The sequence below is a fragment of the Micromonospora sp. WMMC264 genome, assembly GCF_027497275.1.
Taxonomy (GTDB): domain Bacteria; phylum Actinomycetota; class Actinomycetes; order Mycobacteriales; family Micromonosporaceae; genus Micromonospora; species Micromonospora chalcea.
In genome coordinates this window covers 5,855,414-5,969,603 of sequence record NZ_CP114907.1, presented here as the reverse complement: position 1 = coordinate 5,969,603, position 114,190 = coordinate 5,855,414, and the positions used below count along the sequence as shown (strand labels likewise).

At 72.6% G+C, this 114,190-nt stretch carries 109 protein-coding genes (1 of these 109 only partly in view); 65 read left to right on the top strand and 44 right to left on the bottom strand.

Going from position 1 to position 114,190, the window contains the following annotated elements; genetic code table 11:
- A protein-coding gene (locus O7542_RS26580) for a hypothetical protein (protein WP_064448094.1) crosses the window boundary here: on the bottom strand, positions 1-344 show its 5' end (the start). It extends 514 nt beyond the left edge of the window; the window shows 344 of its 858 coding nt (coding positions 1-344); the start codon lies at positions 342-344; its stop codon lies beyond the left edge, outside the window.
- On the bottom strand, positions 337-837 hold the full coding sequence (locus O7542_RS26575; protein ID WP_043327745.1) for a SigE family RNA polymerase sigma factor: 501 nt from the start codon (positions 835-837) through the stop codon (positions 337-339). The genes O7542_RS26580 and O7542_RS26575 overlap by 8 nt, the downstream gene beginning before the upstream one ends.
- A gap of 151 nt (positions 838-988) precedes the next feature.
- On the opposite strand from O7542_RS26575, the gene O7542_RS26570 reads away from it, so the two are divergent.
- From O7542_RS26570 to O7542_RS26560, 3 genes are read left to right on the top strand one after another with little or no spacing between them, the layout of a single operon-like run.
- Positions 989-1,753, top strand: a complete 765-nt coding sequence (locus tag O7542_RS26570) for an ABC transporter ATP-binding protein (RefSeq protein WP_043327744.1) — start codon at positions 989-991, stop codon at positions 1,751-1,753.
- Positions 1,738-3,426: an ABC transporter permease gene (locus O7542_RS26565; RefSeq protein ID WP_274477028.1), complete on the top strand. Its 1,689-nt coding sequence runs from the start codon at positions 1,738-1,740 to the stop codon at positions 3,424-3,426. Before O7542_RS26570 ends, O7542_RS26565 begins: the two co-directional genes overlap by 16 nt.
- Complete coding sequence (locus tag O7542_RS26560; protein WP_281605365.1) at positions 3,426-3,917, top strand: SRPBCC family protein; 492 nt, start codon at positions 3,426-3,428, stop codon at positions 3,915-3,917. Before O7542_RS26565 ends, O7542_RS26560 begins: the two co-directional genes overlap by 1 nt.
- Before the next feature lie 6 nt (positions 3,918-3,923).
- Here O7542_RS26560 and O7542_RS26555 read toward each other — a convergent pair whose 3' ends face one another.
- On the bottom strand, positions 3,924-4,181 hold the full coding sequence (locus O7542_RS26555; protein WP_043327741.1) for a hypothetical protein: 258 nt from the start codon (positions 4,179-4,181) through the stop codon (positions 3,924-3,926).
- Here O7542_RS26555 and O7542_RS26550 point away from each other — a divergent pair.
- The 12 genes from O7542_RS26550 (at position 4,171) to O7542_RS26495 (ending at position 15,978) form a co-directional block, all read left to right on the top strand.
- Entirely contained in the window at positions 4,171-4,767 is a 597-nt protein-coding gene (locus tag O7542_RS26550) for a flavin reductase family protein (protein WP_312246625.1), read from the top strand. The two genes, O7542_RS26555 and O7542_RS26550, sit on opposite strands and share 11 nt — an antisense overlap.
- A 173-nt stretch (positions 4,768-4,940) precedes the next feature.
- Entirely contained in the window at positions 4,941-5,309 is a 369-nt protein-coding gene (locus tag O7542_RS26545; RefSeq protein ID WP_030499418.1) for a DUF485 domain-containing protein, read from the top strand.
- Entirely contained in the window at positions 5,287-6,960 is a 1,674-nt protein-coding gene (locus O7542_RS26540) for a cation acetate symporter (RefSeq protein ID WP_043327738.1), read from the top strand. Before O7542_RS26545 ends, O7542_RS26540 begins: the two co-directional genes overlap by 23 nt.
- 66 nt (positions 6,961-7,026) lie before the next feature.
- Positions 7,027-8,004, top strand: coding sequence for an NAD-dependent epimerase/dehydratase family protein (locus tag O7542_RS26535; protein WP_104115643.1), 978 nt, complete (start codon positions 7,027-7,029; stop codon positions 8,002-8,004).
- A gap of 74 nt (positions 8,005-8,078) precedes the next feature.
- Positions 8,079-9,326 carry an LCP family protein gene (locus O7542_RS26530; protein WP_043327736.1) on the top strand — a complete coding sequence of 416 codons (1,248 nt, stop codon included), beginning with the start codon at positions 8,079-8,081 and terminating at the stop codon, positions 9,324-9,326.
- 203 nt (positions 9,327-9,529) lie between these two features.
- Positions 9,530-10,744 (top strand): LCP family protein, encoded by a 1,215-nt coding sequence (locus O7542_RS26525; RefSeq protein WP_064448089.1) that lies wholly within the window; start codon positions 9,530-9,532, stop codon positions 10,742-10,744.
- A gap of 197 nt (positions 10,745-10,941) precedes the next feature.
- Entirely contained in the window at positions 10,942-11,859 is a 918-nt protein-coding gene (locus O7542_RS26520) for an LCP family protein (RefSeq protein WP_233607736.1), read from the top strand.
- Positions 11,860-11,887: 28 nt separating this feature from the next.
- Positions 11,888-12,223 (top strand): rhodanese-like domain-containing protein, encoded by a 336-nt coding sequence (locus O7542_RS26515; RefSeq protein WP_030499424.1) that lies wholly within the window; start codon positions 11,888-11,890, stop codon positions 12,221-12,223.
- Between the two features lie 7 nt (positions 12,224-12,230).
- Entirely contained in the window at positions 12,231-13,022 is a 792-nt protein-coding gene (locus O7542_RS26510) for a glycerophosphodiester phosphodiesterase family protein (RefSeq protein WP_043327734.1), read from the top strand.
- Positions 13,023-13,098: 76 nt separating this feature from the next.
- Positions 13,099-14,553, top strand: a complete 1,455-nt coding sequence (locus tag O7542_RS26505) for an ATP-binding protein (protein WP_043327733.1) — start codon at positions 13,099-13,101, stop codon at positions 14,551-14,553.
- A 63-nt stretch (positions 14,554-14,616) separates the two neighbouring features.
- On the top strand, positions 14,617-15,033 hold the full coding sequence (locus tag O7542_RS26500; protein ID WP_176722903.1) for an ATP-binding protein: 417 nt from the start codon (positions 14,617-14,619) through the stop codon (positions 15,031-15,033).
- Positions 15,034-15,093: 60 nt separating this feature from the next.
- Positions 15,094-15,978, top strand: a complete 885-nt coding sequence (locus O7542_RS26495; RefSeq protein ID WP_166456775.1) for a DUF5926 family protein — start codon at positions 15,094-15,096, stop codon at positions 15,976-15,978.
- A gap of 9 nt (positions 15,979-15,987) precedes the next feature.
- On the opposite strand, the gene O7542_RS26490 is transcribed toward O7542_RS26495, so the two are convergent.
- Positions 15,988-17,202, bottom strand: coding sequence for an arginine deiminase (locus O7542_RS26490; protein ID WP_043327730.1), 1,215 nt, complete (start codon positions 17,200-17,202; stop codon positions 15,988-15,990).
- A gap of 162 nt (positions 17,203-17,364) precedes the next feature.
- Here O7542_RS26490 and O7542_RS26485 point away from each other — a divergent pair, with 162 nt between their 5' ends.
- The 4 genes from O7542_RS26485 to pheA all read left to right on the top strand — a co-directional run bounded on the left by O7542_RS26485 (position 17,365) and on the right by pheA (position 20,279).
- Positions 17,365-18,102, top strand: coding sequence for a hypothetical protein (locus O7542_RS26485; protein ID WP_043330823.1), 738 nt, complete (start codon positions 17,365-17,367; stop codon positions 18,100-18,102).
- A gap of 144 nt (positions 18,103-18,246) precedes the next feature.
- Positions 18,247-18,699 (top strand): hypothetical protein, encoded by a 453-nt coding sequence (locus O7542_RS26480; RefSeq protein ID WP_030499431.1) that lies wholly within the window; start codon positions 18,247-18,249, stop codon positions 18,697-18,699.
- A 73-nt stretch (positions 18,700-18,772) separates the two neighbouring features.
- Positions 18,773-19,312, top strand: a complete 540-nt coding sequence (locus tag O7542_RS26475) for a hypothetical protein (protein WP_043327729.1) — start codon at positions 18,773-18,775, stop codon at positions 19,310-19,312.
- A 10-nt stretch (positions 19,313-19,322) separates the two neighbouring features.
- On the top strand, positions 19,323-20,279 hold the full coding sequence (pheA, locus tag O7542_RS26470) for a prephenate dehydratase (RefSeq protein WP_043327728.1): 957 nt from the start codon (positions 19,323-19,325) through the stop codon (positions 20,277-20,279).
- A gap of 43 nt (positions 20,280-20,322) precedes the next feature.
- Here pheA and O7542_RS26465 read toward each other — a convergent pair whose 3' ends face one another.
- From O7542_RS26465 to O7542_RS26455, 3 genes are all read right to left on the bottom strand, one after another.
- Positions 20,323-21,042, bottom strand: a complete 720-nt coding sequence (locus O7542_RS26465) for an AIM24 family protein (RefSeq protein WP_064448083.1) — start codon at positions 21,040-21,042, stop codon at positions 20,323-20,325.
- An 86-nt stretch (positions 21,043-21,128) separates the two neighbouring features.
- Positions 21,129-21,473: a metallopeptidase family protein gene (locus tag O7542_RS26460; protein WP_176722904.1), complete on the bottom strand. Its 345-nt coding sequence runs from the start codon at positions 21,471-21,473 to the stop codon at positions 21,129-21,131.
- An 89-nt stretch (positions 21,474-21,562) separates the two neighbouring features.
- Positions 21,563-21,991: an OsmC family protein gene (locus tag O7542_RS26455; protein WP_013289315.1), complete on the bottom strand. Its 429-nt coding sequence runs from the start codon at positions 21,989-21,991 to the stop codon at positions 21,563-21,565.
- A 162-nt stretch (positions 21,992-22,153) separates the two neighbouring features.
- Here O7542_RS26455 and O7542_RS26450 point away from each other — a divergent pair, with 162 nt between their 5' ends.
- From O7542_RS26450 to O7542_RS26440, 3 genes are all read left to right on the top strand, one after another.
- Positions 22,154-22,846, top strand: a complete 693-nt coding sequence (locus O7542_RS26450) for a hypothetical protein (protein ID WP_158629859.1) — start codon at positions 22,154-22,156, stop codon at positions 22,844-22,846.
- A 155-nt stretch (positions 22,847-23,001) separates the two neighbouring features.
- A complete protein-coding gene (locus tag O7542_RS26445) occupies positions 23,002-23,823 on the top strand; it encodes an HAD family hydrolase (RefSeq protein WP_043327725.1) in 822 nt (273 codons plus the stop codon).
- Positions 23,823-24,635, top strand: a complete 813-nt coding sequence (locus tag O7542_RS26440) for an HAD family hydrolase (protein ID WP_166456778.1) — start codon at positions 23,823-23,825, stop codon at positions 24,633-24,635. Before O7542_RS26445 ends, O7542_RS26440 begins: the two co-directional genes overlap by 1 nt.
- Positions 24,636-24,670: 35 nt before the next feature.
- Here the strand turns inward: O7542_RS26440 and O7542_RS26435 are convergent, their stop codons facing one another.
- On the bottom strand, positions 24,671-25,261 hold the full coding sequence (locus tag O7542_RS26435) for a bacterial proteasome activator family protein (protein WP_043327723.1): 591 nt from the start codon (positions 25,259-25,261) through the stop codon (positions 24,671-24,673).
- Between the two features lie 57 nt (positions 25,262-25,318).
- Here O7542_RS26435 and O7542_RS26430 point away from each other — a divergent pair, with 57 nt between their 5' ends.
- Both O7542_RS26430 and O7542_RS26425 read left to right on the top strand, forming a co-directional pair.
- Complete coding sequence (locus O7542_RS26430) at positions 25,319-26,146, top strand: alpha/beta hydrolase (protein WP_166456779.1); 828 nt, start codon at positions 25,319-25,321, stop codon at positions 26,144-26,146.
- Between the two features lie 48 nt (positions 26,147-26,194).
- A complete protein-coding gene (locus O7542_RS26425; protein WP_209963755.1) occupies positions 26,195-27,418 on the top strand; it encodes an ABC transporter substrate-binding protein in 1,224 nt (407 codons plus the stop codon).
- Between the two features lie 67 nt (positions 27,419-27,485).
- Here O7542_RS26425 and ddaH read toward each other — a convergent pair whose 3' ends face one another.
- Positions 27,486-28,319 (bottom strand): dimethylargininase, encoded by an 834-nt coding sequence (ddaH, locus tag O7542_RS26420; RefSeq protein WP_176722883.1) that lies wholly within the window; start codon positions 28,317-28,319, stop codon positions 27,486-27,488.
- 59 nt (positions 28,320-28,378) lie between these two features.
- On the opposite strand from ddaH, the gene O7542_RS26415 reads away from it, so the two are divergent.
- Both O7542_RS26415 and O7542_RS26410 read left to right on the top strand, forming a co-directional pair.
- Positions 28,379-28,837 (top strand): Lrp/AsnC family transcriptional regulator, encoded by a 459-nt coding sequence (locus O7542_RS26415; RefSeq protein WP_030499444.1) that lies wholly within the window; start codon positions 28,379-28,381, stop codon positions 28,835-28,837.
- A gap of 55 nt (positions 28,838-28,892) precedes the next feature.
- The gene (locus tag O7542_RS26410; RefSeq protein WP_281605364.1) at positions 28,893-29,849 is read left to right on the top strand and encodes a zinc-binding dehydrogenase; all 957 of its coding nucleotides are present in this window, start codon (positions 28,893-28,895) and stop codon (positions 29,847-29,849) included.
- Between the two features lie 6 nt (positions 29,850-29,855).
- Here O7542_RS26410 and O7542_RS26405 read toward each other — a convergent pair whose 3' ends face one another.
- From O7542_RS26405 to O7542_RS26395, 3 genes are all read right to left on the bottom strand, one after another.
- Positions 29,856-30,956 (bottom strand): hypothetical protein, encoded by a 1,101-nt coding sequence (locus O7542_RS26405; RefSeq protein WP_281605363.1) that lies wholly within the window; start codon positions 30,954-30,956, stop codon positions 29,856-29,858.
- A gap of 65 nt (positions 30,957-31,021) precedes the next feature.
- Positions 31,022-31,279, bottom strand: coding sequence for a DUF6457 domain-containing protein (locus O7542_RS26400; protein WP_043330820.1), 258 nt, complete (start codon positions 31,277-31,279; stop codon positions 31,022-31,024).
- On the bottom strand, positions 31,276-31,986 hold the full coding sequence (locus O7542_RS26395) for an NTP transferase domain-containing protein (protein ID WP_281605362.1): 711 nt from the start codon (positions 31,984-31,986) through the stop codon (positions 31,276-31,278). Before O7542_RS26395 ends, O7542_RS26400 begins: the two co-directional genes overlap by 4 nt.
- A gap of 246 nt (positions 31,987-32,232) precedes the next feature.
- On the opposite strand from O7542_RS26395, the gene fdhD reads away from it, so the two are divergent.
- Positions 32,233-33,087, top strand: coding sequence for a formate dehydrogenase accessory sulfurtransferase FdhD (gene fdhD / locus O7542_RS26390; RefSeq protein ID WP_281605361.1), 855 nt, complete (start codon positions 32,233-32,235; stop codon positions 33,085-33,087).
- Between the two features lie 4 nt (positions 33,088-33,091).
- Here the strand turns inward: fdhD and O7542_RS26385 are convergent, their stop codons facing one another.
- Positions 33,092-34,201 carry a DUF4192 domain-containing protein gene (locus O7542_RS26385; RefSeq protein ID WP_281605360.1) on the bottom strand — a complete coding sequence of 370 codons (1,110 nt, stop codon included), beginning with the start codon at positions 34,199-34,201 and terminating at the stop codon, positions 33,092-33,094.
- Between the two features lie 152 nt (positions 34,202-34,353).
- On the opposite strand from O7542_RS26385, the gene O7542_RS26380 reads away from it, so the two are divergent.
- The 5 genes from O7542_RS26380 to O7542_RS26360 all read left to right on the top strand — a co-directional run bounded on the left by O7542_RS26380 (position 34,354) and on the right by O7542_RS26360 (position 41,092).
- Positions 34,354-35,268, top strand: a complete 915-nt coding sequence (locus O7542_RS26380; RefSeq protein WP_281605359.1) for a fructosamine kinase family protein — start codon at positions 34,354-34,356, stop codon at positions 35,266-35,268.
- Positions 35,265-36,281 (top strand): GTP 3',8-cyclase MoaA, encoded by a 1,017-nt coding sequence (moaA, locus tag O7542_RS26375; protein WP_281605358.1) that lies wholly within the window; start codon positions 35,265-35,267, stop codon positions 36,279-36,281. The genes O7542_RS26380 and moaA overlap by 4 nt, the downstream gene beginning before the upstream one ends.
- A gap of 2 nt (positions 36,282-36,283) precedes the next feature.
- Positions 36,284-36,529, top strand: coding sequence for a MoaD/ThiS family protein (locus tag O7542_RS26370; protein ID WP_043327712.1), 246 nt, complete (start codon positions 36,284-36,286; stop codon positions 36,527-36,529).
- Between the two features lie 11 nt (positions 36,530-36,540).
- Positions 36,541-37,812, top strand: coding sequence for a metallophosphoesterase (locus O7542_RS26365; RefSeq protein ID WP_043327711.1), 1,272 nt, complete (start codon positions 36,541-36,543; stop codon positions 37,810-37,812).
- Positions 37,813-37,906: 94 nt separating this feature from the next.
- Positions 37,907-41,092: a UvrD-helicase domain-containing protein gene (locus tag O7542_RS26360; RefSeq protein ID WP_281605357.1), complete on the top strand. Its 3,186-nt coding sequence runs from the start codon at positions 37,907-37,909 to the stop codon at positions 41,090-41,092.
- An 11-nt stretch (positions 41,093-41,103) separates the two neighbouring features.
- On the opposite strand, the gene O7542_RS26355 is transcribed toward O7542_RS26360, so the two are convergent.
- Positions 41,104-41,733, bottom strand: coding sequence for an A24 family peptidase (locus O7542_RS26355; RefSeq protein WP_281605356.1), 630 nt, complete (start codon positions 41,731-41,733; stop codon positions 41,104-41,106).
- Positions 41,734-41,744: 11 nt separating this feature from the next.
- Entirely contained in the window at positions 41,745-42,752 is a 1,008-nt protein-coding gene (locus O7542_RS26350) for an EamA family transporter (protein WP_245254844.1), read from the bottom strand.
- 85 nt (positions 42,753-42,837) lie between these two features.
- Between O7542_RS26350 and O7542_RS26345 the strand changes: the two genes are divergently transcribed.
- Positions 42,838-43,659 carry a hypothetical protein gene (locus O7542_RS26345; RefSeq protein ID WP_043330819.1) on the top strand — a complete coding sequence of 274 codons (822 nt, stop codon included), beginning with the start codon at positions 42,838-42,840 and terminating at the stop codon, positions 43,657-43,659.
- Between the two features lie 153 nt (positions 43,660-43,812).
- Entirely contained in the window at positions 43,813-45,048 is a 1,236-nt protein-coding gene (locus tag O7542_RS26340; RefSeq protein ID WP_064448072.1) for an ATP-binding protein, read from the top strand.
- 13 nt (positions 45,049-45,061) lie between these two features.
- Here O7542_RS26340 and O7542_RS26335 read toward each other — a convergent pair whose 3' ends face one another.
- Positions 45,062-45,610 carry an N-acetyltransferase gene (locus O7542_RS26335; protein ID WP_043330817.1) on the bottom strand — a complete coding sequence of 183 codons (549 nt, stop codon included), beginning with the start codon at positions 45,608-45,610 and terminating at the stop codon, positions 45,062-45,064.
- A 135-nt stretch (positions 45,611-45,745) separates the two neighbouring features.
- On the opposite strand from O7542_RS26335, the gene O7542_RS26330 reads away from it, so the two are divergent.
- Positions 45,746-46,291, top strand: a complete 546-nt coding sequence (locus O7542_RS26330; RefSeq protein ID WP_030499461.1) for a DoxX family protein — start codon at positions 45,746-45,748, stop codon at positions 46,289-46,291.
- 222 nt (positions 46,292-46,513) lie between these two features.
- On the top strand, positions 46,514-47,935 hold the full coding sequence (locus tag O7542_RS26325) for a glycosyltransferase 87 family protein (RefSeq protein ID WP_281605355.1): 1,422 nt from the start codon (positions 46,514-46,516) through the stop codon (positions 47,933-47,935).
- A gap of 4 nt (positions 47,936-47,939) precedes the next feature.
- Here O7542_RS26325 and O7542_RS26320 read toward each other — a convergent pair whose 3' ends face one another.
- The 5 genes from O7542_RS26320 to O7542_RS26300 all read right to left on the bottom strand — a co-directional run bounded on the left by O7542_RS26320 (position 47,940) and on the right by O7542_RS26300 (position 53,907).
- On the bottom strand, positions 47,940-48,365 hold the full coding sequence (locus tag O7542_RS26320; RefSeq protein WP_187693504.1) for a molybdenum cofactor biosynthesis protein MoaE: 426 nt from the start codon (positions 48,363-48,365) through the stop codon (positions 47,940-47,942).
- Positions 48,366-48,400: 35 nt separating this feature from the next.
- Positions 48,401-49,660 (bottom strand): molybdopterin molybdotransferase MoeA, encoded by a 1,260-nt coding sequence (locus O7542_RS26315; RefSeq protein WP_281605354.1) that lies wholly within the window; start codon positions 49,658-49,660, stop codon positions 48,401-48,403.
- 37 nt (positions 49,661-49,697) lie between these two features.
- The gene (locus tag O7542_RS26310; protein WP_181373751.1) at positions 49,698-50,192 is read right to left on the bottom strand and encodes a MogA/MoaB family molybdenum cofactor biosynthesis protein; all 495 of its coding nucleotides are present in this window, start codon (positions 50,190-50,192) and stop codon (positions 49,698-49,700) included.
- Positions 50,165-50,656, bottom strand: a complete 492-nt coding sequence (moaC, locus tag O7542_RS26305; RefSeq protein ID WP_043327705.1) for a cyclic pyranopterin monophosphate synthase MoaC — start codon at positions 50,654-50,656, stop codon at positions 50,165-50,167. The genes O7542_RS26310 and moaC overlap by 28 nt, the downstream gene beginning before the upstream one ends.
- Positions 50,657-50,892: 236 nt before the next feature.
- Positions 50,893-53,907 carry a tetratricopeptide repeat protein gene (locus O7542_RS26300; protein ID WP_113974492.1) on the bottom strand — a complete coding sequence of 1,005 codons (3,015 nt, stop codon included), beginning with the start codon at positions 53,905-53,907 and terminating at the stop codon, positions 50,893-50,895.
- A gap of 664 nt (positions 53,908-54,571) precedes the next feature.
- Between O7542_RS26300 and O7542_RS26295 the strand changes: the two genes are divergently transcribed.
- From O7542_RS26295 to O7542_RS26275, 5 genes are all read left to right on the top strand, one after another.
- Positions 54,572-57,043, top strand: a complete 2,472-nt coding sequence (locus O7542_RS26295; protein WP_281606508.1) for a bifunctional diguanylate cyclase/phosphodiesterase — start codon at positions 54,572-54,574, stop codon at positions 57,041-57,043.
- A 40-nt stretch (positions 57,044-57,083) separates the two neighbouring features.
- Positions 57,084-58,427 carry a glycosyltransferase 87 family protein gene (locus tag O7542_RS26290; protein ID WP_064448067.1) on the top strand — a complete coding sequence of 448 codons (1,344 nt, stop codon included), beginning with the start codon at positions 57,084-57,086 and terminating at the stop codon, positions 58,425-58,427.
- Positions 58,424-59,056: a phosphoribosyltransferase gene (locus O7542_RS26285; protein ID WP_281605353.1), complete on the top strand. Its 633-nt coding sequence runs from the start codon at positions 58,424-58,426 to the stop codon at positions 59,054-59,056. Before O7542_RS26290 ends, O7542_RS26285 begins: the two co-directional genes overlap by 4 nt.
- A gap of 23 nt (positions 59,057-59,079) precedes the next feature.
- Positions 59,080-59,469 carry a zf-TFIIB domain-containing protein gene (locus O7542_RS26280; RefSeq protein ID WP_064448065.1) on the top strand — a complete coding sequence of 130 codons (390 nt, stop codon included), beginning with the start codon at positions 59,080-59,082 and terminating at the stop codon, positions 59,467-59,469.
- Between the two features lie 107 nt (positions 59,470-59,576).
- Positions 59,577-60,257, top strand: coding sequence for a maleylpyruvate isomerase N-terminal domain-containing protein (locus tag O7542_RS26275; RefSeq protein WP_043330810.1), 681 nt, complete (start codon positions 59,577-59,579; stop codon positions 60,255-60,257).
- Positions 60,258-60,263: 6 nt separating this feature from the next.
- On the opposite strand, the gene dnaB is transcribed toward O7542_RS26275, so the two are convergent.
- Positions 60,264-61,673 (bottom strand): replicative DNA helicase, encoded by a 1,410-nt coding sequence (gene dnaB, locus O7542_RS26270; protein WP_043327703.1) that lies wholly within the window; start codon positions 61,671-61,673, stop codon positions 60,264-60,266.
- Between the two features lie 397 nt (positions 61,674-62,070).
- Here dnaB and O7542_RS26265 point away from each other — a divergent pair, with 397 nt between their 5' ends.
- Complete coding sequence (locus O7542_RS26265) at positions 62,071-63,801, top strand: hypothetical protein (RefSeq protein ID WP_166456794.1); 1,731 nt, start codon at positions 62,071-62,073, stop codon at positions 63,799-63,801.
- A gap of 92 nt (positions 63,802-63,893) precedes the next feature.
- Here the strand turns inward: O7542_RS26265 and rplI are convergent, their stop codons facing one another.
- The 4 genes from rplI to rpsF form a co-directional block, all read right to left on the bottom strand.
- Entirely contained in the window at positions 63,894-64,340 is a 447-nt protein-coding gene (gene rplI / locus O7542_RS26260) for a 50S ribosomal protein L9 (protein ID WP_013289354.1), read from the bottom strand.
- Positions 64,341-64,354: 14 nt separating this feature from the next.
- Positions 64,355-64,594 (bottom strand): 30S ribosomal protein S18, encoded by a 240-nt coding sequence (gene rpsR, locus O7542_RS26255; protein WP_007073789.1) that lies wholly within the window; start codon positions 64,592-64,594, stop codon positions 64,355-64,357.
- 41 nt (positions 64,595-64,635) lie between these two features.
- On the bottom strand, positions 64,636-65,163 hold the full coding sequence (locus tag O7542_RS26250) for a single-stranded DNA-binding protein (RefSeq protein ID WP_018788497.1): 528 nt from the start codon (positions 65,161-65,163) through the stop codon (positions 64,636-64,638).
- A gap of 80 nt (positions 65,164-65,243) precedes the next feature.
- Entirely contained in the window at positions 65,244-65,534 is a 291-nt protein-coding gene (gene rpsF, locus O7542_RS26245; protein WP_013289357.1) for a 30S ribosomal protein S6, read from the bottom strand.
- 640 nt (positions 65,535-66,174) lie between these two features.
- Between rpsF and O7542_RS26240 the strand changes: the two genes are divergently transcribed.
- Together O7542_RS26240 and O7542_RS26235 are read left to right on the top strand one after the other, a co-directional pair.
- On the top strand, positions 66,175-66,957 hold the full coding sequence (locus O7542_RS26240; protein WP_113974487.1) for a deoxyribonuclease IV: 783 nt from the start codon (positions 66,175-66,177) through the stop codon (positions 66,955-66,957).
- Positions 66,954-69,173 carry a hypothetical protein gene (locus O7542_RS26235; protein ID WP_281605352.1) on the top strand — a complete coding sequence of 740 codons (2,220 nt, stop codon included), beginning with the start codon at positions 66,954-66,956 and terminating at the stop codon, positions 69,171-69,173. Before O7542_RS26240 ends, O7542_RS26235 begins: the two co-directional genes overlap by 4 nt.
- A 21-nt stretch (positions 69,174-69,194) precedes the next feature.
- Here the strand turns inward: O7542_RS26235 and O7542_RS26230 are convergent, their stop codons facing one another.
- From O7542_RS26230 to O7542_RS26220, 3 genes are all read right to left on the bottom strand, one after another.
- Positions 69,195-70,739 carry a glycosyltransferase 87 family protein gene (locus O7542_RS26230; protein ID WP_281605351.1) on the bottom strand — a complete coding sequence of 515 codons (1,545 nt, stop codon included), beginning with the start codon at positions 70,737-70,739 and terminating at the stop codon, positions 69,195-69,197.
- A gap of 123 nt (positions 70,740-70,862) precedes the next feature.
- A complete protein-coding gene (locus O7542_RS26225; RefSeq protein ID WP_247375920.1) occupies positions 70,863-73,688 on the bottom strand; it encodes a transglycosylase domain-containing protein in 2,826 nt (941 codons plus the stop codon).
- A gap of 194 nt (positions 73,689-73,882) precedes the next feature.
- Positions 73,883-74,329, bottom strand: a complete 447-nt coding sequence (locus O7542_RS26220; RefSeq protein WP_030499480.1) for a DUF5318 domain-containing protein — start codon at positions 74,327-74,329, stop codon at positions 73,883-73,885.
- Positions 74,330-74,503: 174 nt separating this feature from the next.
- Here O7542_RS26220 and O7542_RS26215 point away from each other — a divergent pair, with 174 nt between their 5' ends.
- Positions 74,504-75,142 (top strand): PadR family transcriptional regulator, encoded by a 639-nt coding sequence (locus tag O7542_RS26215; RefSeq protein WP_030499481.1) that lies wholly within the window; start codon positions 74,504-74,506, stop codon positions 75,140-75,142.
- Positions 75,143-75,165: 23 nt separating this feature from the next.
- A complete protein-coding gene (locus tag O7542_RS26210; protein WP_030499482.1) occupies positions 75,166-76,245 on the top strand; it encodes an inositol-3-phosphate synthase in 1,080 nt (359 codons plus the stop codon).
- Positions 76,246-76,310: 65 nt separating this feature from the next.
- On the opposite strand, the gene O7542_RS26205 is transcribed toward O7542_RS26210, so the two are convergent.
- Positions 76,311-76,790: a methylated-DNA--[protein]-cysteine S-methyltransferase gene (locus O7542_RS26205; RefSeq protein ID WP_043327698.1), complete on the bottom strand. Its 480-nt coding sequence runs from the start codon at positions 76,788-76,790 to the stop codon at positions 76,311-76,313.
- A gap of 53 nt (positions 76,791-76,843) precedes the next feature.
- On the opposite strand from O7542_RS26205, the gene O7542_RS26200 reads away from it, so the two are divergent.
- From O7542_RS26200 to O7542_RS26185, 4 genes are read left to right on the top strand one after another with little or no spacing between them, the layout of a single operon-like run.
- Positions 76,844-77,368, top strand: coding sequence for a SigE family RNA polymerase sigma factor (locus O7542_RS26200; protein WP_030499484.1), 525 nt, complete (start codon positions 76,844-76,846; stop codon positions 77,366-77,368).
- Positions 77,365-78,465: a hypothetical protein gene (locus tag O7542_RS26195; RefSeq protein ID WP_281605350.1), complete on the top strand. Its 1,101-nt coding sequence runs from the start codon at positions 77,365-77,367 to the stop codon at positions 78,463-78,465. The genes O7542_RS26200 and O7542_RS26195 overlap by 4 nt, the downstream gene beginning before the upstream one ends.
- 31 nt (positions 78,466-78,496) lie before the next feature.
- Positions 78,497-79,039 carry an NfeD family protein gene (locus tag O7542_RS26190; protein ID WP_124778911.1) on the top strand — a complete coding sequence of 181 codons (543 nt, stop codon included), beginning with the start codon at positions 78,497-78,499 and terminating at the stop codon, positions 79,037-79,039.
- A 21-nt stretch (positions 79,040-79,060) separates the two neighbouring features.
- Entirely contained in the window at positions 79,061-80,569 is a 1,509-nt protein-coding gene (locus O7542_RS26185; protein ID WP_043327695.1) for a flotillin family protein, read from the top strand.
- A 64-nt stretch (positions 80,570-80,633) separates the two neighbouring features.
- Here the strand turns inward: O7542_RS26185 and O7542_RS26180 are convergent, their stop codons facing one another.
- Positions 80,634-82,673, bottom strand: coding sequence for a S8 family serine peptidase (locus O7542_RS26180; RefSeq protein WP_043327694.1), 2,040 nt, complete (start codon positions 82,671-82,673; stop codon positions 80,634-80,636).
- 184 nt (positions 82,674-82,857) lie between these two features.
- Positions 82,858-84,318 carry a CCA tRNA nucleotidyltransferase gene (locus O7542_RS26175; RefSeq protein WP_043327693.1) on the bottom strand — a complete coding sequence of 487 codons (1,461 nt, stop codon included), beginning with the start codon at positions 84,316-84,318 and terminating at the stop codon, positions 82,858-82,860.
- Positions 84,319-84,450: 132 nt separating this feature from the next.
- Here O7542_RS26175 and murJ point away from each other — a divergent pair, with 132 nt between their 5' ends.
- From murJ to O7542_RS26140, 7 genes are all read left to right on the top strand, one after another.
- On the top strand, positions 84,451-86,199 hold the full coding sequence (murJ, locus tag O7542_RS26170; protein ID WP_064448057.1) for a murein biosynthesis integral membrane protein MurJ: 1,749 nt from the start codon (positions 84,451-84,453) through the stop codon (positions 86,197-86,199).
- Positions 86,200-86,609: 410 nt separating this feature from the next.
- Positions 86,610-88,223 (top strand): protein kinase family protein, encoded by a 1,614-nt coding sequence (locus O7542_RS26165; protein WP_043327691.1) that lies wholly within the window; start codon positions 86,610-86,612, stop codon positions 88,221-88,223.
- A gap of 43 nt (positions 88,224-88,266) precedes the next feature.
- The gene (sigM, locus tag O7542_RS26160; protein ID WP_274477050.1) at positions 88,267-88,971 is read left to right on the top strand and encodes an RNA polymerase sigma factor SigM; all 705 of its coding nucleotides are present in this window, start codon (positions 88,267-88,269) and stop codon (positions 88,969-88,971) included.
- Positions 88,968-89,915 (top strand): hypothetical protein, encoded by a 948-nt coding sequence (locus O7542_RS26155; RefSeq protein ID WP_281605349.1) that lies wholly within the window; start codon positions 88,968-88,970, stop codon positions 89,913-89,915. Before sigM ends, O7542_RS26155 begins: the two co-directional genes overlap by 4 nt.
- A gap of 176 nt (positions 89,916-90,091) precedes the next feature.
- A complete protein-coding gene (trxB, locus tag O7542_RS26150; protein WP_064448138.1) occupies positions 90,092-91,045 on the top strand; it encodes a thioredoxin-disulfide reductase in 954 nt (317 codons plus the stop codon).
- Between the two features lie 38 nt (positions 91,046-91,083).
- Positions 91,084-91,407 carry a thioredoxin gene (trxA, locus tag O7542_RS26145; RefSeq protein WP_030499495.1) on the top strand — a complete coding sequence of 108 codons (324 nt, stop codon included), beginning with the start codon at positions 91,084-91,086 and terminating at the stop codon, positions 91,405-91,407.
- A gap of 165 nt (positions 91,408-91,572) precedes the next feature.
- Complete coding sequence (locus O7542_RS26140) at positions 91,573-92,733, top strand: N-acetylmuramoyl-L-alanine amidase (protein WP_043327688.1); 1,161 nt, start codon at positions 91,573-91,575, stop codon at positions 92,731-92,733.
- Positions 92,734-92,740: 7 nt separating this feature from the next.
- Here O7542_RS26140 and O7542_RS26135 read toward each other — a convergent pair whose 3' ends face one another.
- On the bottom strand, positions 92,741-93,406 hold the full coding sequence (locus O7542_RS26135; RefSeq protein WP_043327687.1) for a hypothetical protein: 666 nt from the start codon (positions 93,404-93,406) through the stop codon (positions 92,741-92,743).
- 282 nt (positions 93,407-93,688) lie between these two features.
- On the opposite strand from O7542_RS26135, the gene O7542_RS26130 reads away from it, so the two are divergent.
- Positions 93,689-95,002 carry a PLP-dependent aminotransferase family protein gene (locus O7542_RS26130; protein ID WP_064448053.1) on the top strand — a complete coding sequence of 438 codons (1,314 nt, stop codon included), beginning with the start codon at positions 93,689-93,691 and terminating at the stop codon, positions 95,000-95,002.
- Between the two features lie 7 nt (positions 95,003-95,009).
- Complete coding sequence (locus O7542_RS26125; RefSeq protein ID WP_043327686.1) at positions 95,010-96,002, top strand: D-alanine--D-alanine ligase; 993 nt, start codon at positions 95,010-95,012, stop codon at positions 96,000-96,002.
- Between the two features lie 2 nt (positions 96,003-96,004).
- Here O7542_RS26125 and O7542_RS26120 read toward each other — a convergent pair whose 3' ends face one another.
- From O7542_RS26120 to rpmH, 9 genes are all read right to left on the bottom strand, one after another.
- Complete coding sequence (locus O7542_RS26120; RefSeq protein WP_281605348.1) at positions 96,005-96,856, bottom strand: hypothetical protein; 852 nt, start codon at positions 96,854-96,856, stop codon at positions 96,005-96,007.
- Between the two features lie 2,007 nt (positions 96,857-98,863).
- Positions 98,864-99,904, bottom strand: a complete 1,041-nt coding sequence (locus O7542_RS26115) for a ParB/RepB/Spo0J family partition protein (protein WP_281605347.1) — start codon at positions 99,902-99,904, stop codon at positions 98,864-98,866.
- A gap of 27 nt (positions 99,905-99,931) precedes the next feature.
- Positions 99,932-101,272 (bottom strand): ParA family protein, encoded by a 1,341-nt coding sequence (locus O7542_RS26110; protein WP_082931112.1) that lies wholly within the window; start codon positions 101,270-101,272, stop codon positions 99,932-99,934.
- A 246-nt stretch (positions 101,273-101,518) separates the two neighbouring features.
- Positions 101,519-102,280 (bottom strand): 16S rRNA (guanine(527)-N(7))-methyltransferase RsmG, encoded by a 762-nt coding sequence (gene rsmG, locus O7542_RS26105; protein ID WP_281606507.1) that lies wholly within the window; start codon positions 102,278-102,280, stop codon positions 101,519-101,521.
- A gap of 341 nt (positions 102,281-102,621) precedes the next feature.
- Positions 102,622-103,212 carry a R3H domain-containing nucleic acid-binding protein gene (locus O7542_RS26100; protein WP_030499504.1) on the bottom strand — a complete coding sequence of 197 codons (591 nt, stop codon included), beginning with the start codon at positions 103,210-103,212 and terminating at the stop codon, positions 102,622-102,624.
- A gap of 212 nt (positions 103,213-103,424) precedes the next feature.
- On the bottom strand, positions 103,425-104,426 hold the full coding sequence (yidC, locus tag O7542_RS26095) for a membrane protein insertase YidC (RefSeq protein ID WP_043327681.1): 1,002 nt from the start codon (positions 104,424-104,426) through the stop codon (positions 103,425-103,427).
- Positions 104,427-104,666 carry a membrane protein insertion efficiency factor YidD gene (yidD, locus tag O7542_RS26090; RefSeq protein ID WP_091567651.1) on the bottom strand — a complete coding sequence of 80 codons (240 nt, stop codon included), beginning with the start codon at positions 104,664-104,666 and terminating at the stop codon, positions 104,427-104,429. It lies immediately after the preceding gene.
- Between the two features lie 41 nt (positions 104,667-104,707).
- Positions 104,708-105,121, bottom strand: a complete 414-nt coding sequence (gene rnpA, locus O7542_RS26085; RefSeq protein WP_043327680.1) for a ribonuclease P protein component — start codon at positions 105,119-105,121, stop codon at positions 104,708-104,710.
- 34 nt (positions 105,122-105,155) lie between these two features.
- Positions 105,156-105,293 carry a 50S ribosomal protein L34 gene (gene rpmH / locus O7542_RS26080; RefSeq protein WP_018788530.1) on the bottom strand — a complete coding sequence of 46 codons (138 nt, stop codon included), beginning with the start codon at positions 105,291-105,293 and terminating at the stop codon, positions 105,156-105,158.
- Positions 105,294-105,868: 575 nt separating this feature from the next.
- On the opposite strand from rpmH, the gene dnaA reads away from it, so the two are divergent.
- From dnaA to O7542_RS26055, 5 genes are all read left to right on the top strand, one after another.
- Positions 105,869-107,701 (top strand): chromosomal replication initiator protein DnaA, encoded by a 1,833-nt coding sequence (dnaA, locus tag O7542_RS26075; protein ID WP_113974477.1) that lies wholly within the window; start codon positions 105,869-105,871, stop codon positions 107,699-107,701.
- 1,184 nt (positions 107,702-108,885) lie between these two features.
- Complete coding sequence (gene dnaN / locus O7542_RS26070) at positions 108,886-110,019, top strand: DNA polymerase III subunit beta (RefSeq protein ID WP_043327678.1); 1,134 nt, start codon at positions 108,886-108,888, stop codon at positions 110,017-110,019.
- A gap of 40 nt (positions 110,020-110,059) precedes the next feature.
- A complete protein-coding gene (gnd, locus tag O7542_RS26065; protein ID WP_030499509.1) occupies positions 110,060-110,932 on the top strand; it encodes a phosphogluconate dehydrogenase (NAD(+)-dependent, decarboxylating) in 873 nt (290 codons plus the stop codon).
- Between the two features lie 16 nt (positions 110,933-110,948).
- Entirely contained in the window at positions 110,949-112,079 is a 1,131-nt protein-coding gene (recF, locus tag O7542_RS26060) for a DNA replication/repair protein RecF (protein WP_281605346.1), read from the top strand.
- 91 nt (positions 112,080-112,170) lie between these two features.
- Entirely contained in the window at positions 112,171-112,677 is a 507-nt protein-coding gene (locus O7542_RS26055) for a DciA family protein (RefSeq protein WP_205797621.1), read from the top strand.
- Here O7542_RS26055 and O7542_RS26050 read toward each other — a convergent pair.
- Complete coding sequence (locus O7542_RS26050; protein WP_043327675.1) at positions 112,668-112,907, bottom strand: hypothetical protein; 240 nt, start codon at positions 112,905-112,907, stop codon at positions 112,668-112,670. The two genes, O7542_RS26055 and O7542_RS26050, sit on opposite strands and share 10 nt — an antisense overlap.
- 81 nt (positions 112,908-112,988) lie before the next feature.
- Between O7542_RS26050 and O7542_RS26045 the strand changes: the two genes are divergently transcribed.
- Positions 112,989-113,477, top strand: a complete 489-nt coding sequence (locus tag O7542_RS26045; RefSeq protein WP_064448046.1) for a MarR family transcriptional regulator — start codon at positions 112,989-112,991, stop codon at positions 113,475-113,477.
- On the opposite strand, the gene O7542_RS26040 is transcribed toward O7542_RS26045, so the two are convergent.
- The gene (locus O7542_RS26040; RefSeq protein WP_043327673.1) at positions 113,462-114,016 is read right to left on the bottom strand and encodes a hypothetical protein; all 555 of its coding nucleotides are present in this window, start codon (positions 114,014-114,016) and stop codon (positions 113,462-113,464) included. The two genes, O7542_RS26045 and O7542_RS26040, sit on opposite strands and share 16 nt — an antisense overlap.
- Positions 114,017-114,190: the final 174 nt, after the last annotated feature.

Genomic DNA, 114,190 nt, shown 5'->3' with positions numbered 1-114,190 from the left:
CTGGTCGGCCCGCCGCCGATGCTGGCGGCCGGCTCTCCCGCGGTGCGACTCGGCGTCGGCGCCCCGCTCGCCGACGGCTCGGCCGACGGCGTGGTGCTCGGCGTGGGCGCCGGCGTCGGCGTGATCGGTTCGACTGTCGCCGGGGGCACCGGCGGCGGTGCGGCGTCCGGACGGGCCAGCACCACACCGGTCGCCACGACCGCGACGGCGACCGCGGCGGCCAGGCCGGCGGCGAGCTGGGTACGCCGGGCCCGTTGCCGCCCTCGGCGGCGCACCTGCTCGGTGGGCGCCCAGATCAGGTCCTCGGTGTCCTGGTAGAGGTCGGAGAAGATCGGGTCAGGCATTGCGGACCTCCTCCGGGAAGTTCACGTCGAGCAGGGCGGCGAGAGCCTTGCGGCCCCGGGCCAGGCGGGCCTTGACGGTGCCGCTCGGCACGCCGATCTGCGCCGCGATCTCCGCGACCGACAGGTCGGCCAGGTGGTAGAGGACGATCGCCTGCCGCTGGTCCGCCGACAACTGCCGCAACGCGCTGACCAGCGCGACAGTGTTCTCGGAGGGTGGCCGGACCGGAGGTGGTGGTCCGTGCCGCCGGTAGGCGACCACGCTGTTGCGGACCTTGCGCCACCGGTTGACCAGCAGGCGGTGCCCGACGGTGCGCACCCACGCCTCCGGGTCGTCGTACGTGCCGACCTGGGACCAGCGCTGCCAGGCCCGCGCGTACGCCTCCTGGGCGGCGTCCTGTGCCTCGCTCCGGTCGCCGCCGAGCGCGTACAGCACTGTCACCACGCGTTGTCTGCTGTTCCGGTAGAACTCCTCGAACCCACTGTCCGGATCCATCTCTCTCCCCGCTGCCGTTCGTACGCCTGACACCCCCCGCCGTGGTGGGCGGTTGCACGCCGTCGGCGATCCGACTCGTACCTCTCAGGGATGAGGCGAGATCATCCTGCCGTCCGAGCAGCCGTTGGGCGGGGACCGATACGGTCAGACCATGACCGACCAGCACCCCGCGCTCTCCCTTCGTGGCCTGGCCAAGCGCTTCGACACCAAGATCGCGGTGGCGGGCGTCGACCTCGCCGTGCCGACCGGCTCGTTCTACGGCCTGCTCGGACCGAACGGGGCCGGCAAGACCACCACGCTCTCCATGGCCGTCGGCCTGCTACGGCCCGACGCCGGTGAGGCGCGGGTGCTCGGGTACGACGTCTGGGCCGACCCGGTACGCGCCAAGAGCCTGCTCGGCGTGATGCCGGACGGCGTACGCCTCTTCGACCGGCTGAGCGGGGCGGAGCTGCTCGCGTACCACGGTCTGTTGCGCGGCATGGACCCGGCGGTGGTCGACCAGCGGGCGGCGGAGCTGCTCGACGTGCTGGCGCTCTCCGACGCCGGGCGCACGCTCGTCGTCGACTACTCGGCCGGCATGAAGAAGAAGATCGGCCTGGCCTGCGCGTTGCTGCACGGCCCGCGCCTGCTGGTGCTGGACGAGCCGTTCGAGGCGGTCGACCCGGTCTCGGCCGCGCTGATCCGGGACATCCTGCACCGGTACGTCAGCGGCGGCGGCACGGTGATCTTCTCCAGTCACGTGATGGAGGTGGTCGAGCGGCTCTGCTCGCACGTGGCGATCCTGGCCGAGGGCCGGATCAAGCGGGTCGGCACGCTCACCGAGGTGCGCGGCGACCGGTCGCTGGAGGACGTGTTCGTGGAGGTCGTGGGCGGCCGGACCGCCACCGGGGAGGAGCTGTCGTGGCTGTCCCGGTGACCGTCCCCGAGCGGCCGGCCCGGCGCGTGTCGTCCCGGCACTTCGTCCGGCTCAAGCTGCGGGTGCTCGGCAACAACTTCCGGGGCCAGAAGTGGCGGATCGCGCTGTTCGTGCTGGGCCTGCTGCTCGGGCTCTGGTTCGCCGCCGTCGGGTTCTTCCTGCTCGCCACGCCGGGCCTGGCCGACGAGCCCCGGTACGCCCTGATGGTGGCCGCCTTCGGCGGTGGTCTGCTCACGCTCGGCTGGCTGCTCCTGCCGCTCGTCTTCTTCGGCGTGGACGAGACGCTCGACCCGGCCCGGTTCGCGCTGCTGCCGTTGTCCCGCCGCACCCTGGTCACCGGCCTGCTCGCCGCCGCCCTGGTGAGCGTGCCCGCGCTGGCGACGGCGCTCACCGCGGCCGGTCTGGTGGTCACCGCCGGGCTGCTGGGCGGCTGGTCAGCCGCAGTGGTCGGCGCGCTCGGCGTGGTCGCCGGGCTGCTGGTCTGCCTGGCCGGGGCCCGCGCGCTGACCAGCGCGTTCGCCACGATGCTGCGGTCCCGCCGGGTACGCGACCTGGCGGCGGTGCTGCTCGCCGTCCTGGCCGCCCTGCTCGGGCCGTTGCAGTTGCTGGTGCTCGCCGCGGTGCAGCAGACCGACTGGGACCGGCTGGACGGGGTGGCCCGGGTGGTCGGCTGGACGCCGTTCGGCGCGCCGTGGACGGTCGGCGTCGACGTGGCCGAGGGCCGGCCCGGCGCGGCGGTCGCGAAGCTGCTGATCGCGGTCGCGACGCTCGGCGTACTCCTGTTCTGGTGGTCGCGGTCGCTGGAGTCGGCGATGGTGGGCGCGGCGAGCGCCGGCCCTTCGCGCGCGCCGCGCGGCGTGGCCGGCGGCGCGGTCACGCAGTTGTTCCCCCGCGCGGTGGGCTGGGCGCGGCGGGACCGGTTCGGGGCGCTCGTCGCCCGCGAGTGCCGCTACTGGTGGCGGGACGCGCGGCGGCGGGCCAACCTCATCACGGTCGCCGTGGTCGGTGTGTTCGTACCGGTGATGGTCAACCTCGGCGGCGTCTCGTTCTCCACCGAGGGCGGGGCGGAGTTCGGTGGCGGCGACTCCTCACCGGCGCTGGTCAGCCTTTCCATGATCTTCGTCGGGGTGCTCGCGTCGCTGACGCTGGCCAACCAGTTCGGCTTCGACGGCAGCTCGTACGCCGCGAACCTGGTCGCCGGGGTGCCCGGGCGGGTCGAGCTGCGGGCCCGGATGACCGCGTTCTCGATCTACGTGGTGCCGATGCTCGTCGTGATCGCGGTCGCGCTGGCGCTCTTCCTGGGGCGTCCCGCTTGGCTCGGCGTGATGGGTGGCGCGTTGGCCGCCGCGTACGGCTGCGGGCTGGCGATCAACGGGTTCGTGTCGGTGCTCGGCGCCTACTCGCTGCCCGAGTCGAGCAACCCGTTCGCCATGAACAGCGGCGCGGGGTTCACTAAGGGCCTGCTCACGCTGGTTTCCATGGTCGCCTCCGCGGTGGTGGCGGTGCCGTTCGTGGTGGCCGCCGCGCTGCTCGGCGACGTGTGGCTGTGGCTGGCGCTGCCGATCGGACTGGCGTACGGGGTGGGCGCGGCGCTGCTCGGCGCGTACCTCGCGGGGGACACACTGGACCGTCGGCAGCCGGAGCTGCTGGCCACCGTCACGCCGAGGCGCTGATGCCGGTCGTCGAGGCGGTCACCACGGTCCCGATCCCGCCGGAGCTGGCGTTCGCGGTCTCCCAGACGGTCGCGCCGGTCCGCTACCGCTGGGATCCGTTCGTCCGTGAGCAGCACTTCGTCGACGGCGCGACGGTGCCCGGCCGGGGCGTGCGCACGTACACCCGCTCCCGGCACGGCCTGGTCATGGTCAGCGAGTACGTCTCCTGGTCACCGCCGACGAACGTCGGCATGAAGATGGTGCGCGGGCCGTGGTTCTTCGAGCGGTTCGGCGGCGGCTGGCGCTTCGCGCCCGGCCCCGAGGCCGGCACCACGATCGCGACCTGGCGGTACAACTTCCGCTGCCGCCCGGCGTTCCTGCGCCCGGTGGCCGAGCGGATCGGGGTGTGGCTGCTCGGGCGCGACATCCGCCGCCGGATCGCCGGGTACGCGGCCGGATGCGCGGACCCGGAGGTGCTGGCCGCCGCCCGCCGCCTGCTCGCCGACGGCTGATCCCGGTTACGCGGTGCGGCGCATCGCCGCGTAGACGTGGTGGCCGTCGCCGACGCTCGTCATGGTGACCAGCTCCCAGCCGTAGTTGGACAGGTGCTCGACCGCTTCCATCAGCGGCTGGAACGCCCGGCGGCCCCAGGTGTTGTTCGCCCGGACCAGCAGGTGCCGGTGTGGATAGGCACGCAGGTCGACCTGGCCGCCGAGGACGGCGTCGGCGGCGACGACCCGTTCCTGGGCGAGTTGCTGCGGGGGGATGAGACTCATGCCCGGCAGGGTATGGCGTTGCGTCGAACCCCGCCCGGCAGCGGGCGGCACAATGTTTCACGTGAATCCAGAGCCGGGCGCGCAGATCCATTCCACCGACCCGTTCGCGGCGCCGGCCGGGCAACGCTCGCCGGCACGCCGGCTGCGCGGCCGGCTGGCGGCCCCGGTGACGCTCTGGACTGCACCCGGCCCGGCCGGGCTGACCGTCTCGTCCACGCTGGTCGCCGAGGGCGAGCCGGACCGGCTACTCGGCCTGGTCGACGCGGAGTCGGACCTGTGGGCGGCCATCGAGGAGGCGGGGCGGTTCGCGGTGGTCCCGCTGGGCCCGCAGCACCGGCAGCTCGCCGACCGCTTCGCCGGCCTGTTCCCGTCGCCCGGCGGCCTGTTCGCGCTGGACGCCTGGACCGAGACGCCGTACGGGCCGGTGCCGGCGGACGCCGGCGGGTGGGCGGGGTGCCGGCTCGACACCGCCCGCGAGTACGGCTGGGGCCTGCTGGTCGAGGCGACCATCGAGTCGGTCGACCTCCCCGAGGACACCCTCCCCCTGCTGCACTACCGCGGCCGCTACCGCGAGCTGACCGACTGACCCACCCGGCGGTCGGGGTGACCGGTTAGCGGAGTGACGTGGGTCACTCGGCGCAGCCGGGGCGCCGTTCGGCGCAGCCGTTCGCCGCCGGGCGGCGGAGCCTTCCCGGGCGGGGAGCGCGCTCTCTACCGTGCGCGAAACTCCCCCACGCCTGCGAAGGTGGTGATCCACAGATGTCCACGGACACACCCGCGTCCGCGCCCGCCGAGTCGGCGGCGGAACGGTACCTCGCCGTCCAGCGGTCCGACGAGTTCGCCGGGTTGCGGCGCGCGCTGCGCGGCTTCATCTTCCCGATGACCGTCGCGTTCTTCCTGTGGTACGCGCTCTACGTCATCCTCTCCGCGTACGCGCGGGGATTCATGGGCACGAAGCTGATCGGCAACATCAACGTCGCCCTGGTCTTCGGCCTGCTCCAGTTCGTCTCCACGTTCGTCATCGCCTGGCTCTACTCCCGGTTCGCCAACCGCCGGATCGACCCGGTCGCCGACCGGATCCGCGACGAGATCGGGGAGGTGACCCATGAACACGGTCCTCGCGGCTGAGGCGGGCAGCACCACCGCCCGGAACCTCACCATCACGCTGTTCCTGGTCTTCGTGGCGATCACGCTGGCGATCACCGTATGGGCCAGCCGGCAGACCAAGACCGCCACCGACTTCTACGCCGGCGGCCGGTCGTTCTCCGGTTTCCAGAACGGCATGGCGATCGGCGGCGACTACATGTCGGCGGCGTCCTTCCTGGGCATCGCCGGCATCATCGCGCTCTACGGCTACGACGGCTTCCTCTACTCGATCGGCTTCCTGGTCGCCTGGCTGGTGGCGTTGCTGCTGGTGGCGGAACTGCTGCGCAACTCCGGCCGGTACACGATGGCGGACGTGCTGGCGTTCCGGATGCGGCAGCGGCCGGTCCGGACCGCGGCGGCGGTCTCCACCATCACCGTGTCGATCTTCTACCTGCTGGCCCAGATGGTCGGCGCCGGCGCGCTCGTCGCGCTGCTGCTCGGCATCAAGCCGGGCACCACCTTCCTCGGCATGGACGCCGACACCGCCAAGGTCGCCACGATCATCATGGTCGGCGCCCTGATGATCATCTACGTGACGGTCGGCGGCATGAAGGGCACGACGTACGTGCAGATCGTCAAGGCGTTCCTGCTCATGGGCGGCGCGCTGGTGATGACGCTGCTGGTGCTCGCCAAGTACAAGTTCAACCTGTCCTCGCTGCTCGGCGACGCGGCCAGCGCCTCGGGCAAGGGAGCGGCGTTCCTCGAACCCGGGCTGCGCTACGGCGTGGAGACACCCGGCGACGCGCTGAAGACGTTCTACAGCAAGATGGACCTGCTCTCGCTGGGCATCGCGCTGGTCCTCGGCACGGCCGGCCTGCCGCACATCCTGATCCGCTTCTACACCGTGCCGACCGCGCGGGCGGCCCGCAAGAGCGTGCTCTGGGCGATCGGCATCATCGGTGCGTTCTACCTGCTCACCCTGGCCCTCGGCTTCGGCGCGGCGGCGATCGTCGGCGGGCAGGCGATCACCGAGCAGGACAAGGCCGGCAACACGGCCGCGCCACAGCTGGCCGAGGCGCTCGGCGTGGACTTCCTCGGCGGGAACCTGGGCGGGGCGACACTGCTGGCGATCATCGCGGCGGTCGCGTTCGCCACGATCCTCGCCGTGGTCGCCGGGTTGACGTTGGCGTCGTCGTCCAGCCTGGCGCACGACTTCTACGCCAACGTGGTGAAGAAGGGTGAGGCGTCGGAGCGGCAGGAGGTGAACGTCGCCCGGATCTCCGCGCTGGTGATCGGCGCGGTCTCGATCGTCCTGTCCATCTTCGCGCAGAACCTGAACGTGGCGTTCCTGGTCGCGCTGGCGTTCGCGGTGGCCGCCTCGGGCAACCTGCCGGCGATCCTCTACAGCCTGTTCTGGAAGCGGTTCAACACCTCGGGCGCGGTCTGGGCGATCTACGGCGGCCTGCTCTCCGCCGTGCTGCTCGTCTTCTTCTCGCCGGTCGTCTCCGGCGCGCCGACGGCGATGTTCCCCGACCACGACTGGCACTGGTTCCCGCTGTCGAACCCGGGCATCATCTCGATCCCGTTCGGCTTCCTGTGCGGCTGGCTCGGCACGATCCTGTCCAAGGAGAGCGACGAGGAGAAGTACGCGGAGCTGGAGGTGCGCTCGCTCACCGGAGCCGGCGCGCACTGATCGGCACGTCGAGCGGGGCCCCTGCCGTACGCGGGGGCCCCGCCTCGCGTGTATAGGCTGACCGCCATGAAGGTCGCTCCCCGCTTCGGTAGCGGACACCGCATCCTGGTCACCGGCGGCGCCGGTTTCGTCCCGTCCCACCTGGTCGACCGGCTCGTCGAGCGCGGCTGCACGGTAGTGGTGCTGGACAACTTCGTCACCGGGTCCAAGGAGAACGTGGCCCACCTGCTGGACAAGCCGACCTTCACGCTGGTCGAGGCGGACATCTCCGACGGCCTGCCGCACCACCCGGCGATGGCCGAGCGGTTCGACGCGATCCTGCACATGGCGTCCCCGGCCAGTCCCACCGACTTCGAGAAGCTGCCGGTGGAGATCCTCCGGGTGGGCTCGGTGGCGACGCTGGCGCTGCTGGAGCGGGCCACCGACGACGGCGCGCGATTCCTGATGGCCTCCACCTCCGAGGCGTACGGCGACCCGAAGGAGCACCCGCAGCGGGAGACGTACTGGGGCAACGTCAACCCGATCGGCATCCGGAGCGTCTACGACGAGGCGAAGCGCTTCTCCGAGGCGGCCACCATGGCCTACCACCGCAGCCGGGGCACCGACACCGCGATCGTGCGGATCTTCAACACGTACGGCCCGCGGATGCGCCCGGACGACGGCCGGGCCATCCCGACCTTCATCTCCCAGGCGCTGCGCGGCGAGCCGATCACCGTGCACGGCACCGGCAACCAGACCCGCTCGATCTGCTACGTCGACGATCTGGTGCGCGGAATCCTGCTGCTGCTCGACTCGACGCAGACCGGTCCGATCAACTGCGGCACCGAGCACGAGATGTCGATGCGGCAACTGGCCGAGACGATCGTGTCACTCACCGGAAGCACGTCCGAGGTGAGCTACATCACTCGCGCTTCGGACGACCCGGAGATGCGCCGCCCGGACCTGACCCTCGCCCGCGAACTGCTCGGATATGAGCCGAGCGTCACGCCCGAAGACGGACTCCGGCGCACGATCGAGTACTTCCGCGGGCGGCTCGGGTACTGAACCCGCCCGGGACGCGGCTGACATCGGCGCGCGTACGAGGGCGTCGGTGGCCCGGCCGACCTACCCTCGGTTACATGTCAGCGACCTCGTCTGCCGGCTCTCCGTTCCCGCACCCCCTGAACCGGGACGCGGGCCGCGCTTCGGTTCCCGGCTCCGGCCGGGGCGCCACCGGGCGCGCCCGCACCTCGGATGCCCGGTGGTATCCCCCGCACGACGAGGCGCCCCGCTCGGGGCGTACCGGCGGTCCGGTGGGGCCGACCGGACCCGGCGGCCCGGGCGACGGCGGTCCGGGCGGTCCGGGCCGGCGCGGCCCTCGACCGCGCTGGGGACGCATCGGCCTGGTGGCCGGCGTCGCGGTGCTGGTGCTGGCGCTGCTCGGCGGCCTCGGCGCCTGGTTCTACGCCCGTAATCTCGACGACGACCTGGCCCGCACGGACCCGTTCGCCGGGATCACCGGCGGACGCCCGGCCAAGCAGGTCGACGGCGCGTTCAACATCCTGCTCGTGGGCAGCGACTCGCGGGATCCGGACGCCCCGGTCGACGGCTCCGGCAAGTGGCGCGCGGACACCGTGATCGTCATGCACATCCCGGCCGACCACAAGCGCGCCTACCTGGTCTCGGTGCCGCGTGACCTGTACGTGCCGATTCCGGAGAGCGCGGGCGCGTCCTGCGACTCCGGCTCCCGCAACAAGATCAACGCGGCGTTCGCGTTCGGCGGCCTGCCGCTCGCGGTGAAGACCGTGGAGTGCTTCACCGACGTACGGATCGACCACGTGATGGCCATCGACTTCGGCGGCTTCAAGGAGGTCACCGACGCCCTGGGCGGGGTCGACCTGAAGGTGGAGCGGACCATCACGTCGATCCACAAGCCGTACCGGACGTTCACCAAGGGCGTGAACCACATGAACGGCGCCGAGGCGCTGGACTGGGTCCGGCAGCGCAAGCAGTTCCCGGACGGCGACTTCGCCCGGATGCGGCACCAGCAGGAATTCCTGAAGGCGCTGATGGACAAGGCGGCAAGCAGCGGAACGCTCACCAACCCGAAGAAGCTGAACGACTTCCTCAAGGCGGTGACCGCCGCCGTCACGGTCGACCAGGGATTCTCGTTGACCGACATGGCAGTGCAGTTCCGCAGCCTGCGGGGCGAGAACCTGACGTTCGTCACCAGCCCGCACCTGGGTGGCCAGACCATCGACGGCCAGTCGGTGGTGGTCTCCGACCGGGAGAAGGCGCTGGCGATGTACAAGGCGATCGCCGCGGACCGGATGGCCGAGTGGATGCAGGCCAACCAGAAGGGTTCGGGCGACAACGCGGGCGGCTGACGCCGGCACGGCATGACCGGGAACGAGCGCTAGGGCCTCGCCACCACGGAGGCCAACCGCCGACCGGCTCCTTACCCCTGCCCGTTCGGCCACAACCCGAAGATGTGGGCCGGTATTGATGGGAATTGCCGCCCTACGAGGTCGCGAGAACGGGAACAGATACGTAAAGTGGTCCCGCCCCCGATCACCGAGCTGGAGCACGCATGTCGGTCCAGACCAGCCGTCGCCCGCAGTCACCGGCACCCGGATCATCCGGGCGGGTCCCTCCGGTCATCCCCACACAGCCCGGTTCCGGCGGTCGCGGTCCCGGCGGTGGCAAGAAGAAGCGCACCAAGCGCAAGGACCCGCTCTGGGCGAAGCTCACGCTGGTGCTCGGCGCCGTGCTGATGGTGACCAGTGGCGTCGCCATCGTCGGCAGCAAGGCGGTCATCGGCCAGGCCACCGACAACATCGCCCAGCGCAACCTGCTCGGCGGCGCGGGCAAGAGCGAGGCCGAGGGCGGCAACAGCCTCGAGGGCCCGATCGACATGCTGCTGCTCGGCGTGGACGCCCGCGAGCGCTGGGCCGCCGACGACGTCCGGTCGGACACGATCATCATCCTGCACATTCCGGCCAGCCACGACCAGGCGTACCTGATCTCGATCCCCCGGGACACCGAGGCGCGTATTCCGGCGTTCGAGAAGAGCGGCTACAAGGGCGGCACCGACAAGATCAACGCGGCCTTCTTCCACGGCGCCCAGAACGGCGGCGGCTGGGAGGGCGGCGCGCAGCTGATGGCCAAGACGATCAAGTCGATGACCGGAATCGGCTTCGACGGCGCCGCGATCATCAACTTCGGCGGCTTCAAGAGCGTGATCGACGCGCTCGGCTCGGTACGCATCTGCGTGAGCCACGAGGTCAAGTCGCACCACATGTCGTACGTCGACGGCAAGCCGATGTGGAACGCGGACGCGAAGAAGACCGGTAAGTCGTACAAGGCAGTGGTGCACAAGAAGGGCTGCCGGGAGATGCAGGGCTGGGAGGCGCTCGACTACTCCCGCCAGCGCTACGGCCTGCCGAACAGCGACTACGACCGGCAGCAGAACCAGCAGCAGCTGATCAAGGCGATGGCCAAAAAGGCCACCGAGGGCGGCATGCTGACCAACCCGATCAAGCTGAACTCGCTGATGAAGGCCGCCGGCAAGGCGTTCGTCCTGGACACCGGCGGCGTGCCGATCGCGGACTTCATCTTCACGCTCAAGAACCTCAACGGGAACGACCTGGTCACCCTGCGGACCAACGGCGGCACGTTCGCCGGCAACAGCAACGGCCGGGAGACGTTCAACGAGACGACCATGGACATGTTCCAGGCGGTCAAGAACGACAAGCTGGCCGACTTCGTGGTGAGCAACCCGGACGTCCTCTCCACCCGCAAATGACCTGCTGACCTGCGCGAAAGCGCCATCGGTCGGCCGATCCCCCCGTAGCCTGACGTGAGCGGGTCTCATGTCGCGGCTACGGGGGGATCGTCACGTCCAGGCCAGCACGGAACCGACGCGGGCGGGGCGCACCCGCCCGCTGGGCCCGGTTCCTGCTCGGCACCGGACTCGTCCTGGTCCTGCTCGCCGCGCTCGGCGTGGCCGGGCTGAACTGGCTCACCCACCGCTACGACCGCACCGTCGCCAAGGAGCAACTGCTCGACCCGGCCGCCCGGAACAAGCGGACAGACCTGGACGGCGCGCTCAACTACCTCCTGATCGGCTCCGACCACCGGCCCGGCGCGAACCCCGAGGACCAGCGCTCCGACAGCATCCTGATCGTGCACGTGCCGGCCGGCATGCGGCAGGCGTACCTGATCTCCGTGCCGCGCGACCTGCTGGTGGCGCTCCCGGCGGCGCCCGGCTTCCCCGGCGGCCAGGACAAGGTCAACGCCGCGTACGAGCACGGCGGCGGGGGCGAGGGCGGCGCCCGGCTGCTCAGCACCACGCTGACCCGGCTCACCGGCATCCGCTTCGACGGCGCCGCGCTCGTCGACTTCTCCGGTTTCAAACAGGTGATCGACGAACTCGGCGGCATCCGGATGTGCGTGGACACGCCGGTGCGCTCGATCCACACGAAGCACCAGTTCGACGCCGGCTGCCAGCAGATGGACGGCGCCCGGACGCTCGACTACGTCCGCCAGCGCTACGACCTGCCCGGCGGCGACTACGACAGGCAGCGCCACCAGCAGCAGATGCTCCGGGCGGTGCTCGACCGGGCGGGCGAGACCCACCTGCGCACCGATCCGGTGAAGCTCGACCGGGTGCTGCGCGCGGCCGGCGGAGCGCTGACCGTGGACACCAACGGCGTACCCCTGGACGAGCTGCTGTTCGCGTTGCGCGGGCTACCGGCGGACGCCCTGCGCGGCGTCCAGGTGCCCTCGTACCCGCAGACCATCGACGGCGTCTCGTACGTGGTGCTGGACAACGGCGGCGGCGGTCTGTTCACCGCGCTGCGCGACACCCGGATGCCGCAGTGGGCCGGCGCGAATCCGCGCTGGGTCAACCGGCTGTGAGCGGTCCGGGCGGCTAGGCTTGGTGACCGTGTTCGGAGCCTCACTACCAAGCGTCCCCGCGTCGGCCGTGCCCGACGACGTCTACCTGCTCGACGTCCGCGAGGACGACGAGTGGGCCGCCGGCCACGCGCCGGCCGCCCGTCACCTGCCGATGACCGAGCTGCCCGCCCGGCTGGCCGAGATCCCGCAGGACCGCGACGTGGCGGTGATCTGCCGCTCCGGCGGCCGCTCCGCCCAGGTCGTCGGCTATCTGCTGCGTAACGGCTGGGACCAGGTGCGCAACGTCGAGGGCGGGATGGGCGACTGGGCCGCCGCCGGCCGCCCAGTGGTCACCGACGACGGGCAGCCGGGCCGGGTCGCCTGAGGCGGTCATGACCGTCCCCCTGGTCTTCGCCCACCGCGGCGCCTCGTACGACCTGCCGGAGCACACGCTCGCGGCCTACCTCCGTGCCATCGAGGAGGGCGCGGACGGGCTGGAGTGCGACGTCCGGCTGACCCGTGACGGGCACCTGGTCTGCGTGCACGACCGCCGGCTGGACCGCACCAGCAACGGGCACGGGCTGGTCAGCGCGCGTACGCTCGCCGAACTGGACGCGCTCGACTTCGGCTCCTGGCACCGGGCCGCGACGCTCGCCGAGGACGACGAGCCGCTGGACGAGTCGCACACCCGGCTGCTCACGCTGGAGCGGCTGCTCGACGCGGTGCTCGACGCCGGGCGGCCGGTCCGGCTGCTGATCGAGACCAAGCACCCCTCGCGTTACCGGGGCGAGGTCGAGCGCCGCCTGGTCACGCTGCTGCGCCGGTACGGGCTGGACGAGCCCCGCCCGGGCCATCGGGTCCAGGTGACTGTGATGTCGTTCTCGCCGCTGGCCGTACGCCGGATGCGGGAACTCGCCCCGGCGCTGCCCACGGTGCTGCTGCTGGAGGTGCTGCCGCGGCTGCTGCCGCTGGGCCGGCTGCCGTTCGGCGCCCGGATCGCCGGTCCCGGCGTGGACCTGGTCCGGGCCCGCCCGCGCCTGGTTCCCTCGCTGCGCGCGGCCGGCCACTCGGTGTACGTGTGGACCGTCAACGAGCCGGAGGATCTGGAACTCGTGCTGGAAGCCGGCGTGGACGGGGTGATCACGGACCGGCCGGCCCGTGCGCTGGCCCGGTTGGGCCGGTGAGTCCGGTCGATCGGTATCGGCCACGGTCGACCGGCCGGGGGTGTCCGGGAGGGCTGCCGCGCGGCACACTCGGGACATGCCGGAGCGAACCGACTACCCCGCCCTCATCGCCGGCCACACGACTGTGATCAACATGATCAACGCGGGCGAGTCCGGTCCCGCAGTGCTCAACCGCCTGCTCCACGAGGTCGGACCGGCGGTGGGCGCGGCCGGTCTGGTCTTCGTGGAGTTCACCCCGGCCGGCGGACGGGTGATCGCGGCGACCGGCCGCGCCGAGTTCGTGCTCGGCCGACCGCTGCCCGCCACCGACCCGGCCACCGTCTGCCTGCTCGCCGGGCCGCCGGTGCGGGAGGTCCGGGTCGACGCGATCCCGGGCGCGCTCGCCGACGAGGTGGCCGGCCGGGGGCTCAGCCGGATGATCGTGGCGCGTGCCGAGATCGGCGGTCTCACCGTCGGCAGCCTGCACGCGCTCTACCCGCTGGGCGAGCCGCCGGATGCCGCGCAACGCGCCGTGATCGGCTACGTGGCCGCGTGCGTCGCGCACATGTACGGCGACCAGACCGGCCTGCCGGTGCACGGGGACGGCCCGGTGGTGGCGGCGCTCGCCGACGGGCTGGCCGTGGTGGACCGCGACGGGCGGATCCGGCTCTGGAACCCGGCGGCGGTCCAGGTGACCGGCCGTCCGGCGGAGGAGGCGCTGAGCCGCCCGCTGCCGTTCCCGCTGCCGCCGCCGGGCCAGGTGCTCGACCACCGGATGCCGGACGGGCGCTGGCTGCGGATCACCTCCGGCGAGCTGCCCGGCCCGAACGCGCTGCGCGTGGTCACCTTCCGCGACGTCACCGACCAGCAGCGGCGCGACCACGACCGCGATCTCTTCGTGGCGGTGACCAGCCACGAGCTGCGGACCCCGGTCACCGTGATCAAGGGGTACGCGGACACCCTCACCGACCACTGGGACTCGCTGAGCGACGACGACCGCCGGCAGGCCGCGCGGATCATCGGCCAGCGCGCGAACGAGCTGGCCCGCCTGGTCGACAGGCTGCTGACCGCCGCCACCGAGAACCGTCCCGGCGGGGAACCGGCCGCGCCGTTCGACCTGGTCGACGCGCTGCGCGCGGCGGCGACGGACCTGCCGGCCGACATCCGGCACCGGGTCGTGCTCGACCTGCCGGCCGACCTGCCCAAGGCGCTCGGCGACCGGCACAGCCTCGCCACAGTGCTCACCGAGCTGGGCACGAACGCCGGGAAGTACTCACTGCCGGACACCCCGATCGAGGTCACCGCCGAGGCGAACGAGCGGACCGTCTCGTTCCGGGTGGCCGACCGGGGCATCGGCATCCGCCCGGAACACGTGGAGCGGGCCTTCGACCGGTTCTGGCAGGGCGAGTCCGGTGACCGCCGGCGGTATCCGGGCGCGGGACTCGGTCTCTATCTCGTCCGCCAGATCGTTGAACAGCAGAATGGATGGGTATCCCTCCGGCCCAGAGCCGGTGGCGGTACGGTCGCAGAGGTGCGGCTGCCGCGGGGTTGACCCGGCGCTCGCAGACGGGGAAGGAACGACGTGTCGACTGGTCCGCCCGAACGGTCGTGGTGTGTGGTGGTGCCCCACGACCCGACCGGCGCGCGTCTGGCCCGGCACCGGCTCGCCGACGAGCTGACCGGCGTCGTACCCCCGATTCTGCTGGCCGACCTGGTCGCGGTCCTCGCCGAACTGGTCGGCAACGCGGTCCGGCACGCCGACGCGCTGCCCGGCGGCGTGGTCCGGGTGGCCTGGCGGCTGCGGGTCACCGAGGAGGGGCCGAGCATCCAGCTCCGGGTCACCGACGGTGGTTCCGGCGCCGGCCCGTGCATGCGGGCCGCCTCGCCGGACGCCGCCGACGGGCGCGGGCTGCACATCGTCGCCGGGCTCGCCAGCGGCTGGGGCGTGGAGCGCGACGGCCTGGGCCAGAGCGTCTGGGCACGGTTCGATCCGGCCCCGGCGCACCGTCCGGGCCTGGTCGCGGCCGGCTGAACGCACGGGCAGGCGGGTCCTGCCCCCACCCGCGCGGCCCGGCATCTAGGCTGTCTCGCCATGAGCAAGCGTCGGAAGAACCAGCGGGTCGGCGAGAGCACCCCCAAGCGGGAGAAGGTGCGCGACGTCTTCGTGCCCCGGCCGTTCGAGGGCCTGGTCGACGAGCCGGAGTGGATCGCCCTGCGTGAGCTGGTCCCGGCCGCGTCCGCGCCGCTGCGGCTCACCCCGGAACTGATCGAGGAGTACGGCGACCGCCCGGTCACGCTGGCCACCGTGCTGCCGATGGCCGCCCCGGCGATGACCAAGCCGGACGGGCGCGTCTTCATCGGTCTGCAGCGGCACCAGCAGTCCGGCGACGTCTCCCGTGACCTGGCCGACGCGCTGATCTCCGCGCTGCGCACCGAGCCGGGCGGCCAGGTGAGCGTGCCGCCGCTGCCCGGGCCCGGCCCCCGCCTCCAGGACATCCTGGTGGACGGCCCGCTGGAGATCACCATGCACGACGGGTTCGACTTCTGGCTCGACCCGGGCGCCGCCGACGACCCGAACGTGCAGGCGTCCCTGGAGCGGGCCAACTCGGCCATCTACCCGACCGTGAAGCTGGCCGCCGCGCGGGCCGCGTACTGGTGCCAGGTGCCGGAGAAGGCCCACGTGCGGATGGTCCTGCCGGAGGACGAGGACGCCGCGCTGGACGCGCTGTCCCGGCTCGGCGCGGCCGGCGCGCTGACGCTCGGCGACGACACGAAGTTCGCCGGCATGTTCCGGGCGCACGGGCGTCTCGCGCCGGTCTGGGACCTGCCGGAGGACACCCCGGCCGCCGAGTGGGAGGCGCCGCTGGCGGAGTTCGCCAAGCGTTACGCCGAGGCGGTCGCCGAGCAGGCGCCGCTGGACGCGGCCGGCCGCCGGTCGCGGCAGGGGCTGCTCGGCCGCCAGCTGACGCTGCGCTGACGTTCCGGGTCAGGCGGCCCCGCCCTTCTCCCGCACCAGCGGGCAGGACATGCAGCGCGGGCCGCCGCGCCCGGAGCCCAGCTCCGATCCGGCGATCGCGATCACCTCGATGCCGGCCCGTTCCAGTTGCGCGTTGGTCTCCACGTTGCGCTCGTACCCGACGCAGAGCCGGGGCGCGAGCGCGAGCGTGTTGTTGCCGTCGTCCCACTGCTCGCGTTCGGCGGTGACCGGGTCGAGGCCGGTGTCGATCACCCGGAGCTGGTCGAGGTCCATCGCGTCGGCGGCGGCGCGCAGGAACGGCGCCGGGCCGTCGACCCGCAGGTCGTCGCCGTCCGCGCCGACGATCACCGTGTACGCGGACAGCTCGTTGGCGATGTTCGGGTACATCAGCACGGCGTCGGTGTCGACCATCGTGCAGACCGTGTCCAGGTGCATGGTGGCGCGCTCCTGCGCGATCGGGACCACCAGGATGGTGTGCGCCAGGCCGGCGGCGAACACCTGCCGGGCCAGCCGCTCCGCGCCGGCCGGGGTGGTGCGTTCGCCGACGCCGACGGCGAGCACCCCCGGGGCGAGCAGCAGCACGTCGCCGCCCTCCAGATGCTCCAGCCGCGGGTGGTAGACGAACTCGGTGCCGACGAACCGGGGGTGGTAGCGGTAAATGGCGTCGGTGAGCGTGGTCTCCCGCCGTCGCGCCGGCATGGCCAGGCTGGTGACACCGACCCGGTCCCCGATCCACACCGACGAGTCGCGGGTGAACAGCAGGTTGGGCAGCGGGTCGATGACGAAGTCGTGCCGGTCCATCAGGGTCCACACGAGACCGCCGGGTCGGTCGCCGCCGATTCGCAGCTCCTCGTGGGCGAGGCCGGCGATCAGCACGTCGGCCAGCCCGGCCGGGTCCAGGTACGCCAGGTGGTCGGCGACCCGGCGCCGCAGGGTGTGGCCGAGCCGGCGGGACCGCAGCACCTGATCTGTCAGCTCGGCCCGGGCGTCCGGCACGGCGAGCGTCTCGGCCAGCAGGTCGGCCAGGTAGAGCACCTCGACCCCGCGGGACCGCAGCGCCGCCGCGAACGCGTCGTGCTCCTCCTGCGCCCGTCCCACCCATGGGATGGCGTCGAATAGCAACGAGTCGTTGTTGCGTGGGGTGAGGCGGGCGAGTTCCGGTCCCGGGCGGTGCAGCAACACCGTCCCGAGCCGGGCGACTTCGCTGTCCACATAGTGGGTCACCCCCGCAGCCTAGGGCAGGCTTGCGCACCATTCGGAAAAGAAGCGTGGATGAATATGGCATTCATCCACACTCACTCCGGCGCCCCGGCTTGCCGAGCCCCCGGGGGCGCAACGTAGGGTAGTGGAGACATAACTTCGAGAGACCTTTTGCCGGAGGTCGCGATGACTGTCTTTCCCGCTCGTCGAGCCGTACCGAGCAGGGCACTGCCGCCCCGCACGGTGCCGCACACCCGGGTCGAGCCCACGTCGGTGCTCGAACCGGCCCGACCGACTCCACTGGAGTGGGCCCGGCGTCGCCGGGCGGAGCGGGGGGCCCGCCGGTTGGAAGCCGCCGGGGCCCGCGCCCTCGGCCAGCTCGACCACCTCGGGCCCGCCTGGCACGTCATCGAGTGGCCCCGGACGGACCCGGCCGACATGCTGCTCGACCGCGTCCGCGACGACCGGGCCGGGTTCCTGGCCATCGGCCCGAGCGGCCTGTTCGCGGTCACCATCGCCGACCACGGCCGCGCGCGCGTGCTCGTCGCCGGTGACGTCGTGCAGATCAACGGCAAGCGCCCGCCGTACGTGGCGGAGGCGCGCCGGGACGCCAAGCGGGCCAGCAAGGCCCTCTCCGACGCGGTCGGCCTGCCGATCCCGGTCACGCCGGTGCTGACGTTCGTCGGCTCCGGCGTGATCAGCGTCTACGGGCTGCCGAAGGACTGCCTCATGGCCACCCACCGGGAGCTGGACCGCCTGCTCGTGGCCGGCGGGAACCGGATCAGCCCGGCCACCGCCGAGAAGCTGTCCCGCGTGGCCCAGGCGCCGTCGACGTGGTTCAACGGCACGTACCGTCCAACCGCCGACTACCGGTGGTACGACGAGGGCCGAACGGCCGCTGACAAGCGGGCCGCCCGCCGGTAACGTCTCCGGCGACGCCACGCGGCCCCCGGCTCCGCCCCCGACTGGTTCCGTCGGTCCGCGTCGTCGCCGGCCGCCCGGCAGCCGATGCTCCCGCCGCACCGACCGGCTAGCGTGGACAGACCGTCGGTGTACATAGGAGGCGCGGTGGCCCACGTCGAACTCTCACTCTCGGACGTGTTCGCGCCCCCGGCGGGCTCCACCGAGCAGGAGTCCGACAACTTCGGGCAGTGGTCCGGCATGGTCTCCCGAGCCGCCGAGCCGTGCCTGCTGATCGACGCCGGCACCACGGTCGTGGCGATCTCCTCGTCCGGCTGCGCGCTGCTCTGCCTGGGCGCGCCGGGGGACGTGATCGGCCTGCCGCTGCTGGAGGGCGGCCTGCGCCTGGTGGACTTCACGGCCAGCCCGAGCGAGCTGACCGAGCAGGAGACCGACAAGATCCCGCCGCTGCTCGCGCTGCACTCCGGGCGACTCGCCCGGGGTCTGCTCCGCGTGCAGGGGCCCAACTCCGACGCCGGCCGCACGGTCGACGCGATCTCCACCCCGGTGCTCACCGACGGCGTGGTGGCCGGCTCGCTCACCTTCCTCTCCGCGGTCTGACCGGCACGCTTCCACCCGGGCCCGGCCTCCTCCTACGATGGGCTCGGCCCCCGCCGTACGACGACATCCCTCGATGCCGAGGACGCCCACCGTGCTCCGCACCCCCCACCCCGGTCGCCGGCACCGCCCACTGGCGCTGCTGGCGGTGCTCGCCCTCGCCGCCTGCGGCGCGCCGCCCGAGCTGCGCACGCCGCCCGCCGTCGCCACGCCCGCGCCGGTCCCGTCGACGTCCGCCACGCCCACCCCGAGCGCCACGACGGTGGCACCTGTCACACCGTCCGCGCCCGTGCTCTCCCCGTCCACGCCGGTGACGGCGACGCCGTGCCGGGGCCGGCCGTCCGGCGACCGGATCGTCGCGCTGCTGCGCGGGTCCGCCGGAGTGCTGCCCCGCGACGTCCGGGTCACAGTGGCCACCGGTCCGCTCTGCGCCGAAGGGTGGCAGTACACCGTGCTGGCGGTCACCGGACACGAGGAGCTGCAGGTCGTCACCCGGGGCGGCAGCGGCACGCCGACGCTGGTGACGGCCGGGACGGACGTGTGCGGCGTCGAGGTGCGGACCCTCGCGCCGCCCGGCATCCGTACCCTGGCCTGCGACGGCACGCCGGGTGCGTAGGCTGGTCGGCATGCCGGGAACACCGCCGACCCGCTTCGTCTACCTGGGCCCCGAGGGCACCTTCGCCGAACAGGCCCTGCGAACGGTGCCCGCCGCCGAACGCGGGGAGCGCACACCGGCGCGCAGCGTCGGCGAGGCGCTCGACGCGGTACGCGCCGGCGACGCGGATGCGGCCCTGGTGCCGCTGGAGAACTCCATCGGCGGCGCCGTCGGCGTGACGCTCGACGAGCTGGCCGAGGGCGACCCGTTGGTGATCACCCGCGAGGTCGTCCTGCCGGTGGAGTTCGTGCTCGCCGCCCGGCCCGGCACCACGCTCGCCGACGTGCGCGGCGTGGCCGCCCACCCGCAGGCGTCCACCCAGTGCCGGGGCTGGCTGCGCGAGCACCTGCCCGACGCCACAGTTGTCGACGTGCTCTCCAACGGCGCCGCGGCGGCCGGCGCGGCGAGCGGCGAGTACGACGCCGCCATCTGCGCCCCGATCGGCGCGACCCGGCACCGGCTGGCGGTCCTCGCCGACAAGATCGCCGACCATCCGGACGCGGTGACCCGCTTCGCGCTGGTGTCCCGCCCCGGGCCGCCTCCGCCGCCGACCGGTGACGACCTCACCTCGCTGGCGGTCTACATCGCGCACGACCGGGTGGGCGCGCTGCTGGCGGTGCTCATGGAACTGGCGGTGCGGGGCGTGAACATGACCCGCATCGAGTCCCGCCCCACCGGTGAGGCGCTCGGCCGGTACGTGTTCTTCCTGGACTGTGCCGGGCACGTCGCCGACGTACGCCTCGGCGAGGCGTTGCAGGGGCTGCGCCGGGTCTGCGCCGACGTGCGGTTCCTGGGGTCGTACCCCCGGCACCGCTGGAACGCGGCGGCGGGTGACCGGTCGGCGGCGGCGTCCACCGGGCCCTCCGACCTCGACTACGCCGACGCGGCGGCCTGGGTGGCCCGGCTGCGGTCCGGCGAGCTGAGCTGACCGGCCCGGGGCGACCACGGCGGGCGCCCCGGGCACCGGAGGGTCACTGCAGCAGGCCGCCGAGCACGCCGCCCTGCTGCTGGGAGCCGCTGCCGGCCACCGGAGGCTCCTCCGAGGGCTGGACGACGACGAAACCCTGACCGGCGAAGCTCATCGTGAACGCCTCACCGGTGCTGCGGCCGAGCAGCGTGCCGAGGCCGAGCTGCTCGGCGCGGTGGTAGCCGGTCTGGAGGTTCGCCGACCAGCAGACCGCCGCCTGCGGGTCCACGTACGTCGGCGCGTCCACGTTGAGCACCACCGGGGTGCCCTTGGTGGTGATGGCGATCCGGCCGTGCCCGGTGAACACGCAGTTGAACAGGCCGGAGGAGGACGCGAAACCGGCGCCGCCGACCATCTTGATGTCGTACTGCAGGGTCGAGTCGAAGGCCAGCACGCTGGAGCCGTTGATGGACAGCGCGTCGCCCGGCTCCAGGTCGATGACGTGCACGTCCTTGGCGAAGTCGGCGAGGAACACGTCGCCGCGCCCGGAGACCTTCATCAGCGGCACGCCCTCACCGGTGAGGCGCTGCTTGATGAACTTGCCGATGCCGCCGGAGCCGAGGGCCTGGAACTGCACCTGGCCCTGGTAGGCGACCATCGAGCCGACGCGGGCCATCGCCTCGCCGTTCAGCTCGATCTTCAGCATCTTGGAGTTCTGCAACCGCATGCCCGGCTGCTGGGACTCCTTCTCAAGGTTCTCCGCGGAGAACAGCGCGCTGCGCATGGGTTTTCCTCCTGGGTCAGAATGTGCCTGACCACGGAGGTTAGGGGACCGGCGCAACCGCCGGAATCAGCCGGGCGGGGACCCGGTCAGCCCCAGCCCAGGGCGTGCAGACGCTCGTCGTCGATGCCGAAATGGTGGGCGATCTCGTGCACCACGGTCACCGCGACCTCCTCGACGACGTCGTCGTCGGTGTCGCAGATCGCCAGGATCGGATTGCGGTAGATCAGGATGCGGTCGGGCAGCACGCCGGAGTAGTCCCAGCCGCGATCGGTGAGCGCGTGCCCCTCGTACAGGCCGAGCAGGTCCTCGCCCGGCGGCGGGTCGTCCTCGACCAGGATGACCACGTTGCTCATGAGCCCGAGCAGCTCCTCGGGCACCTCGTCGAGTGCCTCGCCGACCAGTTCCTCGAACCGGTCCCGGCTCATCTCCACGGCCACGCGGCCCGGTCACTCCCCCAGAATCGGCACGTCGCACGGCGAGGGCGGCCCGCAGGACACCCCCGCCGTGCCGTACGTGATGGTCAGGCCAGGCGGGCGTTCAGCGTGATCTGCGCGCCCGGCGACAGCAGCCGGGAGATCGGGCAGTTCTCCTTGGCCGCCTCGGCCAGCTTGGTGAACTCGGCCTGGTCGATGCCCGGAACCTGACCGACGGTCTCCAGGTCGATCCGGGTGACTGTCATGCCGGCGTCGGTCTTGTCGAAGTGCACCTTGGCGGTGGTCTCCACCGCCGTTTCCTGGGCGCCGGCGTCGGCGAGCTGCTTGGACAGCGCCATCGAGAAGCAGCCGGCGTGCGCGGCGCCGATCAGCTCCTCGGGGTTGGTGCCCTCGCCCTCCTCGAAGCGCGACTTGAAGGAGTAGTTGCCGGACAGGCCGCCCTTGCCGGTGCGGACGGTGCCGGACCCCTCGGTGAGGTTGCCCTGCCAGCGAGCGGATGCGGTACGGATAGGCATGGCACGACGCTACGCGAAAGCGGGCCGCGTCGCACCGCACCTGTGGACCACGATCCGGGCCGTCGGGTGTGTGCTGTGCCATGATTCGACGCAGGCCCGCGTACGGGAAGGGTGGCCATGTCACAGGATCTCCCCGTCCCCCGCCAGGAGAAGCGAATCCCCGTGCGGGACGACGACACCACTGTCGTCGAGTGGGGTGACGCCGAGCCGGAGTCCCCCGGCCGGGCCGGACGCTCGCTCGCCGCCCTGGGCCGGGACCGCCGCCTGCCGACAGTGCTCGCCGGGCTCGCCACGGTGGCCGCTGTCGCCTCGCTGATCGGCGAGTGGCTGATCATCACGGTGCCGGCCGAGGCCCGGGACGACGACGCGCCCACCCGGCTGACCAGTGGCATCTCCGAGATCGGCGGGTTCGGGGTGGCGTACCTGGTGGGCCTGCTCGGGCTGTCCGTGGCGCTGGCTCTGGCGCTGCGCGGCGCCCCGGCGGTCCGTCGGCACGCCGCGCTCGCCGGGCTGGGCCTGTCGGCGGGCGTGCTCGGCGTGCTGGTCGCGACCGCCGCCTCCCTCGAGCAGCTGGCCCGGCGCATCCTGTTCTTCGTCGGGGACCAGCGCCTCGACGTGGAGCACGGGCGCGGCCTGGTCACCGCGTTCCTCGCCGTGGCGCTGCTGGCCGCCGCGCTGCACCTGGCCGGCCGGAGCGCCGGGGACACGCCCGCCGACGAGGAACCGGACCACGACCACCCGGACGACCGGCCCGCCTGGCGGGGGCGCGCCGCCACGGACGACCTGCCGCCGGCCCCCGCGGACCTGACGGTGCAGCCCACGGTGCCGTTCGCGGACCCCGACCGGTCCCGCTGACGCCGCATACGTCGGCCACCGCGGCTTCGCCTCCGATTCGCCGGAAAGCCGTGGTTGCCGCCCGTTCCGCGAGATACGGTTGCTGCCCGCCGTCCCGTGGTCGCGGCACCGAAGACCTGGTCGGCCGGCGTGACGGCGCGGGCGAAGGAGGAACCATGACCCGCCCGGGACTGCCCAAGCTGATCGCCACCGACCTCGACGGCACGCTCGTCCGCAGCGACGAGACCGTCTCCGCGTACACCCACCGGGTGCTGGACCGGGTGCGGTCCGCCGGGATTCCGGTGGTCGGCGCGACCGGCCGCGGACCGCGCCTGACCGAGCTGACCCGTAACGACATCCGGGCCGCCGACTTCCTGGTGATGGCCGGTGGCGGCCGGGTGGTGGACCAGAGCGACCCCGACGGGCCGCTGGTGCTGCGCGACGAGCGGCTGCCCGGCGAGGTGCTGGCCCGGATCCTCACCGACCTGGAGGCGGCGGTCGGCCCGCTCACCGTGATGGTCGAGGCGTCGGACGAGCACGACGCGCCGCTGTGGGGCGACTACCACCCGAGCTGGCCCTACCCGGACCGGTTCGAGGCGCGCAGCCGGATGGAGTGCCTGTCCTGCGACGTAATCAAGGCGTTCGCGCGTACCGCCGACCACCACGTGGACGAGCTGCTGGCCGCCGCCCGGGCGATCGTGCCGCCGGAGGTGGCCACGCTCACCCAGGCCGGGCTCGGCTTCATCGAGATCTGCCCGCCCCGCACCGACAAGGCCAGCGGCCTGAGCGTGATCGCCGAGCGGCTCGGCGTCGACCCGGCCGACGTGCTGGTCTTCGGCGACCAGCCGAACGACCTGCCGATGTTCGACTGGGCCGGGTGGGCGCGGGTGGCGGTGGCGAACGCCCACCCGGAGGTACGCGCCGCGGCGGACGAGATCACCTTGCGCAACGACGACGACGGGGTGGCCGTCTACCTGGACCGACTACTGTCCCGGTGATGGAAGATCCACCTCGGCTCGTCGCCTCCGACATCGACGGCACGCTGCTGCGCGACGACCGGACGCTCAGCCCGCGTACCGCCGGCGTGCTGGCCCGCATCGCCGCCGCCGGCACGCCGGTGGTCCTGGTCACCGGCCGTCCGATCCGCTGGCTGCAAATGGTGTACGAGCAGCTCGCCGCGCCGCTGCCGGCGATCTGCGCGAACGGCGCGGTGGTGTACGACCCGGTCACCGACCAGGTGCTGCGGGCCGACCCGCTCGCCCCGGAACTGCTGGCGGAGGTGGCCCGGCGACTACGGGCCGAGGTGCCCGGGGTCAGTCTCGCGGTGGAGATCGTGGACAGCCGACAGATGCGGCACGAGGCGCACTACCCGCTGCGCTGGGACGCCGACCTCGACGCCATCCGGGCCGTCGAGTCGCCGGAGGAACTGCTGGCCGCACCCGCGGTGAAGCTGCTGGCGCGTGCCGCTGAGCAGGACCCGGACGTCTTCGTGCAGGTGGTGGCGGGCGCGCTGGAGGGGCTGGCCGAGGCGACCCACTCGTCGTACAGCGGGCTGATCGAGATCTCGGCCGCCGGCGTGACGAAGGCGGCCGGCCTGGCCTGGTACGCGGAACGGCTGGGCGTCGGCGAGCGGGACGTGCTGGCCTTCGGCGACATGCCCAACGACGTGCCGATGCTGGCCTGGGCCGGACGCGCGGTGGCGGTCGCCAACGCCCACCCGGCGGTACGGGAGATCGCGCACGAGGTCACCGGGCCGAACACCGAGGACGGCGTGGCGGCGTACCTGGAGAAGGTCTTCGAGCTGGACTGAGCGGCCGGGGCGCGTGACGCGCCCCGGCCGGCGGGTCACAGGTACTGGCCGGGCGCGTGGCCCTCGCCGGCGCCGGGCATCCCGGGCATGCCCGGGATCACGCCGCCGGGGCCGCTGGGCAGCGCCTGACGGCCCGAGCGCATCTGCTCCAGCTGGACACGGGCGGCCATCTGCTGGGCCACCAGCGCGGCCTGGATGCCGTGGAACAGGCCCTCCAGCCAGCCCACGAGCTGGGCGTGCGCGATCCGCAGCTCGCCCTCGCTCGGCGTCTGCCGCTCGGTGAACGGCAGCGAGAGCCGCTCCAGCTCCTCGCGCAGCTCGGGCGCGAGACCCTCCTTCAGCTCGACGATCGAGCGCTCGTGGATCTCCCGCATCCGGTTCCGGCTGGCGTCGTCCAGCGGCGCCGCCTTCACCTCCTCCAGCAGCTGCTTGATCATGCTGCCGATCCGCATCACCTTGGCCGGCTGCTCGACCAGGCGGGTCGGGTCCTCGCCCTTGCCCTCCTCGTCGGTCTGCACCGTGCCGACCGGGCGGCCGTCCGGCCCGACCACCACCACGGTGCCGGGGATGCCATCGTTGCCCTGCTCGTCGTCCCGTCCGGAATGCGCTTCGGTCATGGCACCCATCTTTACCCACGCCGACCATGTGCACGCGGCCGGACCGGAGGGAGCTACCGTCGCCGCATGCTCTCCGACCCACGCGAGGTGCTGACCCGCCCGTCTCCGCCGCCGGACGCCACAGTCGCCTACGGCGACCACCCGGACCAGCTCGCCGACCTGCGCCGGCCCGCCGGCGACGGGCCGGCCCGGCCGCTCGTGGTCGTGGTGCACGGCGGTTTCTGGCGGGCCGAGTACGACAGGGCCCACACCGGCCCGATGGCGGCGGCGCTGGCCGCGCTCGGCCACCCGGTCGCGCAGATCGAGTACCGCCGGACCGGCCAGCCCGGCGGCGGCTGGCCGCACACGCTCACCGACGTCCGCACCGGGGTCGCCGCCCTGCCCGGTCTGGCCGCCGCCGCGCTGCCCGGCCGGGTGGCGCCCGTACCGCCGATCCTGATCGGCCATTCCGCGGGCGGGCACCTGGCCCTGTACGTGGCCGCGCGCGCCCCGGAGACGGTCGCCGGGGTGGTCGCGCTGGCCCCGGTGGCCGACCTCGCGCAGGCGTACCGGCTGGACCTGGACGGCGGGGCGGTGGCCGCGCTGCTCGGCGGCTCCCCGGAGGACGTGCCGGACCGGTACGCGGACGCGGATCCGTCGAATTTCGTACCCATGCGAACACGGACCGTAGTCGTGCATGGCGAGCAGGATCTTCAGGTTCCCACCTCGATCAGCCGATCCTGGGTGGCCGGCGACCGGGCTGCCGGCGGCACTTCCACCTTGATTGAGCTGCCTGAATGCGAGCATTTCGGGCTGATCGACCCGGAGGCGGCTGCCTGGCCCCGGGTGACACAGGCGTTGCGGTCGCTTCACGATGATCTTCCGGGCATTGACGCAGCGTCGCCGACCAGGTAGAACGCCGAAGGGGTGTGCACCATGGCCACCCCGTCGGGAAGGAAATCGGTGGCACAGATGAACCGCAGGCGGGCTCTGCAACTGCTGGCCGCGCTGGGCACCACCGGACTGGCGGCGGGTTGCGGCTCCGGGGAGGACGACACCGGGGAGCAGGCCGGATCCGGCAGCCCGATCAAGATCGGGCTGATCGTGCCCGGCAGCGGGGCGAACAAGGCCATCGGCGACGAGATCACCAACGGCTTCCAGCTCTACCTCCGCCTGCGCGGCCAGCAGATCGCCGGCCATCCGGTCACGCTGGTGCCGGCCGAGGAGGGCTCCACCGCCGCCAGCGGCAAGGCCGCCGTGGAGCGGCTGATCAAGGAGGGCGTGCTCGCGCTCACCGGCGTGGTCAGCCCCACCGTGATGACCGGCATCAAGGACTCGGTCGAGCAGGCCCGGGTGCCGCTGATCGGCTCCAACGCCTCCCCCTCGACGCTGCAGGGCGTCGTCTACATCTGGCGCACGTCGTACGTGCTGACCGAGCCGGGCGAGGCGCTCGGAGAGTACCTGCGCCAGAAGCTCGACGCGTCGAGCCGCATCGCCATCTTCGGCACCCGCGGCCAGGGCAGCCAGGACGTCGTCGAAGGGCTGCGGCGCGCGTACGAGCGGGGTCGCCGGCTCACCGAGGACCCGATCTACACCGACGACTCCGACAACCCCTCGCGGAATCTCTACACCGGGCCGATCCGCAAGGCGCTGGAGCGGAAGCCGGACGCGGTCTTCTGCCACTACTCGGGCGCCCAGGCCGTCCAGTTCGTCAAGCAGCTCTACGCCCTGGGCTACCGGGGGCCGATCTACGCCCCCGGGTTCCTCACCGAGGGCACCGCGCTGGACCAGCTCGACGACGGTGAGAAGGGCCGCGACCGCAAGCTGATCGAGGCGAACGGCATCGAGACCGCGCTCAACTACTCGGCCGATCTCAACAACACCGCGAACCGGATCTTCGCCTCGGCGTACCGGAAGACGTTCAACTCCGCGCCGACCACGTACGCGATGGCCTCCTACGACGCCGCGCTGGTGCTGGACAAGGCGATCCGGCTGGCCGGGGCGAACCCGTCCCCGCAGCAGGTCAACCTGGCGCTGGGCAAGGTCGGCCAGGTGGACAGCCCGCGCGGCCCCTGGCAGTTCAACCAGACCCGTACCCCGCAGCAGAAGTGGTACCTGCGCCGGGTGCAGACCGACGGCCGACTGCTGTCCAACATCGTGATCAACGAGCTGGCCACGCTCGGCTGACCGGCCCCCGTACGCGACGAAGGGCGGTCTCCCCACCGGGAGGCCGCCCTTCGCGCCGAGGCGTGGCTCAGTGCCGCAGTTCGGCGATGCAGCACTTCACGCTGCCACCGCCCTTCTTCAGCTCGGACAGCTCCACCGGGACCGGGTGGTAGCCGGCCGCCTTCAACTTGCCGGCCAGCCGCGTCGCCTCGTTGTTCAGCACCACGTTGAGCCCGTCGCTGACCAGGTTCAGGCCGAACGCCAGCGCGTCCTCGTCGTCGGCGACGATCGCGTCCGGGAACAACTGGGCCAGCACCTTCTGGCTGGCGGCGGAGAAGGCGCCCGGGTAGTAGACGATGTTCTCGTCGTCGATCGAGGCGAGCGCCACGTCCAGGTGGTAGAAGCGCGGGTCGATCAGGCGCAGCGAGACCACCGGGCGGCCGAGCGCCTCCTGCGCCTCGGCGTGCGCGGCCGGTTCGGTCCGGAAGCCGTGCCCGGCGAGGATCAGGCCGCCGTGGGCCTCCGGCAGGTACGCGAAGTCGCCCTCGCCCTCGTTGGTCTCGTTCGGGGCGATGAACCGCCAGCCCTGCTCCTCGTAGAACGCCCGGTGCGCGGCGGCCTCGGCGGTCCGCTGCTCGTGCTTGAACCGGGCCCCGTAGACGGTGCCGTCGACCACGAACGCGCCGTTCGCCGCGTAGACCATGTCCGGCAGCCCCGCCTCGGGCGTGAGCAGGTGCACGTCGTGGCCGAGCCCGACGAGCGTCTCCCGCAGCCGGTCCCACTGCTTGACCGCCAGGTCGGCGTCGACCGCCGTGGTCACGTCCATCCACGGGTTGATCGCGTACTCGACCGTGAAGTGCTCGGGCGAGCACATGAGATATGTCCGCTTTCGCGAGACTCGCTGCTGGTTCACGGTCACCAAGAGTAGGTACGGTACAACTTTGGTAACAGCCACAAGCATTGCTTCCCGGGAGCAGAACGTTGCAGATAGACGCGGTAGACCAGCGAATCATTGCGTTGCTCGTGGCTGACGCCCGCGCCTCGTACGCGGACATCGGCACCCGGGTGTCACTCTCCGCCCCCGCCGTCAAGCGACGGGTCGACCGACTCCGGTCCGCCGGGGTGATCCGGGGATTCACCGCCGTCGTCGACCCGGCCGCTGTCGGCTGGACCACCGAGGCGTTCGTCGAGCTGTTCTGCGCCGGCCGGACCACCCCGGCACAGATCGGCGCCGCCGCCCGACGGCACCCCGAAGTGGTCGGCGCGTACACCGTCTCCGGCGAGGCCGACGCGCTCGTGCACCTGCGCGCCGCGGACATCTCGCACCTGGAGGAGGCGCTGGAGCGGCTGCGCGCCGAATCGTTCGTCACCTCGTCCCGCAGCACCATCGTGCTCTCCCGGCTGGTCGAGTCCCCCGGCGTCGGACCGTCCACGCCTTGACCTCAACCTCGCTTCATGTCGTGCACTGGTGACCGGCTCGAAGCGAGGGGGCGGTATGCGTGCGGTGTGGCTGCGGGAGTTCGGCGGACCGGAGGTGCTCGTGCCCGGGACGGCACCCGATCCGGCACCCGGACCGGGCCAGGTGCTCGTCGACGTGGCACACGCGAACATCACGTTCGTCGAGACGATGTTCCGGGCCACCGGCTTCGGGCCGTTCGACGCCGAACTGCCACTGATCCCCGGCAACGGCGTCGGCGGGACGATCACCGAACTCGGACCCGGCGTCGATCCGGCGCTCGGCGGGCGCGTCGTGGTCACCGCCACCGGCGGCACCGGCGGGTACGCCGAGCGCGTCGTGGTCGACCGGAGCGCCCCTGTCCCCGTACCCCCGGGGTTGGCCCTGGACGCGGCGGTGGCGCTGATGGCCGACGGCCGGACCGCCCTGATGCTGGCCCGGGCGGCCGGGCTGCGGCGCGGCGACCGGGTCCTGGTGGAGGCGGCGGCCGGCGGCGTCGGGTCGCTGCTCACGCAGTTGGCGGCGGCGTCCGGGGCGACGGTGGTGGCCGCCGCCGGCGGCCCGGCGAAGGTGGCCGGGCTCCGCGCGGCCGGCCTCGACCTGGCAGTCGACTACCGGCAGCCCGGCTGGACCGGCCGGGTCCGGGACGCCGTCGGCGCGGTCGACGTGGTGTTCGACGGCGTGGGCGGACCGCTCGCCCGGGAGGCGTTCGACCTGCTCGACCCGGGCGGGCGGATGCTCAGCTTCGGGCTCGCCGGCGGCGCCTGGGCGGACATCCCGGCCGAGGCGGCCACCGCACGCGGCGTCACGCTGCTGAGTCCACGGCCCGGCCCGGACGAGCTGCGCGCCCTCACCGAGGCGGCGCTCGCCGAGGGTGCCGCCGGCCGGCTGCGACCGCAGATCGGGCAGCGCTTTCCGCTGGAACGGGCCGCCGACGCGCACGCCGCGATCGAAGCCCGGCAGACCGTCGGCAAGACCCTGCTCGACGTGCGCTGACCCGGCTCAGAGGTACATGCCGGTGCGGTGCTCCTCGGCCCGCGCCGGCTTGTCCCCCTCGCCGAAGAAGCGCTTGCCGCCGAACTCGCCGTGCAGACGGTCGTCCAGCTCGTCCGCGAGACCGGTCATCACCTGCACCGCGAGCATCAGGTGGGTGGGCTGGAAGTTGCGGCCGAACACCGGAATCGAGGCCCACACCGTGTCGTCGGCGCAGTAGAGCCGCCCGATCGGCATCCGGTTGGTCAACTCGGACAGCTTCACGTACAGGCGCTCGGTCGGCTCGACCTCGGTCAGCACCGGCGAGAAGACGTCCACGAGCGGCGGGTTGTCGCGCACCCGGACGAACACCATGGCCGAGCCGGCCCGGATGTTGATGTCACCGTCGGAGTCGACCTGAAGCTGGTCGGACGCGGACTTCAGCATGGTCGACACGACGGTGCGGACCCGCTCCTCCAGGGCCAGCACGTCGTTCTCGCCGGACTGCGCGGCCGCCGCCGCGGCCAACGCCTCGTCCAGGTCGGCCTCGACGTCGCGGTCCGGGCCGAACTCGCTGCGGGCCGTACCGAGCGGCTCCACCGGCAACGGCTCACCCTCGGTGTCGTGCACCAGGTAGACGAGGAAGGCGGGATGCGGGGCGCCGTAGACGTCACGCAGCGTCCGGGACAGCACGGCGGCCAGCCGGGTCGCCTCGTCGGTGCCGCAGTCCAGCCCGAACTGCTCACCGGAACCCGGCACCACGCCCGGCGGCGACCAGCCGAGCGCCACCATGTCGGCCACCGCCGCCCGGTCCAACCGGTAGCCCTGGGGCAGCGTGGCGTTGCCGACCGCCCGGGCCGAGAGGCGACCCTCCTCGCCCGCGTCCACGCTCACCGAGTAGACGGCGTCCCCGGTGCCGGAGGCGGTCGGATCGAGTGTCACCTCCAGGTGACCACCGGCGGGCAGTGCGCGTAGCCGCTCGGCGAGCGCCCGCGCGAACTCACGCCAGGCCTCGGTGACCTTGGCCCGCAGATCAGCGGTGGTCGGCTCGTCGAGCAGGATCGACTCGTGATGCTCCGGCGCGCTGCCGGCAGGCTTGTCGACCGGCGCCGAGGGGTGGTCTGCCGTCATGATCGCCTCCGTCCGTCCCCGCCACCCTACCCACGCGCGGCGGCCACCGAATCACGCGCAAGGCGCTATTCCGCGGGCGTGGACCCACCCAGATCCACCGGCCACGAGCCGGCCAGCGCGCTGAGCCGCTCGGCCGCCGCCGCCGGGTCCGCCCCGCGCCCCACCGCCACCCCCAACAGGTACGCGGTGACCGGCGCCCCCGGCCGGACCACCTGATGCGCCACGTCCCGGGCCACGTCCAGCACTGTCGGCACCGGCACCCCGGCCGGGTCCAGGTCCAGCTCGGCGCAGACCGCCGTGACCCAGTCGTCCAGCACCGTCATCTCGACCACTCCTCCGCCCGGCGTACGTCCTCGTCAGTGTCGCAGTCGAACCAGGGCGGAGGACCCGAGCCGGACCACGACACCTCGCGTACGGCGACACCGGTCAGCAGTCCGCGTACCGGCGCCCCGTCGAGGGTGCCGCCCCGCGTCGCGGCGAGCCGGTCGAGGGCGGCCCGCAGGGCCGGTAACCGCCACACCGCGCAGAGCTGCTGGCGGCGGCCGTCGCCGTCCACGTAACAGGCGAGGGCGACGGTCAGTCCGCGCGGGGGGAGCGCTGATGCCCGCTCGGTAGCGCGGTCGAGTTCCCGATCAGCGGCCGGTTCGCGTTCCCGCTCGGCGGCCCGATCGTGTTCCCGCTCGGCGGCCGGGGTGTCGAGGGCGCGCCGCAGCTCGGTCACGGCGGCGGCGGTGAGCAGCGGGAGATCGGCGGCGAGCAGGGCGACTGTTGTCGTACCCGGGTCGAGCAGCGCCAGCCCGGCCGCAATGGCGGCCACCGGCCCGCCACCGGGTGGCTCCTCACGTGTCGTCCGGACGCCGCCGGGCACCGGACCGGACGGGCCGACCACGATCCGCTGGTCCGCGTCGGCCACCGCGGCCAGCACCCGGTGCAGCATCGGCCGGCCGCCGACCGGACGGGCCGGTTTGTCGACGCCGCCCATCCGCCGGGCCGCGCCACCGGCAAGGACCACCGCCGCGTACCCCGTCACCGCCTCACCCTATCCACGGCCACGACCGTCGAATCCCGGCTCGGACACGAGGCCCGGACCCGTGCCCGGCTTCGCTGGCGGTTTTCCGACGTTGATCAACTCCATCTCGCCGAAGTGGCGGCATCCGGGGCCGTCCGATACCGCCACTTCGGCGATCTGGTGTCGATCATGATCGGCTGGGCCGGCGGGGCACGTGAACGAGTGGGGTGGGGTGCGGGCAGTGGAGGGGCCGGGGAGGATGGCGGGATGGGACGGGCGACAGACCGGCGGAGCGTGCTGCGGATCGACCTCGACGCGACGGGCGAGGGCCAGGGCCGGATCCGCCGCCAGGACACCCTGGCCGCGGAGGAGCCACTGGAGATCCGCGTGGGCGCGGCCGGGCCGGGTCGGCGTCGACCGCTCGCGGTGACGATGCGTACGCCCGGCGACGATCTGGACCTGGCGATCGGCTTCCTGCTCACCGAAGGACTGATCCGGTCGGCCGAGGACGTGCACACCGCACAGCTCTGCGCCGGCGCGGAGACCCCGAACACCTACAACGTGGTCGACGTGGCGCTCACCCCCGGTGTTCCGGAGCCGGTCACCGATCCGTCGCGCAACTTCTACACCACCAGTTCGTGCGGCGTGTGCGGCAAGGCGAGCATCGAGTCGGTGCGTACCCGTTCGCGGTTCGCCGTGCGGGACGACCCGCTGGTGGTCACCGCCGAGTTGCTGGCCGCGCTGCCGGACCGGCTGCGGGCCGCGCAGCGCGCCTTCGACCGCACCGGCGGCCTGCACGCGGCCGGCCTCTTCACCGCCGACGGGGAGATGGTGGTGCTGCGGGAGGACGTCGGGCGGCACAACGCGGTGGACAAGGTGATCGGCTGGGCCGCCCGGGAGGGGCGGTTGCCGCTGGCCGGGCACGTGCTGCTGGTCTCCGGGCGGGCCAGTTTCGAACTCACCCAGAAGGCGTGGATGGCGGGCGTGCCGCTGCTCGCCGCGGTGTCCGCGCCCAGCACGCTCGCCGTCGAGCTGGCCGAGGAGGCCGGGATGACGCTTGTCGGCTTCCTGCGCGGGCCGACCATGAACGTCTACACCGGGGCGGCCCGGATCGGCGGCTGACGGCTCAGCGCCGTGGACGGCGACGGCGACGGCGCAGCACCGGGCCTCCGTCGGAACCGGGCCAGCCGTCCAGCTCGGACGGGGCCACCCCGCGCCGAAGCGCCTCGTCGAGCAGCAGCGCGAGCGAATAGCCGGGGTGGGCGGACAGCACCCGTTCCAGGGCGACGGCCGCCAGCGCCCCGTGCCCGGAGCGCCAGGCGGAGAACGCGAGCAGGCAGCCCGGCGCGGCGATCAGGTCCGGCTCGGCGCGCCGCGTCACGTCGGTCCAGAGGCTGATGTCGGCGTCCCGGCCGTCGGTCCGGGACCAGGCGTGATCGCGTACCGGGATGTGGGTGAGCAGGACGGTCAGCCAGGCCACCTCGTCGTCGTCGAGCCGCTCGCCACGCCGCTGCCGGCGGAACGCGGCCCGCACCGCCGCCGTGCCCGCGCTCCGCACCGCGCGTGGTGAATCCTCCGGACCTCCACCGTCGGCCCGCACATCACCGTCCCCCGGCACGGAACTGCCGGCCTCCGGGCCCCGGCCGGACTGCGCGGGCGTCCCGCCGGTGAGCGCGGCCAGGCGCAGACGGGCCCGGCCGGTGGCCCGGCGCATGGCGAGGCGTACCGGCCCGTCGAGCGGGGACACCTGCGCGGCCAGCGCGGCCCGGTCGGGCAGGGCGACCTGGCCGGCGAACACGGCCGCGGCGCTGACCTGGCTGGCGGCCGGGTCGTACGGGGTGCCCTCGGGCGGGCAGCAGGACGGCTCGGCGCACAGGTACGACCACCAGCGGCCGTCGGTGACCCGCAGGGCGTCGAGCACGACCAGGCCGGCAGCGGTCAGCGCGTCGCCGATCGCGTCCACGGCACCGGTCACCCGGGCGGCCGGACCGTAGCCGACGACTGTGGCGGCGTCGGCGTCCTGCCGGGCCACCACGTGTGCCAGGTGCCGGGCCGCCGGGCCGGGGTCGGCGCCGGGCGCGGGCAGGTCTCCCCGAGCGGCGAAGACGACGCGCCGGCCGCGTACCGCGACCACCACGACGCTGTCGGCCGGGTGGAAGCCGAGCAGGTAGGGCACGGCCGTGACCATGTCGGCGGGCGAGCGGACGGAGAGGCGGGGTTGCTCGGTGGAGTTCATGCCGGGAGCGTGGGCGGTGGAGTGCCACCGCGTCCGCCCCTGTGGACGACACGCGGTCCGTCCACAGATACGGAGCGTATCGGTCCAGGTCAGCGGCGATCCGTGGCGTCGCTTGCCCCACGGTTGTCCGGGGTACCCGCTACCTTGCGCTCATGGACCTGGCGTACCTGCGGGCACACCCGGAGCACCTGCCGACCTTCCTGACCCACCAGCGGATCCGGGAGACCCCGGTCTCCGGCGGCGACATCTGCGCCGCTTCCCGGCTCACGCTGGACGACGGGCACTCGGTGTTCGCCAAGACGTGGCCGGAGCGGGCGGCGCGTCCACTGCCGGAGGGCTTCTTCGCTGCCGAGGCGGCCGGGCTGCGCTGGCTGCGCGAGGCGGGTTCGGTGCCGGTGCCGGAGGTGGTCGTGGCGTTGCCCGATCTGCTCGCGCTCGACTGGGTGGAGCCGGGCGAGCCGACGCCGGAGGCCGCGGAGGCGTTCGGGCGTGACCTGGCCGGGCTGCACCGGGCCGGGGCGCACGCGTTCGGCGCGGACTGGGCCGGGTTCATCGGTGCGCTGCCGCAGGACAACACGCCCGATCCCGGTCCCTGGCCGGACTGGTTCGCCCGGCGGCGCCTCCTGCCCTACCTACGCAGTTCGGTCGACGGCGGCGCGCTCGACGGTTCCGGGGCGGCGCTGGTCGAGCAGGTCGTCGCCCGGATCGGCGAGTTCGGCGGTGACGAGCCGCCGGCCCGGGTGCACGGCGATCTCTGGCCCGGCAACCTGCTCTGGGGCGCCGACGACCGGGTCTGGCTGGTCGACCCGGCCGCGCACGGCGGGCACCGCGAGACCGACCTGGCGCAGCTCGCCCTCTTCGGCGGCCCGCCTCACCTGGACCGCGTCCTGGCCGCCTACCGGGAGGCGTGGCCGCCGGCCGACGGCTGGCGGGAACGGGTGCCGCTGCATCAGCTGCACCTGCTGCTCGTGCACACCGCGATCTTCGGCGCGGCGTACGCGGACGCGGTGGCCGCCACCGCCCGGGCCGCCCTCCGGGGCCTCGACCGCGCTACGGTCGACGGATGAGCGCCCCCCGGACGACGACCGACGGCGTCCTCGCCGACCGGTACGGCCGCGTCGCCCGGGACCTGCGGGTCTCGCTGACCGACAAGTGCAACCTGCGCTGCACCTACTGCATGCCGGCCGAGGGCCTGCCCTGGTTGTCCGGTCCGCAGCTGCTCACCGACGACGAGATCGTCCGGCTGGTGGGTGTCGCGGTGACCGGGCTCGGCATCACCGAGGTGCGCTTCACCGGGGGTGAGCCGCTCATCCGGCCCGGCCTGCCCGGCATCGTGGCGGCGGTCGCCGCGCTCACGCCCCGGCCGCGCATCTCGCTGACCACGAACGGCATCGGCCTGGCCCGCATGGCGTCGGCGCTGCGCGACGCCGGGCTGGACCGCGTCAACGTCTCGCTCGACACGTTGGACCGCGACCGGTTCACCGCGCTGACCCGGCGCGACCGGCTCGCCGACGTGCTCGCCGGGCTGGCCGGGGCCGCCGAAGCCGGGCTGACCCCGGTGAAGGTCAACTCGGTGCTCATGCGGGGCACGAACGACGACGAGGCGCCCGCGCTGCTCCGGTTCGCGCTCGCGCACGGCTACGAGCTGCGGTTCATCGAGCAGATGCCGCTCGACGCGCAGCACGGCTGGGACCGCTCGACCATGGTCACCGCCGACGAGATCCTGGCCTCCCTGAAGGCCGCGTTCGCGTTGACGCCGGACCCTTCCGAGCGGGGCGCGGCACCGGCCGAGACGTGGCTGGTGGACGGCGGGCCGGCCCGGGTCGGGGTGATCGCCAGCGTGACCCGGCCGTTCTGCGGCGACTGCGACCGCACCCGGCTCACCGCCGACGGCCAGGTGCGCAACTGCCTGTTCGCCACCCAGGAGTCGGACCTGCGCGGCGCGTTGCGCGACGGCGCGGACGACGAGGAGCTGGCCCGGCGCTGGCGCGCCGCGATGTGGGCCAAGCGGGCCGGTCACGGCATCGACGATCCGACGTTCCTCCAGCCCGCGCGTTCGATGTCCGCGATCGGAGGCTGAGGGTGGAGCTGACCGTCCGCTACTTCGCCGGCGCCCGCGCGGCGGCCGGACTCTCCGAGGAGACCGCATCCGCCGGCCGGTCCCTGGACGAACTCCTCGATGACCTGGCCGCCCGCCACGGCGAACGCCTCGCGGTGGTGCTGAAGGCGGCGAGTTTCCTGGTCGACGGCGTGGCCTGTCATGATCGACGGGCGCTGTTGCCGGCCGGGGTGACGGTGGACGTGCTGCCGCCCTTCGCGGGCGGCTGAGGGGGGCACACGTGCTGGCCATGGCGACATTCCTGGGCTTCGTCGTGCTCGTGATCGGCCTGATCCACTTCTACCTGTGGAAGCGGCTGGTCCGGGACACCACGCGCCCGGGGCGGTGGCGCCGGGTCGGCGGGGTGGCGATCGCGGCGCTGGCGGTGCTCGTACCGGTGACTCTGGCGGGCACCCGCAACGGCTGGTACTGGCTGGCCTGGCCCGGCTACCTCTGGGTCGCGCTCATGTTCTACCTGCTGGTGATCCTGCTGGTGCTCGAAGTGCCGACCGCAGTGGCCCGGCTGGTGCTGCGCCGCCGCGCCCGCTCGGTGGTCGCCACCGGCCCGGAGCCCGAGCCCGTACTCGTGGGCGCGGCGACGGCGGAGGGTGCGACGCCACCGCCGGTCGACAGCGCCGGCGCGCCGCCGGCCGGTGCCCTCGCGCCGGACCACGACCCCTCCCGGCGGCTGCTGCTCGCGCGCGGGGCGGCGATCTTCGCCGGGCTCACCGCCGCCGGCGTCACCGGGTACGGCGTCCGCACCGCCATCGGTCCGCCGCAGCTCGACCGGGTCCAGATCCCGCTGGCCAGGCTGCCCCGGAGCATGGACGGGCTGCGCATCGCCACCGTCTCCGACATCCACCTCGGGCCGCTGCGCGGCCGGGCGCACACCGAGCGGATCGTCGCGATGATCAACCGGATGGACGCCGACCTGGTCGCCGTGGTCGGTGACCTGGTCGACGGCACGGTGGCCGAGCTGGGGGAGGCCGCCGAACCGCTGCGTGACCTGCGGTCCCGCTACGGCAGCTTCTTCGTCACCGGCAACCACGAGTACTACTCCGGCGTGGAGGAGTGGGTCCGCGAGGTGGACCGGCTCGGCCTGCGGGTGCTGCAGAACGAGCGGCAGGAGATCCAGGCCCGGGGCGGCGTGCTGGACCTGGCCGGGGTGAACGACGTGAGCGCCGCCGGCACCGGGGTGGCCGCGCCCGCCGACTACGCCGCCGCGCTCGGCGACCGTGACCCGAGCCGGCCGGTCGTGCTGCTGGCGCACCAGCCGGTGGCCGCGCAGGAGGCGGCGAAGTTCGGCGTCGACCTCCAGCTCTCCGGGCACACGCACGGCGGCCAGATGGTGCCGTTCAACCTGGCGGTGAAGCTCGAACAGCCGGTGGTCTCCGGTCTCGGCGAGATCGACGGCACGAAGGTCTACGTCACGAACGGCGCCGGTTTCTGGGGTCCGCCGGTGCGGGTGGGCGCGCCTCCCCAGGTGACGCTCGTGGAGCTGCGCGCCCCATAGCGCGCACCCGCCGCCGAGTCCAGCACCGCATTGCTCAGGTCACCCGTTCGCGTGGCGGCGGGCGGGCGGGGGACCGGACGTGACAGGATGCGGCGTGCCTCCGTTCAGCGCCGCACCCTCCGGTGGCCTCCCGCCGTACGTGGCGGACCTGCACATCCACTCGAAGTACTCGCGTGCGTGCAGCCGCGACCTGACCCTGCCGAACCTGGCCTGGTGGGCCCGGCGCAAGGGCATCGGCGTGCTCGGCACCGGCGACTTCACCCATCCCGCCTGGTACGACCACCTGCGCGAGACGCTGCACCCGGCCGAGCCGGGCCTGTACCGCCTCGCGCCCGAGGCGGAGCGGGACGTCGCCCGGCGGCTGCCGCCCCGGCTCGCCAGTGAGGCGGAGGCGGACCCGGTCCGGTTCATGCTGAGCGTGGAGATCTCCACGATCTACAAGCGCGACGACCGCACCCGGAAGGTGCACCACCTGATCTACCTGCCGGACCTGGACGCGGTGGCCCGGTTCAACACGGCGCTGGGCCGGATCGGCAACCTCGGCTCGGACGGGCGGCCGATCCTCGGGCTGGACTCCCGCGACCTGCTGGAGATCACGCTGGAGGCGAGTCCGGACGGCTATCTGGTGCCGGCACACATCTGGACGCCGTGGTTCTCCGCGCTCGGCTCGAAGTCGGGCTTCGACGCGATCGCCGACTGCTACGCGGATCTGGCCGAGCACATCTTCGCGGTGGAGACCGGCCTGTCGTCCGACCCGGAGATGAACTGGCGGGTCGGCAGCCTGGACCGCTATCAGCTCGTGTCCAACTCGGACGCGCACTCACCGCCGGCTCTGGCCCGGGAGGCCACGGTCCTCACCGCCGACCGTGACTACTTCGCGATCCGCGAGGCGCTGCGCACCGGGGACGGGCTCGCCGGAACTGTCGAGTTCTTCCCGGAGGAGGGCAAGTACCACGCCGACGGGCACCGGTTGTGCGGGGTGAACTGGTCGCCGCAGCGGACCCGTGAGGCGGGCGGACGCTGCCCGGAGTGCGGCAAGCCGCTCACCGTGGGCGTACTCAGCCGGGTGGAGGAGCTGGCGGACCGGCCGGAGGGGCACCGCCCGGCGCACGCGCGCGAGGTGACCCATCTGGTGCCGCTGGCCGAGATCCTGGGCGAGCTGAACCGGGTCGGCGCGCGGTCGAAGAAGGTCGAGGGCAAGCTCAACGAGCTGGTCGCTGCGCTCGGCCCGGAGCTGGAGATCCTGACCCGTACCCCGGTGGAGGAGATCGGCCGGGTCGGCGGCGAGCTGCTCGCGGAGGGCATCGGCCGGCTGCGCCGCGGCGACGTGCGCCGGGTGCCGGGCTACGACGGGGAGTACGGCGTGATCACGCTGTTCGACCCGGCGGAGCTGGGCGGTCCGGGTGCCGGGGCGGGGCAGGAGACGCTGTTCGACGTACCGGTGCCCGCGCAGCGGCGGCCCGCGGAGCCGGCGCCGAAGCCGAAGGCCAAGCGCCCGGCGGCGGTCCGGCCGGAGCCGAAGCGGACGCCGCCGCCCGCGCCTCCGATCGCGACGCCGCCGTCACCGCACGAGCCGTTCGAGCCGATGCTCGCCGGGATGGAGGAGGTCGGCACCGGCCTGCTGGACCGGCTGGACGCGATGCAGCGGGTGGCCGCGTCGGCGCCCGGTGGTCCGCTGCTGATCGTGGCCGGTCCGGGCACCGGGAAGACCCGCACGCTCACCCACCGGATCGCGTACCTGTGCGCGGAGCTGAACGTCTTCCCCGACCAGTGCCTGGCGATCACGTTCACCCGGCGGGCGGCCGAGGAGCTGCGGCACCGGCTGGACGGGCTGCTCGGCCCGGTCGCCGAGGACGTCACTGTGGGCACGTTCCACTCGCTGGGCCTGACCGTGCTGCGGGAGAACGCGGCGGCGGCGGGGCTGCCGGCGGACTTCCGGATCGCCGACGACACGGACCGGGCGGCGGCGCGCGCGGAGGCCGGTGACGACGACGAGCGGTACGCGGCGTTGCTGCGCAAGCGGGACCTGGTCGACCTGGACGAGCTGCTGACGCTGCCGGTGTCGCTGCTCAAGGGGGACCGGAAGCTGGTCCGCGAGTACCGCGAGCGGTGGAAGTGGATCTTCGTCGACGAGTACCAGGACGTCGACGCGGTGCAGTACGACCTGCTGCGGCTGCTCAGCCCGCCGGACGGGAACCTCTGCGCGATCGGTGACCCGGACCAGGCGATCTACTCGTTCCGGGGCGCCGACGTGGGCTACTTCCTGCGCTTCTCGCAGGACTTCACCGACGCGCGGCTGGTCCGGCTGAACCGCAACTACCGCTCCTCGGCGCCGATCCTGGCCGCCGCGGTGCAGGCCATCGCGCCGTCGTCGCTGGTGCGGGGCCGTCGCCTCGACCCGGCCCGGCTCGACCCGGAGGCGCCGCTGGTCGGCCGGTACGCGGCGGCTTCGCCGTACGACGAGGCCGACTTCGTGGTCCGTACCGTGGACGAGTTGGTCGGTGGCCTGTCCCACCGCTCGCTGGACTCGGGGCGGATCGACGGGCGGACCACGTCGCTGTCCTTCTCCGACATCGCGGTGCTGTACCGCACGGACGCGCAGGCCGCGCCGATCGTGGACGCGCTGGCCCGGGCGAACATCCCGGTGCAGAAGCGCTCGCACGACCGGCTGCGGGACCGTCCCGGCGTGCCGGCCATCGCCCGCGAGCTGCGCCACGCCGGTCTGGACGGTTCGCTCGCCGCCCGGGTACGCCAGGCCGGGCAGATCCTGGCCGAGCGCTTCGCGGTGCCGACGCTCGACGGCTCCGGCGCGGTACGCCCCGAGGACGTCCGCACGGCGGTGGACCTGCTCACCCCGCTGGCCCGGCGCTGCGACGACGACCTGGAACTGTTCCTCAACCAGCTCGCCACCGGCGCGGAGGTGGACGCGCTGGACCCGCGCGCCGAGGCGGTCACGCTGCTGACGCTGCACGCCGCGAAGGGCCTGGAGTTCCCGGTGGTGTTCCTGGTGGGGGCCGAGGACGGGCTGCTGCCGCTGCGCTGGCCCGGAAGCGAGCCGGACGACGACGCGGTGGCCGAGGAGCGGCGGCTGTTCTTCGTCGGGCTGACCCGGGCGCAGGACCGGCTCTACGTCAGCCACGCGGGCCGCCGTGCCCGGCACGGCGCGGAACGCGACACCCGCCCGTCGCCGTTCCTCGACGTGATCGACCCGGCGTTGTTCGAGCGGCTGGACGCGACCGAGCCCCGCCGCCCGAAGGACCACCAGCTCCGGCTGATCTGACCGGGCACGCCTCAGCTGAGGACGGCGGCGAGCCACGCGCCGCCGAGCAGCGCCGGGCCGAACGGCACCGGCGTGTCCCGGCGTACCCGGCCGGCGGCGAGCAGGACGAGCACCGCGACTCCGGCGAGCACGTGCGGCAGGAGCAGCCCGAGGCGCAGCGCCGGCCAGCCGAGCCAGCCCAGCGGCAACCCGAGCGCGGCGGCGAGCTTCACGTCGCCGAAGCCGAGCCGGGCGCGGGGCAGCAGCGCCAGCAGCGCGTACCCGAGGAAGGAGAGCGCGGCCCCGGCCGCCGCGACGGCCAGGCGGCGCGGTTCGCCGGTCGCCGCCGTGGCAGCGGTGAGGCCGAGCCCGCCGCCGAGCGCGACCACGCCGACGAGCGGGTCGGGCAGCCGCAGCGCTGTCACGTCGGTGACCGCGAGCGCCAGCCCGACGGCGGCGACCAGCAGCAGCGCGGGCAGCGCCGGGTCGGCGGCCCGGGTGGCGGCGAGCCCGCCGAACGCCACGGCGCCGGCCAGCGCGAACGCGCCCCGGCGCGGAGCGTCGCCGGCGGGAACTGTGACGAACGACCGGCCGACCGGTACGGCCACCCACCCGGCCGCCGCGCCCAGCAGCGCGACCCCCGTCACCAGCAGCGCCGACACGGGGCGGGACGCTACCCCCCGGCGGGTTCCCCGGCTGCCCCGTCGACGGCGGGTGGCGGGGACCGGCGGGGACGCTCGGTGCTCACCACCACCGCCACGCCGACCACGATGATCGCGCCGCCCAGCAGCACCTGCGAGGTGATCGGCTCGGCGACGAACAGCGCGCCGAGCGCCACCGCGACCACCGGGTTCACGTACGCGTACGTGGAGACCAGGGAGATCGGCGCGTGCGCGAGCAGCCAGACGTACGCGGTGAAGGCGACGAGCGAACCGGCCACCATCAGGTACGCCAGCGCCGCCCAGGACCGCCCGGTCACCTCGGCGAAGCTGAATCCGCGCAGCTCGCCGCGGGCGACGCCGACGAGCGCGAGCACCGCCGCGCCGGCCAGCATCTCGTAGACGGTGGCCACGAACGGGTCGGCGGGCATCCGGATCCGCCCGGACAGGTACGAGCCGACCGACCAGCTGGTGGCGGCCGCGACCACTGTGAGCGCGCCGGCCACCGGCACGCCGTCCACGCCGTCGCGGGGCAGCACCAGCACGACGAGGCCGGCGAAACCGAGCGCCACCCCGAGGAACGTCCACGGCCGGGGCCGGTCCCCGCCCACGGTCCGCAGCACCACCACCAGCAGCGGCACGGTGGCCACCAGCAGCGCGGCCACGCCCGAGGGAACCGCGGTGCCGGCCGGACCCGACTCGGCGAGCACCACCAGTCCGTTTCCGCCGGCGAGCAGCAGCACGCCGATCAGCGCGGCGGAGCCGACGCGGCGCACGGGCACCCGCAGCGCGCCGGGCCCACGCCGCAGGCGCAGCACCACGGCGAGCACCACGGCCGCGCCGGCGAACCGCATCGCCGCGGAGATGAGCGGCGGCAGGGACTCGACGGCGACCCGGATGCCCAGGTACGTCGAGCCCCAGAGCAGGTAGACCAGCACGAGTGCGGTCCAGATCAGGGCGGTGCGTGTCGGCGGCGTCGCGGAATCGACAGCGTTCGTCGCACTCGTGGGGCGTGAGCTCATCGAGGGTCCACGCTACGGTGACCACGGCGTCGGCGTCCCCAGTTGGTGGCCGGCCTCTCAGCACTGGCGTACGCAGGAGGCGTTCATGTCGAACTTCGGTCCACCGGGCGGCGGCTCCCCCGACCCCTGGGGACGGCCCGACGACGGCTACGCCCCGCAGCCCGATCCCCGCTACGCCGCGCAGCCCGATCCGCGTCACGACCCGCAGTACGGCCCGCCGGGCGCGCAACCGTACGGCCCGCCGGCCGATCAGTACGGGCCGCCGACCCAGCAGTACGGGCCCGCCGACCGGTACGGCCCGCCGGCCGATCAGTACGGCCCGCCGACGCAGCGCTACGAGCCGGCGCCGGCGTGGTCCCCCGGCCCACCGCGGCAGGGTCACCCGGCCGACCCCTACGCCGGGCCGCAGTACGGCGGCGGGGAGCCGCAGTACGCCGAGCCGACGCCGCCGAAGCGCGGCAAGGGCCCGCTGCTGGTGGTGGTGGTCGTGCTGGCGGTGCTGCTGCTCGGCGGCGCCGGGGCGTACTGGATGCTCGGCCGGGACGAGGAGAGCCCGACCGCCGGGACGACGGCGGCCACCGCGCCGGCCGCTGATCCGACCGAGGCGGCGCCGAGCGATCCGGCGGAGGCCACGCCGACCGCGCCCGCGCCGGCCTCCTCGACCGATCCGCGTTTCGTGAAGGCGGGCCAGTGCGTCGCCAACGAGGGTGGCGGCGGTCAGCCGAAGCTGGTGATCGCCGACTGCGCCCCGAAGACGTACGAGGTGCTGCGGCGCATCGACGGCGCGACGAGCGGCAAGAAGGACGCGGAGGCGAAGTGCGGGAAGGTCGACGGGTACACCGACTGGTACTTCTTCGACAGTGAGCTGGACACGCTCGACTTCGTGCTCTGCCTGAAGCGCCGCTGACGCGCCACTGACGCCCCGGCTCCTCGGTAACCAAAACTAGGGCTGTCTAGCATTCACGCTAGACAGCCCTAGTTTTATGTCGAGGCCGACACGCGGTAGCTGCATCTACGCACGTCTAGCCTGGCCGCTAGAGAAGCCGATACTGTGCGATTCGTGGATCCGGTCCGCAACCCGTACGCGCCGGGCGCCGGCCAGCGCCCGCCCGAACTCGCCGGGCGGGGGCGGGAACTGGACGTGTTCGACGTGGTGCTGGAACGCATCGCGCGTGGCCGGCCCGAACGCAGCCTGATGCTCACCGGGCTGCGCGGCGTCGGCAAGACCGTCCTGCTCAACACGCTGCGGTCCGAGGCGATCAACCACCTCTGGGGCACCGGCAAGATCGAGGCGCGGCCGGACCAGTCGCTGCGCCGCCCGATCGCCGCCGCGCTGCACATGGCGGTCCGCGAACTCGCGCCCCGGCACCGCGCCCCGGACCGGATCGACGCCTTCCTCGGCGTACTCAAGGCGTTCGCGCAACGCTCCGCCCCCACCGGGCGCGGCGGCGCGGCGCCCAAGCTGCGCGACCGCTGGCAGCCCGGCATCGACGTGCCCGCGAGCAGCGGACGCGCCGACTCCGGCGACATCGAGATCGACCTGGTCGAACTGCTCAGCGACGCGGCGACGGTCGCCACCGACGTCGGCACCGGCATCGCGATCTTCATCGACGAGATGCAGGACGTCGGCGCCGAGGACGTCTCCGCGCTCTGCGCCGCCTGCCACGAGCTGTCCCAGCTCGGCGCGCCGCTGATCGTGGTGGGCGCGGGACTGCCGCACCTGCCCGCGGTGCTCAGCGCCGCCAAGTCCTACTCCGAGCGGCTCTACCGCTACCAGCGCATCGACCGGCTCGACCGGATCGCCGCCGACCAGGCGCTCTGCGCGCCGGCCGAGCGGGAGGAGGTCGAGTACGAGCAGAAGGCCCTCGACCTGCTCTACGAGAAGTCCGGCGGCTACCCCTACTTCGTCCAGGCGTACGGCAAGGCCACCTGGGACCACGCGCCCCGCTCGCCGATCACCGCGGCGGACGTCCGGGTCGCCGCGCCCGAGGCGGAGGCGGAACTGGCGGTGGGGTTCTTCGGCTCCCGGTTTGAGCGGGCCACCCCGGCCGAACGCGAGTACATGCGCGCCATGGCGACGCTGGCGCTGGTGGACGGCGAGGAGGGCAGCCGCGACGACATGGACGCCGCGGTGCCGACCGCCGAGATCGCCCGCGCGCTCGGCCGCAAGCCGGCCAGCCTCTCCCCGGCCCGCGACGCGCTGATCAAGAAGGGGCTGATCTACTCCGGCGAGCGGGGGACGGTGGCGTTCACCGTCCCGCACTTCGGCCGCTACCTGCGCACCCAGCCCGCGTGACGGCCGCGACCGCTCAGACCCGCGACCACGGTGGTGGGAAGACCACCTCGCCGGACGGCGGTGGCGGTTCCTCGCTCGCCGACGGCGGCAGCACCAGCGCCTGCCACGGCTCGCCCAGCCCGGACCACGGGCTGGTCAGGCCCAGCCGGTCCGCCGGGCCGAACCCGAACCGCCGGTAGTACGCCGGGTCGCCCAGCACCACCACCAGCCGTTCGCCCAGCTCGGTCGCGGCGTCGAGCGCCGCCTGCACCGCCGCCGTGCCGTGACCGAGCCGCTGCCGGTGCCGTGCCACAGCCACCGGGCCCAGCGCCAGCGCCGGCCACACGCGGCCGTCGTCGGTGCGTACGCCGACGCGTGTGAGCAGCGCGTACGCCACCACCTCGCCGCCGTACTCGGCGACCATGGCCAACTCGGGAATCCACGCCGGGCTGTGCCGCAGCTCCTCGACCAGGCCGACCTCCGGCGGGGTGGCCACGTCGGGCCGGGCGAAGGCGGCGGCCAGCACCCGGGCCACCGCCGGCTCGTCGGCGGGGCCCTCCGGGCGTAGTCGCAGCGTCGTCACCCGCGCGACCTTACCGAACGCGACCGGTCCATCCGCGACGGTCGCTGAAATCGATACCGTCCGGACGTCCACGTCGGCCGATACCTTTCGTGTGTTGCGGGGATGACGACGCCCCCGACGGGGTAAGACTGAGCCATGAAGCCCGTGCGCTCCCTCGCCCGAGTCATGTTGAGCGGCATCTTCGTGGTCAGCGGCGCCCGCAACCTGCGCAACCCGGAACGCCTGGTGCAGGCCGCGGAGCCGGTCACCGGGAAGGTCGCCCCGCTGATCCGCAACGTGCACCCGCGCATCCCCACCGACACCGTGTCGCTCATCCGGGCCAACGCCGCCACCCAGCTCGTCGGCGGTCTGATGCTGGCCACCGGCCGGTTCACCCGTCCGGCCGCGCTGGTGCTCGCCGGCTCCCTGATCCCGACCACCGCCGCCGGTCACGCCTTCTGGAACAACGACGACCCGGCGGCGCGCAACAACAACCAGGTCCACTTCCTGAAGAACCTCGGCCTGCTCGGTGGCCTCCTCCTCGCCGCCGCCGACACCGAGGGCAAGCCCGGGCTGCGCTGGCGCGCCGGCCACCGGATCGACCACTCGCGCCGGTCGGTCACGCGCGCGGTCCGCACCGCCCGCCGCGATGCGAAGATCGCCGTACGCTCCGCGGCGGCCGCCCGCCGAATCCCTGGTTGACACCCCTTTCGTACGGCCACCCCCCCCCCCCCCCCCCCCCCCCCCGCAAGGCCACCAATCACCTGAACCGTCCGAGACCCGTTAACGCGGTGGAAATGTCGCAAACACGTGTGGGATCGGACACGGTCGCGTAACGCGGGAGGCAGCAACGTGAGGCGCCGTTCTAGGCTCCGTTCTGGACCTGGACGGGTACGACGACCTTGGTACGGGGGTGGCCACGCCATGCCGACGTCAGTCGGTAGACGGACCAACCGCCTCGCCCCGACCTCCCGCGTCGACCGCCGGACCGTCGTGCGCCTCGGGATCGTGGCCGCCGTGTCGTACGCCGCGTGGCTGGCCATCGGCGCCTTCGGACGGCCGTACAACTTCTTCGACATGAAGATCTACCACGGCGCGGTGGTGTGGTGGGCCAGCGGAAACGAGCTGTACGACTTCGTCGCGCCGTCGACGACACTGGGCTTCACCTATCCACCGTTCGCCGGTGTGGTCATGCTCCCGATGTCCTGGCTGCCCGTCGACGGCGCCGGCTTCGTCAACGCCCTGGCCAGCATCGCCGCGCTCGCGGTCGTCCTGGCGGCGCTGCTGCGCCCCATCGTGGACCGGCTCGGCTGGCCGCTATGGTTCACCGTCGGCATCGCCACCCCGCTCGCGGTGGCCATCGAGCCGTCCCGGGAGACGCTCGGCTACGGCCAGGTCAACCTGCTGCTGTTCGCGCTCGTCATGGCCGACATGGTGGGCCTGCGCTGGCGCGCCAAGCGGGGCACCCACCACGAGACCGCCGCCTCGCCGCTGGCCCGCTTCGTCTACAGCGGCGCGTGGGCGGGCGTCGGCATCGGGCTCGCCACCGCCGTCAAGCTCACCCCGGCGTTGTTCGTCGCGTACCTGATGCTCACCCGGCAGTGGCGCGCCGCGCTCACCGCCGTCGGCACCACGATCGGCGTGACCATCGCGACGTTCGGCCTGGTCGGTGAGGAGTCCCGCGCGTACTTCACGAGCGTGCTGTGGCAGACCGAGCGGGTCGGTGCGGCGGACATGACCGCCAACCAGTCGCTCGCCGGGCTGCTGGCGCGGCTCTACGACTCGATCGAGACGCCCGGCCTGCTCTGGCTCGCCTTCTCGGTGCTGCTCCTGGCGCTGGGCCTGTCCCGCGCGATCAGCGCCCGCGCCGACGGCGACGAGCTGACCGCGTTCACACTCGTCGGGCTCACCGCCAACGTGATCAGCCCGATCTCCTGGTCGCACCACCTGATCTGGGTCATCCCGGCGATCATCGTGCTGGCCGACGCCGCGGTACGCCGCCGCGACGCCAGCCGTGGCCTGCCCCTGCGCGGCAGCGGCCCCTCGGCCAACGGTGTGCCGGCGCTGCGCCCGCCGATCTGGTACCCGACGTTGACCGGGCTCCGCCACGGCGTCGGCGCGCTCGGGCTCTACCTGCTGTTCCTGATCTCACCGATCTGGCCGTACGAGCACCAACTCCCCGAGGTGTCCCACTACCAGGACGGCCTGTTCGGCGCGCTGATGGAGAACTCCCTGGCCATCGCGCTGATCGTGCTGGTGGCGGCGCTGCCGTGGCGTCCGGGAGCCGAGCCCGCGTTCTACCACGACCGGTTCAGCCGCGCGGCCGCGCTCGCCGGCCGGCGCTGAGCACTCAGGGGCAGTTCACCCATTCCTCGGTGCCGTCGTCGAAGACCTGCCGCTTCCAGATCGGCAGCCGCGCCTTCACCTCGTCGACCAGCCGGGCGCACGCGGCGAACGCGGCCGCCCGGTGGGCGGTGCTGACCGCCGCCGCCAGCGCCACGTCGCCGATCTCCAGCGGGCCGATCCGGTGCGACACCGCGACCGCGTACACCGCCGGGTCGGCGGCGATCTCGGCCGCCACCTCACGCAGCACCGCCTCGGCGGTGGGGTGGCCCTCGTACTCCAGCCGGGTGACCCCCCGCCCGTGGTCGTGGTCGCGGACCACGCCCTGGAAGGAGACCACCGCGCCGGCCCGGCGGTCGGCGACCGCCGCCTCGTGCGCGGCCAGGTCGAGCGGCCGGTCGGTCACCGCGCCGAGCACCACGCCTGCCCGCACCGTCACGACGTCTCCCGTCGGCTCGTTCGTCGCGCTCACCCGGCACGCTCCCCGGGGGTCAGCGGCAGCGGCACCAGCGGCACCCGGTCGCCGGCCGCGCCGCTGGCGCCGGGCCGGATCACCGCGAAACCATCCGCGCCCGCGAGACCGCGCAGCATCGCCGACCCGACGTGCCGCACCGGGTACGCCGTGCCGGCGACCCGGTCCCAGCGGGCCAGCGCCAGATGGGTGTAGTCGCCGCGCCCCGGAATCGGCTCGGCCAGCGTCACGTGCGGCAGCACCGGCATCGGCCGGCCGGTGAGACCGGCGAGCAGCGGCGCGACGAGCGACACGAGCGCCACCACCGCGGACTGCGGGTTGCCCGGCAGACCGGCCACGAACCGCACCCGCCCGTCGTCGCCCACCAGCCGGGCCACCAGCATCGGGAAGCCCGGGCGCACCGCCACCGTGTTGACCACGTAGTCGGCGCCGAGCGCCTCCAGCGTCGGGTGCAGATGGTCGACCGGCCCGTGCATGGTGCCGCCGGTGGTGCAGACCAGGTCGGCGTTGGCGAGCGCGCCACGCACCGCCGCCACGTGCGCGGGCAGCGTGTCGGCGACCGGGCCGACCACGTCGGCCGTACGCACCTGGCAGCCGTAACGGCGCAGCCAGGCGGGCACCGACGGGCCGAGCGCGTCGCGGACCCGCCCCGCGCCGGGCGGGCCCGAGGTGAGCAGCTCGTCGCCGAAGACCAGCAGCGCGGCCCGGGGTGGCCGGCGGACCCGCAGCGTGTCGTGCCCGCAGGAGGCGGCCAGGCCGAGCACCGCCGGATCCACCGGCGTGCCGGCGGGCAACAGCTCCTCCCCGAGGTACGCCTCCTCGCCCGGTTCCCGCCACTCCGGCGCCGGGCGGGGCGTGCCGGTCACCAGGCCGTCCGCCGTGCGGGCCGACTCCTCGATCCGCAGGATCGCCGTCGTGCCCTCGGGCACCATCGCGCCGGTGGCGATCTCGACAGTGCTGCCGTCGGTCTCCAGCGGCGCGGCGGTGTGCCCGGCGAGCACCCGGCCCACCACCCGCCACGGCCCCGGGCCCCGCACCGCCCAGCCGTCCACGCTGGAGGTGGGGAACGCCGGCAGGTCGGTACGCGTCGTCAACGGCTCGGCGAGGGTGTGCCCGTCGGCCTCGGCCAGCGGGCGGGCGACGGCGGGGAGCGCGGCGGACAGGCCCACCGCGTACACCCGGGAGCGGGCCTCCTCCCACCCGGCCGGTGGTGGCGTGCCCGCCTCGGCCGCGGCGGCTTCGGTTTCCGTGCTCATCCGGCGAGCCTAGCGCCGGGGCACGTGGCCCGCGGGTTCAGTGGTCGCCGCCGCGAAGCTGGTCGACCGCGTGCCGCAGGATCGGCCCGAGCACCGCAAGGCCGTCGCGGGCGCCGCCCCGCGAGCCGGGCAGGTTGACCACGAGCGTCCGGCCGGTCACCCCGGCCAGCCCGCGGGACAGCGCCGCGGTCGGCACGGTGTCGCGGCTGTACGCGCGGATCGCCTCGGCGATGCCGGGGATCTCGTAGTCGAGCAGCGCACGGGTCACGTCGGGCGTGCGATCGGTCGGGGTGATGCCCGTGCCACCGCTGGTCAGCACCACGTCCACACGTTCCTCGCGGGCGGCGAGCAGCGCCTCACCGACCGGATCGCCGTCCGGCACCACCACCGGCGGGTCGACCTCGCAGCCCATCTCCCGCAGGCCGGTCACGAGCAGCGGGCCGCTGGTGTCCTCGTACACCCCGGCGGCGGCCCGGTTGGAGGCCACGATCACCCGGGCCCGGATCACGGCCGGTCCTCCGGCCGGACCCATTCGCCGGTCTTGCCGCCCTCCTTGCGGAGCACCCGGACGGCCTCCACCGAGGCGGCCGGGTCGACCGCCTTCACCATGTCGATGAGAGCGAGGCCGGCGACCGCCACCGCGGTCAGCGCCTCCATCTCGACGCCCGTCCGGTCGGCGGTCTTCGCGGTGGCGGTGATCTCGACCGTGTCGGCGGTCAGGTCGAGGTCGACGGTGACGCCGTGCAGCGCGATCGGGTGGCAGAGCGGGATCAGGTCGGGCGTGCGCTTGGCGCCCATGATGCCGGCGAGTCGGCCGACGGCCAGCGCGTCGCCCTTGGGCAGGCCGTCGCGCCGCAGCAGCTCGACCACCTCGGCGGTGGTGCGGAGCCGGCCGGCGGCGACCGCGAGCCGGCCCGAGACCGGCTTGGCGGAGACGTCGACCATCCGGGCCGCGCCGGCCGGGTCGACGTGGGTGAGCTGCGCGGGTTCGGTCACGGCCCGACCCTATCCGCCGGGTACGACGACGCGCGTGCTCCCGGCCGTCGGCGGGGAGGAGCGCCGTGTCGGGTGCAGATCCACGACGCCCCTCCCTCACCTACCCACCGCCGATTCGCTGGGGGGAACTGGCGGTGGGGGCCTTCGCTCGGCCTGGCCCACCCTGGCGGTGAGCCCTCCCCGTGGCCGATGGCGGGACGCTAACGAACGCTGCGATAAGAAATCGATAAGCCGGGTCAGGTCGGTGGTGACGGCATCGCGGCGAGCTGCCGCCGCAACTCGTGACGCTCCGGGGCGCCCATCCGTTCGAAGATCGCCAGGGCCCGTTGCCGGTACCGTCGCGCCTCGACCGGCTGCTCGTCCACCAGGTGCTCCGCCAAACCGCTGAGGGCGCGGGCCTGCTCGTACGGGTGGGCGATCCGGGTGGCGATGGCGAGGGCTTCCTCGAGCACGGCGGCGGCCTCCCCGCCTCGGCCGACGGCTCGCAGGGTGACGGCCAGCTCGTTGCGCGCCTCGGCTTGGACCTGCTGCTCACCGGAAGCGGCGGCGGCCTCGATGGCGGCTTCATGATGCCGCAACGCCTCCTCGTAGCGGCCGAGCTGGCGGTAGGTCCCGGCGAGGTCGCTGATCGTCTCGGCGCGGGCGAAGCCGCTGCCGGTGCGGTCCCGGAGCGCCAGCGAGGCGCGTAGCAGGCGCTCGGCCTGCGCGTTCTGCCCGAGCCGATACCTGACGCCTCCCAGGTGCCCCAGCGCGTTCGACATGTGGAACGGGTCCTGCCTGGTGCGCGCGACGAAGAGGTGGAGCCGGTGAACGGCCATCGACTCGTCGTACCGGCCGAGGCAGCGGAGCGTGAGGCCGAGGTTGGGCAGAACGGGAAGGGTGTCCAGCACGTTGCTGCGCAGAGTCAGGCGGTTGATCTCCAGCGACTGCTGAAGTCGACCGGTGAGCCAGTACACCACGCCGAGGTTGAACCGCGCCCGCTGCGCGCCCGCTGCGTCCCCGAGCCCGGTGAGGATCGAGACGACCTCGTGCAGGTGGGTGGAGGCGTCCTGGAAAGCGCCGGTACGCACACAGGCCGACGCGAGGTAGTTGTGCATGAGAGCCACGGCGTGCCGATCTCCGCACCGTCGGGCCGCTGCCAGACCCGCGGAGTGGGTGACCGAGATGTCGTCGAAGTAGCCCCGGGTGTAGAAGAAGCGCCAGCTGGCGCGCGCGAGCCGCCAGGCCATCGGTTCATGGCCCTCCTCAGCCGCCTGGCGGGCGAAGGCGATCAGATTCAGGCGCTGGTCCTCCAGCCAGTCCAGATCGCCGTGCTCGCGTCCGACGAGCAGGTCCGCGCGGCGCGGCTCCCCGAGCCGCAGGTGCAGCGCGAGTACGCCGCTGTCCTCGGTCTGCGCCGAGGCCCGCACCACCGAGTGCAGCAGGTGATCCAACAGGTTCTGTACCGCCGCGTGGCGCGCCGGCCGCTCGTCCTCCTCCCGGGCCAACTCGGCGGCGTACCGCCTCATCAGATCGTGCAGGCGGTACCGGCCCGCCGCGGTCTCCTGCACGAGGTTGCGGTCCACCAGTTCGTCGAGGACGTCCGCCGCCTCCCGCCACGGCAGATCGTTTAGGGCGGCGACCATGGCGGTGTCGAGGTGACCGCCGGTGACCAGCCCGAAGGATCGGAAGGTTCTCCTGCACGCCTCGTCGAGCGGCTCGTACGACTCGGCGAACGCCTCGATCACGCTCCGCGCCTCGGTCCGGAGACCGGGAAGGATCATCGATCTGTCGTTCAACCTGTCGACGAGATCGGAGATCCGCCAGTCCGGCCGGTGAGCGAGGCGGGTGCCGGCCAGCCTGACCGCGAGGGGCAGACAGCCGCAGATGCCGACCAGGCGGCGTGCGGCCTCCCGTTCGGCTGTCACCCGCCCGTCCCCGACAAGTGTCGTGAGCAGTTGCAGCGCCTCGGGCTCGGAGAGAACGGCGAGGGACACCGGCGGCCGTTCGGTGAGCGCCAGCAGGCGACGCCGGCTGGTGACGAGCACCACCGCCGGCCCGGAGGTGGGCAGCAGCGGTTCGACCTGCCGGCTGTCGGCGGCGTTGTCGAGCACCACCATCGCGGCCCTCGTGGCGAGTTCTCGCCGCCACATTTCCAATCGATCGGGCAGTTCCATCGGTATCCGGCCCGCCGGCACACCCATTTGGCGAAGAAGGATGTCAAGCGCTGCGGTAGGCGTCATCCGCGTGTCCTCGGTGTGCCCGCGCAGGTCGACGAAGAGCTGCCCGTCGGGGAAGCGTTCGGCCAACCGCGAGGCCACGTGCAGGGCGAGAGTCGTCTTGCCGCAGCCCGCCATGCCGTCGATCAGGCGGATCGTCGGGACTCCGCCGGACCGCTCGCGCACGTCGTGCAACAAGCGATCGACAATTTCCTTCCGGCCGACGAAATCCGGCACCGTGCGCGGCAGCCAGTCATGCGTACGGGATCTTTTCCGAATTGTTTCCGCCTCGGTGACGGAGTTCGGGACCCGCCGACGGGCGAGGGCGGCCGCGACCCGCAACTGCTCCATCTCCTCGCTGGGCGGCACGCCCAGTTCGCCGGTGAGGGCCTCGCGCGCGGCGCGGTAGACGGCCAGCGCGCCACCCGCGTCACCGGCCGCGGTGAGGGCACGCATCAGGAGACACTGCGCGCGCTCCCACAGAGGCTGACGCGAGACCTCCTCACGCAGCAGCGACGCCGCCGATTCCGGGCGCCCCAGGATGAGATGCGCCTCCGCCAGCGACTCCAGGGCTGCCCGGCGTTCCTGGCTCGCGGCCTCTCGCCGGGCGGTCAGCACCGGCCCCAGCGTCAGCCCGGCGAGCAGCGGGGCCGCCGCGGCGCCCACATCCTCCAGCAACGGGACCGCCCGCGCCGGCGCTCCCGCCCGCATCAGTTCCCGAGCGTGGCGCCAGCGCGCGGTCAGCCGGTACAGGTCGATGAGGCTCTCGTCGGCGAGGAGCCGGTAGCCACCGGGCTCACGGACGATCCTGAGCCTGTCATCCGCGTACGAGTCGAGGCTGCGACGCAGGTTGCCGGCGTAGGTCCGGACATTGGCGATCGCGGAGCGAGGCGGATCGTCGGGCCACAACTCGTCCACCAGGTCGTGCATGGGGACCAACTGATTGGCCCGCACGACCAGCAGCGCCAGAACCAACTGCTGTTTGGGGGTTCCAAGCGAAAGGCCCGCGGCGCCGATCCGCACCGCCAGACCACCGACCACTTGGATTTCCATGCTGCTGTTCCGGCCCCAGTCGGCTCTTGTCCACGGGCACACGGGAGCGTAATCGATTAGTCACAAACCCGTTGCCCCGGCAGCGGTCTCGCACACCGACACCACTCTCGTCCGACCCGGCGGTGAAAGCCGCCCAAAGCACGGTTGTAATGTTCCGCCGCCACGACGACGCTACAGGCGACGTAAGGCTCCTCAGGCCATTCCCATGGCGCTGAGCGACTACGCGGGTACATGAAGGAGACGATCGGCTCCGCTCCGCATACACCCCGTGGACACAACGTCATTTACTCCGCAATAGTTACTTATATTGCGCATACCGACATTAATGCTTCCTTATCGCCCTACCTACGCTCTAACCTGCTCTTCCAAGACAGGGGGCGCCACGAAGCGCCAAGAGAGATATGCGAGGAGGGTCGTGACAATGCGCAGCACCGAATGGAACTGACGAACCTTTTGGTCATCAAGCAACCACGACCCGTTTCGATATCCGAGGAGGCGGCAAAATGCGTAGCACCGAATGGAACTGAGAGTTCTCATATTTCCGGCGAAGGGGTAGGCTGCCGCTCATCGCATTCCGACGGTGAGCGGCGGGTGATGCCGGTTGAGCCGAACAGCGGACGGCCGACAAGCCGTCGAGCCCATGCTGCGCGTGATCGTGTCCGTCTTGAGCGTGTGCGCGACGTTCGTCGCGCTCGCCGCACTGATCGCCGTCTGGGCAGAGCCACCGGACTCCGTACGTGACCTCGTCACCGTCACGGCCCTGGTGGTGACGGTCGCCCTGGCCACAGTCATCAAGACGCCGGTGCGAATCCGGTCGACCACAGTGGCCTTCGCCTGGGTCGAGACTGCGATCGTCGTCGGTCTCGCCGTCGCGCCGGCCTCCTGGCTGATCCTGGCAACCGGCATCGGCGTAGCCTGCGGCTCGGTCACGCGACTCGCGCCCATCAAGACCGCATTCGGCGTCGCGAAGCACACGTTGGTTGCCGGGGGCAGCGCTCTCGTCATCCTGCTGCTCGGCAACGCGTGGCCGCCCCGCGAGCCGCTCCAGATCGTCCTGCTGCTCGGAGTCGTCTACCTCGTCGCGGCCGTGCTCGACGACCTACTCGCGATTCCGGTCATCGCGCTCGCGTCCGGCACGCCCATCGTGCGGCAGTTCCGCACCGACCTCGACCTGCGGGTGGCCGGCTTCGCGGTCCGCTTCCTGGTGGCCGCCTGCACCGTACTCATCCTGCGGGCCGATCCCCGGCTGCTGCTCGCCGTGCCGGCACTGGTGCTCAGCCTCCACCTGGCCTATTCCACGCGGATCCGCACCCGCACCGAGCAGCAGGCGTGGCAACGACTCGCCCGCGCCACCGACGCGCTCAACGTGGTCGACCTCGACCAGGTGCTGACCACCGCAGTCACCGAAGCCAGCGAACTCTTCTCCGCCGACGAGATCGAGATCGAACTGCGCGACGGCGGACGCACCGTCCGCGGCAACGCCGCAGGCATCGCGTACGACGGAACGTCGCCCCAGCCCAGCGACATCGACGGCCGGGTCATGCCGGTCGCGCTGGAAGGCCACAACCGCACCGACGACCTCGGCGTGCTGCGGCTACGGTTCGCCGGTCCGGTCGAACTCTCCGAGCGCGAGCAGTACACCCTGCGTACCTTCGCCTCCGCCCTGTGCACCGCGGTCCGCAACGCCCAAGCGTACGCCGAACTCGCCCGCATCGCCGAGGACCACGCCTACGCCGCCACCCACGACGCCCTCACCGACCTGTCCAACCGGCGCCACCTGCTGGACGAGGGCAGCGCCCAGCTCACCACCCGGCACGCCGACGGCGTCACCGCGCTGGTGCTGATCGACCTCAACCACTTCAAGGAAGTGAACGACACCCTCGGCCACGGCGCCGGTGACCAGGTGCTGATCCAGGTCGCCGAGCGGCTGCGCGACGCCGCCCGCCCCGACGACCTGGTCGCCCGGCTCGGCGGGGACGAGTTCGCCGTGCTGCTGCGCGGCCTGCCCGCCCCGGCCGTCGCCTCCCACCGCGCCGAGGCCCTGCTCAACGCCCTGCACGACCCGCTCGACGTGGACGGCATGCGGATCAGCGTGGAAGCCAGCGGCGGCATCGCCGTCGCCCCCGCCACCGGCGGGATGCCCGAGCTGCTTCGCCGCGCCGACGTGGCCATGTACCAGGCCAAACGCGCCGGCCAACGACTCGCCACCTACGCCCCCGCCCGCGACACCGCAGACCTCAGCCGGCTCACCCTCGGCGGGGAACTGCCCCGCGCCGTCGCCGACCACGAGTTCACAGTCAACTTCCAGCCCATCGTCGACCTCGCCGGCGGCGAGGTGATCGGCGCGGAGGCCCTCGCCCGCTGGCACCACCCCACCCACGGGCTCATCGACCCACTGCGCTTCCTCGAAGCGGTGGAACGCTCCGGCCTGCTGCCCGCGTTCGCCGAGGCGATCCTCGACCAGGCGCTCATCGCCGCCGGCTCCTGGCGCGACGCCGGCTTCGACCTGCCCGTCTCGGTCAACGTGTCACCCCGCAGCCTGCTCGACGCCCGCTTCCCCGGCGCGGTCCTGGCCCGGCTGCGCGCCCACGACCTCCCGCCGGACCGGCTCGTGCTGGAACTCACCGAGACGCTCACGCTCAGCCAGCTCGACGTCGTCGACCGCGTCCTCAGCCGCCTGCGCGACTCCGGCGTCCGCCTGGCGCTCGACGACTTCGGCACCGGATATTCGTCGCTCTCCCTGCTCTCCCGCATCCCCGTACACGAACTGAAGATCGACCGCAGCTTCGTCACCGCCATGGAGACCGCGCCCGAGGCCGCCGCCGTCATCCGCTCCACCCTCGACCTCGGCCGCAGCCTCAACCTCACAGTCGTCGCCGAGGGCGTGGAGAGCGAACCCCAGCGCCGCGCCCTCTGGGAACTCGGCTGCGCCGCCGGCCAGGGCCACCTGTTCGCCCGGCCACTGCCCGCCGCCGCGCTGCTCGCCAGCCTCCAGCGCGGCCACGGCGGCCGCACCGGCGCGCTCGCCCCGGCACTGCACGACGCGGGCGCCGTGATCCGCCTCCCCGGACGCCGCGCCGGCGGCGCCCGCACCCGCCCCAACCCGTCCGCCGCCGGCGACTCCCGGCAACCCTGACCCCGCCGGGCCACCGCGCCGGTCTGCCAGACTGGCCCGCGTGACCGCCCACGCCGACCCCGCAACCACCGTCTCCCGCCGCTGGTCGGCACTCGACACCGCAGCCGGTGGTCTCGCCCTCGACCTGGGCCTCTACGCCGCCGCCGCCGTCTTCGCCGCGGTCACCGCCGCCACCTCCACACTGCCGCCGCACCGCGCCTGGGGCGCCGTCGCCACCATCGGGTACGCGCTCGCCACCCTCGCCGCGACCACGCAACTGCTCGCCCGCCACCGCGCCCCCGGAACACCCCTGGCCGCGCTGCCCGCACGCTGGACGGTCACCGGAATCACCTGGGCCACCACCGCGCTGCTGCCGATCGTCACGCAGAGCCTCGAACGGGCCGGCGGGCGTACCGACCGCGCCCAGGAGGAGGTGATCGTGGTCGAACACGCCGGCGCCCGCCTCGCCGAGCACGGCACCCCCTACCTCGGTCCCGACGCCATCGCCGCGCTGCCCCCCGGCGAACAACTCCTCGGCTACACCCCCTACCAGCCCGGCATGGCCCTGTTCGGGCTGCCCCGCGCCGCGGTGGACGCCTGGTGGACCGACGCCCGCGTCTGGTTCGCCGTCGTCACCGCGCTCACAGTGATCGCCCTCGTCGCCACACTGCGCGCAAGCGGCGGCCCGGCCGCGCCCCGCCGCGACGCCGCCGTACTGCGCGCCGTTCAAGCCGCCACCGTCCTGCCCGTCTGCGCGCTCACCCTCGCCACCGGCGGCGACGACCTGCCCGTACTCGCGCTCTGCCTGCTCGCCCTCGCACTCGCCGCCACCGGCCGACCCGGCCGCGCCGGTCTCGCCGTCGGCGCCGCCGGCGCGCTGAAACTCTTCGCCTGGCCGATCGCCCTCGTGCTGCTCTTCTGGGCCGCCACCCGCCGCGCCACCCTGCGCACCGCCCTCGGCGCCCTCGGCCTACCAGTCCTCGCACTGATCCCGGTGCTGCTCGTCGACCGCGAAGCCCTCGTCGAGAACGTGCTGCGCTTCCCCCTCGGCCACGGCCTGGTCACCAGCCCCGCCCAGTCACCCTTCCCCGGCCACCTGATCGCCGAGACGCTCCCGGCCGGCCGGGCGGTCGCCGCCGCGCTGCTCGTCGCCGCCGGAGGAGCCATCGCCGTCCGGCTGCTGCGCCGCCCGCCGCGCACCGCCGCCGCCACCACGATCATCTGCGGGTACGGGCTGCTCGCCGCGATCCTGCTCATGCCCTCCACCCGCTTCGGCTACCTGCTCTACCCGATCGCGCTGCTCGTGCTCGCCCCGGCGCTGACGCTCACCCGACCAGGCGACCCGACGGCATTCCCGGCAACCGCCCCGCGCGATCCGGCCGGAAGGCGTACACCTGAGGGATGACCACCTACCGCGACCGGGCCGAGGCGGGACGGCAACTCGCCGAACGTCTGACCGACCTCGCCGGCCGACCCGACGTCATAGTGCTCGGCCTGGTCCGCGGCGGAGTACCCGTCGCCCGGGTGATCGCCGACCGGCTCGGCGCCCCCCTCGACGTGCTGGTCGTCCGCAAGCTCGGCGTGCCCTGGGCGCCCGAGGTCGCGTACGGCGCGCTCGGCCCCGGCGGCGTGCAGATCCTCAACGAGATGGTCGCCGACCGGATCAGCGAGAACGACCGCGCCCAGGTCCGCCGCCGCGAACAGGCCGAACTGGAACGCCGCGAACAGCGCTACCGCGGCGGCCGCCCGCCACTGGACCTGACCGGACGCACCGCCGTCGTCGTGGACGACGGACTCGCCACCGGCGCCACCGCACGCGCCGCCGTCCAGGTCGCCCGCCACCTCGGCGCCGCCCGCGTCCTCGTCGCCGTCCCGGTCGGCTCCGAGCAGGCGTACGAGATGCTCGCGCCCGAAGCCGACACGGTCGTGAGCTGCCAACTCCCGCCCGACTTCGCCGCCGTCGGCGCGTACTACGAGGACTTCCACGAGGTCTCCGACGACGAGGTGACGCAGGCGCTGACCGCCACCGCGTGAAAACACCCGGTACCGTCGTTGTCATGCAGATGACCTGTCCCAAGTGCCGCGGAGAGATGCGCCAGTACGAGCGCAGCGGAGTAGTCATCGACCAGTGCGGCGAATGCCGGGGCATCTTCCTCGACCGCGGCGAGCTGGAAAAGCTGTTCGATGCCGAGGCCAACTGGAACCAGCAGCACGGCGGCGCCCGGCAGCCGGCGCCGTCCGGCGCCGGCTACCCGCCGCCTCCGCCGCCCCCGCCCGCCGCGCCGCACCAGCCCGGCTACGGCGCCGTCCCCCCGCCCCCTCCTCCGCCGCCGCCCGGCCACGGCTACGCCCAGCCCGCGTACGGCCACGGTCAGCAGCACTACGGCTACCACGGCCACTACCGCCGGAAGAAGAAGCACGGCTTCCTCGGCGAACTGTTCGACTGACCGCCGACGTCGCCCACGCCGGGCCGGTGCGCCGCATCGACCCGGCGTGCCCGTCGTCGTCTTTCTTCACCGTGCCGGGCGTGGCGCGCCGTGGCAGGCTGCACGGCATGAGCCCGATCCGGCAGCACGAAGCGCTGGCCCAGGCGTACGACGGCATCACCGCCGTGGTCACCCCGCTCGACGACGCCGCCCTGCAACGCCCCACCCGGTGCCGCGGCTGGCTCGTCGCAGACCTGCTCTTCCACGTGCTCTGCGACGCCCAGCGCGCGCTCGTCGCCCTGGCCAGCCCCGCACCCGGGCCGCCCGACGTGGACGACGTCAGCTACTGGCGCGCGTTCCCTCCCGGCGACGACGACGCGAGCGCCCGGCACGCCTGGTGGGCACGCCGCTCCGCCGTCGCCTTCGACCGGCCCACCGGCGTGGTCCGGCTCTGGTCCGACACCGCGCCCGCCGCCGTCCGCGCGGCCACCGCAATAGACCCCGACGGGTACGTGACCACCCAGGGTCACGTGCTGCGCGTACCCCATCTGCTCGCCACCCTGACCACCGAGGCGGTCATCCACCACCTCGACCTCGTGGTGGACCTGCCGGACGCGCCGCTGCCGGCGGCCGACCCGACGCGGGTCGCGGTGACCACCATGGACGGGCTGCTCAGCGACGAGGCGGTACGGCCGGCCGGCTGGGACGACCACGAGTACCTGCTGAAGGCCGCCGGCCGGGTGCCGCTGACCGACCGGGACCGGCTGGAGCTGGGCGAGGCCGCCGGCTGGTTCCCGCTGCTCGGCTGACGCCGCTCAGACGATCGCCATGTCCACGAAGCGCGACAGGTGCAACTGGGCGGCAACCGTCACCGTGTCGGTCGGCCCATTCCTGTGCTTGGCAACAATAAAATCCGCCTCGCCCGCGCGCGGCGACTCCTTGTCGTAGTAGTCGTCGCGGTGCAAAAGGATAACAACGTCCGCATCCTGCTCAATCGAGCCAGATTCACGCAAGTCTGACAATTGGGGGCGCTTGTCGGTGCGTTGCTCCGGGCCACGGTTCAGCTGACTCACCGCGATCACCGGGCACTCGACTTCCTTGGCCAGCAGCTTCAGGCCACGGGACAGGTCCGCGACCTCCTGCTGCCGGCTCTCGGTGCGCTTCGGTGAGGTCATCAGCTGGAGATAGTCGACCACGATCAGCTTCAGGTCGTGCTTCTGCTTGAGCCGCCGCGCCTTCGCCCGGATCTCCATCAGGTTCATGCTTGGTGTGTCGTCGACGAAGAGCGGTGCCTCGCTGATCTCGCCCATGCAGCGGGCCAGCTTGGTCCAGTCGTCGTCGGAGAGCTGCCCGCTGCGGAGCACGTGCAGCGGTACGCGCGCCTCGGCCGAGAGCAGTCGCATGACGATCTCGACCTTGCTCATTTCCAGCGAGAAGATCGCCGACGCCTGGTTGGCCCGGATTGCCGCATTTCGGGCAAAGTCCATAGATGCGGTTGATTTGCCCAAACCAGGCCTGCCGGCCACGATAATAAGTTGGCCGGCGTGCAGGCCGTTGAGCAGTCGGTCCAGGTCGGTGAAGCCGGTCGGCACACCGGTCATCACGCCGCCCTGGGCGCCGACCGCCTCGATCTCGTCGAGCGTGGGCTGCAGCATGTCGGCCAGGACCGCGAAGTCCTCGCTGACGCGCTTCTCGGTGATCTCGTAGACGGCCTGCTGGGCGAGGTCGACGATGTCGTCGACGTCGCGGCTGCCGCTCGGCCCGGTGCCGTAGCCGAGCTGCACGATCCGGGTGCCGGCCTCGACCAGGCGGCGGAGCACCGCCCGTTCCCCGACGATGCGGGCGTAGTAGGCGGCGTTCGCGGCGGTGGGCACGCTGGCGATGAGCGTGTGCAGGTAGGGCGCGCCGCCGATGCGGGCGAGGTCGCCGGAGTCGGCGAGCGCGGCGGCGACGGTGATCGGGTCGGCGGGTTCGCCGCGTCCGTAGATGTCGAGGATCGCGTCGAAGATGGTGGCGTGGACGGGGCGGTAGAAGTCGTTGGTCTTCAGGATCTCCACGACGTCCGCGATGGCGTCCTTGGACAGCAGCATGCCGCCGAGTACGCACTGCTCGGCGGCCACGTCCTGCGGTGGTGTCTTCTCGAACGGCGCGTCGCGCGGCGGCGGCGGCTCGGACGACGGTTGCCCCCCGGTCCGTTCCGTACGCGCCTCGTCGGTGACCGACACGGGTGCCCCCCTTGCTGCGTCGGATCGAGTCCAGCTCTATCGCTGGGGTGTGACAACTTCCGCCGACCCCTCCGGTCGATCGGGGGTCATCGCCCGGCGGTCGGGGGGACCACGATACGGAACCCGAGGTCAGCGACTCAACAAGGCCGGTGGATGAGCCTCGGGACAACCTGTGGACGCCTGGGGACCGGCATGTGCGCAGTGTGTGCACAGGGTGTGGAAAAGTGATGGGGAATTCCGGGCGTATCGCCTCTGACCTGCGCTTTTACTGTCCCCACCCTGTGGACGGAAGATTTCCGGCTGAGCTTTGTCGTCGTTCGTCCCGTACTATCGCTGCGAACGGCGACACCTGGGACAGCGGGTTTACTTTCGGGTTGAGAGAGGTCACGCTCCGGCCGTGAGACACCGGGACTGGGGAAGCGGGGAGGACAGCCCGCGCGAGCGACGGCCGAGCGGTTCCTGGGACGAGCCCGCCGGGCCGCGCCGGGCCGACTCGTACGCGCCGGAGAGCTACCGCACGCCGAGTCGGCGGCGGGCGATCGAGCGCGGCCAGGACGAGCCGGTGGACACCTACCTTCCCCGCTGGGCTCTGGAGTCCGGGGTGAGCCGCGCGGACGGTGGCGGGCGGCACGCGGCGCCCGACGACGACGAGATCGAGGTCGAGACGCCGTCGTCCGAGGGTGGCCGGCGCACGGAGGCGGGCCGCCGTCGGCGCGATCGGCCGGAGCCGCGGGCGATCGGTGCGGGTCCGTTGTCGGACCACACCGCCGAGTGGACGATGGACGCCCCCCAGGAGCGGGGGTATGTGGGGAACAGGCGTGCCGACTCGGACGACGAGCCGGTGTCGGGGGTGTCGCCGCGTAGTCGTCCCCGTCGCGCGGCGACCCGGCGTCCGCAGGTGATCTGGTCCGGGCTGCCGGATTCGGCGGGCTCGGGCGACGAGGAAGCCGCGCGGGACAGCGGGCGGCCGGGCGGGCGGCGTCGATCGGCGTCGGGTTCTTCCTGGCCGCCGCCGGTGGCGTCGGACTCCGCCTGGTCGCGTTCGGCGGTTGCGGGCTCGGACCGGTCCCGTCCGGCCGCGTCGGATGCCGACTGGCCCGCGTCGGCGGTGCCGGAGTTGCGGCGGCCGGCGTCGGAGTCGGAGTCGGGCTGGTCGCGGTCGGCGTCGTCGGGCCGGTCGGCTTCGGAGCCGGGCTGGTCGTCCTCGGCGGCTTCGGAGACGGGCTGGTCGCGGTCGGTGGCCCCGTCGGGTTCGGAGCAGTCCCGGCCGGCGGCGGATCCCTGGCAGCGGCGTCGGGCGGCCGACCGTGAGCCGCCGGAGCCGCCGCCTGCGGTCGACCCGTGGGACGCTTCGGGCGTGCACGCCTGGGGCCGGTCGGCGCCCGGTGGCCGCTGGGAGCAGGCGGAACGCCGGTGGGACCGCACGGAGCACACGGGCGAGTGGGACCGGTTCACCGACACCGGTTATCTGGAGCCGGTGCGCGACGAGGTCGATCCGTGGGATCGCACGGCTCCGCCGGTGCGGGAGGGATGGGCGTCACCGGAGCGGGCCGAGGCGTTCTGGTCGGGTACCCGGCTGGCCGGGGACGATCCGCGGTGGATGGAGACACCGCCGTCGGCGCCGAGGTCACCGGCGGTGGCGTACTCGGCTCCGCGTCCGCGTGCCGTGCCGCGCGGTCGGCCGGTGACGCCGGCCGGGTCGACGCTGCGCCGGCGGGTGGAGACGATCGGTGGCGGCTCGTGGGGCCGGCGGCTGGAAGACGACCTGCTGGATCCGGATCCGGGCGGTCCGCTGCGGCCTCTGGTCTACACGGTGGCCTGCTATCTGGTCCCGGCCGTGCTGCTACTCGTCGGTCTGCTGTTCCTGAGCGGTCAGCCGCCGGAGGGTTGCGTCACCGACATCACCGGTGGCGGCTGCGACTCGCCGCGTACGCATGCCCTGGATTCGCTGGTGTCGGCGGCGCCGCGGTTCGGTTTGGCGTTGGTGAGCAGCCTGGTGGTGGCGGTGCTGCTACGGCAGGTCGGGACGACCTGGCGGGCGGCGACGGTGGCGCTGGCGGCTGCCGTGGTGGGCGGTGGTCTGTCGACCGTGGTGATCAGCGCGGTGACCGGCAACCCCCTCGGCTGAGACCCGGGGGTGCGGCCGGGGCCGTGGTGACGGAGATGCGGAAGGGCCCGCACCGGTGTCCGGTGCGGGCCCTTCGCGTCGTGCTACGGGTGTCAGCCCTTGACCACGTTCAGGTCGAACTTGGCGGTCACCTCGGGGTGCAGCCGGATGCTGACCGGGTAGGAGCCGAGCGCCTTGATGTGGCCGGGCAGCTCCAGCCGGCGGCGGTCCAGGGTCGGGCCGCCGGCGGCCTTGACGGCGTCGACGATCTCGGCCGGGGTGACCGAGCCGAAGAGCCTGCCGCCGTCGCCGGCGCGGGCCTTCAGGTTGACCTTCAGACCCTCGATCTGGGTCTTGACCTCGGTGGCGTGGCCCAGGTCGCGGATCTCGCGGGCCGAGCGGGCCCGCTTGATGACCGTGACCTGCTTCTCCGCGCCCTTGGTCCAGGCGATCGCGAAGCCCTGCGGCAGCAGGTAGTTACGGCCGAAGCCGTCCTTCACCTCGACGATGTCGCCCGGAGAGCCGAGGCCGGACACCTCCTGAGTGAGGATGATCTTCATGTCCGTGCCTCCTCTCAGCGGGCCGTGGCCGTGTACGGCAGGAGCGCCATCTCGCGGGCGTTCTTGACCGCACGGGCGATCTGCCGCTGCTGCTGCGAGGTCACGCCGGTCACCCGCCGAGCGCGGATCTTGCCGCGGTCGGAGATGAACTTGCGCAGCAGCGCGGTGTCCTTGTAGTCGATGTAGGTGATCCCGTCCTTGTCGAGCGGGTTCACCTTCTTCTTCGGCTTGCGAAGTGCCGCAGCCTTAGCCATTGCTCGTGCTCCTGGTTTGCGATCGCGGGCGCTCGGCGCCATTAGAACGGAGGCTCCTCGTCGAAGTTTCCGCCCGAACCACCGCGGGAGGGGGCGGGGGCAGCAGAGGCCCAGGGGTCGTCGAAGTTGCCTCCGCCGCCACCCTGGCCGCCACCACCACCGAAGCCGCCGCCACCGCCGCCGGAGCGGGACATCTTCTGCACCTTCGCCGTGGCGTAGCGCAGCGACGGGCCGATCTCGTCGACCTCCAGCTCGATGACGGTGCGCTTCTCACCCTCACGGGTCTCGTACGACCGCTGACGCAGCCGGCCGGACACGATCACCCGAGCGCCACGCTGCAGCGACTCGGCGACGTTCTCGGCGGCCTGGCGCCAGACCGTGCACGAGAGGAACAGCGGCTCGCCGTCCTTCCACTCGCCGGAGGCCTTGTCCATGAAGCGGGGCGTCGAAGCGACCCGGAACTTGGCGACCGCCGCGCCGGAGGGGGTGAAACGCAACTCGGGGTCATCGGTCAGGTTGCCGATGACCGTGATGGTGGTGTCTCCTGCCATGACCATCTCCTCGCGCACTCATCTTTGTGCGGTACAGGCTCTCAGAGCCGTACGACAGCGTGGATGAGGCTTGATCCGGACGTGCCGGGACTAGATGCTCAGCGCATCTCCGGACGGATGACCTTGGTGCGCAGCACCGACTCGTTGAGTCGGAGCTGACGGTCCAGCTCGCCAACGGCCTCCGGCGTCGCCTGGAGGTCGATGACGGCGTAGATGCCCTCGGCCTTCTTGTTGATCTCGTACGCGAGGCGCCGGCGGCCCCACACGTCGGTCTTCTCCACCGAGCCACCCGCGGTCCGGATCACGTTCAGGTACGTGTCGAGCGACGGGGCGACGGTGCGCTCCTCGAGGCTGGGGTCGAGGATCACCATGACTTCGTAATGACGCAAGACGTGCTCACCTCCTGTGGGCTAAGCGGCCACGGTCCTTCCGTGGCAGGAGGTCGTGCGTCGTTGCCGTGACCGGTTCCGGGGGAACCCGGCTGGACACGGACAACCGGACCAGGATAGCCGGTGCGGACGATCATGGACGGACCGGTCGGCCGGCACGGCCCGGACGCGGCGACAGGGGCCCACCTTCGGCCTCGAGAGCCGGCAGGTGGACCCCTGTCCACGGGACCGCGGGGCGTCCCGTCCGCATTCCTTGGGTGGGACCTGGGGAGGAACGACCACACCGATGAGGTTGGATCGAAGACGCCCCGCGGAGCTTTATCGTGTTGTCACCTGTGCTGACCATACAATGGCTCTCGTCACCACTTGGGGTAAATTGAGGATTTAGTCCGGACTCCCATTTGGTGTGCCGGGATTCCTGATGGATCCCGCCCCGTCGTGCCGGGCCGCACGCCGGGGCGTCCCGTCACCGGGCGTCGGCCCCCTCACCCGTACGTGCTGTGGACCACGTCCGGGCGGAGCGTCGACCATCGATCCCACCTCGGACAACGACCACCGGGCCGGGTGGTGACGCCTCCGACCCGCCGGGCGTCTCCGGCGAGCGCGGCGACCGTCGCAGGCGCGACGTAGGCTGCCCTGCATGCGAATCGGAGCCCACGTCGATCCGACCGACCCGCTGGCCGAGGCGGCCGCCCGGCAGGCCGAGGCGGTGCAGTTCTTCCTGGCCGACCCGCAGGGCTGGAAGGCCCCGAAGCCGCGCGAGGACGCCGAGCGCCTGCGCGCCGCCGACGTCGACCTCTACGTGCACGCGCCGTACGTGATCAACGTGGCCACGCTCAACAACCGGATCCGCATCCCCAGCCGCAAGCTGCTGCTCGCCCACGCCAACGCCGCGGCGGCCGTCGGCGCAAAGGGCCTGATCGTGCACGGCGGCCACGTCAACGCCGGCCAGGACGTCGCCGTCGGCTTCGACAACTGGCGCAAGACCTTCGCGTACGCGGCGGAGTCCGGCGGATTCCCGCTCCCGGTGCTGATCGAGAACACCGCCGGTGGTGACAACGCCTGTGCCCGGCACCTCGACTCGCTGGCCCGGCTCTGGGACGCGCTCGGCGACCACGAGGTCGGCTTCTGCCTCGACACCTGCCACGCCCACGCGGGCGGCGAGGAGCTGCTGGGCCTGGTCGACCGGGTGAAGGCGATCACCGGCCGGATCGACCTGATCCACGCGAACAACTCGAAGGGCGCCTTCAACTCCGGTCAGGACCGGCACGACAACCTCACCGGCGGCACCATCGACCCGGAGCTGCTGGTGGCGGTGATCCGCGCGGCAGGCGCGCCGGTGATCGTGGAGACCCCCGGCGGCGTCGAGGGCCAGGCCGCCGACATCGCGTTCCTGCGCGGGCAGTTGGGTGCGGCGGAGTGACCGCCGAGAAGTCCGGCACGACCGGCCGCCGGTCCGGCGCCGAGACCCGGGCGGACGGGACCGGCGCGAAGAACCCGCCGGACGACGCGGCCGGGGCCGGGCCGGGGAGCGGCTCGCCCGACGAGCGCGCGTCCGGCGCGGACAGCTCCGGCGAGGACGACACCGCGGGCACGGTGACGAGTGCCGGCAAGGCGAAGCGGACCCGCAAGGCTCGCCGCACCGGCGCGGCGAAGGCGGCAGGCGCGGCGAGCACCGCCGACAAGACGAGCACCGCCGACAAGACGAGCACCGCCGACAAGGCGGGTGCCGGCACCGACAAGGCGGAGGCCGGCACCGAAGCCGGGACCGAGGCCGAGGCCCGGGACAGAGCGGACGCCGCCAAGAAGGACGGCGACGCCGCGGAGAAGAGCGACGCCGCGAAGCAGGACGGTACGGGCGACGACGAGCCGGCCGACCCGTGGTCCGCGTTCGGTCCGGCGCCCGAGCCGGTGCTCGGCCGCCCCCGCCGGGCCGTCCGCGCCGTGGGCCGGTTCCTGGTGCACGAGTGGACGCTCGCCGTCGTCGCCGCGCTGGCGCTGGCGGCGGCGATGACCTGGCCCACGCTGCGCTATCCGCGGCACACGCTGCCGCAGGACTACTGGGACCCGAGCCTGCAGGCGTGGCAGATGGCATGGTCCGGCCACATCCTGCGGACGAACCCGGCGCAGCTGTGGCACTCGAACACGTTCTATCCGGAGAACTGGAGCTTCGCGTTCTCCGACACGCTCCTCGGGTACGCCCCGGCCGGCCTGATCGGGGTCGGCCCGGAGCACGCCGTGCTGCGCTACAACATCATGTTCGTGCTGGCGCACGCGCTCGCCGCGTTCGGCGCGTACGCGCTGGCCCGGCAGCTCGGCGCGGGCCGGATCGGCGGCGCGGTGGCCGGGGCGAGCTTCGCCTACGCGCCGTGGCTGCTGGCCCAGGCCGGCCACCTGCACATCATCTCCAACGGCGGCATCCCGTTGGCGCTGGCCATGCTGGCCCGGGGGCACGGCTGGTCACTGCGGTACGGGTACCGGCCGCGCCGCCGGCACGCGGGCTGGGCGTTCGCCGGGTGGCTGGTGGCCGCGTGGCAGCTCAGTCTCGGCTTCGGCATCGGGCTGCCGTTCGCGTACATGCTGGCCGGAGTGGTCCTGGTCTCGGTGGTGCTGTGGTTCGTGCGGCGGCGCAAGGTGAAGCGTCCGTTCGGCCGGCGGCTGTTCCTGGCCGACGTGCTGGGCGGCCTCGTCTTCGCGGCGGTGGGCGCGGCGCTGGCGGTGCCGTACTTCAAGGTCGCCGAGCTGCACCCGAACGCGGAGCGCACGATCGGCGACATCGGTCTCTACTCGCCGCCGGCGAGCGGGTTCTTCACCGCGCCGGCCGAGTCCCGCATCTGGGGTGGTCTGCACGAGGGTGCCCGGGCCGTGCTGCCCTGGCATCCGGAGATGACGTTGTTGCCGGGCTTCGTGCTCTACGCGCTCGCCGCCGGGGGGCTGTTCTTCTCGGTGTGGCGGGTCCGGCACCGGATCTTCCTGCTCGCCGGGGTGCTGGTGACGATGGCGCTGGCGATGGGCACCCGGTTCTTCGGCGGCCGGTTCACCTACGTGCCGCTCTTCGACTACCTGCCGGGCTGGAGCGGGCTGCGCACGCCGGGCCGGATGATGCTCTGGACCACGCTGCTGCTTGGCCTGCTCGCGGCGGGCGCGGTCACCGCGTTCTGCATGCGGGTACGCGAGCTGGCCGCCGAGCGGGTACCGCCGTGGCCGGGTCCGTGGCTGCGGCTGGCGACGCTGCTGCCGTTGGCTCTGGTGCTGGTGGAGGGGTTGAACGCCACGCCGCAGCCGGTGGTGCCGCGGCAGCCGGCGGCGCTGCGGACCGTGGACGGGCCGATGCTCGTGCTGCCGAGCAGTCAGAACCTGGATCAGCCGGTGATGCTCTGGTCCACCGACCGGTTCCAGCCGATGGTCAACGGCGGCAGCGGCTTCACGCCCCGGTCCCAGGCCCGGATCCGCGAGGCCACTGTCAGCTTCCCGGACTACGCGAGCGTCGACTACCTGCGGCAGATCGGCGTGAAGAACGTGGTGGTGTTGCGCGACGAGCTGGAGGGCACCCCGTGGGAGGGGATGCTGGACCGGCCGGTCGACGCGCTGGGCGTGGCCCGGGAGCAGGTCGGCGAGGCGGTCGTGTTCCGGCTGTAGACCGGAACACGACCGTCTCGGTCACACCGGCACGGGTTCGGCGGCGCGCGCCCGCCAGCGCTGGTGCCAGGGCGCGTCGGGCGCGCCGTCGAGGACCCCGCCGTCGGGGTCGTCGGCGTAGGTCTGCCGGACCGCGTCGAGTTCGGGCCGCACGATGTCCCGGATGACGAACCCGCAGAGCACCGCCACGGTGATCAGGCGCAGGCTCGACGCCAGCACGAAGACGCCCTCGGGGAAGACGGGCCGGGACATGGCCGTGCCGAGCAGTTCGCCGTAGAACGCGGCGAAGTAGCCGACCTCGGCGATCTGCCAGGCGAGGAACGCGCCCCAGCGCGGCCGGGCGAGCACCGCGAGCGGCAGCAGCCAGAGCACGAACTGCTGGGACCAGACCTTGCTGAAGATGAGGAACGCGGCGACCACCAGGAAGGCGAGCTGGGCCAGCCGGGGCCGGCGCGGCGCCAGCAGCGCCAGCCCGGCCACGCCGAGGCAGGCCAGCCCGAAGAGCAGGTACGACACCCAGTTGAGCGTGGGGATGTTGGCGTTGAGCCATTCGAACGGCCCGAGTTCGCCGGGTGCGGACGGGCTGATCCGGCCGTCCAGGTAGCGGCCGATGTACCAGAGCGTGCCCCAGTCGATGGGTCGTGTGGTGTTCAGGTCGAAGAAGCGTTCCCAGTTCTCCCGGTAGGGGATCGCCACGGGCAGGTTGACCGCCACGAGGGACACCAGTGCGGTGGCGGTGGCGACGAGCCCGGCGGCCAGTTTTCCGGCCCGTAGCGCGAGCACCAGGATCGGGCCGAGGAGGAACAGCGGCCACATCTTGGCCGCGCCGCCGAGTCCGATCAGGACGCCCGCCACCGCGGGCAGCAGCATCGCGTACCGGTCGGGGCGGGCGCGTGCCCAGGCCAGCAGGCCGAACGCGGCCAGGCCGATGGCGAGCAGGTCCCAGTTGACGGTGGCGGTGAGCACCAGGGCCGGGGAGAGCGCGAACAACGCGGCGTCCCAGGGTCGTCGGCGGCGCAGGCTGAGGATGACCGCGACGGTGGCGACGGCGAGCGCGCCGAGCACCAGCGCGTTGAGGTTGTAGAACCACTGTCCCTGGTTGATGGCGGGGTTGTCGACGCCGAGGGCGTGCACCGGCAGGCCGAGCGCGCCCATGAAGTAGCCGGTCAGCACCGGGTACTCCACCGGGTGGTCGGCGTAGGGCACCTTGCCCTCGTTGAGCCCTTCGGCGTAGTAGAGCGCCAGCACGTCGGTGTAGCACATGCGGGTGTACTGGATGTTGTTCTGCCACGCGCCGTCCTGGCAGGGGGATTTCTGCACCCAGTGCAGTGCCAGCGTCAGGCAGACCAGCGCCAGCACGATCCGGCTGGCGGTCCAGAACCGGCTCTCGCGGTCGGCCGGCCGGTCCAGGGCGGCGGCGTGGTCGCCGAGCGGCCCCCCGATCAGGCCGGAGGCGCCGCGGACGAACCAGTCCGAGCGGGACGGGTGGTCAATCGTCTCTGCCGATCGCGGCGCCGCCTCGGACGCGCCGGGCTCATCGATGCCTGCGGGCGACTGGGTGCTCATGGAGAGGCATCCTGCCGTACACAGGGGGTCGCCGTCCCGTCGCGCGCGGAGAAATTCCGGTACGCGAAACGCCGGCGGCGGCCGGACCGCTCGGGTCCGGCCGCCGCCGTCAGGTCGTGCGCGTCAGTTCTGGCGTGTCGGTGGCGTGCTCGGTAGCAGCCCGCCACCGCCGCCACCACCGCCGGGGCGTCCGCCGCCACCGGGTAGCCCGCCCCCGCCGGGGTTGCCGCCCTGGTCGCCGCCGCCGGGGTTGCCGCCGCCGGGCGTGCCGCCGGGGCAGAACAGGCCCAGCGGGTCGCAGCCCGGCCCGCCCGGCTGGCCCGGCTCGTTCGCCGGCGGCGGCGGGGCCTCGCCGTTGCCGGCGTCGTCCTTGCCGACGTTCGCCGCGGGCGGGAACTCTTCCTTGTCCTTGCCCTTGAGCGCGTCGTTCATGAAGCGCTGGAAGATGTCACCGGGCATCCGGGCGCCGCTGATGTCCCGGCCGTCCTTGTACTGGATCGCCTTGCGGTCCTTGACGTTGCCGACCCAGACGGCGGTGGCGAGTTGTGGCGTGTAGCCGATCATCCAGGCGTCGCCGTTGCGGGTGGTCTTGTCGCCGAGTTCCCAGGTGCCGGTCTTCTCGGCGACCTGGCGGCCCTCGTCGAGCCGCTTGTTGATCTGGCCCGGGTACTGCTTCAGCACGGAGGTGACGTCCGCGACGATGTCCTTGTCGATCCGCTGCTGCCCCTTGAGCTTCTCCGCGCCGACCAGGTCCCACTTACCCGTGTCCGGGTTCTGCTTCTCCACCTTCCGGATGAAGTGCGCCTTGTGGTACATGCCCTGGTTCGCGAACGTGGCGACACCGTTTGCGTGGTCGAGCACCGTGATCGGGTACTGGCCGTAACCGAGGACGTGGAAGAACGGCGACGGTGCCAGGTCCTTCGGGTCGGCCTTGGTCAGGTCGTGCGCCTTGGCCGGGTTGGTGTCGGTCTGCCACATGGTGGTGACGCCGGCCTGCTTGGCCATGTCGAGCACCTTGTCCGGGCCGATCTGCTCGGTGATGTAGTAGAACGGCACGTTCAGCGACTTCAGCGTCGACAGTTCGAGCGTGCAGGAGTCACCGCAGGAGACCTTGTCCGCGCCGGCGTTGCTGACCTTGAACTTGGTGCCCTTCGGCGTGAACGCCGATCCCTTCCACCGGGACTTGAGCGAGATGCCTTCCTTCAGCGCCGCCGCCAACGTGTAGATCTTGAAGCTCGAACCCGGTGAGTGGCCACCGCTCACGACGCCGTTGTCGACGTTCTTGCCGGCGTAGTCGGTGCCGGTGCCGTTGTCGCCGCCGTAGTAGGCGAGCACGCGCCCGGTCTTCGGGTCGATCGCCACCACGGCGGCCATCAGGTTCGACGGCTGGCCGGCGAGTTCGGACTTCTTCCTGGCCCGCTGGGCCGCGTCGAGCGCCGCCTCCTGCATCTTCCGGTTGATCGTGGTGGTGATCCTGTAGCCGCCGCGGCTGAGCGCCTTGGCGCACAGCGGCTTCTTGTCCGTCACCTCGGCCTCGTTGTCGGTGCAGAGCTTCATCTCGCGCAGTTCCTGCGAGACGTAGTTGACGACGTTGCCGTACGGGGTGTCGATGCCGTAGCCACCAGCGCTGCTCTTCGACGGCTTCTGGATGTTCTTCGGGTACTCGGTGGGGTGCTGCGGCGTGTTCGGCGCGTCCAGCCACTTCTCCGTGATCATGCCGTTGATCACATAGTTCCACCGGTCGACGGCGGCCTGCGCGTTGATGGCCGGGTCGTAGCCCTTGTGCGTGGCGCTCGGCTCCGGCTGCTTGATCAGGGCGGCGAGCACCGCGGCCTCGGCGACGTTCAGGTCCTTGACGTTCTTGGCGAAGTACGTCTGCGCCGCCGACTGGATGCCGTAGGCGCCCCGGCCGAAGTAGATGACGTTCAGGTAGTGCTGCATGATCACGCGCTTGTCGTACTTGTCGTTCAGCTTGGAGGCGAGGATCGCCTCCTTCACCTTGCGGCCGTACGTGTCCTGGTTCAGGTTGTCGAACGCGTTGCGCGCGTACTGCTGGGTGATGGTCGAGGCGCCCTGCTTGTCGCCGCCGGTGAGGTTGTTCCACGCGGCCCGCGTGATGCCCTTGTAGTCCACACCGGAGTGCTTGTAGAAGTTCCGGTCCTCCGCCGCGGCCACCGCGTGCTGGACGTGCTCCGGAATCTGGTCGATGGTGACGAGCTGGCGGTTCTGGTCACCGATCCGCGCGAAGGCCTTGCCGCTCGAGTCCAAGATCGTGGTGGACAGCGGCGGGATCGTGTCCTCCGGGAGCACCACCTTGGTGGAGTACCAGGTGAAGCTCACCACGCCGATGCCGGCGAGCATGATGAACACGGCGAAGCCGGCGATCAGCATGTTGATCCGGCGGCGCTTCTTCGCGCGCGCCGGGTCCTCGCCGCGACCGCCCCGGCCGGGGCCGGTCGGGCCGCCGGGACCGCCGGGACCGCCACCGGCGGCGCCGGGCACCCGGGCGCGGCCGCCCACCGCCGCCGCGCCGACGCTCGCCCGGGCGCCGACGCTCGCGCGCCCGCCCACGCTCGCCGCCCCCACGCTCGCCGCGCCGACCGCGGCACGTCCGGCCGGAGCGGCCGGGGAGACCGGAACCGACGCCCGTCCGGCGCCCGCGCGCCCGGAGGCGCCGGGTGCCGGCGAGACGGGCACCGAGGCGCGGCCGCCCGCGCCGGCCCGGCCCACCGAGGCCGAGCCCGATGCCGGGCGCGGCGCCGGAGCGGCGCCACCGACCGAGGCCCGGCCGCCCGAGCCGTACGGTGTCGCGGAGGCGCGCGCCGAGGCGCCGCCGTCCGGGGAGCCGGACCAACCGTTCCCGCCCTGGTTCCACTCGGAACCGGGGTCGCCGTTCGGGCCCGGGATCTGGGCCCGCCCACGCGAAGAACTGGGATCGCCGTAGTTCATTCCTCACACCCTGCCGGTCGCGGTGGGGCGCGGGGGCGCCGCCACCGGGTTGCCGTGAGCTGGAACACGGGACGTTACCCGCCGGCCGTGCCCGCGGTTGCCCGTCAAATCCGATCTATTCGGACTAATTACGTCTAAGGGCTGTCGATTCCGCCACCCGGGGAATGGGCCGGCAGAGATCGGGACAGCCACGTTCACCGTTGCGCCTCTCGCCTTCGCCGAGGGGTGGAGCCGTTGGCCGCGACGGAATCCTCCGCGCCCTCCGCCTCGCCCACGAGACCGTCCCGGCCGAGCAGGAACTGCTCGACGAGATGGTTCCAGTCGCAGCCGGGGCAGACCTCCACCACGAACACCTGGAACTCACGCAGCGTCATGGCCAGGACGGGCAACTCGGCCCGGGTACGCGCCTGGCCGGCCGACTGCTTGAGTTCGTCACCGTAAATGTAGTGGACGTGGATCAGGTTCTCGCTGCGGCAGATCGGGCAGCGGTGATCGGTCGGCTCGCCGTGGAAGCGCGCAGCGTTCTTCAGGTACGGCGAGGCGTCGCAGACGTCGTACGTGCCGATCCGCCCGGCGAGCAGTTCACGCAGCACCGCCCGCTTCTGGAGCGAGTAGTCGACGACCTGGCGCTGCGTACGCATGCGGCAAAGGGTACGCGCTCCGACGAACCCAGGCGACCATGGTCACGATGCGTGATGATCGCGTCGCGTAAGACAGGGTTTGCCCCGTACATCGGCGTCCGCTAACGTGCGATGTATCGGTCCGATACATCGCGGTGGTTAGTGCTCCGCGCAGGGGGAAAGAAGGGATGGCCCGTGCTCGAGCTCGCCATCCTCGGCCTCCTGCAGGAGGCGCCGATGCACGGCTACGAACTGCGCAAGGAGCTGACCGCCAAGCTCGGCGCCATCCGGGCGGCGATCAGCTACGGCTCGCTCTACCCGACCCTGCGCCGGCTGCAGGCGGCGGGATGGATCACCGAAGCCGCTGAGACACCCGCGACCGCCGAGGAGGTTCCCGCGCTGACCAGCCGACGTGGTCGGGTGGTCTACACCATTACCGCGGAGGGCAAGGAACGCTTCGCCCAGCTGATAGCGCAGGCTGGACCCGAGACGTACGACGACACGGGCTTCGGGGTGCACTTCGCGTTCTTCGCCCGGACCGACCAGGCCACCCGGCTCCGGATCCTGGAAGGTCGTCGTCGCAAGATCGAGGAACGTCGCGAAGGTCTTCGTGACGTGCTCGGCCGGGCAGCCGAGCGACTCGACGCGTACACCCTGGAACTGCAACGCCACGGGCTCGACGCCTGTGAGCGCGAAGTCCGCTGGCTGGAGGAGCTCATCGCCAACGAGCGCTCCGGCCGGGCCCCGGCCGACCCGCGAACCGGGACGGCCGACGGCCGACGAGACAACGACAGCCCGCCCACGCCTGGAACGTCCAGGACAGAGCGGCCGTGATGAAGAAGAAGGAGGCAGACGCTATGGGCTCCGTCCGCGTCGCCATCGTCGGTGTGGGTAACTGCGCCTCGTCCCTGGTCCAGGGCGTGGAGTACTACCGGAACGCCGACCCGAACGACCGCGTCCCGGGTCTCATGCACGTCACCTTCGGCGACTACCACGTATCCGACGTGAAGTTCGTCGCGGCGTTCGACGTGGACGCCAAGAAGGTGGGCATGGACCTCGCGGAGGCGATCGTCGCCAGCGAGAACAACACGATCAAGCTGTGCGACGTGCCGCCGACCGGCGTCACCGTGCAGCGCGGCCCGACCTTCGACGGTCTCGGCCAGTACTACCGCGAGATCGTCGAGGAGTCGGACGCCAAGCCGGTCGACGTGGCGCAGGCGCTGCGCGACGCGCAGGTCGACGTGGTCGTCTCCTACCTCCCGGTGGGCTCCGAGGAGGCCGACAAGTTCTACGCCCAGGCCGCGATCGACGCCGGCTGCGCGTTCGTGAACGCCCTGCCGGTCTTCATCGCCTCCGACCCGGAGTGGGCGAAGAAGTTCACCGACGCCGGCCTGCCGATCGTCGGCGACGACATCAAGAGCCAGGTCGGCGCCACGATCGTCCACCGCGCCCTGGCGAAGCTCTTCGAGGACCGCGGGGTCGAACTGCTGCGCACGTACCAGCTCAACTTCGGCGGCAACATGGACTTCATGAACATGCTGGAGCGCAACCGCCTGGTCTCGAAGAAGATCTCGAAGACCCAGTCGGTGACCTCCCAGATCCCGCACGAGATGCAGAAGAGCGACGTGCACATCGGCCCGTCCGACCACGTGCCGTGGCTGGACGACCGCAAGTGGGCGTACATCCGCCTGGAGGGCCGTTCCTTCGGCGACACCCCGCTCAACGCGGAGCTGAAGCTCGAGGTGTGGGACTCGCCGAACTCGGCCGGTGTCATCATCGACGCCGTCCGCGCCGCGAAGATCGCGCTGGACCGGAAGATCGGTGGCCCGATCCTCTCCGCCTCCTCGTACTTCATGAAGTCCCCGCCGGAGCAGTACGCCGACCACGACGCGCACGCCGCCGTCGAGGCGTTCATCGCCGGCGAGATCGAGCGCTGACGCGCTGGAACGCTGAAGAAGGAAGGCCGGGTCCGCGCGGACCCGGCCTTCCTTCTTCGGGTACGTCAGGACCAGGCGCGCCGCAGCGCCACGGCCGCCTCCAGCTCCAGCAGCGTCACCTTGCGCGGCAGCCCGCCGCCGAAGCCGACCAGCTTGCCGCCCGCGCCGACGATCCGGTGACAGGGCACGATCACCGGTACCGGATTGCGGTTGCAGGCCACCCCGACCGCCCGCGCGCCGCCCGGGTCGCCGACCGCCTTCGCCACCTCGCCGTAGGTCTTCGTCTCCCCGTACGGGATGCCTGTCATCTCCCGCCAGACCGCGCGTTCGAACTCCGAGCCGCGCGGGGCCGACACCGGCACCGTGAACTCGGTCAGCTCACCGGCGAAGTACGCCCGCAGCTCCGTCACCGCCAGCCGCGCCACCGCGTCGCCGGGCTCGTCGGCCGCCCCGTCCACCCGGCCGAAGTGCGCGCCGCGCACCGCGTCGTCGTCGGTGCCGACGGAGAACTCCCCGATCGGTGAGTCGAGCACTGTCCAGCGCATGCCACCCATTGTCGCGCGACGGGCAAAGATTTCCCCGCCCCGGGCGTCTGGAGATGCGGAGGTGGACGGTGGCAGAGGTCGACGGGGAGTTCACCGCGTTCGTCAACGAGCGGGGAGCGGCCCTGCTGCGGGTCGCCTACGCGCTGGCCGGCAGCCAGCACGCGGCGGAGGATCTGCTGCAGAACGCGCTGGCCAAGGCGTACGTCCGGTGGCCCCGGATCCACGGCGACGCGGAGCCGTACGTGAAACGGATCCTCTACCACGACCAGGTCTCCGGCTGGCGGCGGCGGGCGCGGCGCGCGGAGGTGCCGGTGGCCGAACTGCCGGAGCGACCGGCCGCCGGAGACGACAGCGACCTGCGGCTGCTGGTGCGGGACGCGCTGCGGACACTGCCGCCGCGCCAGCGGGCCGTGCTCACCCTGCGCTACCTGGAGGACCTGAGCGTCGAGCAGACAGCCGCGCTGCTCGGCTGCCGCCCCGGCACCGTGGCCAGCCAGAGCACCAAGGCGCTGGCCCGCCTCCGGAAGCTGGTGCCGGGGCTGGACGGGCTGACGAACCGGACGGAGGTGACCCGATGAGCACGTCGCTGGACGAGACGCTGCGGACGGCCGTACACGATCTCGCCGACGGCGCCGCGCCCGCGCCGGACCTGGCGTGGCGCGCGCTCGGCCGGGGCCGCAGGCTGCGCCGCCGACGGCGGGTGGGCACTGCCGCTGCCGCGCTCGTCGCCGTGCTCGCAGTGGCGCTGCCGTTCGTCCTGCTCCGGCCGCGTCCCGCCCCGCCGCCGACCGCGCCGCCGGTCACCGTCGACCCGTCGCCTGTCATCAGGTCGGCGCCCGGACCGGACTGGGCGGACGGGCCGCTGCTGCTGCCCGGCGACTGGGTGGTCACCGGCACGCAGGCGAGGGCGGGCGCCGCCGGGCCGTCGTACCTGCTCGACCGGGGACGCGGCCGGTACTTCGGCAACGGCCGCTACGACGCCGTCCTGCCCGCGCCCACCGGCTCGCTGGTGGCGGTCTGGGACGACGACCGGCCCCGGCAGGTCGGCCTGGTCGACGTGGTCCGGGGCACCACCCGCTGGTACGAGCCGGGCCGCGCGCTGGGCTCGCCGAACTGGTCGCCGGACGGCCGCAGCCTGCTGTTCACCAGTAACCGGGTCGGTCACCCCGGTTTCGTCGTGCTGAGCGCCGCCGGCACCACGCGGTCCCACGCCGTCGACACCGCCCGCTACCCCTGCACCGACTCGTGCTTCTTCCTCTGGTCCCGCGACGGACGGGAGGTGCTGCTCCAGCAGACCGACCCGAACGGGCCTCGGTCCGAGGCGATCCGGCACCCCCGCCGGGGCGTGCAGTTCTTCGCCGCCGACAGCGGCCGGCCCACCCGGTTCGAGCCGCTGCCGGGCGACCCGGCCGGGCCGTGGGCTTGGTCACCGGACGGGCGGCTGGTGGTGGTGCAGGGGCAGAAGGAGCCCCTGCTCGTGGAGGCGGCGACCGGCCGGGTGGTGAACCCGCTACCGGTGGCCGACGTCGTCTGGGTCGGCGACGACCGCCTGCTCTACCGGCTGCCGTACGGGTCGCGGGACTTCGTGCTCGCCGACACCACCGGCCGCGAACTCGTGCGTCAGCCGCTGCCGGAGGACCTCGCCCTCGCCGAGGTGACGATCGCGCCGCGCTGACCCGGCGCTGAACCTCTGCTGGACGTAGTGGATGTTGCACGGCGTCGATACCGTGCAGGTCATGGCCACCGGGACGCTCATCTTCCTGATCATCGGCGGGGTTGGTGTGGGCGTGCTGACGCTCGCCCTGCTCGGCTCGGGAGTGCTCCACCTCGGCCAGCCGGACGTCGACGGGCCGGTGTCGCTGGAGGCGGTCGCCGGGTTCACCGGCGCGTTCGGCTTCGGCGCCGCGATCGTCAACGAGCTGCTCGGCGGGCGTACCCCCGGGATGATCGCGGCGGCGGTGGCCGGCGGCGCGCTCGCCGCCGTGCCCACCGGCTGGCTGGCGGCCCGGCTCAGTCGCGCGGCCCGCAACATGCGCACCGACGCCACCCCCACCCGCGACCACCTGGCCGGCGCGATCGGCCTGGTGGTGACGCCGATCCCCAGCGGCGGCTACGGCGAGGTGCGGGTACGCCTCGCCGGCCAGCCGGTGAAGCTCAACGCCCGCGCCGACGGGCCGATCCCGGTCGGCACCCGGATCTTCGTGGTCGAAGCACTGAGCGAGACCAGCGTGCACGTCGAGACCTACTGACACCAACAGACGGGAATGCCCATGCCCCTGCTCGTCGCCATCGGCGGCGCGGTCCTCCTCGCCGTCGTCCTCGTACTCTTCGTGTTGTCCCGGATCAAGGTGGCCGGGCCGAACCAGGCGTTCATCGTCACCGGCCGCAAGGGCCGCACCACCCAGACCGCCGACGGAGCCCGCTCCACCGACATGTCCGGGCAGAAGGTCGTGCTCGGCGCCTCGGTGTTCGTCCTGCCGGTGGTGCAGAAGCTCCAGTCGCTCGACCTGTCCAGCCGCCGGATCGACGTCAGCATCCGCGGCGCGGTGAGCAAGCAGGGCATCCGCACCGAGCTGCACGGCGTCGCGATCGTCAAGGTCGGCGGCACCGAGGACGCGATCCGCGCCGCCGCCCAGCGTTTCCTGAACCAGCAGGAGGAGATCGACAACTTCACCCGCGAGGTGCTGGCCGGTGCGCTCCGCTCGATCGTCGGGCGGCTCACCGTCGAGGAGATCATCCGGGACCGGGCGGCGTTCGCCAGCGCGGTCGCCGAGGAGGCCGAGCACTCGATGACCAACCAGGGCCTGGTGCTGGACACGTTCCAGCTCCAGGACATCCTGGCCGAGGGCTCCTACCTGCAGGACCTGGGCCGGCCGGAGGCGGCCCGGGTGCTCAAGGACGCGGCCATCGCCGAGGCGCGGGCCCGCCAGCAGGCCGAGCAGGAGCGGCTGCTCGCCGAGGAGGCGATCGCCGAGGCGAACCGGAACCTGGCGCTCAAGCAGGCCGGCATCCAGGCCGAGATCGACGCGGCCAAGGCGAAGTCGGCGGCGGCCGGGCCGCTCGCCCAGGCCGAGCGGGACCAGGCGATCCTCTCCGAGCAGCAGAAGGTGGCCGAGCGCAACGCCGAGCTGAAGCAGCGCCAGCTCGACACCGAGGTGCGCAAGCCGGCCGACGCGGCCCGGTACAAGGTGGAGCAGGAGGCCGAGGCGAACCGCAACGCGGCGGTGCTCAACGCCGACGCGCAGCGGCAGGCGACCATCGCCGCCGCGCAGGCCGCCGCCGAGCAGGCCCGCCTCACCGGTGAGGGCGAGCGGGCCCGCCGGGCCGCGCTGGCCGAGGCGAACGCGATCGAGGGCGCCAAGGAGGGCGAGGCGGAGCAGCGCCGGCGTTCCGCGATCGCCGAGGCGGTCGAGCGGGAGGGCCAGGCCGAGGCGGCGGCCATCCTCGCCAAGGGTCAGGCCGAGGCCGACGCGATGGCCCGCAAGGCCGAGGCGTTCGCCGCGTACGGCGAGGCGGCCGTCCTGGACCTGCTGGTCAAGGTGCTGCCCGAGGTGGTCGGCGCGGCCAGCGCCCCGATCGGCGCGATCGACAAGATGACGGTGATCTCCACCGACGGCGCGTCGTCGCTGACCAAGTCGGTGGCCGGGAACGTCGCCCAGGGTCTCCAGCTGGGCAGCGACCTCACCGGCATCGACCTGGCCGGGCTGCTGGCGCGGCTGGGCAGCAGCGCGCAGAACAACGGCAAGAGCACTGTGGACGGCAGCACCGTCGACGCGTGACGAACGACGGCGCCCGCCGGGTCTCCCCTCGGGGAGCCGGCGGGCGCCGTTTCGGTGTGGCGGGTCAGAGCGCGGCGAAGACGAACTTCTCGCCGGTGCTCAGGCCCAGGGTCTCGCTGTTCCAGTCGATGACGCGGCTGGCGATGAGCTGGCTGCCCCCGGTCGCGCCGGCGGTGACCGCCTTGCCGTTGGCGTTCGCCCGCAGGTAGACCGAGCCGTCGGTGTTGTAGTCGAGGAAGTCGAAGACCTCCCAGGCGTCGATCACGGTGGCCTTCGCGATCAGCGCCCGGTTGCCGCCGGCGTCCGCCGTGACGAACTGGTTGTTCGCCAGCGCGCGCAGGGCGAAGAACCCGTCGCCCACGCTGACGACCTCGTACCGCTCCCAGGCCCCGACGGTCGCGGCCCGGGCGATCAGGGGCCGGGTGCCGCCGCTCTCGGTGGTCACGTAGTTGCCGTTTGCCACCGCCTTGATGCCGACCACCGGGGGCGCCGCGTCGAAGTCGAACTTCTCCGCCGCGCCGATGGTGGTCTTGCTGGCGATCAGCGGGTTGGTGGTGTTCGAGGCGGTGACGTACTTGCCGTTTGTGACGGCCTTCAGACTGACCGAGCCGTCGGTGTTCGTGACGATCTGGAACTTCTCCCAGTCGCCGATCGCGGCGGACCGGGCGATCAGCGGCCGGTTGCCGCCGCTCTCGGCGGTGACGAACAGGTTGTTCGTGACGGCACGCAGGCCGTAGTAGCCGTTGCCGGCGTCCACCACGTCGTACCGCTCCCAGGCGCCGACCTCGGTGCCGCGCGCGATCAGCGGCCGGTTGCCGCCGCTCTCCGCCGTCACGTACAGGCCGTTGCCGCGGGCCTTGAGGCCGTACGACTCGCGCGCCACCACCGCGTCGCCGACGTGCAGCAGCCGGTCGGGCGAGCCCATGATGTCGTGCACCGCGCCGCTGACGCTCGTGCCCACGACCGAGTCGCGCACCTGCTGCGGGGTCCAGCCCGGGTGTGCCTCCAGCACCAGCGCCGCGGCGCCCGCCACGTGCGGGGAGGCCATCGACGTGCCGTTCATCGTCTCCGTGCCGGTGGCGGTGCCGGCCTTGGCCGAGACGATGCCGGTGCCCGGCGCGAAGGTGTCCAGGCAGGTGCCGTAGTTGGAGAACCAGGCCCGGAAGTCGATCTGGTCGGTGGCGCCGACGGTGATGGCCGCCGGCACCCGCGCCGGTGACTCGCCGCAGGCGTCCTGCATGCTGTTGCCGGCCGCGACGGCGTAGGTGATGCCGGAGGCGATGGAGCGGGCGACCGCGTCGTTCACCGCCTGGTCGATGCCCCCGAAGCCGAGGCTCATGTTGGCCACCGACGGCCCGGTGGCGTGCGAGGTGACCCAGTCGATGCCGGCGAGCACCTGTTCGCTGCTGCCGCCGCCGTCGCAGTCGAGCACCCGTACGGCGACGAGCGCGACGTCCTTGGCGACCCCGTACTTCGTGCCGCCGATCGTGCCGGCCACGTGCGTGCCGTGGCCGTCGCAGTCCTGCGCCACGTCGTCGGACTCCACCGCGTCGTAGCCGTTGCGGGCCCGGCCGCCGAAGTCCTCGTGGTCGATGTCGATGCCGGTGTCGATGACGTAGGCGGTCACTCCGGCGCCGGTCGCCGGGTAGGTGTACCGGCCGTCGGTCTTCGTCCGCGACTGGTCGATCCGGTCCAGCCCCCACGGCGGGGTGGTCTGGGTGCCGGTGGCCTGGTAGCGCTGGACCTGCTGCACGTAGGCGACGGCCGGGTCCGCGGCGAGGCGCTCCGCCTGCCGGCGGTCCATGCTGGCGGAGTAGCCGGACAGCGCCTTGCCGAACACCCGACGTACGGAGCCGCCGTGCTCGCCGGCGAGGGCCGACGCGGTGGACTTCACCTTGGCGGGACCGGCCTTGCCGTCCTTGAGGACGACGATGTAGCGGCCGGGTACCGCCGCGGCGGTGTCGGCGCCCCGGACCGGGGCACGCTTCGGGCCGGCCGGGTCGGCCGAGGCGGCGCCGCCGGTGGCGGCGCAGATGATGGAGGTCGCGGAGGTGAGGGCAAGCCCCACCAGCGCGGAGCGGCGCAGCGCGCCATGACGTGACACTGAATGCTCTCCCCGTGTCCAGCGGCCGTCCCTTCGGGACGGGCGGATGTGATCAGGACAGCCGTACCCGTCGATCCGGGTGGCTGATGATGACCATCATCATGCGCGAGACATCGACCGATGCACGTCAACCTTTCGGTCGACACGCCGCCGTATCGTCGTGGAGCTTCCCCGCGCGGGGAGGTCAGCCGATGATGCCCTCGTCGCGGGCCCAGCGCAGCAGCGCCGCCTCGGCCTCGTCGCGGTCCAGCGGCCCGCGCTCCAGGCGCAGCTCCTTGAGGTGCTGCCAGGCACGGCCGACCACCGGTCCCGGCGGCACGCCGAGCAACTCCATGATCGCGTTGCCGTCCAGGTCGGGCCGCACCCGGGCCAGGTCCTCCTCGGCGGCGATCCGGGCGATCCGCTCCTCCAGCGCGTCGTAGTCGGCCGCGAGCTGCGCGGCCTTGCGCCGGTTGCGGGTGGTGCAGTCGGAACGGGTCAGCTTGTGCAGGCGGGACAGCAGGTCGCCGGCGTCGGTGACGTACCGGCGCACCGCCGAGTCGGTCCACTCGCCCCGGCCGTACCCGTAGAAGCGCAGGTGCAGGCCGACCAGCTTGACCACCTGGGAGGTGATCTCCTTGGAGTAGCGCATCGCCTTCATCCGGGCCTTGGTCAGCCGGGCCCCGACCACCTCGTGGTGGTGGAAGCTGACCCGGCCGTCCGCGCCGACCGCCTTGGTGGCCGGCTTGCCGACGTCGTGCATCAGCGCGGCCATCCGCAGCACGAAGTCGCAGCCGTCGGACTCCAGTGACATGGCGTTGCTGACCACTGTGAGCGTGTGCTCGTAGACGTCCTTGTGCTGGGCGTGCTCGTCGATGGTGAGCTTCAGGCCGGTCAGCTCGGGCAGGAAGCGCTCGGCCAGGCCGGTGTCGACGAGCAGCCGCAGCCCGGTGATCGGGTCGGCGCCGCAGAGCAGCTTGGTGAACTCGTCCCGGATCCGTTCCGCGGTGATCCGGTCCAGGTCGCCGGCCATCTCGGTCATCGCGGCGCGGACGTCCGGGTGGACGGCGAAGCGGAGCTGGGCGGCGAACCGGGCCGCGCGCAGCATCCGCAGGGGGTCGTCGCGGAACGACTCCTGCGGCGTGCCGGGGGTACGGATGATCTTGGCGGCCAGGTCGGCCAGCCCGCCGTACGGGTCGGTGAACCGGTGGTCGGGCAGGCTGACCGCCATCGCGTTGACGGTGAAGTCGCGGCGCTTCAGGTCTTCGACCAGGCTGGTGCCGTACTGCACCACCGGGTTACGGCTGACCTGGTCGTAGACCTCGGCCCGGAAGGTGGTGATCTCCAGGTTGAGGCCGTCGCGCTGGCAGGCGATGGTGCCGAACTCACGCCCGGTCTCCCAGATCGACTCCGCCCAGCCACGGATGACCTTGACCGTCTCGTCGGGGTGGGCGTCGGTGCAGAAGTCGAGGTCGTTGCCGAGCCGGCCGAGCAGCGCGTCGCGGACGGATCCGCCCACCAGGTGCAGTTCGTGACCGGCCTGGGCGAAGCGCCGGCCCAGCTCGTCGGCGACCGGTGAGACTCGGAGCAGTTCGGCGACGGCGTTGCGCTGCGCGGCGGTCAGCTCGCGGCGGTCGGCGGCGTGGGAGGCGGAGGCTTCGGACATGGGATCGCCAGCCTATCGGGCCGAGGGTGGATCGACCGCGCCGGGCGCGGGTAACGGGCGGAGGTTGACTAAGGTTCCGGTTGGGCGGGGCCGGCCGGACCCGGTTGCGACGTACCCCTTGGAGGCTGGCAGATGAGCGGCGGGCTCTACCGCAGCGCGAACGCGCACGGCGGCGGCCTGCCGCCGGACGACGGCGCCACCTTCATCTCCGCCGAGCCGCTGAACCAGCCGGGCGTCGAGGCCGTCGCGCCCCCGCAGGAGGTGGTGGCCGAGACCAGCGCCGCGGCGAACAGCGCGGTGATGGCCATCGGCAGCCTGGTCAGTCGGGGTACGGGCTTCATCCGCAACCTGATGATCGGCGCCGCGCTCGGCACCATGGTCGGTGACGCGTTCACCACCGCCCAGTTCCTGCCCAACCAGGTCTACGAGTTCCTGCTCGGCGGCGTGCTGACCAGCGTCCTGGTGCCGGTGCTGGTCCGCCGCCGCAAGATCGACGCGGACCGGGGCGAGGCGTACGCGCAGCGCCTGCTGACCCTCGCGGTGCTGGCCCTGGCCGCGACCGCGCTGATCGCCGTGGTGCTGGCCCCGGTGCTCACCGCCGTGTACGCGGCCGGCAGCGACGACCCGGCGTACACCACGCTGGTCACCCGGCTGTCGTACCTGATGCTGCCGATGCTGTTCTTCACCGGCATCAGCGCGTTGATCGCCGCGGTGCTGAACACCCGGGGGCACTTCGCCGCCCCGATGTGGGCGCCGATCCTCAACAACATCGTGTCCATCGGCACGTTCGGCCTGTACATCGTCGTCTACAGCGCGAAGGCGCTGCCGCCCGGCGAGGTGGGCTGGGACCGGATCCTGCTGGTCGGCGGCGGCACGCTGCTGGGCGTCGCGGTGCAGGCGATCGGCCTGCTGCCCGCGCTGCGCAAGGTCGGCTTCCGGTGGAAGGCACGGTTCGACTTCCGCGAGTTGGGGCTGCGCGAGCTGGCCCGGCTCGGCGCCTGGATGTTCTGCTACGTCGCGGTCAACCAGCTCGGCCTCTTCGTGGTGGTCAACCTGCTCAACCGGGCCACCGGCGGGGACGGCCAGAACGCCGGCCTGCTGATCTACAACAACGTCTTCCTGCTGCTGATGATGGCGCACGGCATCATCGCCGTCTCGATCATCACCGCGCTGATGCCGCGGATGAGCGCGGCCGCCGCCGAGAACCGGTTCCACGACGTCACCGCCGACCTGTCCCGGGGCACCCGGATGGTCACCGCGGTGCTCGCGCCCATCGCGGTCTGCTACGCGGTGCTGGCCGCCCCGATCTCGGTGGTGGTGTTCCGGTACGGCGCGTTCACCGGCGACAACGCGGTGGCCACGTCGACGGTGCTGCTGGTGGCGGCGCTCGGCCTGGTGCCGTTCGCGGTCAGCCAGCTCTTCACCTTCGCGTTCTACGCGCTGCCGGACACCCGTACCCCGGCTCTGGTCAACATTCCGGTGGTGGCGCTGCGCGTCCTGCTCCAGGTCGGTCTGTTCCTGATCTTCTCGAACACGTTCGCGGCGGCCGGGATGATGCTCGGCAACGCCGTGTCGTACCTGGCGGCGGCGATCATCTCGGCGATGCTGCTGCGGCCCCGGGTGGGCCGGATCGGGCTGGGCGGGATCATGCGCACGCTCGGCCGGGTGGTCGTGGCGGCCCTCGGCGCGGCGGTCGTCGGCCTGCTCGTGGTCGCGGTGCTGCCGGGCGACCCGGCGAGCCTGAGCTGGCTCGCCGCGGCGGTCCAGTTGGTGATCGGCGGGGCGGCGATCGGCGCCACCTACCTCGGGCTCGCCATGGTGCTGCGGATCGGCGAGATCACCGAGGTGGTCGGGATGGTCCGGCGGCGCCTCGGGCGTTGACCCCCTCGGTGACCGACGGTGAACGAGGATCACCAGGCTGGGGATACGGCTGTGGATAACTTGGAATTCCCCCGTCCACTGGGCCTCTCGGCCTGTGGACAACCAACCGTACGGACGAGGGAGCGCAGGCCGGGAAGGGGAAAACCTCCCCGTCGCCGCACCGGTACGCCCCTGTGCCACCTCGTTGCCGTCAACCTCTAGATTGGCGGTGCGTGTCCGGCTCGCCCGCCGGGTGGGCGGGCGACCCGGCCGGGAGCCCGTGGCGACTGGCCTTCCGGCCGGTCACAGCGGGAAGATGACATGTCGGAGAACCGGGCATCCCGGGTAAGGTCGCTCTCGACGGGTACGACCGGGATCGACGCGGGCGTCGAGACCGCGGCCGTTCCACCGAAGGCAGAGCGGGAAGCCACATGCCCAGCAGCACGGGTCCATCGATCGACGCGATCACCGAGGGAGGACGGGTGACCCAGGTCGGCGAGGGTCAGGAAGCGGAGGAGACCTCTCCTGCGGTCGTGACCTTCGGTGCTCCCACGGTCGGTGAGCTGCTCGCCGAGCGGTACGAACTGGTCGAGCACATCAACAACGACAGCGCGGGCCGGTTGGTCTGGCGCGGTGTCGACGTGGTGCTCCGCCGTCCCGTCGCGGTGGTCCTCCGCTACCCGGGTGGCGACTCCGCCACCGAGATGCTTCAGGCCGCGGTCGCCGCGAGCCGCGTCATCCACCCCAACCTGGTCGGCGTCTACGACGCGATCGACGAGGACGACCGCGCCTACGTGGTCCGCGAGTGGGTGGACGGGCAGTCGCTGCGCGAGATGGTCGCCGCCGACGGGCCGCTCGACCCGGCTCGGGCCACCGCGATCGGCAACGCCGTCGCGAGCGCCCTCGCCGCCGTACACGCCACCGGCATGGTGCACGGCAACCTGCACCCCGGCACGGTGATGATCAGCGACGACGGCCGGGTGGTGCTCGCCGACGCGCGTACCGACGGGGCGGACAGCCAGCAGAACGACCTGCGCGCGGTCGGTGGGGTGCTCTACTTCGCCCTGACCGGGCACTGGCCGCACGGCGAGGCCCCGCTGCACGGCGCCACCGCCGGGCACGGCCGCGCCGCCCTGCCGGACGCGGTCCGCGACGCCACCGGCGCCATCGCCGCGCCCCGGCAGGTGCGTGCCGGCGTGCCGGCGTACCTCGACGACCTGACCATGGACCTGCTCGACCGGGAGATCGACCCGCCGGCGTCGGACGTGCTGGCCGCCGAGCTGAGCCGGCTCGACATCCCGGCCGACGAGCAGTTCCTGGAGCAGGCCGGGCCGCTGCGTTTCACCGCCGAGCCCGGCGAGGAGCCCTCGCCGCTGGCCGCGGCCGGCGGGCGCAAGGTCGCCATCGGCATCGCCGGCATGCTGGCTGTCGCCCTGGTCGGGCTGCTCATCGGCATCAACGCGCTCGGCGGTGGCGACGACGGCGACAAGGAGCCGGTCGCCCAGCCGTCGAACAGCGCGCCGGCCAGCGCCGGCGGTGGCGACGAGCCCGCAGCGCAGGTCCGCAAGCTCACCATCCAGGACGTACGGATCATCGACCCGGACGGCGATCGCGCGGAGGTGCGCAACGCCGAGAAGGTCATCGACGGCGACGACGACGAGGGCTGGGAGACCAACACCTACCGGACGAACGCCAAGTTCGGCGGCCTCAAGAAGGGCATGGGCGTCTGGATCGACCTGGGTGCCCCGCACTCGGTCAAGCAGCTGGAGGCGACGCTGTCGGCCACCGGCGCCACCGTCGAGCTGCGTACCGGTGCCCGCGGCGACTTCCCGTCCACCTCCGCCGGCGACAAGCAGCTGGTGAACGCCTACTCCACGGTGGTCGGGCCGGCGAACGAGAACGGCGGCACGAAGATGATCTTCGACGCCTTCCAGCCGGACCAGAAGTACCAGTACCTCCTCTTCTGGATCACCAAGCTGCCGGTGAAGGACAACGGCAGCACCTGGAAGCTCGGCGTCCAGGAGATCACGGTCCAGGGCTCGTGACCCGTCGGCCGCGCCCGCCGCGCCACCTCCGCCGGACGTGGTGATGGCGGAACGCGACGACCCGCAGCCCGGCCGCTCCGACCTGGACCTGCTCCGGGCCCACGTGGCGGGCGACCGGGACGCCTTCACCGAACTGTTCCAGCGGCACCGCGACCGGCTCTGGGCGGTCGCCCTGCGTACGATCGGCGACCGCGAGGAGGCGGCGGACGCCCTCCAGGACGCCATGCTCTCCGCCCACCGCGCCGCCGCCCGGTTCCGGGGCGACTCGGCGGTCACCACCTGGATGCACCGGATCGTGGTGAACGCCTGCCTGGACCGGATCCGGCGGCGGCAGACCCACGCCACCGTCCCGCTGCCGGACGGGACGCACACCGACGGCGAACCGGGCCGGCACACCGGCGGGCGGGAACCGGCCGCACCGGCACACGACCACGACACCGCGCTCGTGGTCCGGCAGGCTCTCGCGGCGCTACCGGCCGAACAGCGGGCCGCGCTGGTCCTGGTGGACGTGCAGGGCTATCCGGTCGCCGAGGTGGCCCTGATGCTCGGCGTCGCCGAGGGGACCGTGAAGAGCCGGTGCGCCCGGGGCCGGGCGAGGCTCGCCGTCCTGCTCGGGCACCTGCGGACCGGTTCCGACTCCCCTACGGCCGACGTGCCGCGGGTCACCTCCGGGAACCGGCGGGGCCCCGAGGGCGTCGGATCCTCGTCGGGAGCGTCCCGTCAGGCCGTCAGCCAGGAGGAGCCGTGACTTCCCGGGAGTTCAGCGAGGTCGACCACGACCTGCTCGCCGACTACCTCGGCGGGGCGCTGGACGGCACCCCCGAGCAGGCGACAGTGGCCCGGCTGGTCGAGCAGGACCCGGCATGGCGGGTCGCGTACGAGACGCTCGCCGAGGCGGTCGACCTGGTGCACGCCGACCTGGCCGGCTGGGCGGCGGCGCCCACGCCGGAGATGCCGGTGGCGGTGACCGACCGGATCACGGCGGCGCTCGCCGGGGCCGGACCGGGCGCGCTGCGCGACGGTACGCCCGTCGTACCGGCTCAGGCCGGCGGCGCGGCCCGCCCGCCCGGCGCCGCGTCGCGTCCCGAACGGCACAGCGGCCCCGGTCGTCGTCCCCGGCGCTGGGCCCGGATCGCCGGGCCGGTGGCCCTGGCCGCGGCCTCGGTCGCGGCGGTGGGGCTCGGTGTCGGCCGGCTGGCCGACCCGGGCGACGGCGGTACGGCCGACCGGGCGGCCGGGGAGGCGGCGCCGATGGCCGCCGCGCCGTACCGGACCACCGGACCGGCGCTGCGCAGCGGCACCGACTGGACCCCGGAACGCCTCGCCGCCGCCCGCGTGCCCACCGGGGCGAAGTCGACGCCGCAGGACATGGCCGCTCCGTCCGGCGCGGCGCGGGAGAACGGCCCGGAGACGCCGCTGTACAGCGACAAGTACCGCGCCGGGGGGTTCGCCGGGCTGGACCGGCTGACCCGGCCGGAAACGCTCGGCGCGTGCCTCACCGCGATCGGCACGGAGCACGGCGCCACCCCGCTCACCATCGACATGATCGACTACGCCCGGTACCAGGGCGCTCCGGCGCTCGTGGTGACGTTCGCCGACGCGACCGGCGCCCGCTGGGGCTGGGCGAGCGGGCCGGAGTGCGGCGTGCCCGGGTCCGGCGCGGACACGCGCTTCCGTACGCGGGTAGGGTGAAAACGCGGTCATCACGCGTGTCCCGCCACGTGACCTGACCCACCGGATGACCGGCTCGGGAATCCCCGCTTCGTACGATGACGTTCTGCAAGTCAGGCGCCGGCGCCGCTGAGCCGTCGGCACTCGGGATCGACATCGGTGCGGCCGGTGACGAACACACACATCGGGAGACGGCAGTGGACGAGGTCCGCAACCTGATCATCATCGGCTCCGGTCCGGCCGGCTACACGGCTGCGGTCTACGCCGCACGCGCCAACCTGAAGCCGCTGGTGATCGAGGGCGTGCAGTCGGGTGGCGCGCTGATGACCACCACCGAGGTGGAGAACTTCCCCGGCTTCGCCGACGGCATCCTCGGGCCCGAGCTGATGGACAACATGCGCAAGCAGGCCGAGCGTTTCGGCGCCGAGTTCCTCACCGACGACGTGACCCGGGTCGAGCTGAAGGACACCGGCGAGATCGGCTCCGACGCGGTCAGCACCGTGTGGGTGGGCGAGACCGCGTACCGCGCCCGCGCCGTCATCCTCTCCACCGGCTCCGCCTGGCGGCCGCTCGGCGTGCCGGGCGAGCAGGAATACCTCGGCCACGGGGTGTCGTCCTGCGCCACCTGTGACGGCTTCTTCTTCCGCAACCAGCACATCGTGGTGGTCGGCGGCGGCGACTCGGCGATGGAGGAGGCCAGCTTCCTCACCCGGTTCGCCGAGTCGGTGACGATCCTCCACCGCCGCGACTCGTTCCGCGCCAGCAAGATCATGGCGGACCGGGCGCTGAGCAACGAGAAGATCAAGGTCGAGTGGAACACCGTGGTCGAGGAGATCCTCGGCGACGACGGCAAGGTCAACGGCGTACGGGTGCGCAACGTGCACACCGGCGAGAGCAAGGTGCTCGACGTCACGGGCGTGTTCGTGGCGATCGGGCACGACCCGCGCAGTGAGCTGTTCCGCGGCCAGGTGGAGCTCGACGACGAGGGGTACGTGAAGGTCGAAGCGCCGAGCACCCGTACCAGCGTGCCGGGCGTGTTCGCGGCCGGTGACGTGGTCGACCACACCTACCGGCAGGCCATCACGGCGGCCGGCACCGGCTGTGCCGCCGCGCTGGACGCCGAGCGCTTCATCGCCACCATCCAGGGCTGAGAGTTCGACGAGCAAGGTTCGGAGGAGGAGAGTTCATAGTGGGAGCAACCAAGGCGGTCACTGACGCGAGTTTCGTCAGCGACGTGCTGCAGTCCGACAAGCCGGTCCTGGTGGACTTCTGGGCGGAGTGGTGCGGCCCGTGCCGCAAGGTCTCGCCGCTGCTGGAGGAGATCGCCGGCGAGATGAAGGACCAGGTCACCATCGTCAAGCTCAACATCGACGAGAACCCGGAGACGGCGCGCGCCTACCGGGTCATGTCGGTGCCGACGCTGACGATCTTCAAGAACGGCCAGCCCGTGCAGTCGATCGCCGGCGCCAAGCCGAAGGGCGAGTTGCTCAAGCTCATCGAGTCGGCGCTCTGAGCCGTACCGGCAGCGCCGGAACCCCCGTCACCCCGCCCGGGTGACGGGGGTTCCGGCTTTCCTGACCTGCATGAACACGAACCCGCCGGGTACCGGTCACGGTACGCTCCGTAAGCATCTCGTCGGAGTTCCGGTCCTGCCAACGTCCGTGCATAGGGGGTCGTCGTGCATCCGATCCGACCCGGTGACCAGGGACCGGCGGTGGCCGAGATCCGTACCGTCCTCGTCGGCCTGGAGCTTCTTCCCGCCGAGGGCGGAGGCGACGACTACGACGCCGAGACCGAACGCGCGGTCCGGGCGTTCCAGCAGTCCCGCGGCCTCAGCGTCGACGGGCGCGTCGGCGCCGAGACCTGGCGGGCGCTGGACGCGGCCCGCTGGCGGTTCGGCGCCCGCGCGCTCTTCCACGCCGTACCCGAGCCGATCACCGGCGAGGACGTCCGCTCGCTCCAGGAACGCCTCCTGGAGATGGGGTACGACGTGGGGCGCGCCGACGCCATCTACGGCATCCGCACCTCCCGCGCGGTGGCCCAGTTCCAGCGGGAGATGGGGCTGAAACCGGACGGGTCGTGCGGGCCGCACACCGTCAACGCGCTGCGCCGCCTCGGCCGCAAGGTGGTCGGCGGACGCCCGCAGTGGCTGCGCGAGTCCGACGCCATCCGGCAGGCCGGGCCGGAGCTGGTCGGGCGGACCGTGGTGATCGACCCGGGGCACGGAGGCACCGACCCGGGCGTGGTGGTGCCCGACGGCCCGCTGCACTGGACCGAGGCGGACCTCGTGCACGACCTCGCCAGCCGGCTGGAGGGGCGGCTCGCCGCGGCCGGCGTACGGGTGCAGCTGACCCGGGGCCCCGCGCCCGCGAGTTGCCTGCCCGACGCGGACCGGGCCCAGCTCGCCAATTCCCTCGGCGCCGACGTGTTCATCTCGCTGCACACCGACCACCACGCCAACCCGGCCGCCGAGGGGGTCGCCACCTACCACTACGGCACCGACAACGGCGTCACGTCGGCGACCGGCGAACGTCTGGCCGGGCTGGTGCAGCGGGAGATCGTGGCCCGCACCGGGCTGCGTGACTGCCGTACCCACGCCAAGGCGTGGGAGCTGCTCCGGCTCACCCGGATGCCCGCGGTACGCGTCGAGGTCGGCTACCTGACCTCGCCGGACGACCGGGCCCGGCTGGTCGACCCCCGGTTCCGGGACCGGGTGGCCGAGGCCATCGTCGCCGCGGTGCAGCGGATGTACCTGCCGATCGAACGCGACGTGCCGACCGGCTCGATCGACGTGACCGAACTGCGGGCGGCACTCGCCGCCGGCACCGTCGTCGACTGACCCCCGCTCAGCTGGTCGAGCGGGTGGCCGGCGCCGGGCGGACCGGCCGCAGCAGCGTCTCCGGGCTCATCGAGCCGAGCAGCTTCTCCAGCGCGTACTCGACGTCCGACTTCCAGCTCAGCGCCGTCCGCAACTCCAACCGCAGGCGCGGGTAGCGCGGGTGCGGCCGGACCGTCTTGAAGCCCACCGAGAGGAAGAAGTCGGCGGGCGCCACGCAGGCGCGGGCCGGGTCGTCCGCGTCGTCGCCGAACTTGGCGTCCCCGAACGCCTCGATCGCCTTGATGCCGCGCTTGGTCAGGTCGCGGGCCACGCCCTGGACCAGCATCCGGCCCAGGCCGCCGTCGGCGAAGGCGGGCACCACGTGCGCCGTCATCAGCAGCGCCGCGTCCGCCGAGACCGGCGAGGTGGGAAACGCCATCGAGCGCGGGACGTACGCCGGCGGCGCGTACATGACGAAGCCGGCCGGCATCCCGTCGACGTAGACGAGCTTGCCGCAGGAACCCCACTCCAGCAGCGTCTGGGAGACCCACGCCTCCTTCTCCAGGCCCGGGTCACCTGCTGCGCAGGCCCGCTCCGCGGAGACCGGATCCAGCTCCCAGTAGACGCAGCGCCGGCACGATCGAGGCAGGTCCTCCAGCGTGTCCAGGGTCAGGCTGACCAGACGTCGCGACATGAGCGCACCCCACCAATAGGCTCGGAGCGCCGGTTCCTCCCGCGCCCTCCTGCTCCCGACGAGCGATCGTACGCCCCTGTCCGGCGGTACGGGAGGGAACGCGTGAACCCCCGCCCGGACGGCCGAGTGGCGGGTCCGGGATGTGGACGTGTCCACACGGCCGGTGCCGCTACCGTCACCGGGGACTACGATCGACCAACCGGCCCTCGCCGCCAATGGATGTCGGCATCGCGGGTACCACACCGGGCGGCAGCCCCGCCGACACCCGATCGAGGTGATGTCATGACCGGCACGACGCTCGACGACTACACCGACAGGTACGCCCGGCGCGTCCGCGGGATGACCGCCTCGGAGATCCGGGCGCTCTTCGCGGTGGCCAACCGGCCGGAGGTCGTCTCGCTCGCCGGTGGGGCACCCTACATCGCGGCGCTGCCGCTCGACGCGGTCGGCGAGATGCTCGGCCGGCTCGGCTCCGAGCACGGCGCCACCACCCTCCAGTACGGCGTCGGCCAGGGCGCCCCGGAGCTGCGCGAGCGGATCTGCGAGGTGATGTCCCTCTCCGGGATCGACGCCTCGTGCGGCGCCTCCCCGGAGGACGTGGTCGTCACCGTCGGCGGCCAGCAGGCCCTCGACCTGGTGGCCCGGCTCTTCCTGGACCCGGGTGACGTGGTGCTCGCCGAGGGGCCGACGTACGTCGGCGCGCTCGGGGTGTTCCAGGCCGCCCAGGCCCAGGTGGCCCACGTGCCGATGGACGACGAAGGGCTCATCCCGGAGGCGCTGGAGGTGGCCATCGCCGACCTGGCCCGGGCCGGCCGCCGGGTGAAGTTCCTCTACACCATCCCCACCTACCAGAACCCCGCCGGCGTGACGCTGAGCGAGGAGCGGCGCGAACGGGTGCTCGACATCTGTGAGCGCGCCGGGCTGCTCGTGGTGGAGGACGACCCGTACGGTCAGCTCGGCTTTGAGGGCGAGGCGCCCCGGCCGCTGCGGGCCCGGCGGCGCGAGGGAGTCTTCTACCTGAGCACGTTCTCCAAGACGTTCGCGCCGGGCCTGCGGGTGGGCTGGATCCTGGCCCCGCACGCGGTCCGCGACAAGCTGGTCATCGCCAGTGAGGCGCAGATCCTCTGCCCGAGCGCCTACGCCCAGTCGGCCGTCTCCACGTACCTCGGCACCATGCCCTGGCGGCAGCAGCTCAAGGTCTACCGCGAGATCTACCGCGAGCGCCGGGACGCGCTGCTCGACGCGATGGCCGACCTGATGCCGGAGGGCACCACCTGGACCAGGCCGCAGGGCGGCCTGTTCGTCTGGGCGACGCTGCCCGACGGGCTCGACTCCAAGGCGATGATGCCGCGGGCAGTGGCCGCCCGCGTCGCGTACGTGCCGGGAACCGGCTTCTACGCCGACGGCACCGGCGCCGGGAACATGCGGCTGAACTTCTCCTTCCCGACGCCGGAGCGGATCCGCGAGGGTGTCCGCCGGCTGGCCGGGGTGATGGAGCAGGAGATCGCGATGCGGAAGGTCTTCGGCGCGGTCGGCGGTGCCGGACCCCGCCGACGCCAGGGCGGCTCGGACGCGCCCGGTCCCGACTTGGCATGATGCCCGCATGTCCGACAGCCCTGCCGCACCGCCTCCCGTGACCGGATCCGCCGTCGACGAGCTGCACGTGCTCGTACTCGCCGGCGGTCTCTCCTACGAGCGGGACGTCTCGCTGCGGTCGGGCCGCCGGGTGCTCGACGCGCTGCGCGCGGTCGGCGTGCAGGCGGAACTGCGCGACGCCGACGTGGCGTTGCTGCCCGCGCTGACCGCCGACCCGCCGGACGCGGTGGTGATCGCCCTGCACGGCGCCACCGGCGAGGACGGCTCGCTGCGCGGCGTGCTCGACCTCTGGGACGTGCCCTACGTCGGCTGCGACGCCCGGTCCTCCCGGCTCGCCTGGGACAAGCCGTCGGCGAAGGCGGTGCTGCGCGAGGCGGGCATCCCGACGCCCGACTGGGTGGCGTTGCCGCACGACCGTTTCTCCGAGCTGGGCGCGGTCGCCGTCCTGGACCGGATCGTCGACCGGCTCGGGCTGCCGCTGATGGTCAAACCGGCGCAGGGCGGCTCCGGACTGGGCGCCGCCGTGGTCCGGGAGGCGGCGTCGCTGCCGGCCGCCATGGTGGGTTGTTTCGCGTACGACCAGACCGCACTCGTGGAGCGCTACGTGCCCGGAATGGACGTGGCGGTCTCCGTGCTCGACCTCGGCAAGGGCCCGCAGGCCCTGCCCCCGGTCGAGATCGTGCCGCGCAACGGCGTCTACGACTACGCGGCCCGCTACACCGCCGGCCGTACCACCTGGCACGCGCCCGCCCGGCTCGACGCCGCGACGACAGCCCGGGTGACCGAGGTGGCGCTCGCCGCGCACACCGCGCTCGGCCTGCGCGACGTGTCCCGGGTCGACCTGATCGTCGACGCCGGCGGTGACCCGCACGTGCTGGAAGTGAACGTCTCCCCGGGCATGACCGAGACGTCGCTGCTGCCGCTGGCGATCCAGGCGGCCGGGCTGGACTTCGGCCGGGTGCTCGGCACGCTCGTGACCCGGGCCGCCGCCCGCCGCTGAGGTCAGCCCTCCCGGGTACGCCCCGCCCGCGGCTGGCCGTCGTCGACCATGTCCTCGGCCTCGCCAGCAGTCGGGGCGTCCCCGGTCTCCTGCTCCTCGGCCGCCTCGGATCCGTCCTCCGGGTCGTCGACCGACGGGCCCGCGGAGGGGTCTGAGACGCCCCCTGCCGCCTCGGACTCCGGGATCTCGTCCGCAGCCTCGATCACTGATGCGGGCTCGTCCTCGGGCTCCTCAGCGGCGTCCGCGGCCGAGGCCGGGGCAAAGCTCGACGGGGCCTGCCACTGGATGCGCGGCGGCTCGGCGAGCGGCCGGCCACCGAACTCGGCGAGCCACGCAGCCACCAGGGCCAGATTCTCCCGCCACTTGTCCTCGGAGATGGGGGGCAGGATCGAGTCCCACAGCGACAGGAACGTGCCGCGCAGTTGCAGCCGCCCGTACGGCCGGGCCAGGAACCACAGGTGCAGGTGCGCGGAACCGTCGCCCCAACGATTCACGTGGACCCGGGCCACGCCGTCGAGCGACCGGACGGCCCGCTCCAGGCGCACGGTCATCACGCCCAGCTCGGCGGCGAGCAGATTCGGCAGGTCGCCCAGATCCAGGTGGGACCGGGACTCCAGGATCAGGACCATCGGCAGACCGGTGGGCCGGTCCATGGCACGGACCCGCCACCGCTCACCGACCCAGATGTACGCCTCGTCGGGCGCATTGCAGGCGGTGCACTCCCGGTCCGCCTCGCCACGGCGGGGAGGTTCGAACGGTACGGGCTCGTCGAGCTGCTTGACGCGGAGATCGCCCTCGAAGGGAAAGGACGGCCACTGGGTGAAGTCTGGAACTGAGGGAGGGGTGTCCGGCACGACGCTGACCCTAACCGAGTTGGCGACGCCTGTCCCTACCCGTTCCACTGGCCGCGCACAGGTTGTCCACCACGTTGTCCACAGGGTGCCGAGATCACCAGTACGGTGCGTCATCCACTGCTCAGCAAGGGTTTCCGCGCTTCGTTTCACGTGAAACGAGACGAGCCTGTGGACAACTGCTGTGGATAACTGGAGGGCGTGTGGATCCGTTCTTCCAACGATCGGGCGCGCGATCCGTACCGGGTTCGGGAAGGGCTTCTTGCGGTCGGTTTCACGTGAAACGACGGCGGTCGGATCGTCCGTGGTTCCACGCCGGTCCTCGGTACGCCGGAGGCTGGGTCCCACGTCAGCCCGGCGCGGGGGTTCGCTGGGCCGGGGTTCTCGATGGCCGGCTGATCCACGGTGACTCTCGACCCGGTCCGCCCGCCGAGTCGACCAACCGGTCTGCGACATGAGGGCCCAGCCCGGCCGGACACCCCGCCGAGTGCCAAGCAGCCGGGACGGCGGCGTCCGCCAGGCCGGCCCACGAAGCGGCATCCGAGCCACCTCGGCTCAGCGGCGCACCGCGGCTCACCCCGAGCCACCGGGGCCAGCCGGGTCACCGGGGCTCCTGCCGTTCCCGGCCGCCCCGCCGCTTTGGCCGCCCCGGCCGGACGGCCCGCTCCGGTCGCTCCGGTCGCTCCGGTCGCTCCGGCCCGCTCCGGCCCGCTCTGGTCGCTCCGGCCCGCTGTGGTCGCTCCGGCCGCTCGGTCGCTCGGTCGCTCGGTCGCTCGGTCGCTCGGTCGCTCCGGCGAGCATTCTCGCGCCCGCTTCGAACCTGCGAGAAATCAGCGGCTAGCGACAACTCATCCGGCTCCTGTGCGGGTGGTCTGGAGGCGTTGCTGACAGGGTGGTCATCGGCTGGGGCGACGGGGACATCTTGGGAAACGCGCGCCCCCAGACGGAACCACTTCGGTCCGGGCTCGCCAACGCCAGCCGCCCCGGGTGCGGTGGAACACCATGGGTGTCTCCGAGGCGTTTTGATGCCCATGGTGTTCCACTCGGTCCAGCTGCCGCTCTAGCGGGATGGCAGCGTGCGGGGCGGTGGGTGTCGGGGCGGTGAGTGCGAAGCGGCGGCGGCTGCACCGACGGCCACCGGCGCGGGGCATCGGCGAGACGGCCGCATCAGCGACGCGATGTCAGCATCGACGCGATGGACGCGCGTCATCGTTTGGCCGGGTGGCCAGTAGCGGCCGGGATGGGACTGGGCCGCCCGAAGGGCGGGCCACGGTAGCCAAAGGCGACGAGCCCAGGTCTGCAACCCACGTGGTTGCCCTTTGCCCACGCCCGAGCGGAGGTTCACCTTCGGCAGCGGCCGCCGCTTCGTGGGCAGTTCGATGTACAGCTTCGACCAGTAGCGTCGCGCGCCGCATCGGCGGGGCGGCGGGAGTGCTTCAGCGGCCTTACGCGGGCCTACCCGTTTCACGTGAAACGCCGCCGCCTACCGACCGGGCTGCACCCCGTCCTTGCCCTCCTTCTGAGGCGAGTCTGCGAGTTCGGCGCCCCAGCCCGGAAGCAGAAGCGAACCAGCCGCCCAAGTTGCGCCAGTCGCCTTAGTCACCCGGCCTATCCCGCCGCCGCGCGACCGCGCGACCGCGTCGCCTCGGCACGTCGCCACCGCGCTACCACCGCTACCCCCGCCACCCGCGTCACGACGCCACCGCGCCACCGCGTCACCGGGCCACCGCGTCGCCGCGTCACCGGGCACCGGGCACCGGGCACCGGGCACCGGGCACCGGGCACCGGGCACCGGGCACCGGGCACCGGGCACCGGGCACAGGGCACAGGGCACAGGGCACAGGGCACCGGCATTCTCGTTTCACGTGCAACCAGCGGGAAGGACGCCGATCCGGCCACGCGCCTCGCGCGGGCAGCAGCAGACGGTTCGCAACCGAAACGGCGTCCTGGAGAAAGAGAACCGGCCGCACCCCTCGCGGGCGATGCGGCCGGCCGGACAACCTCTGACGGCTACGCCTCGGGCTGCTCCTCACCGTCCATGCCGATGATCCCGACGATCCGCTCCAGGTCGTCAACGGTGGCGAACTCGATCGTGATCTTGCCCTTGCTCCGGCCGATGTCGACCTTCACCCGGGTGTCGAACCGGTCGGAGAGCCGGTCCGCGAGATCGGTGAGCGCCGGGGCGTGCGGCTTCGGCCGGCGCTTCGCGGCGGCCGTCTTCGCCGGCTCCTCGGCGAGCGCCAAGTGCACCAGTTCCTCGGCACCGCGTACGGAGATGCCCTCGGCGACGATTCGCTTGGCGAGCTGCTCCTGCGCCTCGGCGTCGTCGAGGCTGAGCAGTGCCCGGGCGTGACCGGCGGAGAGCACTCCGGCGGCGACCCGGCGCTGCACAGCGGCCGGCAGGTTCATCAGCCGGATGGTGTTGGAGATCTGCGGGCGGCTGCGGCCGATCCGCCGGGCCAGCTCCTCGTGGGTGGCGCCGAACTCCTCCAGCAGCTGCTGGTAGGCCGCCGCCTCTTCCAGCGGGTTCAGGTTGGCGCGGTGGATGTTCTCCAGCAACGCGTCCCGGAGCATCGCGTCGTCCTTGGTGTCCCGGACGATCGCGGGGATGGTCTCCCGGCCGACCGCCTGGGCGGCGCGCCAGCGCCGCTCACCCATGACGAGTTCGTACTTCTCGGTGTCGAGCTGGCGGACCACGATCGGCTGGAGGAAGCCGACCTCCTGGATCGAGGTCTTCAGCTCCTCCAGCGCCTCCTCGTCGAAGACGTGCCGGGGCTGCTTCGGGTTCGGCACGATGGCGTCGACCGGGATCTCGGCGAAGCGTGCGCCGGGCACCGGGCTCAGGTGCGACTCGGGCTCGACGGCCGGCGACGGGGTGCTTCCGACACCGCCGGTGATGGCAGTGGTCGCGCCCGCGACCGGAGCCGAGGGCGACGCGCCAACTGCCGACGACTCCGGTTCGGTGGCCGCCGGTTCGGCGCCCGGTACCGGTCCGGTGGGGATGAGGGCGCCGAGCCCTCGGCCCAGTCCGCCGCGGGGACGGTTCTTCATGCGACGCCTCCCAGCGACATCTCCGCACTACGCATTCCGGCTCACCGGCTCCTTGACGCCTCGTTCCGCGATCTCCTGGGCGGCCTCGAAGTAACTCGTGGCTCCCCGCGAACCGGGATCGTAGGTCATCACCGACTGGCCGTAGCTCGGTGCCTCGGAGACACGCACGTTGCGCGGGATGACGGCCTGGAGCACCTTGTCGCCGAAGTGGTTCCGGACGTCCTGCTCCACCGCGTCCGCGAGCCGGGTGCGCCTGTCGTACATGGTGAGCAGGATGGTGGAGACCTCGAGCTTCGGGTTGAGGTGCTGACGCACCAGGTTGATGTTGTTGATCAACTGGTTGAGCCCTTCCAGCGCGTAGTACTCGCACTGGATCGGGATCAGCACCTCCTGCGCGGCGACGAGCGCGTTGACGGTCAGCAGGCCGAGCGACGGCGGGCAGTCTATGAAGACGTAGTCGAAGTGCCCCGGGTACGCGGCGATCGCCCGCGCCAGGCGCGACTCCCGGGCCACCACGGAGACCAGTTCGATCTCGGCGCCGGCCAGGTCGATCGTGGCCGGTACGCACCACAGGTTGGGGATGCCCTCGACGGCCTGGGCCACCTCTTCGAGCGGCACACTGTCGATCAGGCAGTCGTAGACGTCGGGCACGCCGGTGTGGTGCGGGACGTTCAGACCGGTGGAGGCGTTGCCCTGGGGATCAAGGTCGACCACGAGCACCCGGTTGCCGTGCAGCGCGAGCGCCACGGCCAGGTTCACGGTGGTGGTCGTCTTACCCACGCCGCCCTTCTGGTTGGCGACGCACATCACCCGGGTCCGGTCCGGGCGGGGCATGGTGACCTCGCCACTGGGATTCAGGATCTGCACGGCGCGCATCGCCTCCATAGCCAACGGTGGATCATCCTCTTCGCGCGTCGGGGTTTCACGTGAAACGTACGTGCTGGCGTCTACCTCGTCGCCGTACCCGCTCGCCTGTGGCGTGTCGGACGGCGTCACGGTGACCTCGGGAGCGGCCTGGTGCGGCACGGCCGAGACGGGCGGCTGGGGTTCGAAGCGAGCGGGCACCGCGACGTTCGCCCGCACCGCGGCCGGTCGCGGCGTCGGCGCGTTCGCCGGGCCGTCTGCCGGGTCGAGCGGGTCACGGGCCGGCGGGACGTTCGCCGGTGCCGACGAGACGGGCCGTACGGAACCGGCGGGCGGCGTGTCCCGCCGCTGCGGCGGCGGCTCGGCCGGCGGGTAAGAGGCGGACGGATCGCGGGGCTCGTTCACCGTCCACTCCCGGTAGTTGGTTTCACGTGAAACGGGGCCGGGGGATTTCCCTCCGGGCCCGGTCAACCGTGGATCGTCGTACCTGCCGTCGTCATGCACCTGTCATCCCTACCCGCTCCGGATGGTCGGTCCGCACCCGTCGAATCGAATACCGGGCCCTCGCCCGGCGTGGTCGGCTCGGCGGGAACCATCGGGTTCGGGTGCCGCCCGGCACCGCCGTTCCACACTATCGACGCGCGGTCAGCCTACGGCCGACGGGCGCGGTGGGTCCATGTCGGGTTGTGATCGATCGCGTCACGCCCGCCCGGTCCAACGACCGGGTGGGCGTCCGGACAGCCGTTTCGGTCAGCGGTCGCCACGACGGCGGCCGCCACGCGACCGCTTCGGCTTCTTGGCCCGGCGCGGGTTCACCACGCGCTCACGGACCACCTCGATCACGGTCGCCGGGGACTCGATCACCCCGTCGCCGCACCGGTGCAACTCCGGCGTGCCGCCGCCGAGGCGTACCACCGCTTCGGTGTGCTCGGCGATCTCCTCGGCGGCCGAGGCGCCCTTGAGCGCCACCAGGCGGCCGCCGGAGACCAGCAGCGGTAGGCACCAACCGGCGAGCCGGTCCAGCGGCGCCACCGCGCGGGCGGTCACGATGTCGGCGGAGAGCGGCTCCCGGTCCCGCGACCCGGCCGCCGCCTCCTCGGCCCGCCCGCGGAAGACGCGGACGTCGCGGGTCAGGCCGAGGCGTTGCACCGCCTCGATCAGGAAGGAGGTACGCCGCGCGAGCGGCTCCACGAGCGTCACTGTGAGATCGGGACGCGCGATCGCCAGCACCAGGCCGGGCAGTCCGGCGCCGGAGCCGACGTCGATCACGCTCGCCCCCTCCGGGATCCGCTCGGCCACCACCGCGCAGTTGAGCAGGTGCCGGTCCCAGAGCCGCGGCGTCTCGCGGGGGCCGATCAGACCGCGCACGACGCCGTCGGTGGCAAGCAGTTCCGCGTACGCGGCGGCGAGGTCGAGCCGGTCGCCGAAGAGCGCGCGGGCCGCCTCCGCCAGTTCCGGCGGCAGCGTCGCGGACGCCGGGTCGGGGGCGGCCGTCGACTCCGCACCGTCCACAGGGGATGGCGTGTCCTCCGCCGGCTCCGCGAACACCAGGTCGGCCGCCGCAGCCGCGGCCACCGGTGCCACGTCCGCCGCCGGCTCACCGGAGAAGGCGGGCATCACGTCCACCGCCGGGTCGGCGGGCTCGACCCCGGTCACCACCGCCGGCTCGGCCGAGAAGGCGGGCTCGCCGGGGTCGGTCGCGGCCCTTTCCGGGTACGCCGGGTCGGCCGGCCCGTCGTCGTCGGAGAAGACCGGGTCGACTGTGGGATCGGGGCGCACAGCCGACGGCCCGGGCGGCGTACCACCCGGGCCGGCCACGGCGCCTGCCGTCGTCTCGTCGGAGATCACGGACCTCAGTCCGTCACCGGACGGACGACGATGCGGCGGTTGGGCTCGACGCCCTCGGACTCGCTCTCCACGCCGCTCATCGCGTTCACCACGTCGTGCACGCACTTGCGCTCGAACGCGGACATCGGCTCCAGGCGCACCGGCTCACCGTGCTCCTTGACCTTCTCGACCGCGTTCTTCGCCACGGCGGCCAGTTCCTTGCGCCGGGCGGCCCGGTAACCGCCGACGTCCAGCAGCAGGCGGCTCGGCGTGCCGGTCTGGCGGAACACGGCCAGCCGGGCCAGTTCCTGGAGCGCCTCCAGGGTCGCGCCGCGCTGGCCGACCAGGTTCTGCAGCCGTCCGCCGACCACTTCGACTACCGGACGGCCGCCGGAGACCAGCTCGTCGATGTCGCCGTCGTAGTCGAGGATGTCCAGCAGACCCTCGACGTAGTCGGCGGCGATCTCACTCTGCCGGAACAGGTCGCTGTCGGCCGGGGCCTTCTTCTCCCGGGCCTCGCCCGAGGCGTCCTCGGTCTCGGTGGCGGCGGTAACGGGGGTCTCCTCGTCCAGGGACTGGTCGGCGCTGGGGATGCTGGTCTCGGTCACGGGTCTCATCTCCGTACTCGCTCGGCCGGACCGTTCGGGGGTCCGCTGGTCTCCCGGGGCCGGCGGGAGGTTCGCCGGTTGCCCTCGGGCACGTCTGTACGGGCCAGTTTCGCCCGCGGCCGCGCGTCGCGCGGCGATTCCGGCCCGGCGCCGACTCCTCGGATGGCAGCACGTGACCGGAACGGGCCACCGCCGGTGTCGCGGCGGTGGCCCGGTGGAACTCAGCCCTGTCGCTTGGCGGGCCGGCTGCCGCCCTTCTTCGGGTTGACCGGCTTGGCGCCCGGCTTCGGCCCGGCCACCTTCGGCGCCGCGGCCGGGGCCTTCGCCGCCGGCTGGGCCGCCTTGCGGCCGAACAGGCCACCGGTCTTGGCCGGCTGCACCGGGCCCTTGCCGCCGGTGTTCTTGGCGGCGGTGGTGCTCTTCGCGGTGGGCGGCGGCGGGAACTTCCGCAGCACCCACTGCTGCTGGCCGAGCGTGAAGAGGTTGTTGGTGACCCAGTAGATGATCACACCGATCGGGAAGATCGCGCCCGAGATCAGCAGCGACAGCGGGATGCCGTAGAGCATCAGGCGCTGCACCATGCGCTGCTGCGGGTCCTCGGCCCAGCCGGTCTTGAGAATCATCTGACGGCTGGTCAGGTAGGTGGTGGCGATCATGATGATCACCAGGATGCCGGCGACGACCTTGACGGTGCCGGTGTTCGCGCCCAGCCGGCTGAGCTCCTCCGCGGTGGAGCCGAACTTGCCGGAGATCGGCGCGGTGAAGAGCGTCGCGTTCGAGGCGCTGTTGAACTGGTCGACAGTCCAGCCGTACAGGGTCTTGCCCTGGTTGTCCGGGCTGAGGCGGCGCAGCGTGTGGAACAGGCCCAGGAAGACCGGGATCTGGAGGAACATCGGAAGGCAGCCCATGAGCGGGTTGGCCTTTTCCTTCCGGTAGAGCTCCATCATCTCTTTCTGGAGCGTCTCCCGGTCACCCTTGTGCTTCTCCTGGAGCTCCTTCACCTTCGGCTGGAGCGCCTGCATGGCACGCTGCGACTTGATCTGCTTGACGAAGACCGGGAACAGGATCACCCGGACCGTCACCACCAGGAAGATGATGGCGAGGATCCAGGCCCAGTTCGTACCGATCACGGCCCCGACCGGAACTCCGATGGCGTCCCAGGCCGAGTGCCAGGTCAGCAGGATCCACGAGATCGCGTAGTAGATCCAGTCGAGACTAAACACTCAGGCTCCAGTCACGTCGGCACGGCGGCGGTCGCCCGGCTCCGGAACCGGGTCGTGTCCACCTGGGTGGAAGGGATGGCAGCGCGACAGCCGACGGACCGTCAGCCAGGCGCCCCGCAGCGCACCGTGCCGGGACACCGCCTCCACGGCGTAGGCACTGCACGACGGGTAGAACCGGCAGCGGGCCGGCAGAGCCGGACTTATCCACCGACGGTACGCGATGATAGGCGCCAGCAGCATGCGGGCACCGCTTGTGGGCGACGGAGTCGCGGTCGGGCCGGTCACCGCGACCGCCGTCCCCGGGGGGAGCGCGCGGCGGCGAGAGCGGCGTCGAGGTCGGCCCCGAGCCGGGTGTACGTCGCGTCGGCGGCTGCCGGCAGCGCGCGTACCACGAGGGTCGTGCCGGCGGGCAGCTCGGCCAGCCGCTCGCGAACCAGGTGCCGGAGTCGGCGGCGGACCTTGTTCCGGACCACCGCGCCGCCGACGGCCTTGGACACGACGAAGCCGGCGCGGCTCGGTGCGGAGGTCTCCGCACCGCTGGTCCGCGCCGGCTCCGGCGAAGGTGTCGCGGTGGTGCCGATCGGCTCGGGGATGGTCAGGTGGACCACGACGGCGCCACGGCCGACGCGTCGGCCACCGCGAACCGCTGCGGCGAAGTCGCTACTGCGCCGCAGTCGTTGCGCGGCGGCCAGCACGACTGCCCACGTCCCCGGACCGGACCTGTCGGCCTCAGGCCGACAGGCGGGCGCGGCCCTTGGAACGACGGGTAGCGATGATGGCGCGGCCGGCACGGGTGCGCATGCGCAGCCGGAAGCCGTGGGTCTTCGCGCGCCGGCGGTTGTTCGGCTGGTAGGTGCGCTTGCTCACGTCAGGCTCTCCGTTGTCGTACGCCCCGCGCGGCGGATCGCCCGGGGTCGTGTGCTGGTCCAGGCCACCTTGTCGGTGACCTCCGATCGGCGCTGCCGTGACGCGCTCCCCGGCGATGCGAGGTGACAGCCACGGACAGCAAGCATCAATCACCCTAGCAGAGGGCGAGAGAGCAGCCGCTCCAGCCTACGCAGGGGCGCAATGACCGTCAAACGTCACACTCGGGCGTCCGACCTGCGTCGGAACGACGACCGAAGGGGCGGTTTTCACTGATGTTGCCAACGTCGTCAGGGTGTCGCCGGTTGATGGCGTGGGGTCCGCGCTGTTAGCGTGCCCGATTGCGGTCGGCGTCGGGGGTCCGGGGTTTGTCGCCGATCGGCAAGACCGGACACGCTGTTGAATCGTTCGGCACGGTGAACCCGCTTCAGCGCCTCCGTGGATCGAGGGGGGCAGGTCCGACCCGCGTCCGGTGGGCGGTCACAATCGGTCGGTACACAGGCTGTGGATAACTTGTGGATGACGACCGGTCAGCCGTCCGGGCGGGCGTGAGGAGCAGGCGAGGGGGTGGCACGACGGTGACCGGAGCGACCGACCTGGCCGCGGTGTGGACGGCGACCACCGACGAACTCGCCGACGAGATCATCTCCGCGCAGCAACGGGCGTACCTCCGGCTCACCCGGCTGCGGGCGATCGTCGAGGACACCGCGTTGCTCTCGGTGCCGGACGCCTTCACCCGCGACGTGATCGAGTCACGGCTCCGCCCGGCCATCACCGAGGCGCTGAGCCGCCGGCTCGGACGGCCGATACAGGTGGCCGTCACCGTACGGGTCACCGAGGATCCGGGCGCCCGCCCGGCCGGCACCGTCTACCGCAGCAGCCCGGAACCGCTCCCCGAGCACGACGGCGCCGCTCCGCTGCCCGGCTTCGACCAGGCCGCCCCGACCTTCCCGTCGCCCCGCCCGGAGCCCGGCTACGCCGACTCCCGCCCCGAGCCCGGTTACGCCGAGTCCCGCCCGGAACAGCAGGTGGACGAACCGGCGCCCCGGCAGCGGACCGCGGACGGCGGCCGGCCCCACCTGATCCCCGCCGGCCGGGACGCGCAGGACACGCTCTTCAGCGCCGCGTTCGCCGAGCCGCTGCGCGCCGCGCCCGAGCGCCGCGCCTTCGACGAGCGCACGCGCATCGAGCCGTCCGCTCCCGACGCCGGGGGTTACGAGCCGCGCTACCGGGAGAACCCGGCCGCCGACCCGGGGCCGATGCGCGGCCTGCCCCGCGACGGCGCCACCGACAACGGCCCCGGCCGGGGTGGCGCCGACCACCACCGTCCGGGTGGCGGCGGCCAGGCCGACCGCAGGCTCCCCGGCGGTACGGAGAGCGGCGGCAACCGGCTCAACCCGAAGTACATGTTCGAGACGTTCGTCATCGGCTCGTCCAACCGGTTCGCGCACGCGGCGAGCGTGGCGGTGGCCGAGTCGCCGGCCAAGGCGTACAACCCGCTGTTCATCTACGGCAGCTCGGGACTGGGCAAGACCCACCTGCTGCACGCCATCGGGCACTACGCGACGACGCTCGGCAACGCCCGCTCGGTCCGGTACGTCTCGACCGAGGAATTCACGAACGACTTCATCAACTCGCTGCGCGACGACAAGACCAGCGCGTTCCAGCGCCGCTACCGGGACGTGGACATCCTCCTGATCGACGACATCCAGTTCCTGGAGAACCGGGAACGGACGCAGGAGGAGTTCTTCCACACCTTCAACACGCTGCACAACGCCAACAAGCAGATCGTGATCACGTCCGACCGCTCGCCGAAGCAGCTGGCGACGCTGGAGGACCGGCTGCGTACGCGCTTCGAGTGGGGCCTGCTCGCCGACATCCAGCCGCCGGACCTGGAGACGCGGATCGCGATCCTGCAGAAGAAGGCCGCCCAGGAGCGGCTGTTCGCACCGCCGGACGTGTTGGAGTTCATCGCCTCCCGGGTGTCGAACTCGATCCGCGAACTGGAGGGGGCCCTGATCCGGGTCACCGCCTTCGCCAGCCTCACCCGTTCCTCGGTCGAACTGTCGCTGGCCGAGGAGGTGCTGCGGGACTTCATCCCGGACGGCGCCGGCCCGGAGATCACCGCGGACCAGATCATGGTGTCGACCGCCGACTACTTCGGGGTGAGCCTGGAGGACCTGCGCGGCCACTCCCGGTCCCGGGTGCTCGTCAACGCCCGCCAGGTGGCCATGTACCTGTGCCGCGAGCTGACCGACCTGTCGCTGCCCCGGATCGGGCAGGCGTTCGGCGGCCGGGACCACACCACAGTGATGCACGCGGACCGCAAGATCCGCCAGCAGATGGCGGAGCGGCGCTCGCTCTACAACCAGATCGCCGAGCTGACCAACCGCATCAAGCAGAACACCTGACCCTGCTCCGCGCCGCCCGCGCACCGCCCGTCCGGTGGCTCCGGCGGTGATCAAGGAGTTTGTGTCGGGACGACACGTCATTCCTGCCCCGAACTCCTTGGTCAACAAGGCGGGGCTGCTGCGCAGGAGTCCGCCGACCCGAGCGCCTCGCCCAGTGTCTGCACGGACCCCGACCGCAGATCTTGGAAGGAAACGGCCGCTACAGGGGCCCTCGCCTTCCAAGATCTCTGCGGAGCCGGGGCTTGGCCTCGCACGAGTCGACCGGGGCCCCGAGCCCCATCGAAACTTTGCGTCGATCATGAGGTTGACGGCGACAAACCGGGCGCCAACTGCCGCCAACTTCATGGTCGACACGTGCGGGGCGGGAGCCGGAGGACGGGCGGGGACGGGGGCGGCGCGCCGAGGAAGGCTCGTGTCGACGCCCTGTTGACGTGATGAAGGTGACCAGCGGACGCCGACAGGCGGCTGACGGCAAGCCGACAGCACGGGTTCGTTGACCCTCGACCCGGTGGAGGGCCCAGGATCGGCGCTGTGTTCGTCCACAGCTCGTACCCCTTGTCCACAGCCCCTGTGTCACAGGCAGTGGACAACCACCGTCCGCACCCGGCCGGTTACCCACAGACTGTGGACAACTCCTGGGGACGAGGCTGTGGACGCCTGGGGATGACGATCACGTTGTCCCCAGATGACAGGTCGCCTGTGGGCGAGCTGTTGAAGGTTCTGGGGATTAAGGCGGTCGACGCTGTCGGCGCTGTCCACAGCGCTGGGGAGAAAACCGGTGGATTAGCGGTGGACAACCGGTGGACAGCCGTGGAAAACCCGGCGGCTGGCGGGGGCTGTGGACCCGGACACGAGTTTTACCCCCGGTTCTCCACAGCCAAACCACCGGTGGATAACGTGTCTGACCTGCGCAGACGGTGGTTCTCCACAGTTTGCACAGGTGCGATGAAGACGATGAGTTATCTCTTCTAAACAACAAAAACCAATCATCACCGTTGGACTTCCTGTGGATCGGGCCGGAGCGCTGCCGTCGGCAGTCACCCCGGGCACCTGGATCCACGGGGTCGGGCGCACAGCCGATGCCCGCGCGCCCTAAGGTGCGATGGGTACCCGCACGGTCGGGCGGGACGGGTGGCAGCGGTCGGCATGAGAGAGTTGTCGCTGACGTCGACGCGGAGGCATTGATGAAGTTCCGAGTGGAGCGCGACGCGCTCGCCGAGGCGGTCGCGTGGACCGCCAAGAGCCTGCCCAACCGGCCCTCCGTACCGGTGCTGGCCGGGGTGATGCTCCGCGTCACCGACGGCAACCTGCAGGTCTCCGGCTTCGACTACGAGGTCTCCAGCCAGGTGACGGTCGAGGTGCAGGGTGACGCGGACGGCGCCGCCCTGGTCTCCGGCCGCCTGCTCGCCGAGATCACCAAGGCCCTGCCGGCCAAGCCGGTGGACATCGCCGCCGTCGGCGCCCACCTGGAGCTGGTCTGCGGCAGCGCCCGCTTCACGCTGCCCACCATGCCGGTGGAGGACTACCCGACGCTGCCGGAGATGCCGGAGAGCGCGGGCACCGTCGACGCCGCCGCCTTCGCCACGGCCGTGGCCCAGGTTGCGGTGGCCGCCGGCCGCGACGAGACGCTGCCGATGATGACCGGTGTACGCCTCGAGCTGAGCGGCGGCACGATGGCCATGCTGGCGACCGACCGATACCGCCTCGCGCTGCGCGAGATGGAGTGGAACCCGGACGACCCGGAGATCAGCCTCAACGCGCTGGTGCCGGCCCGTACGCTGCACGACACCGCCAAGGCGCTCGGCCCGCTCGGCGGCCACGTCACCATGGCGCTCTCCTCCGGCGGTGCCGGCGAAGGCATGATCGGCTTCTCCGGTGGCACCCGCCGGACCACCAGCCGCCTGCTCGACGGCGCCAACTACCCGCCGGTGCGTTCGCTGTTCCCGGCCGACCACAACGCCGAGGCCCGCGTCGCCGTCGCCACGCTCATCGAGGTGGTCAAGCGGGTCGCTCTCGTCGCCGAGCGCACCACCCCCGTGCTGCTCAGCTTCAGCGCCGACGGCCTTGTGGTGGAGGCGGGCGGCACCGAGGAGGCCCGGGCCAGCGAGGCGATGGAGGCCACCTTCACCGGTGAGCCGCTCACCATCGGCTTCAACCCGCAGTACCTCATCGACGGCCTGTCCAACCTCGGCGCCCAGCACGCCCTGCTCCGGTTCGTCGACGCGTTCAAGCCCGCGGTCATTTCCCCGGCCGGCGAGGATGGCGAGGTCATACCGGGGTACCGGTACCTCATCATGCCGATCCGCGTGTCCCGCTGATCGCAGGCAGCACGACCCTGACGTACGGAGGTAGGAGCAGATGCAGCTCGGCCTGGTAGGACTCGGCCGGATGGGCGGCAACATGCGGGAGCGGCTGCGCGCCGCCGGGCACGAGGTGGTCGGCTTCGACCACAACCCGGAGATCAGCGACGCCGCGAGCCTGACTGAGCTGGCCGAGAAGCTCCAGTCGCCCCGCGCGGTCTGGGTCATGGTTCCCGCCGGCGTCACCGACGCCACCATCGACGAGCTCGCCGAGGTGCTCGGCGAGGGCGACATCATCATCGACGGCGGCAACTCCCGGTTCAGCGACGACGCCCCGCGTGCCGAGCGGCTGAACGAGCAGGGCATCGGCTACATCGACGTCGGCGTCTCCGGCGGCGTCTGGGGCCGGCAGAACGGGTACGGGCTGATGGTCGGCGGCGCGCAGGAGCACGTCGAGCGCCTGATGCCGATCTTCGAGGCGCTCAAGCCCGAGGGCGAGTTCGGCTTCGTGCACGCCGGCCCGGTCGGCGCCGGCCACTACGCCAAGATGGTGCACAACGGCATCGAGTACGGCCTGATGCACGCCTACGCCGAGGGCTACGAGCTGCTGACCGCCTCCGAGCTGGTCACGAACGTTCCCGGCGTGTTCAAGTCGTGGCGCGAGGGCACCGTGGTCCGGTCCTGGCTGCTCGACCTGCTGGACCGGGCGCTCGACGAGGACCCGGAGCTGGCCGAGCTGAGCGGCTACACGGAGGACACCGGCGAGGGCCGCTGGACCGTGGACGAGGCGGTACGGCTCGCCGTGCCGCTCAACGTCATCACCGCGTCGCTGTTCGCCCGGTTCGCGTCCCGGCAGGACGACTCGCCCGCCATGAAGGCCGTCGCCGCGCTGCGCCAGCAGTTCGGCGGCCACGCCGTCCACAAGCGCTGACCGGTATCCACAGCCTGTGTACGTCCGCCGGCTCGAACTGGTCGACTTCCGCTCGTACGAGCGCGTCGGCGTCGACCTGGAGCCGGGGCCGAACGTGCTCGTCGGCGCCAACGGCGTCGGCAAGACGAACCTGGTCGAGGCGCTCGGCTACGTGGCGACCCTGGATTCGCACCGGGTCGCCACGGACGCCCCGCTGGTCCGGATGGGCGCCACCTCGGCGGTGATCCGCTGCGCGGTGGTGCACGAGGGCCGGGAACTGCTTGTCGAGCTGGAGATCGTGCCGGGCAAGGCCAACCGGGCCCGCCTCGGCCGGTCCCCGGCCCGGCGCGCCCGGGACGTGCTCGGCGCGCTGCGCCTGGTGCTGTTCGCGCCGGAGGACCTGGAACTGGTCCGCGGGGACCCCTCGGAACGTCGCCGCTACCTGGACGACCTGCTGGTCACCCGCCAGCCCCGCTTCGCCGGGGTACGCGCCGACTACGAGCGCGTGGTGAAGCAACGCAACGCGCTGCTGCGTACCTCGTACCTCGCTCGCAAGACCGGTGGCACACGCGGCGGTGACCTGTCGACGCTGGCCGTGTGGGACGCGCATCTGGCCCAGCACGGCGCGGACCTGCTCGCCGGCCGCCTGGAACTGGTCGCCGCGCTCACCCCGCACGTGGCGAAGGCGTACGACGCGGTGGCGGCCGGCCGCGGCGCGGCGGGCATCGCGTACCGGCCCTCGGTCGAGCTGCCCGAACCCGGCGCCGACCGCGCGGCGCTGGCGGAGGCGCTGGCCGCCGCGCTGGCCGCGAACCGCGCCGCCGAGATCGAGCGCGGCACCACGCTCGTCGGCCCGCACCGCGACGACCTGGCGCTCACCCTCGGCCCGCTGCCCGCCAAGGGGTACGCGAGCCACGGCGAGTCGTGGTCCTACGCGCTGGCGCTGCGGCTGGCCGGGTACGACCTGCTGCGCGCCGACGGGATCGAGCCGGTGCTGGTGCTCGACGACGTCTTCGCCGAGCTGGACACCGGCCGGCGGGACCGGCTGGCCGAGCTGGTGGGCGGCGCGAGCCAGCTGCTCGTCACCTGCGCTGTGGACGACGACGTGCCGGCGACCCTGCGCGGCACCCGGTACGCGGTGGGCGACGGGACGGTGCGACGTGTCTGACGACGAGGTGCAGCTACCGCCCGCGCGGCTCGGGCCGGGACGCGACGCGCGTACCCCGGGAAAGCCCGCGGACGGCGAGCCGGGCGCGAACCTGCCGGAGGGCGCGACCGGGCCGGAACTGGCGCGGGCGGTGCTCGACGCGGCGAAGGCCCGGCGGCAGGCGGCGGCTCCCCGGCGGCGCGGCGCGGTCCGCGGCGACGGCGAGAAGCGGCTGCGCGGCTACTCCGGCCCGGGGCCGGACCCGCGCGACCCGCAGCCGCTGGGTGCGGTGCTGGACAAGCTGGTCAAGGCGCGGGGCTGGCAGCAGCCGGCGGCCGAGGCGACGGTGTTCGGCGCGTGGGAGAAGGTGGTCGGCCCGGAGGTCGCCCAGCACAGCCGCCCGGTGAAGCTGGAGGACGGCGAGCTGACGGTGGAGGCGCGCTCGACGGCGTGGGCGACGCAGTTGCGTCTGCTGGCGGGCTCGCTGTTGCAGCAGATCGCCCGCGAGGTCGGCCACAACGTGGTGCGCAAGCTGCACATTCACGGCCCGGCTGCGCCGTCGTGGTCGCGCGGCCCCCGGCGGGTACGCGGGCGCGGGCCCCGCGACACCTACGGCTGACCGTCGCCGCCCGAGCGCTGGGCCTCCCGCCGGGCGCGCTTGAGTTCGCGCTGCTCGCGGCTCCACTGCTTGCGGCGTTCCAGGTCCTGCTTCCAGGCTTCGCGGGCCAGCCGGGAGCCGCCCTGCACCGCGCCCTGGACCTGGGAGGGGCCGGCGAGGTTCTGGAACACCCAGCCCAACAGGCGGCCACCCTTGCCGGAGGCGTCGCCCACCTGCTCGTCGTCGCTCATCCCGCCGCCCTCCCTGTTTTGTGTGCAAACCATTGGTACACCAATCGTTGCTAGGATCGCAACGACGACGAGGAGGACGAGGTGACCGACCCGATCGAGGAGGACCCCCTGGCGCTGGAGCAGCAGGTCTGCTTCGCGCTGTCGGTCGCCGCCCGGAGCGTCGTCGCGGTCTACCGCCCGCTGCTGGAGCCGATGGGGCTCACCCACCCGCAGTACCTGGTCATGCTGGCACTCTGGCAGCACGCGCCACTGTCCGGGCGGGATCTGAGCCGGCTGCTCCAGCTCGACCCGGGCACGCTGTCACCGCTGCTCAAGCGGCTGGAGGCGGCCGGCTACATCCGGCGGGAACGCGACGCCGCCGACGAGCGCAGCCTGGCCGTCTCGCTCACCGCCGAGGGGCAGGCGCTGCGGACGCAGGCCGAGCGGATCCCGCCGGCCATCGTGCAGCGCCTGGGTCTGCCGCTGGCCGACCTGCGGCACCTGCACACGGCGCTGACCGAGGTGATCGCGGCCGCCAACCGGGCCACGTCTTCTTCCGGCGCTGCGGCGCCCGGTCAGGCGTCGGCGTAGACCGCGAAGCCGCGCTCCGCGCAGCGCCGGTAGAAGGCCGCCAGCACGCTCAGCTCGGCGCAGGTGAAGTTCCACTGCGGCGGGTCGCCGCTCTCGTCGCGCAGCCGGTCCAGCCGGCTGTCCAGCCAGCGGAGCTGCTGCTCGGCGAGCCGCCCGTCACCCAGCAACGCGCGCAGCACCTCGCTCACCGACTCGAACGTGACCGCCTCGCCGTACGGCCGGTGCCGGGCGACGAACTTCTCCAGGCCCTCGGCGATCCACGAGCAGCCGTCCGGGTCGATCACCGGGTCCTCGTCCTCGGCCGAGTTCTCCGTGGCGTAGAGCACATTTTCCAGCCCGAGGATCAGGTCGACCAGTTCGGTGTACGCGGTCGCCCGTACCGTGCCGGTCTTGGCGATCAGCTCGGCGAGCGCGGCGGTCGGCGCGGAGATCCGGGGGACGTCCACGATCTCGCCGAAGTCCACGAACTCGGCCGGCGCGACCGGGTCGTAGAAGCGGCCGGTCCGCGGCCAGTGCACCGCGACGTTGTCCAGCCCCATCGGGCGTCACCTCTCACCAAGCGTTTTCGGACCATCTTCGACGATCGTCCCGGTTGCGGGTGCGAAAGATCAAGACCGCAACGGCGGCGCCGCAAAAGCTACGGCACGCCGGACCCGGCCGCGACCCCCGGTCGGGACAGCAGCCGATCACCGGTCGGATGATCGTCACGGCTC

Bases quoted from the DNA above. Each gene is read 5' to 3' on its own strand.
- O7542_RS26210 (WP_030499482.1), top strand. From the start codon at position 75,166: ATGGGCTCCGTCCGCGTCGCCATCGTCGGTGTGGGTAACTGCGCCTCG.
- O7542_RS26505 (WP_043327733.1), top strand. From the start codon at position 13,099: ATGCCGGAGCGAACCGACTACCCCGCCCTCATCGCCGGCCACACGACT.
- O7542_RS26175 (WP_043327693.1), bottom strand. From the start codon at position 84,318: ATGTCCGAAGCCTCCGCCTCCCACGCCGCCGACCGCCGCGAGCTGACC.
- O7542_RS26530 (WP_043327736.1), top strand. From the start codon at position 8,079: ATGTCAGCGACCTCGTCTGCCGGCTCTCCGTTCCCGCACCCCCTGAAC.
- O7542_RS26330 (WP_030499461.1), top strand. From the start codon at position 45,746: ATGAAGCCCGTGCGCTCCCTCGCCCGAGTCATGTTGAGCGGCATCTTC.
- O7542_RS26165 (WP_043327691.1), top strand. From the start codon at position 86,610: ATGCCCAGCAGCACGGGTCCATCGATCGACGCGATCACCGAGGGAGGA.
- O7542_RS26575 (WP_043327745.1), bottom strand. From the start codon at position 837: ATGGATCCGGACAGTGGGTTCGAGGAGTTCTACCGGAACAGCAGACAA.
- O7542_RS26400 (WP_043330820.1), bottom strand. From the start codon at position 31,279: ATGACGGTGCTGGACGACTGGGTCACGGCGGTCTGCGCCGAGCTGGAC.
- O7542_RS26040 (WP_043327673.1), bottom strand. From the start codon at position 114,016: ATGGGGCTGGACAACGTCGCGGTGCACTGGCCGCGGACCGGCCGCTTC.
- O7542_RS26570 (WP_043327744.1), top strand. From the start codon at position 989: ATGACCGACCAGCACCCCGCGCTCTCCCTTCGTGGCCTGGCCAAGCGC.
- rplI (WP_013289354.1), bottom strand. From the start codon at position 64,340: ATGAAGATCATCCTCACTCAGGAGGTGTCCGGCCTCGGCTCTCCGGGC.
- O7542_RS26230 (WP_281605351.1), bottom strand. From the start codon at position 70,739: ATGAGCACCCAGTCGCCCGCAGGCATCGATGAGCCCGGCGCGTCCGAG.
- O7542_RS26560 (WP_281605365.1), top strand. From the start codon at position 3,426: ATGCCGGTCGTCGAGGCGGTCACCACGGTCCCGATCCCGCCGGAGCTG.
- O7542_RS26125 (WP_043327686.1), top strand. From the start codon at position 95,010: ATGTCCGACAGCCCTGCCGCACCGCCTCCCGTGACCGGATCCGCCGTC.
- rpsR (WP_007073789.1), bottom strand. From the start codon at position 64,594: ATGGCTAAGGCTGCGGCACTTCGCAAGCCGAAGAAGAAGGTGAACCCG.
- O7542_RS26190 (WP_124778911.1), top strand. From the start codon at position 78,497: ATGTTGCACGGCGTCGATACCGTGCAGGTCATGGCCACCGGGACGCTC.
- O7542_RS26385 (WP_281605360.1), bottom strand. From the start codon at position 34,201: ATGAACTCCACCGAGCAACCCCGCCTCTCCGTCCGCTCGCCCGCCGAC.
- yidD (WP_091567651.1), bottom strand. From the start codon at position 104,666: ATGCTGCTGGCGCCTATCATCGCGTACCGTCGGTGGATAAGTCCGGCT.
- O7542_RS26220 (WP_030499480.1), bottom strand. From the start codon at position 74,329: ATGCGTACGCAGCGCCAGGTCGTCGACTACTCGCTCCAGAAGCGGGCG.
- O7542_RS26130 (WP_064448053.1), top strand. From the start codon at position 93,689: ATGACCGGCACGACGCTCGACGACTACACCGACAGGTACGCCCGGCGC.
- O7542_RS26535 (WP_104115643.1), top strand. From the start codon at position 7,027: ATGAAGGTCGCTCCCCGCTTCGGTAGCGGACACCGCATCCTGGTCACC.
- gnd (WP_030499509.1), top strand. From the start codon at position 110,060: ATGCAGCTCGGCCTGGTAGGACTCGGCCGGATGGGCGGCAACATGCGG.
- pheA (WP_043327728.1), top strand. From the start codon at position 19,323: ATGCCGGGAACACCGCCGACCCGCTTCGTCTACCTGGGCCCCGAGGGC.
- murJ (WP_064448057.1), top strand. From the start codon at position 84,451: ATGAGCGGCGGGCTCTACCGCAGCGCGAACGCGCACGGCGGCGGCCTG.
- O7542_RS26280 (WP_064448065.1), top strand. From the start codon at position 59,080: ATGCAGATGACCTGTCCCAAGTGCCGCGGAGAGATGCGCCAGTACGAG.
- fdhD (WP_281605361.1), top strand. From the start codon at position 32,233: ATGGGACGGGCGACAGACCGGCGGAGCGTGCTGCGGATCGACCTCGAC.
- O7542_RS26545 (WP_030499418.1), top strand. From the start codon at position 4,941: ATGTCCACGGACACACCCGCGTCCGCGCCCGCCGAGTCGGCGGCGGAA.
- O7542_RS26195 (WP_281605350.1), top strand. From the start codon at position 77,365: ATGAGCACGTCGCTGGACGAGACGCTGCGGACGGCCGTACACGATCTC.
- O7542_RS26285 (WP_281605353.1), top strand. From the start codon at position 58,424: ATGACCACCTACCGCGACCGGGCCGAGGCGGGACGGCAACTCGCCGAA.
- O7542_RS26135 (WP_043327687.1), bottom strand. From the start codon at position 93,406: ATGTCGCGACGTCTGGTCAGCCTGACCCTGGACACGCTGGAGGACCTG.
- O7542_RS26465 (WP_064448083.1), bottom strand. From the start codon at position 21,042: ATGCGCAGCGCGCTGTTCTCCGCGGAGAACCTTGAGAAGGAGTCCCAG.
- O7542_RS26225 (WP_247375920.1), bottom strand. From the start codon at position 73,688: ATGAACTACGGCGATCCCAGTTCTTCGCGTGGGCGGGCCCAGATCCCG.
- O7542_RS26350 (WP_245254844.1), bottom strand. From the start codon at position 42,752: ATGAGCTCACGCCCCACGAGTGCGACGAACGCTGTCGATTCCGCGACG.
- sigM (WP_274477050.1), top strand. From the start codon at position 88,267: ATGGCGGAACGCGACGACCCGCAGCCCGGCCGCTCCGACCTGGACCTG.
- O7542_RS26555 (WP_043327741.1), bottom strand. From the start codon at position 4,181: ATGAGTCTCATCCCCCCGCAGCAACTCGCCCAGGAACGGGTCGTCGCC.
- O7542_RS26410 (WP_281605364.1), top strand. From the start codon at position 28,893: ATGCGTGCGGTGTGGCTGCGGGAGTTCGGCGGACCGGAGGTGCTCGTG.
- O7542_RS26550 (WP_312246625.1), top strand. From the start codon at position 4,171: ATGAGACTCATGCCCGGCAGGGTATGGCGTTGCGTCGAACCCCGCCCG.
- O7542_RS26185 (WP_043327695.1), top strand. From the start codon at position 79,061: ATGCCCCTGCTCGTCGCCATCGGCGGCGCGGTCCTCCTCGCCGTCGTC.
- O7542_RS26115 (WP_281605347.1), bottom strand. From the start codon at position 99,904: ATGAAGAACCGTCCCCGCGGCGGACTGGGCCGAGGGCTCGGCGCCCTC.
- O7542_RS26300 (WP_113974492.1), bottom strand. From the start codon at position 53,907: ATGGAAATCCAAGTGGTCGGTGGTCTGGCGGTGCGGATCGGCGCCGCG.
- O7542_RS26430 (WP_166456779.1), top strand. From the start codon at position 25,319: ATGCTCTCCGACCCACGCGAGGTGCTGACCCGCCCGTCTCCGCCGCCG.
- O7542_RS26200 (WP_030499484.1), top strand. From the start codon at position 76,844: ATGCGGAGGTGGACGGTGGCAGAGGTCGACGGGGAGTTCACCGCGTTC.
- O7542_RS26485 (WP_043330823.1), top strand. From the start codon at position 17,365: ATGACTGTCTTTCCCGCTCGTCGAGCCGTACCGAGCAGGGCACTGCCG.
- O7542_RS26275 (WP_043330810.1), top strand. From the start codon at position 59,577: ATGAGCCCGATCCGGCAGCACGAAGCGCTGGCCCAGGCGTACGACGGC.
- O7542_RS26475 (WP_043327729.1), top strand. From the start codon at position 18,773: ATGCCGAGGACGCCCACCGTGCTCCGCACCCCCCACCCCGGTCGCCGG.
- O7542_RS26310 (WP_181373751.1), bottom strand. From the start codon at position 50,192: ATGGGTCCGGCCGGAGGACCGGCCGTGATCCGGGCCCGGGTGATCGTG.
- O7542_RS26445 (WP_043327725.1), top strand. From the start codon at position 23,002: ATGACCCGCCCGGGACTGCCCAAGCTGATCGCCACCGACCTCGACGGC.
- moaA (WP_281605358.1), top strand. From the start codon at position 35,265: ATGAGCGCCCCCCGGACGACGACCGACGGCGTCCTCGCCGACCGGTAC.
- O7542_RS26525 (WP_064448089.1), top strand. From the start codon at position 9,530: ATGTCGGTCCAGACCAGCCGTCGCCCGCAGTCACCGGCACCCGGATCA.
- O7542_RS26405 (WP_281605363.1), bottom strand. From the start codon at position 30,956: ATGACGGCAGACCACCCCTCGGCGCCGGTCGACAAGCCTGCCGGCAGC.
- O7542_RS26435 (WP_043327723.1), bottom strand. From the start codon at position 25,261: ATGGGTGCCATGACCGAAGCGCATTCCGGACGGGACGACGAGCAGGGC.
- O7542_RS26240 (WP_113974487.1), top strand. From the start codon at position 66,175: ATGCGAATCGGAGCCCACGTCGATCCGACCGACCCGCTGGCCGAGGCG.
- O7542_RS26100 (WP_030499504.1), bottom strand. From the start codon at position 103,212: ATGAGACCCGTGACCGAGACCAGCATCCCCAGCGCCGACCAGTCCCTG.
- O7542_RS26455 (WP_013289315.1), bottom strand. From the start codon at position 21,991: ATGCCTATCCGTACCGCATCCGCTCGCTGGCAGGGCAACCTCACCGAG.
- O7542_RS26315 (WP_281605354.1), bottom strand. From the start codon at position 49,660: ATGAGCACGGAAACCGAAGCCGCCGCGGCCGAGGCGGGCACGCCACCA.
- O7542_RS26345 (WP_043330819.1), top strand. From the start codon at position 42,838: ATGTCGAACTTCGGTCCACCGGGCGGCGGCTCCCCCGACCCCTGGGGA.
- O7542_RS26495 (WP_166456775.1), top strand. From the start codon at position 15,094: ATGAGCAAGCGTCGGAAGAACCAGCGGGTCGGCGAGAGCACCCCCAAG.
- O7542_RS26325 (WP_281605355.1), top strand. From the start codon at position 46,514: ATGCCGACGTCAGTCGGTAGACGGACCAACCGCCTCGCCCCGACCTCC.
- dnaN (WP_043327678.1), top strand. From the start codon at position 108,886: ATGAAGTTCCGAGTGGAGCGCGACGCGCTCGCCGAGGCGGTCGCGTGG.
- O7542_RS26380 (WP_281605359.1), top strand. From the start codon at position 34,354: ATGGACCTGGCGTACCTGCGGGCACACCCGGAGCACCTGCCGACCTTC.
- O7542_RS26050 (WP_043327675.1), bottom strand. From the start codon at position 112,907: ATGAGCGACGACGAGCAGGTGGGCGACGCCTCCGGCAAGGGTGGCCGC.
- O7542_RS26205 (WP_043327698.1), bottom strand. From the start codon at position 76,790: ATGCGCTGGACAGTGCTCGACTCACCGATCGGGGAGTTCTCCGTCGGC.
- O7542_RS26510 (WP_043327734.1), top strand. From the start codon at position 12,231: ATGACCGTCCCCCTGGTCTTCGCCCACCGCGGCGCCTCGTACGACCTG.
- O7542_RS26440 (WP_166456778.1), top strand. From the start codon at position 23,823: ATGGAAGATCCACCTCGGCTCGTCGCCTCCGACATCGACGGCACGCTG.
- O7542_RS26540 (WP_043327738.1), top strand. From the start codon at position 5,287: ATGAACACGGTCCTCGCGGCTGAGGCGGGCAGCACCACCGCCCGGAAC.